The 114,652-nt window shown below is 39.5% G+C and carries 98 protein-coding genes, 3 tRNA genes and 1 pseudogene (1 of these 102 running past the window's edge); 59 read left to right on the top strand and 43 right to left on the bottom strand.

Annotated features, from left to right (window positions below):
- Positions 1-227: 227 nt before the first annotated feature.
- The 6 genes from AAG807_RS14620 to dusB all read left to right on the top strand — a co-directional run bounded on the left by AAG807_RS14620 (position 228) and on the right by dusB (position 7,149).
- Positions 228-1,979, top strand: coding sequence for a carboxypeptidase-like regulatory domain-containing protein (locus AAG807_RS14620; RefSeq protein WP_341905426.1), 1,752 nt, complete (start codon positions 228-230; stop codon positions 1,977-1,979).
- A gap of 70 nt (positions 1,980-2,049) precedes the next feature.
- Complete coding sequence (locus tag AAG807_RS14615; protein WP_341905423.1) at positions 2,050-2,907, top strand: DUF4846 domain-containing protein; 858 nt, start codon at positions 2,050-2,052, stop codon at positions 2,905-2,907.
- 118 nt (positions 2,908-3,025) lie between these two features.
- Positions 3,026-3,805: a type I methionyl aminopeptidase gene (gene map, locus AAG807_RS14610; protein WP_341905420.1), complete on the top strand. Its 780-nt coding sequence runs from the start codon at positions 3,026-3,028 to the stop codon at positions 3,803-3,805.
- A complete protein-coding gene (locus AAG807_RS14605; protein WP_341905417.1) occupies positions 3,802-4,392 on the top strand; it encodes a hypothetical protein in 591 nt (196 codons plus the stop codon). The genes map and AAG807_RS14605 overlap by 4 nt, the downstream gene beginning before the upstream one ends.
- A gap of 145 nt (positions 4,393-4,537) precedes the next feature.
- Positions 4,538-6,031: a hypothetical protein gene (locus AAG807_RS14600; protein ID WP_341905416.1), complete on the top strand. Its 1,494-nt coding sequence runs from the start codon at positions 4,538-4,540 to the stop codon at positions 6,029-6,031.
- Positions 6,032-6,147: 116 nt separating this feature from the next.
- Complete coding sequence (gene dusB / locus AAG807_RS14595; RefSeq protein WP_341905414.1) at positions 6,148-7,149, top strand: tRNA dihydrouridine synthase DusB; 1,002 nt, start codon at positions 6,148-6,150, stop codon at positions 7,147-7,149.
- 148 nt (positions 7,150-7,297) lie between these two features.
- Here the strand turns inward: dusB and AAG807_RS14590 are convergent, their stop codons facing one another.
- From AAG807_RS14590 to AAG807_RS14560, 7 genes are all read right to left on the bottom strand, one after another.
- A complete protein-coding gene (locus AAG807_RS14590; RefSeq protein WP_341905411.1) occupies positions 7,298-7,645 on the bottom strand; it encodes a hypothetical protein in 348 nt (115 codons plus the stop codon).
- A gap of 9 nt (positions 7,646-7,654) precedes the next feature.
- On the bottom strand, positions 7,655-9,754 hold the full coding sequence (recG, locus tag AAG807_RS14585; RefSeq protein ID WP_341905409.1) for an ATP-dependent DNA helicase RecG: 2,100 nt from the start codon (positions 9,752-9,754) through the stop codon (positions 7,655-7,657).
- A gap of 230 nt (positions 9,755-9,984) precedes the next feature.
- Entirely contained in the window at positions 9,985-12,048 is a 2,064-nt protein-coding gene (locus AAG807_RS14580) for a cytochrome c biogenesis protein CcdA (RefSeq protein WP_341905406.1), read from the bottom strand.
- Between the two features lie 15 nt (positions 12,049-12,063).
- A complete protein-coding gene (locus tag AAG807_RS14575; protein WP_341905402.1) occupies positions 12,064-12,498 on the bottom strand; it encodes a protein-disulfide reductase DsbD domain-containing protein in 435 nt (144 codons plus the stop codon).
- Between the two features lie 78 nt (positions 12,499-12,576).
- Positions 12,577-12,846, bottom strand: a complete 270-nt coding sequence (locus tag AAG807_RS14570; protein WP_341905400.1) for a hypothetical protein — start codon at positions 12,844-12,846, stop codon at positions 12,577-12,579.
- Positions 12,847-12,936: 90 nt separating this feature from the next.
- Positions 12,937-14,172 (bottom strand): tRNA lysidine(34) synthetase TilS, encoded by a 1,236-nt coding sequence (tilS, locus tag AAG807_RS14565; RefSeq protein WP_341905397.1) that lies wholly within the window; start codon positions 14,170-14,172, stop codon positions 12,937-12,939.
- The gene (locus tag AAG807_RS14560; RefSeq protein ID WP_341905394.1) at positions 14,160-15,344 is read right to left on the bottom strand and encodes a chorismate-binding protein; all 1,185 of its coding nucleotides are present in this window, start codon (positions 15,342-15,344) and stop codon (positions 14,160-14,162) included. Before AAG807_RS14560 ends, tilS begins: the two co-directional genes overlap by 13 nt.
- 571 nt (positions 15,345-15,915) lie before the next feature.
- Between AAG807_RS14560 and AAG807_RS14555 the strand changes: the two genes are divergently transcribed.
- The 13 genes from AAG807_RS14555 to AAG807_RS14495 all read left to right on the top strand — a co-directional run bounded on the left by AAG807_RS14555 (position 15,916) and on the right by AAG807_RS14495 (position 28,622).
- Entirely contained in the window at positions 15,916-17,232 is a 1,317-nt protein-coding gene (locus AAG807_RS14555; RefSeq protein ID WP_341905391.1) for a lysophospholipid acyltransferase family protein, read from the top strand.
- Positions 17,233-17,372: 140 nt separating this feature from the next.
- Positions 17,373-17,459: transfer RNA gene (locus AAG807_RS14550), tRNA-Ser, on the top strand.
- Positions 17,460-17,595: 136 nt separating this feature from the next.
- Positions 17,596-17,670: transfer RNA gene (locus tag AAG807_RS14545), tRNA-Pro, on the top strand.
- Between the two features lie 132 nt (positions 17,671-17,802).
- Positions 17,803-17,879: transfer RNA gene (locus AAG807_RS14540), tRNA-Arg, on the top strand.
- Positions 17,880-18,339: 460 nt separating this feature from the next.
- Positions 18,340-19,209, top strand: coding sequence for a nucleotide-binding protein (locus AAG807_RS14535; protein WP_341905389.1), 870 nt, complete (start codon positions 18,340-18,342; stop codon positions 19,207-19,209).
- A gap of 721 nt (positions 19,210-19,930) precedes the next feature.
- Positions 19,931-20,914, top strand: coding sequence for a hypothetical protein (locus AAG807_RS14530; RefSeq protein ID WP_341905386.1), 984 nt, complete (start codon positions 19,931-19,933; stop codon positions 20,912-20,914).
- Positions 20,915-21,366: 452 nt separating this feature from the next.
- Positions 21,367-21,867, top strand: coding sequence for a hypothetical protein (locus tag AAG807_RS14525; protein WP_341905383.1), 501 nt, complete (start codon positions 21,367-21,369; stop codon positions 21,865-21,867).
- A gap of 2 nt (positions 21,868-21,869) precedes the next feature.
- A complete protein-coding gene (locus tag AAG807_RS14520; protein WP_341905382.1) occupies positions 21,870-22,085 on the top strand; it encodes a helix-turn-helix transcriptional regulator in 216 nt (71 codons plus the stop codon).
- Positions 22,086-22,089: 4 nt separating this feature from the next.
- Positions 22,090-23,682: a DNA mismatch repair protein MutS gene (locus AAG807_RS14515; protein WP_341905380.1), complete on the top strand. Its 1,593-nt coding sequence runs from the start codon at positions 22,090-22,092 to the stop codon at positions 23,680-23,682.
- A 326-nt stretch (positions 23,683-24,008) separates the two neighbouring features.
- Positions 24,009-24,515: a GNAT family N-acetyltransferase gene (locus tag AAG807_RS14510; protein ID WP_341905377.1), complete on the top strand. Its 507-nt coding sequence runs from the start codon at positions 24,009-24,011 to the stop codon at positions 24,513-24,515.
- 412 nt (positions 24,516-24,927) lie between these two features.
- Positions 24,928-26,679 carry an FAD-binding protein gene (locus AAG807_RS14505; protein WP_341905374.1) on the top strand — a complete coding sequence of 584 codons (1,752 nt, stop codon included), beginning with the start codon at positions 24,928-24,930 and terminating at the stop codon, positions 26,677-26,679.
- The gene (locus AAG807_RS14500) at positions 26,672-27,526 is read left to right on the top strand and encodes a methyltransferase domain-containing protein (protein WP_341905371.1); all 855 of its coding nucleotides are present in this window, start codon (positions 26,672-26,674) and stop codon (positions 27,524-27,526) included. The genes AAG807_RS14505 and AAG807_RS14500 overlap by 8 nt, the downstream gene beginning before the upstream one ends.
- Before the next feature lie 4 nt (positions 27,527-27,530).
- Positions 27,531-28,622, top strand: coding sequence for a hypothetical protein (locus tag AAG807_RS14495; protein WP_341905368.1), 1,092 nt, complete (start codon positions 27,531-27,533; stop codon positions 28,620-28,622).
- A 276-nt stretch (positions 28,623-28,898) separates the two neighbouring features.
- Here AAG807_RS14495 and AAG807_RS14490 read toward each other — a convergent pair whose 3' ends face one another.
- Complete coding sequence (locus tag AAG807_RS14490; protein WP_341905365.1) at positions 28,899-29,450, bottom strand: AidA/PixA family protein; 552 nt, start codon at positions 29,448-29,450, stop codon at positions 28,899-28,901.
- 317 nt (positions 29,451-29,767) lie between these two features.
- On the opposite strand from AAG807_RS14490, the gene AAG807_RS14485 reads away from it, so the two are divergent.
- The 4 genes from AAG807_RS14485 to AAG807_RS14470 are packed head-to-tail and all read left to right on the top strand — an operon-like array spanning position 29,768 to position 32,349.
- Entirely contained in the window at positions 29,768-30,262 is a 495-nt protein-coding gene (locus tag AAG807_RS14485; RefSeq protein ID WP_341905363.1) for a hypothetical protein, read from the top strand.
- 16 nt (positions 30,263-30,278) lie between these two features.
- Positions 30,279-30,923: a hypothetical protein gene (locus AAG807_RS14480; RefSeq protein WP_341905360.1), complete on the top strand. Its 645-nt coding sequence runs from the start codon at positions 30,279-30,281 to the stop codon at positions 30,921-30,923.
- 26 nt (positions 30,924-30,949) lie between these two features.
- Positions 30,950-31,699 (top strand): sensor histidine kinase, encoded by a 750-nt coding sequence (locus AAG807_RS14475; protein WP_341905357.1) that lies wholly within the window; start codon positions 30,950-30,952, stop codon positions 31,697-31,699.
- Positions 31,696-32,349 carry a response regulator transcription factor gene (locus tag AAG807_RS14470; protein ID WP_341905354.1) on the top strand — a complete coding sequence of 218 codons (654 nt, stop codon included), beginning with the start codon at positions 31,696-31,698 and terminating at the stop codon, positions 32,347-32,349. The genes AAG807_RS14475 and AAG807_RS14470 overlap by 4 nt, the downstream gene beginning before the upstream one ends.
- A gap of 60 nt (positions 32,350-32,409) precedes the next feature.
- Here the strand turns inward: AAG807_RS14470 and AAG807_RS14465 are convergent, their stop codons facing one another.
- Positions 32,410-34,830, bottom strand: coding sequence for a TonB-dependent receptor (locus tag AAG807_RS14465; protein WP_341905350.1), 2,421 nt, complete (start codon positions 34,828-34,830; stop codon positions 32,410-32,412).
- Between the two features lie 367 nt (positions 34,831-35,197).
- Here AAG807_RS14465 and AAG807_RS14460 point away from each other — a divergent pair, with 367 nt between their 5' ends.
- From AAG807_RS14460 to AAG807_RS14450, 3 genes are all read left to right on the top strand, one after another.
- Entirely contained in the window at positions 35,198-35,977 is a 780-nt protein-coding gene (locus AAG807_RS14460) for a sulfite exporter TauE/SafE family protein (protein WP_341905347.1), read from the top strand.
- 479 nt (positions 35,978-36,456) lie between these two features.
- The gene (locus AAG807_RS14455) at positions 36,457-36,981 is read left to right on the top strand and encodes a hypothetical protein (RefSeq protein WP_341905344.1); all 525 of its coding nucleotides are present in this window, start codon (positions 36,457-36,459) and stop codon (positions 36,979-36,981) included.
- Positions 36,982-36,987: 6 nt separating this feature from the next.
- Entirely contained in the window at positions 36,988-40,752 is a 3,765-nt protein-coding gene (locus AAG807_RS14450) for a PKD domain-containing protein (protein ID WP_341905341.1), read from the top strand.
- Positions 40,753-41,189: 437 nt separating this feature from the next.
- Here AAG807_RS14450 and AAG807_RS14445 read toward each other — a convergent pair whose 3' ends face one another.
- The 7 genes from AAG807_RS14445 to AAG807_RS14415 form a co-directional block, all read right to left on the bottom strand.
- Positions 41,190-43,607, bottom strand: coding sequence for a TonB-dependent receptor (locus tag AAG807_RS14445; RefSeq protein ID WP_341905338.1), 2,418 nt, complete (start codon positions 43,605-43,607; stop codon positions 41,190-41,192).
- A gap of 1 nt (position 43,608) precedes the next feature.
- Positions 43,609-44,052 carry a PepSY-like domain-containing protein gene (locus AAG807_RS14440; protein ID WP_341905335.1) on the bottom strand — a complete coding sequence of 148 codons (444 nt, stop codon included), beginning with the start codon at positions 44,050-44,052 and terminating at the stop codon, positions 43,609-43,611.
- 53 nt (positions 44,053-44,105) lie between these two features.
- The gene (locus tag AAG807_RS14435; protein WP_341905333.1) at positions 44,106-45,383 is read right to left on the bottom strand and encodes a HAMP domain-containing sensor histidine kinase; all 1,278 of its coding nucleotides are present in this window, start codon (positions 45,381-45,383) and stop codon (positions 44,106-44,108) included.
- Positions 45,380-46,054 carry a response regulator transcription factor gene (locus AAG807_RS14430; RefSeq protein ID WP_341905330.1) on the bottom strand — a complete coding sequence of 225 codons (675 nt, stop codon included), beginning with the start codon at positions 46,052-46,054 and terminating at the stop codon, positions 45,380-45,382. The genes AAG807_RS14435 and AAG807_RS14430 overlap by 4 nt, the downstream gene beginning before the upstream one ends.
- A gap of 321 nt (positions 46,055-46,375) precedes the next feature.
- Complete coding sequence (locus AAG807_RS14425) at positions 46,376-47,173, bottom strand: cation diffusion facilitator family transporter (RefSeq protein ID WP_013685245.1); 798 nt, start codon at positions 47,171-47,173, stop codon at positions 46,376-46,378.
- A gap of 2 nt (positions 47,174-47,175) precedes the next feature.
- On the bottom strand, positions 47,176-49,368 hold the full coding sequence (locus AAG807_RS14420) for a TonB-dependent receptor (protein WP_013685246.1): 2,193 nt from the start codon (positions 49,366-49,368) through the stop codon (positions 47,176-47,178).
- Between the two features lie 55 nt (positions 49,369-49,423).
- Positions 49,424-49,729: a hypothetical protein gene (locus tag AAG807_RS14415; protein ID WP_341905324.1), complete on the bottom strand. Its 306-nt coding sequence runs from the start codon at positions 49,727-49,729 to the stop codon at positions 49,424-49,426.
- Here AAG807_RS14415 and AAG807_RS14410 point away from each other — a divergent pair.
- The 4 genes and pseudogenes from AAG807_RS14410 to AAG807_RS14395 all read left to right on the top strand — a co-directional run.
- Positions 49,714-50,109 (top strand): annotated as a pseudogene (locus AAG807_RS14410) (MerC domain-containing protein); the annotation flags it as partial. The gene AAG807_RS14415 and the pseudogene AAG807_RS14410 overlap by 16 nt on opposite strands.
- A gap of 63 nt (positions 50,110-50,172) precedes the next feature.
- A complete protein-coding gene (locus tag AAG807_RS14405; RefSeq protein WP_043024033.1) occupies positions 50,173-50,367 on the top strand; it encodes a GDCCVxC domain-containing (seleno)protein in 195 nt (64 codons plus the stop codon).
- Between the two features lie 773 nt (positions 50,368-51,140).
- Complete coding sequence (locus tag AAG807_RS14400; RefSeq protein WP_341905322.1) at positions 51,141-51,596, top strand: hypothetical protein; 456 nt, start codon at positions 51,141-51,143, stop codon at positions 51,594-51,596.
- 326 nt (positions 51,597-51,922) lie between these two features.
- Complete coding sequence (locus AAG807_RS14395; RefSeq protein ID WP_341905319.1) at positions 51,923-53,842, top strand: histidine kinase; 1,920 nt, start codon at positions 51,923-51,925, stop codon at positions 53,840-53,842.
- Between the two features lie 141 nt (positions 53,843-53,983).
- Here the strand turns inward: AAG807_RS14395 and AAG807_RS14390 are convergent, their stop codons facing one another.
- The 10 genes from AAG807_RS14390 to AAG807_RS14345 form a co-directional block, all read right to left on the bottom strand.
- Positions 53,984-56,233: a terpene cyclase/mutase family protein gene (locus tag AAG807_RS14390; RefSeq protein ID WP_341905317.1), complete on the bottom strand. Its 2,250-nt coding sequence runs from the start codon at positions 56,231-56,233 to the stop codon at positions 53,984-53,986.
- 6 nt (positions 56,234-56,239) lie between these two features.
- Complete coding sequence (locus AAG807_RS14385) at positions 56,240-57,226, bottom strand: polyprenyl synthetase family protein (RefSeq protein WP_341905314.1); 987 nt, start codon at positions 57,224-57,226, stop codon at positions 56,240-56,242.
- A 3-nt stretch (positions 57,227-57,229) separates the two neighbouring features.
- Complete coding sequence (locus AAG807_RS14380; protein ID WP_341905311.1) at positions 57,230-58,171, bottom strand: hypothetical protein; 942 nt, start codon at positions 58,169-58,171, stop codon at positions 57,230-57,232.
- Positions 58,172-58,174: 3 nt separating this feature from the next.
- Positions 58,175-59,230 carry a diphosphomevalonate decarboxylase gene (gene mvaD / locus AAG807_RS14375; protein WP_341905310.1) on the bottom strand — a complete coding sequence of 352 codons (1,056 nt, stop codon included), beginning with the start codon at positions 59,228-59,230 and terminating at the stop codon, positions 58,175-58,177.
- The gene (locus AAG807_RS14370) at positions 59,231-60,112 is read right to left on the bottom strand and encodes a GYDIA family GHMP kinase (RefSeq protein ID WP_341905307.1); all 882 of its coding nucleotides are present in this window, start codon (positions 60,110-60,112) and stop codon (positions 59,231-59,233) included.
- Positions 60,113-60,130: 18 nt separating this feature from the next.
- Positions 60,131-61,444, bottom strand: a complete 1,314-nt coding sequence (locus AAG807_RS14365; RefSeq protein ID WP_341905304.1) for a hydroxymethylglutaryl-CoA reductase, degradative — start codon at positions 61,442-61,444, stop codon at positions 60,131-60,133.
- Positions 61,444-62,463, bottom strand: a complete 1,020-nt coding sequence (locus AAG807_RS14360) for an isopentenyl-diphosphate delta-isomerase (protein ID WP_341905300.1) — start codon at positions 62,461-62,463, stop codon at positions 61,444-61,446. Before AAG807_RS14360 ends, AAG807_RS14365 begins: the two co-directional genes overlap by 1 nt.
- Positions 62,464-63,780, bottom strand: a complete 1,317-nt coding sequence (locus AAG807_RS14355; RefSeq protein ID WP_341905297.1) for an FAD-dependent monooxygenase — start codon at positions 63,778-63,780, stop codon at positions 62,464-62,466.
- A complete protein-coding gene (locus AAG807_RS14350; RefSeq protein WP_341905294.1) occupies positions 63,777-64,823 on the bottom strand; it encodes a squalene synthase in 1,047 nt (348 codons plus the stop codon). Before AAG807_RS14350 ends, AAG807_RS14355 begins: the two co-directional genes overlap by 4 nt.
- A gap of 336 nt (positions 64,824-65,159) precedes the next feature.
- Positions 65,160-65,984, bottom strand: coding sequence for a universal stress protein (locus tag AAG807_RS14345; protein ID WP_341905291.1), 825 nt, complete (start codon positions 65,982-65,984; stop codon positions 65,160-65,162).
- Between the two features lie 298 nt (positions 65,985-66,282).
- On the opposite strand from AAG807_RS14345, the gene AAG807_RS14340 reads away from it, so the two are divergent.
- Positions 66,283-66,750 carry a hypothetical protein gene (locus AAG807_RS14340; protein ID WP_341905288.1) on the top strand — a complete coding sequence of 156 codons (468 nt, stop codon included), beginning with the start codon at positions 66,283-66,285 and terminating at the stop codon, positions 66,748-66,750.
- A gap of 145 nt (positions 66,751-66,895) precedes the next feature.
- On the opposite strand, the gene AAG807_RS14335 is transcribed toward AAG807_RS14340, so the two are convergent.
- Positions 66,896-67,315, bottom strand: a complete 420-nt coding sequence (locus AAG807_RS14335; protein ID WP_341905287.1) for a DUF3788 domain-containing protein — start codon at positions 67,313-67,315, stop codon at positions 66,896-66,898.
- A 374-nt stretch (positions 67,316-67,689) separates the two neighbouring features.
- Here AAG807_RS14335 and AAG807_RS14330 point away from each other — a divergent pair, with 374 nt between their 5' ends.
- Together AAG807_RS14330 and AAG807_RS14325 are read left to right on the top strand one after the other, a co-directional pair.
- Positions 67,690-67,839 (top strand): hypothetical protein, encoded by a 150-nt coding sequence (locus tag AAG807_RS14330; protein ID WP_294862311.1) that lies wholly within the window; start codon positions 67,690-67,692, stop codon positions 67,837-67,839.
- A 263-nt stretch (positions 67,840-68,102) separates the two neighbouring features.
- The gene (locus AAG807_RS14325; RefSeq protein ID WP_341905283.1) at positions 68,103-68,483 is read left to right on the top strand and encodes a VOC family protein; all 381 of its coding nucleotides are present in this window, start codon (positions 68,103-68,105) and stop codon (positions 68,481-68,483) included.
- A 418-nt stretch (positions 68,484-68,901) separates the two neighbouring features.
- Here the strand turns inward: AAG807_RS14325 and AAG807_RS14320 are convergent, their stop codons facing one another.
- The 5 genes from AAG807_RS14320 to AAG807_RS14300 form a co-directional block, all read right to left on the bottom strand.
- Positions 68,902-69,120: a hypothetical protein gene (locus tag AAG807_RS14320; protein ID WP_341905281.1), complete on the bottom strand. Its 219-nt coding sequence runs from the start codon at positions 69,118-69,120 to the stop codon at positions 68,902-68,904.
- A 16-nt stretch (positions 69,121-69,136) separates the two neighbouring features.
- The gene (locus tag AAG807_RS14315; protein ID WP_341905278.1) at positions 69,137-69,364 is read right to left on the bottom strand and encodes a DUF2383 domain-containing protein; all 228 of its coding nucleotides are present in this window, start codon (positions 69,362-69,364) and stop codon (positions 69,137-69,139) included.
- A 36-nt stretch (positions 69,365-69,400) separates the two neighbouring features.
- Positions 69,401-69,997: a DUF4142 domain-containing protein gene (locus AAG807_RS14310; protein WP_341905273.1), complete on the bottom strand. Its 597-nt coding sequence runs from the start codon at positions 69,995-69,997 to the stop codon at positions 69,401-69,403.
- 662 nt (positions 69,998-70,659) lie between these two features.
- On the bottom strand, positions 70,660-71,058 hold the full coding sequence (locus AAG807_RS14305; RefSeq protein WP_341905270.1) for a VOC family protein: 399 nt from the start codon (positions 71,056-71,058) through the stop codon (positions 70,660-70,662).
- A 33-nt stretch (positions 71,059-71,091) separates the two neighbouring features.
- Complete coding sequence (locus AAG807_RS14300) at positions 71,092-71,691, bottom strand: hypothetical protein (RefSeq protein WP_341905267.1); 600 nt, start codon at positions 71,689-71,691, stop codon at positions 71,092-71,094.
- A gap of 381 nt (positions 71,692-72,072) precedes the next feature.
- Between AAG807_RS14300 and AAG807_RS14295 the strand changes: the two genes are divergently transcribed.
- Positions 72,073-73,881, top strand: coding sequence for a YfiR/HmsC family protein (locus AAG807_RS14295; protein WP_341905265.1), 1,809 nt, complete (start codon positions 72,073-72,075; stop codon positions 73,879-73,881).
- A gap of 185 nt (positions 73,882-74,066) precedes the next feature.
- Positions 74,067-75,527, top strand: coding sequence for a T9SS type A sorting domain-containing protein (locus AAG807_RS14290; protein WP_341905263.1), 1,461 nt, complete (start codon positions 74,067-74,069; stop codon positions 75,525-75,527).
- A gap of 185 nt (positions 75,528-75,712) precedes the next feature.
- Here the strand turns inward: AAG807_RS14290 and AAG807_RS14285 are convergent, their stop codons facing one another.
- From AAG807_RS14285 to AAG807_RS14265, 5 genes are all read right to left on the bottom strand, one after another.
- Positions 75,713-77,953 carry a phospholipase D-like domain-containing protein gene (locus tag AAG807_RS14285; RefSeq protein WP_341905261.1) on the bottom strand — a complete coding sequence of 747 codons (2,241 nt, stop codon included), beginning with the start codon at positions 77,951-77,953 and terminating at the stop codon, positions 75,713-75,715.
- Between the two features lie 191 nt (positions 77,954-78,144).
- Positions 78,145-81,297: an efflux RND transporter permease subunit gene (locus tag AAG807_RS14280; RefSeq protein WP_341905259.1), complete on the bottom strand. Its 3,153-nt coding sequence runs from the start codon at positions 81,295-81,297 to the stop codon at positions 78,145-78,147.
- 67 nt (positions 81,298-81,364) lie between these two features.
- Positions 81,365-82,477 (bottom strand): efflux RND transporter periplasmic adaptor subunit, encoded by a 1,113-nt coding sequence (locus AAG807_RS14275; protein WP_341905256.1) that lies wholly within the window; start codon positions 82,475-82,477, stop codon positions 81,365-81,367.
- 8 nt (positions 82,478-82,485) lie between these two features.
- The gene (locus tag AAG807_RS14270; protein WP_341905254.1) at positions 82,486-83,835 is read right to left on the bottom strand and encodes a TolC family protein; all 1,350 of its coding nucleotides are present in this window, start codon (positions 83,833-83,835) and stop codon (positions 82,486-82,488) included.
- Position 83,836: 1 nt separating this feature from the next.
- The gene (locus tag AAG807_RS14265; protein ID WP_341905252.1) at positions 83,837-84,376 is read right to left on the bottom strand and encodes a MarR family transcriptional regulator; all 540 of its coding nucleotides are present in this window, start codon (positions 84,374-84,376) and stop codon (positions 83,837-83,839) included.
- Positions 84,377-84,665: 289 nt separating this feature from the next.
- Between AAG807_RS14265 and AAG807_RS14260 the strand changes: the two genes are divergently transcribed.
- The 14 genes from AAG807_RS14260 to AAG807_RS14195 all read left to right on the top strand — a co-directional run bounded on the left by AAG807_RS14260 (position 84,666) and on the right by AAG807_RS14195 (position 97,866).
- The gene (locus tag AAG807_RS14260; RefSeq protein WP_341905249.1) at positions 84,666-86,384 is read left to right on the top strand and encodes a DUF4331 domain-containing protein; all 1,719 of its coding nucleotides are present in this window, start codon (positions 84,666-84,668) and stop codon (positions 86,382-86,384) included.
- A 29-nt stretch (positions 86,385-86,413) separates the two neighbouring features.
- Entirely contained in the window at positions 86,414-88,468 is a 2,055-nt protein-coding gene (locus AAG807_RS14255; RefSeq protein ID WP_341905248.1) for a DUF4331 family protein, read from the top strand.
- Between the two features lie 200 nt (positions 88,469-88,668).
- Entirely contained in the window at positions 88,669-90,006 is a 1,338-nt protein-coding gene (locus AAG807_RS14250) for a hypothetical protein (protein WP_341905246.1), read from the top strand.
- A gap of 33 nt (positions 90,007-90,039) precedes the next feature.
- The gene (locus tag AAG807_RS14245; RefSeq protein WP_341905243.1) at positions 90,040-92,307 is read left to right on the top strand and encodes a TonB-dependent receptor plug domain-containing protein; all 2,268 of its coding nucleotides are present in this window, start codon (positions 90,040-90,042) and stop codon (positions 92,305-92,307) included.
- Between the two features lie 123 nt (positions 92,308-92,430).
- Positions 92,431-92,667: a hypothetical protein gene (locus tag AAG807_RS14240; protein ID WP_341905241.1), complete on the top strand. Its 237-nt coding sequence runs from the start codon at positions 92,431-92,433 to the stop codon at positions 92,665-92,667.
- A gap of 147 nt (positions 92,668-92,814) precedes the next feature.
- Positions 92,815-93,255, top strand: coding sequence for a peptidase M23 (locus tag AAG807_RS14235; protein WP_341905239.1), 441 nt, complete (start codon positions 92,815-92,817; stop codon positions 93,253-93,255).
- Positions 93,256-93,378: 123 nt separating this feature from the next.
- A complete protein-coding gene (locus AAG807_RS14230; protein ID WP_341905236.1) occupies positions 93,379-93,687 on the top strand; it encodes a hypothetical protein in 309 nt (102 codons plus the stop codon).
- Between the two features lie 133 nt (positions 93,688-93,820).
- On the top strand, positions 93,821-94,462 hold the full coding sequence (locus AAG807_RS14225) for a porin family protein (protein ID WP_341905234.1): 642 nt from the start codon (positions 93,821-93,823) through the stop codon (positions 94,460-94,462).
- A 16-nt stretch (positions 94,463-94,478) separates the two neighbouring features.
- A complete protein-coding gene (locus tag AAG807_RS14220) occupies positions 94,479-94,637 on the top strand; it encodes a lmo0937 family membrane protein (RefSeq protein WP_341905231.1) in 159 nt (52 codons plus the stop codon).
- Between the two features lie 74 nt (positions 94,638-94,711).
- Positions 94,712-94,987: a YtxH domain-containing protein gene (locus AAG807_RS14215; protein WP_341905228.1), complete on the top strand. Its 276-nt coding sequence runs from the start codon at positions 94,712-94,714 to the stop codon at positions 94,985-94,987.
- 305 nt (positions 94,988-95,292) lie between these two features.
- The gene (locus tag AAG807_RS14210; protein WP_341905225.1) at positions 95,293-95,760 is read left to right on the top strand and encodes an AraC family transcriptional regulator; all 468 of its coding nucleotides are present in this window, start codon (positions 95,293-95,295) and stop codon (positions 95,758-95,760) included.
- A gap of 48 nt (positions 95,761-95,808) precedes the next feature.
- Positions 95,809-96,162 (top strand): cupin domain-containing protein, encoded by a 354-nt coding sequence (locus tag AAG807_RS14205; protein WP_341905223.1) that lies wholly within the window; start codon positions 95,809-95,811, stop codon positions 96,160-96,162.
- 56 nt (positions 96,163-96,218) lie between these two features.
- Complete coding sequence (locus tag AAG807_RS14200) at positions 96,219-96,779, top strand: AraC family transcriptional regulator (protein ID WP_341905221.1); 561 nt, start codon at positions 96,219-96,221, stop codon at positions 96,777-96,779.
- Positions 96,780-97,014: 235 nt separating this feature from the next.
- Complete coding sequence (locus AAG807_RS14195; RefSeq protein WP_341905218.1) at positions 97,015-97,866, top strand: DUF2911 domain-containing protein; 852 nt, start codon at positions 97,015-97,017, stop codon at positions 97,864-97,866.
- Positions 97,867-97,991: 125 nt separating this feature from the next.
- Here AAG807_RS14195 and AAG807_RS14190 read toward each other — a convergent pair whose 3' ends face one another.
- The gene (locus AAG807_RS14190; RefSeq protein WP_341905214.1) at positions 97,992-99,725 is read right to left on the bottom strand and encodes a sodium:solute symporter; all 1,734 of its coding nucleotides are present in this window, start codon (positions 99,723-99,725) and stop codon (positions 97,992-97,994) included.
- A gap of 271 nt (positions 99,726-99,996) precedes the next feature.
- On the bottom strand, positions 99,997-102,486 hold the full coding sequence (locus tag AAG807_RS14185) for a PIG-L family deacetylase (RefSeq protein ID WP_341905211.1): 2,490 nt from the start codon (positions 102,484-102,486) through the stop codon (positions 99,997-99,999).
- A 172-nt stretch (positions 102,487-102,658) separates the two neighbouring features.
- Here AAG807_RS14185 and AAG807_RS14180 point away from each other — a divergent pair, with 172 nt between their 5' ends.
- Positions 102,659-103,117, top strand: coding sequence for a TspO/MBR family protein (locus tag AAG807_RS14180; protein ID WP_341905208.1), 459 nt, complete (start codon positions 102,659-102,661; stop codon positions 103,115-103,117).
- Positions 103,118-103,122: 5 nt separating this feature from the next.
- On the opposite strand, the gene AAG807_RS14175 is transcribed toward AAG807_RS14180, so the two are convergent.
- Complete coding sequence (locus AAG807_RS14175; RefSeq protein ID WP_341905205.1) at positions 103,123-104,469, bottom strand: MFS transporter; 1,347 nt, start codon at positions 104,467-104,469, stop codon at positions 103,123-103,125.
- An 86-nt stretch (positions 104,470-104,555) separates the two neighbouring features.
- Between AAG807_RS14175 and AAG807_RS14170 the strand changes: the two genes are divergently transcribed.
- From AAG807_RS14170 to AAG807_RS14160, 3 genes are all read left to right on the top strand, one after another.
- A complete protein-coding gene (locus tag AAG807_RS14170) occupies positions 104,556-105,722 on the top strand; it encodes a DUF4421 family protein (protein ID WP_341905202.1) in 1,167 nt (388 codons plus the stop codon).
- A gap of 93 nt (positions 105,723-105,815) precedes the next feature.
- Positions 105,816-106,877, top strand: coding sequence for an NAD(P)-dependent alcohol dehydrogenase (locus tag AAG807_RS14165; protein ID WP_341905199.1), 1,062 nt, complete (start codon positions 105,816-105,818; stop codon positions 106,875-106,877).
- Positions 106,878-107,070: 193 nt separating this feature from the next.
- Positions 107,071-108,417 (top strand): T9SS type A sorting domain-containing protein, encoded by a 1,347-nt coding sequence (locus tag AAG807_RS14160; RefSeq protein WP_341905197.1) that lies wholly within the window; start codon positions 107,071-107,073, stop codon positions 108,415-108,417.
- A gap of 459 nt (positions 108,418-108,876) precedes the next feature.
- On the opposite strand, the gene AAG807_RS14155 is transcribed toward AAG807_RS14160, so the two are convergent.
- Both AAG807_RS14155 and AAG807_RS14150 read right to left on the bottom strand, forming a co-directional pair.
- Entirely contained in the window at positions 108,877-109,326 is a 450-nt protein-coding gene (locus AAG807_RS14155; RefSeq protein ID WP_341905195.1) for a hypothetical protein, read from the bottom strand.
- A 55-nt stretch (positions 109,327-109,381) separates the two neighbouring features.
- Entirely contained in the window at positions 109,382-110,107 is a 726-nt protein-coding gene (locus AAG807_RS14150) for a hypothetical protein (RefSeq protein WP_341905190.1), read from the bottom strand.
- Between the two features lie 303 nt (positions 110,108-110,410).
- Between AAG807_RS14150 and AAG807_RS14145 the strand changes: the two genes are divergently transcribed.
- The 5 genes from AAG807_RS14145 (at position 110,411) to AAG807_RS14125 (ending at position 113,225) form a co-directional block, all read left to right on the top strand.
- A complete protein-coding gene (locus AAG807_RS14145; RefSeq protein ID WP_341905188.1) occupies positions 110,411-110,812 on the top strand; it encodes a DUF1398 family protein in 402 nt (133 codons plus the stop codon).
- A gap of 50 nt (positions 110,813-110,862) precedes the next feature.
- A complete protein-coding gene (locus tag AAG807_RS14140) occupies positions 110,863-111,387 on the top strand; it encodes a methylated-DNA--[protein]-cysteine S-methyltransferase (protein WP_341905186.1) in 525 nt (174 codons plus the stop codon).
- 217 nt (positions 111,388-111,604) lie between these two features.
- On the top strand, positions 111,605-112,009 hold the full coding sequence (locus AAG807_RS14135; protein WP_341905184.1) for a hypothetical protein: 405 nt from the start codon (positions 111,605-111,607) through the stop codon (positions 112,007-112,009).
- A gap of 98 nt (positions 112,010-112,107) precedes the next feature.
- Positions 112,108-112,692: a YceI family protein gene (locus AAG807_RS14130; protein WP_341905182.1), complete on the top strand. Its 585-nt coding sequence runs from the start codon at positions 112,108-112,110 to the stop codon at positions 112,690-112,692.
- A 2-nt stretch (positions 112,693-112,694) separates the two neighbouring features.
- Positions 112,695-113,225 (top strand): YceI family protein, encoded by a 531-nt coding sequence (locus AAG807_RS14125; protein WP_341905181.1) that lies wholly within the window; start codon positions 112,695-112,697, stop codon positions 113,223-113,225.
- Positions 113,226-113,321: 96 nt separating this feature from the next.
- On the opposite strand, the gene corA is transcribed toward AAG807_RS14125, so the two are convergent.
- On the bottom strand, positions 113,322-114,272 hold the full coding sequence (gene corA / locus AAG807_RS14120) for a magnesium/cobalt transporter CorA (protein WP_341905179.1): 951 nt from the start codon (positions 114,270-114,272) through the stop codon (positions 113,322-113,324).
- Positions 114,273-114,566: 294 nt separating this feature from the next.
- On the opposite strand from corA, the gene AAG807_RS14115 reads away from it, so the two are divergent.
- Positions 114,567-114,652: the 5' end (the start) of a hypothetical protein gene (locus tag AAG807_RS14115; protein WP_341905176.1), read on the top strand. The gene runs 685 nt beyond the window's last position; 86 of the gene's 771 nt are visible here — the first part of the coding sequence; it begins with the start codon at positions 114,567-114,569; the stop codon falls past the right edge of the window.

The raw sequence follows: 114,652 nt of genomic DNA, 5'->3' as shown, positions 1-114,652 counted from the left end.
GTTCCATTTTATATTAAGTTCATGAAAAAGATCATTGAAAGCAACTTAAATTGGTTTGTTCAAGAGGACAGGTCGACCGTTAGGCGACCTTAAAATTTGCGAATTTGCGGGAAAAGAACAAGAGACTGCCCTTTTTAGACAGCCTCTTTTGTTAACCCTGTTCAGTCAATAGTTTGGGCGTTTTCCAAAATAAATCAATAATTTAATCCGCAAAATTGACACTACAGATGAAATACTTGCTCTTCATACTGATTTTCATACTCTCCAATCGAGTAACTGGACAGCTAAGGGAAATCGAAGGGAAAATCATAGATGAATCAACCAATTCAGAAATCCCTTTTGCAAATATCCAGAATCGCTCATTAAGGAAAGGAACCATTAGCAATGCAGATGGATTCTTTAAGATTCCCTTTGAAAAATGGACAGATACCATCTGGATTCATAGTATCGGATTCAAATCTCAAAGACTGGTATTGGATGAAAAGACAGGGTTTTATGTGGTGAAAATGCAGGAAAGCATTACCGAATTGGGAGAAGTGATGGTAACACCTAAAGAAAATATTCAGTTGTTTCATCTTTTGGAAGCTTGCAGAACCAATCCAAACAAAATCAAACAGGAGGCAAAATCGTATTATGAACTGAAAACGGTTATCGATGACAAACAGGTGGAATTGGTAGAAGGCTTTTTCAATGTGGGACTTTCGGGATATGAACTTTCGGGTCAAGAGTTGAAAGCCGGAAGAATTGCCATGCAAACCTACGATGAGCAAATGCGCATGTTCGTTTCGGCGGAAAGTTCCAAAGCGATTTTATTGTCCAAAGTAATGAATGAAACAGATTACTTCCCATTGAGTCCGCTTTCGATGAACTTTAAAAAAATGCGACGTGGTTTTTACTTGAATCTGGATCGTAAATACCTGGATGATAATCAGGATTCGATTACGGTAATCAACTATTTGCCAAAAGTAAGATCAGGTAATTATTTTAAGGGAAAAATCTGGCTGAATACTACCCGAAACAGATTGGTGAAGCAAACAATGGATTGTGAGGATTGTAAGATCCATCCTTTTTTGCCACTTTTTGAATCCGATAGTATTTTAAAGGTCAATCTTCAAATTACAAAGACTTTTGGACCCAAAGATGGAAAGCAATTGTTTAATCATGTTGACTTTAACTATGAAATAGCCTATAAAAGCAGAGTTGGCAAAGCGGGAGAGAAAAATTACCGGATCAAAACAAATGCTCTGTTATATGCTTATGACTTTGACGAAGTTTTTTTCATCCCGAAGTTTGAGTTTGATAAAAAAGCATCTGATTACAGAAAGATTTTTTCCATACCGTCAACTGATTTCTTTTGGAAATACAACGATGAATACCGTTTGAATGATCATCAGAACAGCAACCTTGCTTTCTTTTCCGATCCTGCTTCGATGACCAATACGAACTATGCTAGCAAAACGGATTCTCCATTGAAGAAGGGGTTCTTCCAAGAACCTTATATTCGATGGTCGACCAACCGGATTATCTTTAAAGAAAGTATTCCTGATTCATTACTTGATCCGACCAAAGTTGGTCTTACGGATCGAAATTACAACCTATCCGTAAAGGTCTTTTTGGATATGAATTCCTATCAGGATTCAACCAATATATTGACGTGTACCATTTTTGATCCTTATGAAAGTTATTATTTACTTCCGATTGATACGGTAACTCATTGTTTCATAAATATCTACTTTGATTTGGTTGAAATAGAACGCAGAAAACTTGAACTGACTTTTAAAAATAAGGTTCTAACCAGGGAAGAGCTGAATGAAAGGTATGATGAATTCGTAAGAAGGTGTGATTTGATGAAAGAGAATTATTTTAAATCGGTAGATCACGGAAGAAATAAAACGCAACTGGTCAAATGGAATGCGTTGGTAAAATCTGAATTACACATTGATAATATGGAGATTTTCGGATTGTTTAAAGAAAAGTAATTCAGTTTTGGGAAAGTAGCTTACTTTTTAGAAGATTCCTTAAATTGCATCAAACTTCAAACCCAAACCGATGCGTATTCTTTTTAGTTCCGTTTTGTTCTTGTCTGCAATTGCATTTATTGCAGGCTGTGATCTCGATCCTTCAAAAACAATCAACGGGGTGTATTCCGTGAATCAGGTGATTGACACTTCAGGAGCAACCATTGCAACGCGATTCATACCACCTGACGGATATGAGCGAAAATCAGCGGATAGCAGCAGTTTCGGATTCTATTTGCGGAATCTTCCTCTTAAAAAGCACGGTTCTGCCGTTCATTTGTACAATGGAAGTCTGAAAGGAAATCAAAGTGCGCATGTGGCGGTGATCAACATGTCAGTCGGAAACAGGGATTTACAACAATGTGCGGATGCGGTGATGCGTTTGAGAGCGGAATATTTATTTCACAACAAGATGTATTCAGCGATTCATTTTCGGTTCGTGAGCGGATTCAATTGTGAGTATAGCAAATGGCGGGAAGGAAATCGTGTCGGGTTGAATGGAAACTCGGTTTTTTGGCAGAAGTCGGCTTCAGCGGATAAAAGTTACGCGTCTTTTCTAAAGTACATGGAAACCGTTTTCAACTATGCGAGTACCCTTTCGTTGGAAAAGGAATTGCGTCAGATTGAATTGAAGGATGTGGAAATCGGGGATGTATTGATTCGTGGCGGCTCACCCGGACATGCGGTAATTGTGGTTGATCTGGTTGAAAACACCGATGGAGAGAAACTGGTTTTATTGGCTCAAAGCTATATGCCGGCTCAGGAAATCCAGGTACTGATGAATCCGATGAACAGCAAAATTTCACCGTGGTATAATCTGGATGAACAACTGAAAATCTACACGGCGGAATATACTTTTGAGAAATTCCAGCTAAAGCGATTCAATTAGTGGCTTCGACTCCGCTGCTCCTATGCTGTAGCGTAATCGAAATGAAACTTTTGCATTTTGCATTTTCAATTTTGAATTTAAAGTATCTTTGCATTCAATGAGTTTCTTGAATAAGAGTATGATTAAATATAAGACAGCCGAAGAAATTGAAATTATGCGCCAAGCGGCCCTGGTAGTTAGTAGAACATTAGGAAAAGTGGCGGAAATGATTCAACCGGGAATTACCTTGCTTGAATTGGATAAAATGGCTGAGGCTTATATCCGTTCACAAGATGCGATTCCGGGATTTTTAGGATTATACGGTTGCCCGAGCACTTTGTTGATTTCAGTGAATGAGCAGGTTGTTCATGGTTTACCAACCGAACGTACGATTCAGGAAGGTGACATTGTTTCGGTTGATTGTGGAGCAATTTACAAAGGATATTACGGCGATCACGCCTATACATTTGCAATAGGAGAAGTTTCCGAAGCAAAGAAAAAATTATTGGAAGTTACCTTGGAATGTTTGCACTTGGGAATTGAACAGGCGCAAGTAGGAAATCGGATCGATGATATTGGTTGGGCAATTCAAACACATGCTGAAAAACATGGGTATGGAGTTGTTCGTGAATTGGTTGGTCATGGTTTGGGTAAAACCTTGCACGAAGATCCGCAAGTTCCGAATTATGGAAAAAGAGGGCGTGGAAAGAAAATCATGAATGGTTTGACGATTGCGATCGAACCTATGATCAATATGGGAACGGAAAAAGTGATCCAACTGGAAGATAACTGGACCATTGTAACTGCTGACGGTCAGCCAAGTGCTCATTTCGAACACGATATCGCAGTTGTAGACGGAAAACCGGTGATCCTTTCAACATTCGACTATATCGAAGAAGCGCTGGCTAAGAAAAAATGATCAGCGAACGAATCGTTTTATTAGCTGTGCTCACTGCAAGTATGTATGGATTATCCATGTATATGAGCGATGGCGCATTTATTTTTCCATTTGGCTTGTATAAGGTTGGGCTACTTTTGGTGGCAATTATTTTGCTGATTGCAAATAGAAAGAAGCCCCGTTTGATGGAAGTGACCTTGATCCTTTGGACTCTTTCTTTGGCCATCTCTTCCAAGTTCATTATGCAATTGCTTTTCACAGATAATGACTTTGAAACCCGAATGGATTCATTGATCACCTTTTCATCTTTATTTTTCCTGGCTTTTGTCTTATTCTTTTTTGCGTGGCAATTGCTGCTGGCTTTTCAGGATAAAACCATGTATCGATGGCTTCAAATCGCCAATGCAGTTGCAATGATGATCTGTTTGATGATGAATATGTTTGAATGGCTGATTGTTCCGACCTGGATGTGGGTAATGACCGTTTTTCTGAGCAGATCGGAAAATCCGATGCACAAATCAGTGGCAGGTCTGGTTGGATTCATTATCGTGAGCTCCTGGTGTTCTGCACTGTATTTCGGGAAAGAAGCGATTCTTGGAAACCTGTAACATTTCGGTTTTTACGGCATTATCTTGAAAGAATCGACTGATTATGCAACACCGTTTACTCCTAGTTTGTTTATTCCCTTTGTTTTTGTATTGCCAGACAATGCAGCAGCAAATTGATTTTGTTTTAAAGACAACTCCACGGAATATGGAAAAATATTCCAAGCCGGCCAAAAAGGATCTCATTTTTCTGGAAACAGCTTTCAATAATGCGATTTTTACGGATAAAGAGGCGTTGAATTCGGTGAAGGGCAAGGTCATTTTGAAAATAGAACTGGTTTATACCACTTATCGAAAATCGGAGACATTTGACCAGCACGGCTTGAGCAGGAAGCGCTTGGAGAATTTGTTCCTGGCAGCTCCGAATTGTTTGAATCAATCAGGGATCGAGTGGATTCTGGTGGCTCAGACAGGGTGCAAATCTGCAGAAGAAGGACCCGGTTTTTTTCATGGTTTTGCAATTACTTATCGCGACCTACCGGATGCGGTATCCACCAAGGTGGAATCCAATTTTCTTCGCGAAGTGGCAGCAGGAAAAATCAAATCGTATGCCTATGACACCTATCTGAAAAGAGAGACAGAGAAAATAGAACGGGATTCCTTAGAGGATGTGGAACCGGTGATTGTTCTTCCGAAATTTCCACATAGTGAACAGGCACGAATCAATTACTTTTCAAACTACCTGAATTTTCCACCCGAATCAACCGGACCCAAGAAAGTGGATGTTCAATTCATTATCAGCAAAGAAGGCAAGATCACCAAGATCATTTTCCCAAATTCAGCAGGTCCTTCGCCTTATAAAGATGAAATCAGTGAGTTTATTAAGAGCATGCCGGATTGGACACCCGGAACCCTGAATGGAAAGCCTACTGAATGCATGGTGCAGTTTTCGGTGGATTTTATGAGTCGTGGAAGTGTGGTTCCGTCTCCTTTGGAAGTCTTTGCAACAGAAGTTCCTCCAAAAATGAAGGCGAAGCTTCCGGCTTATGACTACAACGCAATCAAACCACAACCAACATCAAATCAGGTCAGTAAAGCCCTTATGAAGGTGGATTGGTCGAAAGCTACGTTGGTATGCGATGTGACCGGGAGTATGGCTCCTTACAATGCACAGGTCGTTGAATTTATTTCGACCCAATTAAAGAACAAGCTTCAGTCGCCCAAACAGTTTGTATTCTTCAATGATGGAGACAATCGAAAAGACAAGACGAAGAAGATCGGTCAGACAGGAGGCGTTTACAATTATACCTCTACGAACCTGGATTCCATTGCTGAGTTTATGATTGATGTCATGTCAAAAGGTTCCGGAGGGGATTTGGAAGAGAATAACGTGGAAGCGCTGATTCATGCCTTGAAAAGTTATCCGAGAACAGACAAATTGATCCTGATAGCAGATAACTTCGCTTCACCAAGAGATCGGTCATTAATTGGTAGTATCGGAATTCCGGTACATGTGCTGGTTTGCGGAGGTACTGTCCTGAACGAAGATTATTTGGATCTGGCCTATCAGACAAAGGGCTCCTTGTCTTTTAACGGGATTGATTATCTGGATTTCCACAAGTTCGAAGAAGGATCTACCATGCATATCGGAAAGACAACTTATATTCTCAAAAAAGGGCATTTCTCTCGAAAAAGGGAATAGTGAATTCGAAATGCAAAATGCAAAATGCAAAAATAAAGTCGACTCTGCTAGCGAACCTCATAAAGCTCTTTTGAATTTTGAATTCATCATTTTGAATTAAGCTGTATCTTTGCACCATGGTAAAAATTCGTGATATTGAATTGGGTGAGTTTCCGCTTCTTCTGGCTCCTATGGAAGATGTGAGCGATCCTCCTTTCAGAGCCTTGTGTAAGAAACACGGAGCTGATTTGATGTACACTGAATTTATTTCTTCGGAAGGACTGATCCGTGATGCGATCAAGAGTCGTCAGAAGCTGGATATTTTCGATTATGAAAAGCCCATCGGAATTCAGATTTTTGGAGGAGATGAGGATGCCATGGCCATGTCTGCTAAGATTGTAGATGCTACCAATCCGGATCTGTTGGACATCAATTTCGGTTGTCCTGTAAAGAAAGTGGTTTGTAAAGGTGCCGGGGCGGGTGTTTTGAAAGATGTAGACCTGATGGTTCGTCTGACCAAAGCATGTATCAATTCCACGAAGTTGCCTGTCACCGTTAAAACGCGTTTAGGTTGGGATGATTCGATGATCAATATCATGGAGGTTGCTGAAAGACTGCAAGATATTGGTGTAGAGGCTTTGTCTATTCATGGTCGCACGCGCGCACAGATGTATAAAGGCGAGGCAGACTGGAGTTATATCGCTGAAGTGAAGAACAATCCGCGGATCAAGATCCCGATTTTCGGGAATGGAGATATCGATACACCTGAAAAGGCAGTGGAATATAAAAATCGTTACGGAGTTGATGGAATTATGGTCGGTCGCGCAAGTATCGGTTATCCATGGATTTTCAATGAGATCAAGCATTTTATGGCAACAGGTGAGCATTTGGCTGCCCCAGGGATAAAAGATCGTGTAGATGCTGCCAGAGACCATTTGAATATGAGTGTTAAGTGGAAAGGTGAACGATTGGGAGTTGTTGAAATGAAACGCCATTACACGAATTATTTCAAGGGAATCGCACATTTCAAGGAATTCAGAACCAAATTGGTGACTTCTTTTGATTTGCAGGAGATCCTGGATATACTTTCCTACCTGGAAGAAAATTCAGAAGAGTTTGTGTTTTCGAATCCGGTTTGACATCCAAAAGGCTACCACTTTCTTTTGCACGCAGATTACGCGAATATCGCAGATTCTTTCATGAGTTAATCCAAATAGAGTTGAAATTAAGATCTGTGGAAATCTATATGATCTGCGTGAAAATAAGATTTGCTATGTATTCAGCGAGTTAGTTTGCTGCTTTCGAATAGGTGTATTTCACGCGCACATGCTCGAATGGTGCATAGCGTGTTCCTGCAGTAAAAGTTAATTTTTTAGCAGCGTTTTCGGCTTTCATGCGTGATGGGGTAGACTTAATCGTGGATTGCTCACCAATAATTTTGGTTCCCGTTACAATACCTTCTCGGTTTACAGCCAATTCAACAACTACAGTTCCCTCAATGGTATTTGAAAGGGTGAATTTATCCCCGGTAGTCAGTAATTTACGACCCGAGTCAACTAAAGTTCCTGTAAGTATTTGAGATTCAGCTTGATAATAGCTTAAAAACGCAATTGTAAGTAGCAATAATTTTTTCATTGTTCAAGTTTACGAAATTTCTGCCCAATTTGGTTTGTCCTGGAGTCTTTTTATTGCTTCCAAACGCAAGAAAATGTGTTCCTGTTTTTCCAATCTTGGGTCCTCTGTCAAAAGCTCTCTTGCTTTCTCACGTGCTAATGCAACAAGCGGACCATCTTTTGCCAAGTCGGCAATTTTCAAATCTAACTGACCACTTTGTTGGGTTCCCATGATATCTCCGGGACCTCTGAGTTCCAAATCGACTTCTGAAATTTCAAATCCGTCATTGGTTCGAACCATGGTGTGGATCCGTTTTTTTGTATCGGCTGATAATTTTTGACCTGTCATCAATAAACAATAGGATTGTTCGGCTCCACGACCTACACGTCCGCGCAACTGATGCAATTGGGATAATCCGAAGCGTTCCGAACTTTCAATCACCATCACGGAAGCATTCGGGACATTGACACCAACTTCGATCACCGTCGTAGCCACCATGATCTGGGTTTTTCCTTCTACAAACTGCTGCATTTCGTAATCTTTCACATCGGGCTTCATTTTTCCATGCACAATACTTACACGGTAATCAGGAAGCGGGAAAGAGCGACTAATTGCTTCAAATCCATCCATCAGGTTGTTGTAATCAAGCGTTTCGGATTCCTGGATCAAAGGGTAAACAATATAAATCTGTCTTCCCAATTCAATTTCCTTTCGGATAAACCCGAAAACAAGGGAACGGTCTTTTTCGAAATGGTGCTTTGTTGTAATCGGCTTTCGTCCGGGAGGAAGTTCGTCAATTACTGAAACATCGAGGTCTCCGTAATAGGTCATAGCGAGTGTACGCGGAATTGGGGTTGCAGTCATGACCAAAATATGCGGAGGCGAAGCATTCTTTTTCCACAGGCGCGAACGTTGTTCGACACCAAAACGGTGTTGTTCATCGATCACGACAATCCCCAGGTTCTTAAACCGGACGATTTCTTCCAGAAGTGCGTGAGTTCCGACCAAAATGTCGATTTCGCCGGATAACAACTGTTCATGAATGATCTTTCTGGCTGCTTTCTTTGTGGAGCCGGTCAGGATGGCAATCTTAACCGGAGTTCCTTCCAATAATTCGCTCAAGCCAACAAAATGCTGATTGGCTAAAATTTCCGTTGGAGCCATCAAGGCACCTTGCAAACCGGAACCAATTCCCATTAGAATCGTCAGTAATGCGACAACGGTTTTCCCACTTCCGACATCTCCCTGGAGCAGTCGGTTCATCTGGAATCCCGAACCAATATCCCGTCGGATCTCTTTCAGTACTTTCTTTTGTGCATTCGTTAGTGGAAACGGCAAGTTTTTTTCGTAGAAATCATGGAAGATCTGTCCTACTTCAGAAACTACCTGCCCGCTATTTTTCTGCATATTGATAGACTTTCTAAGCAATAACTCAATTTGCAGGTTCAGGAGTTCTTCGAATTTGAAACGCGTTCTGGCTTTTTGTGCTAAGCTTACATCAGCGGGCATGTGAATTGCCTTAATCGCCGCACCGAAAGGGGGAAGTTTCAGCTCCTGAATGAATTTCGGTGGAATGGTTTCTTCAAAATAAACTTTGGAAGCCAGTTCCAAAAGTCCTTCGACCAATTTTTGAATTCCTTTCGAATGCAAACCGGAAGCTGTCAGTTTTTCGGTAGAAGAATAGACGGGTTGCCACCCCATACTTGCTTCGTTTCCTGTTGCAACTGTTAATTCCGGATGAGAAATGTTCCAGGTATTTACATAAGGTTTTGCTTTACCGAAAACGATGTAAGTAGTATTCAACTTCAGGTTCGGCAGGATGTATTTGTATCCCTGAAACCAAAGCAGATCGATGATTCCGGTATTGTCTTGAAACTTGACAGTCAATCTTTTTTGTCTTCCCGTTCCTGTTTCGGAAACCGAGATGATCTGACCTTTCAATTGAACATATCCATCCATTTCAGGAATATCCTTAATCAGGTGAAATTTGGAACGGTCAATGTATCGAAAAGGGAAGTGATAGAGCAGGTCATGGTAAGTTGCGATACCCAATTCATCCCTCAGTAATTTGGCTCTTTGCGGACCAACTCCTTTCAGGAATTCGATGTGAGTTTGCAACCATTGATTCATGACGCGAATTTACGAAAATCCAAGAGTTGTGATTCTAGAAGGGGAAAGAGTTATTGGAATTGCTATAAAAGATAAATGGAGTTCAAACAGGCGTCTGAACTCCATTCCTAATCAACCTAACCTAACCACCTAAATCAGTACAAAGTTAAACGGATTTTGTGATTTGGTAAAACATTTTTAGTTAAAATTATCTTAATACAGGGTTTTTATAGATAAACGGTAAAACTGACTTATTTTTTGTAAGCTTTCAGCCCTTTTTCTAACCAGTTTTTAAATACTTCCGGCTCCCCATGATTTTGATAATCTGCTGATCCAACGGGAATATCTTTTCCTTCTGGTGTTTGAAGAATATAATAAGGCTGCGAAGAAGTTTTGTATTCTTCAATTTGTTTTGCGGTCCATTTGTTACCAATCGTTACAATTGAGAAATCACGTCCATTTACTTTTCTTGTGACCTGTTCTTTTTTAGGTAATTCCGTTCGCTCATCCACATACAAAGAAACGATTACTACATCATCTCTTAAATGCTCAATAATTCCGGGTTTACCCCAAACACTTTGTTCCATTCTACGACAATTAACGCAACCCCAGCCAGTGAAATCAACAAAAAGGGGTTTGTTCACTTTCTTGGCGTAAGCTAATGCCAAATCGTAATCTTTGAAAGCCATCAGACCTTTAGGACCTTTATGCATGCCTTCCACTACTTCTGCATCTGATGCGGATATAGTTGCACCGCCGCCACCTCCAACTCCCTCAGGAGATTCAGCATAGAAATCGGGAGGTAAGAATGCATTGACAAGTTTCAAAGGAGCTCCCCACAAACCAGGAATGAGATAAAAGGTAAATGCGATTGTCAGTGTTGCCATCATGGTTCTTCCAACAGATAATTTCTCAACCGGACTGTCATGCGGTAGACGTACTTTTCCAAGCATATACAGGGAAAGGGTTCCAAAGACGGCTATCCATATAGAAATGAATATTTCTCTTTCCAGTAAATGCCATTGCATCGTTGTATCTGCTGTAGATAAGAATTTGAATGCGAATGCGATTTCCAGGAAACCTAAAAACACTTTTACCACATTCAACCATCCCCCTGAATTCGGCATGGAGTTCAACAAGGATGGGAATAAGGCGAAGATCATGAATGGTAATGCCAAGGCTAATCCAAAGGCAAACATTCCGACCATCAATGCAGATCCACCTCCGTATGCTGAGAGTCCACCAAGTAATCCTCCTAAAATGGGACCTGTACAAGAGAAGGATGCCAATGATAAAACCAATGCCATGAAGAAGATTCCGACAATTCCACCTTTATCTGCTTTTGCATCTGCTGAATTCACCCATTTTGCAGGTAATTGAATTTCGAATGCTCCCAAAAAGGATAATCCGAACAGGAACAACATCAGGAAGAAGAAGATATTGAAATAGACATTGGTGGAAAGCTCATTCAGAATGTGTCCTGCTCCTGTAGCAACAACGATTGCTCCCAAAATAACGTGAATCAGGATGATGGAACCACCATAGATAAATGCATTGCGAATTCCCAGAGCTCTTGTTTTACTTCTTTTGGTAAAGAAACTCACTGTCATTGGGATCATTGGGAACACACACGGCATAATCAATGCGGCAAAACCACTGAAGAATGCCAGAAAAAAGACACCCCAAAGGGATTTTGATTCTTTCTTTTCAGGAGTTGAAACAGGCTTTTCTGCAACTTCTTTTGTAATCGTTTTCTCTTTTTTCGGAGTACTAATATTACTTACGGCGGAAGATGCAGTGTCTTCATTTGTCGGTTGACTTTCTACAACTGCACCGGCATTCGGATTCCCTTTTACATTGATTGTTCCGGATGATTGATATGGAGATAAACATTGTGCATTGATCTCACATGTCTGGAAATCATATTTAAAAGTAATCTTGAAGTCTTTTTTGCTTAAAACCTTGATTTTTTGTTTGAATATGGCCTTTCCGACATGGAATACCAAGGTCTCATCCAAAATCTTGTCATACTCGCTATGAGGCTTGGATTCGGTCATTTTTCCAACCAGCTCGAAATCTTTTGACTTAACAAGTTCTACAGTAGTTGGCCAATTCATGGAACCTTTGGGCAGAACCATCGGATTGATTTCCCAGTTTGGAACAATCGAAGCTTCTATTATTACAATTGAATAATCTTCCTTTTGTTCAATTCTACCACTCCATTTTACTTTATCCTCCGGATTATTTTGAGCATTGACAGTATTTAGAGCGGATAAACCAACAAGAAGGATTAAACTTTTAAATAAGGATTTCATAAAGTTTTTGGTATGTTATGGAATTGTTATGGAAAAATCGATATCGACAGGAGGCAAGCACATCACTTCATTACAAACCATGAATGTGACATACCCTTTGATTGTTTCTCCTGATTTGGCTTTGGCAACTTTGCGTGTGAAAGTGACTTCTGTCTTGAAGAAATCCAATGCAGCTTCAAAGTTTTCATCGTATTCGTGAATGGCCTTGGGTTCTATCATCTCGCCTTCAAATTTCACGTTCGGATTTTCCGTAAATGTAAAACTCGTTGGAACCGGTCCAATGGTATTGTTGATGTGCTGGCTATATAAGTGCCAGCCTTCCGAAATAACGGCTTTGAGTTGAATTTCTTTTGTACTCGTATTGTATGTGAAGTCCCATTTCACCCGATCCTGAGCAAACAATGAGGTTCCAATCAATAAAAAAGAGCATAAAAAAAGCAGTTTACGCATGGGCTTTAGTTTGTTAATACCAAAACTACGAAACGAAAACTGCTTGGCAATAGGAGTTTATATACTTTTCTTGAAAAGCTAAAACTTTAATTCTACAATATGATCGATCGGAATCCACATGCCTCCCTTCAGGCAAATGTATTTCTGACCGGTAGCCCAAATAGTGGTGTTGATTCTTTTCAGTCCTTCATCGTCATGAAAAATGATTCCGACTTTGTGATGGTATCCATTACCTAATCGAGTTGCTTCTTCTAATTTTAAACGGATATCTGATTGTTGCTCAAAGTCAACTGGATGTTTAAAAGACAAATCTTTTACAACCTCTTTTTCGACTGTAACTGGTTCCATTGTGCGGGTTTTTAAGAGTGTACAATCCGAAATTTAATAAAAAAATAATTTCGAAATAACATTTTGTGAAAAAAAATATTTTGATTCTTTTCAGACTTTGGAAAGTTTGATAATCAATGAAGTAGAAGAATCTGCAATATGCCTTTCTGAAACGGAAACCCCTGGAATCCAGATGATTTCATTCCCGCTTCTGAAAATAGGGTAGGAATTTCTCCATTGTTCCGGAATTCCGGAATCTTTTAATAATTTGAAAACAGGGGTTGAACCTTTTACACCAATCCGCCAAATCTCATCGGAGGGATTCGCAAAGTCCTGTAAGATCGGACCGTTACATTTAGTTGGGTCGAGATAAATTTCCCATTTATCAAAATTATCAGGTAAGAATTCAATTTCTTCAGTCTTGAATTCCCATTTCATAATTTCAGCAAAATTCGGATTCCAGGAAAAACCTTCTTTTGTCCTGAATATTGGACTTTTATCGATTTTGGAACTCAATTGAGCGTCTTTTAATTCTTGGATGCGATCAATGATCCAATAGGGCCATTGGAAGTAATTACAGCAGAGAATCCGTTGTTCGATTGTCAAATCCATCCATTCATCAAAAGAAATCTGAGCCTGTTTCTTCCAGATTTCCAATTTTGGATTCAGATCCTGCTGAATTTCCTGCCGGGTTGCGCGAAATGCCTCTTGAATGATTTGAACGGAATCCACCAAGGTCGGATTGGACTCCAGCATTTTCGGAATGAGGATGTTCCGGAATTGATTGCGTTTGTAATCATTTTCCCGGTTACTGGCATCTTCTCTCCAGGTTACCCCATGCTCCTTGGCAAATTGCTTCAAATCTGCTTTAGATAGTTCTAAGAACGGACGAATAATCCCGTTTCGTTCCGGATGCATTCCTCCCAATCCAACCATTCCTGCACCTCGAAGTAATTGCAGAAAGAAGGTTTCAACCTGGTCATCCCGGTGATGCGCCAATAAAACCCGATTAGCCGGAGATTTTTGAATGAAGGATTGGAACCATTCGTGGCGAAATTTCCTTGCAGCTTCCTGCAGGTTGATTCCTTTTCCTTTCGTCAGTTCTTTGGGGCAGCGAAGCACTTCGATTTCCAATTGGTGTTTGTTTGCCAAATCGCGTACAAAAGTCTCATCGTTTTCACTTTCAGATCCACGCAATTGATAGTTGATATGAAGAATGGTGGGCTTGTAACCCAGTTGAACCAGGATTTCTACCAAAACGGTTGAATCCAATCCGCCGGAACAGGCAACGAAGAGCTTAGACGATTGAAGGTCTAACCCGTCAATTGCTTTTTTTACCACTGACATGTGCCGAAAAGGGATAGGATTTTGTCCACTTTCACTTTGCATTCCTCGTATTCAGCTTCTGCGTCTGAAAGGATGGTGATTGCGCCCCCAACACCACAAGAGAGTTTTTGAGTGTCGGCATTATAAAAGAGCGTCCGAATCAGGACATTCAAATCGAAATCGCCGCCCGGATAAATGACTCCAAAAGAACCGGAATAGAATTCGCGTGGAAACCCTTCGTATTGTTCAGATAAAGTAACGGCAGCTTTCTTCGGAGCTCCTGTCATGGATCCCATTGGAAAGGTTGCTTTCAGGATTTGAGAAAATGACGTGTTTTCTTTCAATTCACAGGAGATGGTCGAAATCATCTGGTGGACAGTCGGGAAGGAATAAATTTCACACAATTCGTCCACATGCACGCTTCCTTTTGTTGCTACCTGTGATAAATCGTTTCGGACCAAATCCACAATCATCACATTTTCTGCCCGTTCTTTCGGACTAGTCTGCAAATTGTTGCGGTTTTCCAAGTCTTCGACATCTGTTTTGCCTCTCGGAGCTGTTCCTTTAATGGGTTGCGAAATGAGTTTTGATCCCTTTTTCTGAATGAATCGCTCGGGACTTGCCGAAGCGAGCATCCAGTTTTGGGTTTCTACCAAGCCGGCGAAAGGAGTGGGGTTATTTTCCCACATCCGTTCGAAAAAAGGTTGGATGCTTGATAATTCGATTGTTTGTGATTCGATACTTTGACAAAAATTCAATTCGTAGACATCTCCTTGTTGAATGTGGTCCTTGATCTTATTTACGCGCTCCAGGTAACTTGCCTTATCAATTTTGGCAGTCCATTGAATGGATGGAAGGGATCCTTCTGCCTCAAATAACTCTTCTGCTAATCTTTCATGGATCTCATTGTGCTCTCCTTCTAATAGATAGGCGGTGGTGCTTTCGTATAAATAGGTGCTTTTAGGAACCCAGATCCTAAGTAAGGGCAATTGGTTGGGAGTGTGTGGAATGGAAAGAATATCCAGTCCGAGTTGATAGTTGATCACCGTGAAGAGTGTTCTCCCTTCATTCGCACGGATAAACGCATCCAATGCATTCCAATCCGGATCGGCAGCTAACACAAACTCGGATTCACATCCGATCCCAACCAGGAAGGAGCTGTCCGAATGTCTGAAAAGTGCGCGTTCGATCATGGTGCAAAGGTAATTACGAATTCCGTCCCGATAACAATCGGGATACGAATTACGAATTGATTGATTGTTTTTGAGAGAATCAAAACACGCAATTTGGGGATTAAGGAAGGTCTTTTTTGACCGATTTCACATGGTTACACATGGTTACACTTTTGTGAATTATTGGGTTGATTATGGTTTGTAAGGTTCGGGGATTCGAATCCGTACAGCTCATTTAGTGACCTTATTTTTAATAATGGCGTTCGAAAAATCGGGTGAAATGGAGTGAAATAACCTGTTAAATCCTTAACCTTTTCATACTCTATCCATGCTTTATCTATGCTCTATCTATTCTCTATCCATACACTTTGTTTTTGTATAGCTATTCTAGGACGAGACAGTGTGGGAGAAAAGGGTTACATTTTTGTGAATGACGAGTCGCTGATTGATTGATTTCAGTTGAGAAAATCGCAATAGCCAAGTTGGCACAATAAGTGTTGAAGTACATGCAATATTGAAATTTGAATAATTCGTAATTCGGTCTGCCGCGGCAGATAATTAGGAATTATGTAAATTCGTTCAAAACCAAAACATGCTGTACCGTATCCTAAGAGCGATCATTTCATTCGGAATCCGACATTATTATCGGGAGATTAAAGTAGTCAATCAGCATTTGTTGGACAAGGAGACCGGACCTTTGATCATCATCGCCAATCACCCGAACACCCTGATGGATGCCTGGATGGTTGGATTTGCGAATAGAAGACGCGTCCATTTCATGGCAAAAGCGACTTTTTTCAATTCGCCTTTCAAACGAAAATTATTGGGGGCGCTAGGAATGATTCCCATTAACCGAAAATCGGATGGAGCTGTTTCCGGTGTAAACAACAAGGATTCTTTTGAGGCTTGTTATCAACTCTTGGAAAAGGGTGAAATCTTGGTGGTTTTTCCGGAGGGAACCAGTTTCCTGGAACGTAAACTGCGAGAGATCAAGACGGGAACTTCGCGGATAGCATTGGAAGTGGAACGGAGGAACCAAGGAAAGTTGGGACTGAAAGTTGTTCCAATCGGTTTGAATTATATTTCTGCGGATTCGTACCGGGGGAAAGTGCTGGTGCACGTCGGGAGAGCAATCGAACTGGATGATCTATGGAAAGAATACGAAGTGAACCAGGGAAACGCTGCTAAATTGCTTACGGAACGTTTCCGGGTAGAGCTGTCGCGTGTTTTTGTGAACATGGATGATTCGGCTCGTGAAGACCTGGTGGAGCAATTACGTACGTTGTTTGTAACGAAATACACGAATCGGGCGGATGTGGCAGGTGAAATGGATTTCATGAAATCTGTTCAGGCCAGATTGGAGCAATACAGTTTGACAACTCCCTGGAAGTTGGATGAAATTCAAACGGAAACAAGTAATGTCTTCGCATCGCTTCAGTTTTTGGGTATCAAACCTGATTTTCTGGACAGACCTTATCGACCGGTATTGTTTTTACGGCAATTCATTCAGAGCTGGTTGTTTGTAATTGTGACCGTTCCTGTTTTCCTGGTTGGTTTCATTCATCATGTACTTCCGTATTGGCTGATCGGATGGATCGTACCTAAAATGACGAAGGAGGTGGAATATCATGCACCTTTGTCTATTTTACTCGGATTACTACTTTATCCTCTGAATTATCTGGGATTTGGTTTGGCAGCACATTTTTGTTTTGACCTTTCCTGGTTGGAAACATTGATCTATCTGGTGGTTCTTCCATTGTTCGGGACTTTTGCTCATTTTTACATGCGCTACATGCATCATTTGAATTCCAAGCAGCGATTTGGTCGATTTGCGCGCAGAAGAAGTGCTATTCTTCAGAATTTGAGAGAACAGCGCGAACAGTTGAAAGACTTGATTTTTAGAGATTAAGCGGGTGTTAAGAGACGGTAAAGACAATCAAAATGTTTTTTTTTACTTTTTTTTAGGTAAAATCCTTTGATAGAACGATGCATTTATTAATTTTGCGCCTGTCTTAGAGATACCTGAGACATGTTCTTTGTTAGAATTTTGGAGGGATGGGTGAGTGGCTGAAACCACCAGTTTGCTAAACTGACGTACTGGTAACGGTACCGCGAGTTCGAATCTCGCTCTCTCCGCATAAAAGTAAGGTGAAAGCCTGAATTTTTCTCTATGGGGCTTGCGAAAGTGAAATAAATGACTATCTTTGCACCCTCAAAACAGAGATTAATTGCTTCAAGAACGATTGAAGCAAATTGAAATAAAAGCCTAGTTCGGGGCGTAGCGTAGTCCGGTCATCGCGCCTGGTTTGGGACCAGGAGGTCGCAGGTTCGAATCCTGCCGCCCCGACACATGAAAAGGGGATGAGCAATCATCCCCTTTTTTGTTTTAGAATTGTTTAGGTTGATACCATGGGCTTTGTAGCTCAGTCCCGAAGTAACTGCATCTTCTAAGCAGTATAAAAAAGAGAAAAGACATTTTGGCCCCGTAGCTCAGCTGGATAGAGCAACTGCCTTCTAAGCAGTAGGTCTTTGGTTCGAATCCAAACGGGGTCACCACAAAAAGAAAAGCCTTGACGATTTATCGTTGAGGCTTTCTTTTTGTACTTCATTTTCGTTCTGTTTCGCATTCTGCCTGGCTTTTCTTTTTGCAGAGAGAGAGAGAGAGGAGTGAGAATGAGGAAGGGAATCTGTGTTCGAAACTTTGACCTGATTTTCCTCTCTCAGGGGAAGGAAGCGAAACAAAATCTACTGAAAACCTTTGATTTTAGTGTGTTTTTCTGGCGAATTAAATTCGTTCGAATCCTATTGGGTTTCAGGCACAATTTCCGGAACTTTTAAACACCACGGTATTTTTCAGAATTATTGTGTAGTATTGGGATAATAACATAACTAAGACTATTCGCAAAAACATCTGAAATTCAGTATAAAATCCGATTTTAATTAATTGTAAATAGTTGGAGTTGCGTATATTAAGTAAGTTTTGTGTCATTTGAACAAAAACCGTGAAAGAATAAATATGGCAAAAAGTAATACAAGATATACCCCACCACCACCAACAGAACTTATTGTTTCCAGAGAGGACTTTATACAGAAACTTGAAGAAAGAATTCAGGAGGGAGAAAAAATTTTAAAATTTAATGTAAGCACACAATCTGATTTTGACAATAACAGAGATGCTTTTAATCGATGGAACGATTACAATTCTGAATACTTAAAACAGTCATTCAATAATGAATACAATGAGTATAAAAAGAGATATGACGATTGCACAATGCTCATTGGTTTTGGAAAAAATAGACAAGGTCCTCAAGGCAAACTATTAACTTTTAAAGAAAGCGTTGAAGCTAAACTCTCTAACCTCAAACAACTTCTCGGAAAAGCCGATTTATTAAAATCTTCAATGGAGAAATCAAATGCAAACGAAGTGAAGGAAACATCTACAAAGACCAATAAAATATTTATTGTTCACGGACATAATGACCATATAAAAATTGATGTAGCGAGAACTTTGGAGAAGCTTGGTTTACAACCTGTAATCCTGTCAGAACAACCAAATCAAGGACAAACAGTAATTGAAAAATTTGAACTTCATTCTGATGTTGGATTTGCTGTCGTTTTATTGACAGCTGACGATTTAGGTAGGGTTAAAACTTCTGACAAAGACAAATATAGAGCAAGACAAAATGTGATTATTGAAATGGGTTATTTCATTGGGAAATTAGGACGGAGTAACGTATTTCCTATGTATGAAGATGGTGTTGAATTGCCAAGCGACTTACACGGAATTTTATATAATTCTATTGATGAAGCGAAAACTTGGAAGTTCAAATTAGTTAAAGAGTTAACGGCAGCAGGATATCAGGTAGACGCTAATAAAATACTATAGTATGGGAATGAGAAATTACAAATTCGAAGATTTTGAGATTGGAAATAGTGTTTATCACAAATCAAACACAAAAATAAAAATGATTGTCGTAGGTAGAGAATCCGAGACTTTTGAAATTAAATGTAGATGGATTGATAAAGATGGAAACAGATTAGAAGATACATACTTGTTTGCTGAATTAATCAAGTCAGATGACTATGACTATGACCACCGACCAAGGATAACAGTAATATAAAAACGCCACACAACATCAGCTATACTATCACTTACTCTGATTAAGGGTGTTCGACTTTTGTGGTGAACCCGATAGTTATCGGGACTCGTTCTGTTTCTCATTCTGCATTGGCTTTTCTTTTTGCAGAGCGAGAGCGGAGAGTGAGAATGGGGAAGGGAATTTGTGTTCGAAGTTTCAATCAAGTTTTTTCAGATGATAAACTCAAATTTTTCGCAATCCCTTAATTTCATTGAGTTTCGTAAACATTTGAAGCAGTTCGAATCTAATTGGGTTTTTCAGAGTGAGAATTGAGAGTGGGATATGTGTTTTAAGTCGCGCTTTAGGAATAAAGAGGATCGAGTCAAATTTCCCACAACCATTAACGCTATCTTGTTTTCCAATAGACATAATTATCCAATTTAATTCAGTCAATTTCCTGAAAATACCGTATTTATACGGTTGATATCTACATTTTTAGTAATTAGTTTTGTATCACATATAAAAAATATGAGCGAAGAAAACCAAAATAAAAAGAGTAACATATTTGTTCGCATATTAACTGTTATTCTAGGGATATTAATAATATCATTAATTATTAGTCGATTTTTCTTTTTTGAACCCAAAGGAATTATTTCAAATGGTATAATTATTCTATTAGGATTATTAATGATTCTTTTTCTAAGTGAGATTTTTGATAGTTTTTCCCTTGGGCAATTTCTTTCCCTAAATAGAACGCTTAAAGAAAAGAAGGAGAAAATAGCGGATCTTAAAGAAAGCAATGACAGGTTGTTAAATCTAATAATTTCTAATAATAATTTATCCCAACATTCTTCAATGACTCATGTAACCGGTATCTCTCCTGAAGAGTTTGCTAAAACAATTATTTCTGTTATTAAAGCAGATAAGGAAACAGCTGACAAGGAAGAAACCAGAAAAGAAAAAATAGCAGAGATCATTATTGAGGAAGAGGAAGAGGAACAGGGAGGAAATAAAAAAGGTCATACCAGGGTTCCTAAAAGAAGAGTTAGTTTATCCAAGCTTAGGGAGATTTCGTTAGCCAAGTTTATTGATAATAAAGATCTTAAAAGATATAACTTCTTCGAAGATGCTCAAATATTATTAGCACAAAAAGATATTGATCCAATAAGCACTTTTAATCCAGTCTTTGATGGATATGTAGAATCGGAAAATTTCGAAATGTTTATAGAAATAAGACCGCGAAATGCACCATTGATAATTTTTAGGGAAAGGTTGTACGTGATGTTATCAAAATTATATTACTATCGTATTAATAAGAAGACAAACGTTTATTTAAATCTTATTCTCGTTGAATTACCTGAAGATAAATCTGAAGAAAACCAAGATCGAAAGAGAAGGTATTCAAATTATGAGACAAAATTGCTTCAAGAATTTGAACCTGCAATCAGAATGGGATTACTTAAAATTGAGTATTTGCAACTTTCGGAGAATGAAATTAGTGAATTATTATAGATATTAGATTTTGTAAATCTTCAATCAAATAGTTCGAAATATCTCTCATCAGGATCACAAAAGAAAAAGAGCATTTGACGCAAGTTGAATGCTTTTTTTTGTGGAGAAATCTCTCGCTCTGTTGCTCACTCTGAGCTCTTTTTCTTTCAGAGCTAGAATGAGAGCGGAGAGCGGGATCCGTGTTCGAAGCTGAGATTATGTTTCCTCCCTTATGCTTGCGCTAAAGCTTCAGCGTAGGTGCTAAGGAGGGTGGCGCAGCAAATCTCCCGCAAATCCTTGATTTTGTCCCGTTTTCCCAACACTTAATGCAGTTTGAATCCTGTTGTGTATTCATGCTTCAATTTCTTTGTAAGGATCCTTCAGCGATTCAAAAATAACGGACTAGAATATTAATAATTATCGTTTATCGTTAATTATATAATGTTTTTCATAATTTTGATCAAAAATCAAGTATGAACAAAGTCCCATTATTACTGAGCATCATTTGCTTCGTTATTTACCGTTTACTCTTATACTTCACCCATAATATCGGGCTCTCCTTATTAATCTTTCTGGTACCAATTGGATTGTTGGTTTTCAATTTGAGTGTTAGAAAACGCTTGTCCTATTCAAATTGGTTTCTCAGCTCCAGAAATTTCTTGCACGAAAGAAGAACCCATTCTTCCGAAAGTGAATTAGATACAGAATTGTTATATGCCAAACTCCTGGAGGTATTTGAAAACTTAGAATTCGACCTGTTGGATCACGATGAAAACAAATTGAAGATGTTATTGGGAACATCGACCAATTTCTTGACGTGGGGAGAAAACATCTATATCCAAATTGCTCCGTCCTCCAACGGCAGTATGATTGAATTTACCTCTGTTACACTTTTCGGAAACACTTCCTGGAAACGGAATGACAAAAACTTCGATTCGTTTATTGAATCATTTGAATCATCCTTAATCGTATAGTTATGCCCATATCAGTAAACTTGGATGTCATGTTGGCTAAACGGAAAATGCAATTGAAGGAATTATCCGAAATTGTGGGCGTTTCAGTTGTCAACCTTTCCATCCTAAAGCAGAGTAAAGTAAAAGCCATTCGATTTTCTACTTTGGAAGCCATTTGCGAAGCACTCGATTGTCAGCCGGGTGACCTATTGGAATTTATATCAGCAAAAGAAAATTAATCACATGTTCCTAAATCGTAAAAAACGGATTCTTAAAAATCTGGAGGCATCTTTTGGTGAAGAAAAAACCGAAGGATTCAACTTTGACCTGATTAAACGATATGACTTCAACTTGAAGCAGTCAAGCAACACGCAAATCCTATCGGAGCAAACGACTGATGATTTGGATTTTGACCTGTTTTTTCGTTTTGTAGATCGGACTACCTCCAAAGTTGGACAGCAATACCTGTATTCAAAAGCACGCACTGTTGATCATTATTCATCAGGGAAATTTGACCATCAGGAAAAGGTTATTCAGTATTTTACGAAGCATCCTGAAGACAGATTAAAAATTCAATACCAACTTCAAAAATTAAATAATCAGCAGGCTTATTATATTGTTGATCTTTTTCAAGAAGAATTGGATGAAAAACCTCGTTGGTATGCCCTCATTCCTATTCTTTCCCTGGGATCACTTTTCAGTCTCTTATTGTCTGCTGTAAACCCTGGATTCGTCTTTTTATTTCTAAGTTTTTTTGCGATAAATATCCTAATTCATTATGGACTGAAAAGGAAGACGAACATGTTTATCAATTCGATACCAGCGCTGCTTTCTTTGGGTTCAGTGGCAAAGAATATGTCCAAGTATGATTTTTTAAAAAGGAGCGAAGAAACTATCGATTTGTCACTAAGAGCCATTACAACTATCCGCAGAAAGATGTCCATGTTCAAGCTGGAACAAAAGGTAGACAGCGATATGGAAGCCGCATATTGGTATGTATTGGAATTAATAAAAATCACTTTTTTATTGGAACCATTGTTGCTTTTTAGTTCACTGGACAATTTGCGTTTTAAAGCGAAAGAAATAGAGCAGGTTTATCGTTTTGTTGGGGAGGTGGATTCAATCATTTCCGTTTCTTCGTTGAGATTTGGACTGGATGAATATTGTATCCCAACAATCTCTAATGAGTTCAGCAAAGTCCGATTCAAGGATATGAGACACCCGCTTATTCCAAACTGCGTTCCGAATAATGTAGACTTTGAAAAATCGGTTCTTCTGACTGGTTCTAACATGTCAGGTAAGACAACCTACATTCGGGCTATCGGATTGAATACTATTTCGGGTATGACACTCAATACATGCTTCGCTAAATCGGCAATTATTCCAGTTGCCAACTTGTTCTCAGTGATTCGAATTGAAGATGACTTGATGAACTCAAGCAGTTATTTCTTTAAGGAAGCGGATGAGATGAAAAATATTATTCAGCAGACGGGACAAACTACCTGCTCCATTGTTTTATTGGATGAATTGTTTAAAGGAACCAATACGATTGAACGCATTGCTGCGGCGAAGGCAATTCTTTCATTTCTTTCCAAAAGGAATTGTCATATTTTTGTTTCCACGCATGATATAGAGCTAACAGCACTTTTAAAAGATGAATATGAATTGGCTTATTTCTCCGAACAGGTGTCCGATGAAACGATTCATTTTGATTACAAATTAAAATTGGGAGTTCCCGAAAAAGGAAATGCCATTCGTATTTTAGAGATGAACGGTTATCCAAAGGAAATTACTCATGATGCGAATTCTTATTTAATAGAAATGGAACGAGGATAACAGCAAATATTTGTTGACGTATCTCGTCTGTTTCAATCCTTATAATTCTTATCCAAAGTGTTCGGCTTTTGTTGCGATAGGATCACAAAAATAAAAAGCATTTTACGCAAGTAAAATGCTTTTTATTTCAGTATAGAGCGTGAGTTTTGAGAGCGGAATTGGTGTTTGAAGACAGGATCAAACTCCATTATTTTAAATCCGAGTTCAGTACAAAACTTTCAAAACTCTTGTGAATATTGAATTTACAGCGTTTTTAGAGGTTGGAATCTAGTTATATTAGTCAACAAGTTATAGGCTATGTTGCGGACAACCTCAAACAGATATTTATGTATAGACAAATTGAAACAGAACGACTTTTAATAAGACCGATAAAAATTACTGACACGAGTTTTATCCTTGACTTGTTAAACTCAGATGGTTGGTTACAGTTTATAGGTGACAGAAAAGTTAAAACCATTGCAGACGCTGAAAAATATATCCAAAACATTCTCGACAACGAGAAATTCTATTACAGTGTTTTTGATCTTAAAGAAACCAAACAGACAGTTGGTATTATAACGTTTCTTTATCGAGACAACCAACAATTTCCAGACATTGGATTTGCAATGCTACCAGAATATGCCAAAAAAGGTTATGCACTTGAAGCAACTAAAAAATACCTGGAAGAAATTGCAAATGAGAAAAAAATCAATAAAATTATTGCCATAACTCTGCCAGACAATTCAAATTCAATAAGACTTATCGAGCGGCTTGGACTTAAATACGAAGGCAAATTTCAGGACAAATCAGAAATTTTAAATTTATATTCACTGACACTTATTAATAATGTGTAAAATGACGATAAACACAGCCTGTAACACAGATTTGGCGCAGGTGGGGTAATGTGCAAATCTAAAGCTTTGTGCTTCTATTCAAGCGTCTTGCTGGTTGACAGTTTTGTGCTCCGAAACCCGCCCGAAAGTAAAGCCCGAAAACGTTAAATCTTCAATTTTAGTCGAAGTTCACATTGATCAATCATTTCAAGTTGCAGAACCCGTTCCAGATCCTCCGCCAAATAGTTCGAAATATTCCAATGAGATGATTTATTTTTCTTAATACAAAACTAAGTAATGCAAATCAGCTAACACTGGTCTTTAGCATTGGTGTGCTGACTTATCACTTGGAGTTTTGTACTTCTATTAATATTCATAATAACCGAAGGTTTCAATACTGAAAAGCAAGAATTTCTTGTAAATTAGCGTCTGAATGGACTATCAGAAACAACTACCCATTTCTTACCTGCTCTTTACCAAAAGAGGAAGAATAAACCGACGTACCTATTGGCTGGTTTCTATTTTTATTTGGACGATTTTTTATGTTTTGTATAACGTTCTTGAGAAGGGCGTTTCTACTTCAGCTACTTGGGTTCTTTATCCGTTATTGTATTGGGCACTATTTTGTACTGCCAATAAGCGGTTGCATGATTCAGGAATGTCGGGGTATTGGCTTTGGTTGATTCTTATTCCGGTTTTTGGACCTCTTTTTCTGTTTATTGTTTTAGGTTTCAGAAGAGGAACAAGAAAAGAAAATAAATTTGGGTCGAGTCCGAATTTGGCTTCGGATTATTATAAAAATCCGGATGCGGAACTAATCAAACATTTAAAGACAGGTGAAAAAATCGTGAATGATGTTTCACGGCTAAATCCGGTTTTGGTTTCTAAGGTATTTGTTCCTGATTCAGCAGAAGAGGTGCAGAAAATAGTCAGAGAAACTGAATCACATATTTCCGTTGGGGGAGGTCGTTTCAGTATGGGAGGTCAAACTGCCAGCTCATATGGGATTCACATCGATATGCGGGCAATGAATCGGGTGATTACTTTTTCGCCGGAAGAGAAATTGATCAAAGTAGAGTCTGGAATACGTTGGTGCGACATTCAGAAATACATTGATTCACAAAACTTAAGCGTGAAAGTAATGCAATCTTATGCCAATTTCACGGTTGGTGGTTCAGTGAGTGTCAATTGTCACGGAAGGTATATCGGATACGGATCAGTTGTGATGTCGGTTCGTTCTATGGATATTGTAACTGCGGATGGTGAATTAAAAACTGTTTCCCGATTTGAACATCCAGAATTGTTCGAAGCTGTAGTTGGTTGTTATGGTGCTGTAGCAATTATTGTAGCTGTAGAACTTGAATTGGCAGAAAACGAGTTGTTGGAGCGCAAATGGAAACTCATGCGAAGAAATCAATACCTGGATTTTTTCCGAAAGGAAGTTCGTGAAAACAAACAAGTTGTCTTACATAATGGAGATCTGTATCCACCCGATTTTTCAAAGATTCTTGGTGTGTCTTGGGTAATCACAAAAAAGAAAGCTACTCAAAAAGCGCGTCTGATTACTCTTCGGGCTCAGTATCCCATAGAGCGTTTTTTCATCAGTTCGTTCAGTAAAAACAATTTTGCCAAGTGGCGACGACAGTTTATTGTTGATCCGATTTTATATAGCCGCAAAAAAGTTCATTGGAGAAATTACGAAGCAGGTTATGATGTTGCCGAACTGGAACCGGCTTCGCGCGAGTATAGCTCTTATCTTCTACAAGAATATTTCGTCCCGGTTGATCAATTTGAAGGCTTCTCTGCAAAAATGGCGGAGATCTTTCGTCGTTATAAGGTCAACGTAATCAATGTTTCGATTCGTCACGCTGTTCAGAATCGTGATTCATTACTAAGCTGGAGTGAAGAAGAAGTATTCGCTTTTGTGATCTGGTACAAGCAGAGCACAAATGAAAAAGCAAAGAATACAGTCGGAATCTGGACAAGAGAATTGACTGATGCAGCATTGGGTTGTGGAGGTACATATTACTTGCCTTATCAATTGCACGCAACACCAGAACAATTTCATAGAGCCTTTCCGCATGCAAAGAAGCTGTTCAGTTTAAAACAACAGATCGATCCGAATAATAAATTCAGGAATTCTCTCTGGGAAAAATACTATAATCCAAACGCCTATTATGAATAAACCGCAATCCGAATTCAAAACCGTTTTCAACAACACCGAATCGAGTGATCGGTTTTACAAGTTTCTGCAAGGGATTTTCCATTTGTATCCGGAAGATAAATTCCATCATCTGATAGCGGATAAGTCAAGTCAGCTGAGTACAGATCAGGCAATTTATGAAGCAGTTCAAAAGGAATTGAAAAGTATTACACCATTCCTTTCAGCACTTACTTATGCTTTACCTGCATTGAAAAAGCAGAAAAAGGAAATGTCGAATCAGGTGCTTCAAATTCTAAAAGGAAGAAATGAGGTTAAGGGATATCTGGAAATTGGTTCAACCGGAAGATATATCAGCGAATTAAAAAAACACATTCGAATCACAGGTCCTGTTTATTTGATGAACGACATTGCTCCGAATAACGGAATTGCGGATATCATGGAACGTGGTAAAATTGGTAAGATAGGAACCTTTTTTCATTTGGATTATCAACCGATTCCGCTGCAAATTGCGGACAATAGTTTGGATGTGGTAACTTGTCATATTGGTTTGCATCATTGTCCGGTAGAATTATTACCTGCTTTTGTGGAATCAATCAGACGAGTGCTCAAACCGGGAGGGTTGTTCATTATGCGTGATCACGACGTGAATTCAGAAGAAATGCGTGTTTTTGCATCATTGGTGCATACGGTTTTCAATCTTGGATTGCATGAAACATGGTCGAAAAATGAAGCAGAATACCGCTCTTTCCGTTCGGTGGAAGAGTGGGGGGGATTGCTGACTGAATCAGGATTTACTGATCTGAATTTCCGCATTTTGCAACTGAATGACCCTTCAATGAATACTTTGCTCGCATTTGCTAAAAATTGATGCTATGAGACGTCTGTTTTTGTTTACATTTATTTCTTCCTCGCTTGCCTTGCTGACTTTTTACATGCAAAAACCGAATACGTTTGTCAATGATGAAGGTGTTCTGATTCCTGAAGAATGGACAGCGAAAAATGAGCAACCGCAAACATCCTCCAAATACAGGCGAAGAGTCGACCAGGCTATGTTGAGCATTCCCGAATGGTATCTCGTTTTCAGTCCAAATGAACAAGCAGATTACTTTGAGCATACAACGGCAAGTTCTTTTCCGTATATGCGCCAAAACGCACAAATTTGGGACATTCACAAGATCGTGAAAACATATACGGATACAAATCTCACCAGATATAAATATAACGGGGAGTATCAGTTGATGATTTATGTGATCAATTCAAGCTGTTCGGCAGAATATGTAACGAAAGCATGGTATGAACGAGTTGTGGGAAGATTAACCGATACCAAAACAGTAGAAACAGATGAAGATCGTTTTACTGCCCGATATACTAAAGATTACGTAGCATTCATTAATGATAACTTTTGGTACGAATTTGATTTTAAAGATCGGTTGAAAAGATTGTGGACGGAAACTTCTTTTTTCGACAATCATTTTTTTCGTAAACTGGAGCGAAAGTATTTCCTCACCTCGGAACTAATGGTGAAATGGGGCTATGGTAAATTGATCAAAATGGGGGCAGAGACCATGCATGGTCCGGATGATACCTATACCATGGTTTTGGTAGATAAATTACCGAAAAAGTTGAAGAAGAACTATGATATAGTTGAAGACTATCCTGATAAAAGTGTGCTATTGCGTTTGAATCGTTATGCCCGATTTAATCCTGAGATTGTTCAATTGGCTGAAGATAAATTGACTTTTCGAGAAATATCCGGCAATAACGCAGCAATTTTCGTTTCCCTGAAAGTTCCCGCGAACAAATTCTTTTCGACTAGTTATACGGAGAACATTTTTTCACAACCGATTCCTTCTGAACCGAAGAAAAAACGAATTGTTCTTGCCGTTCTTGTCAAAGATTTAAATCGGATGCTTTTGAAAGTAAAAGAAGAGCATTACGATGTGGAACATGTTTTTGATTATTGAAATGAATCTGCTGCTTTTTGAAGCAAACTATCCATATCCTCTTACAAAATGGTTTGACATTTTCCGCTAGAGGTCATAAAAAGAAAAAAACATCGCGGAAGTAATGCTTTTTCTTTTACATCATTCTCTCCCGATAGCTTCCGGACGCTAACACTAAGTTTATGCTTCCTGTTGAATTGACTGAACAGGAACAAGTTCCTGTTTTTAAGTGGTTTTTGTTGTGAAACCGACCCTGACAAAAAGTAAGGGTCGGTTCTGCAATTTATTTCCGATCAATTAATTACTGACATTAATAAACGGATCCCAAACGTAATAGCCAATGACGCCTCCAGTTTGAGTGTCTAATACTGCAAAAGACATATTGTATTGTGTCGATCCTGCTGCATTTACCTGAAACAACCATTGTGCACAAATAAAAGTATTGGGGCTACCGGCATTTGGATATCCTTTCGGGATAGTATTGGCAAATTGCGGTTGACTTCCCGAACCTCCTGATTGAAGGCAGTAGTTTGTCCAATCTGCTGTATTCGGACCTAAACTTCTTACATTCGTATTGTTTAGTACCGAGTTATAAAGCACCGGATAATAATTTTGACCAGCACCAGGAGCTGAAATAGTAAAGACGATTTCATCCCCGACATTAGCAGAAACAGTTAATTCTGATTCTCCCTGATCGTTGACAACAGCACTGCCTTGTGCCATCATTTCCACATAAACATCTGAAGAGCTGTAGCTTCCTAAATTGATAGGAGAATTCCATGAACCTCCGGGTTTACTTGTTGCGAGTGTAATTGCATCGACTGTGATTGCGATAAAAATTTGTGCCATAATGGGTAGTTTAAATTTCCTTACTCTTAAGGCTTTTCGGGATTCGCCTCCTGTTAAATTGACTGAACAGGAACAGTCCGTTTTTTTGAGTGGGTGCAGCTCCACTGTTTTAAGGTTGCAACGCTTAGTGAACAAGACAAAGTAACGGTAAGGGGGAGGAAATTCTTCACACAGAAATGATGGTTTTTAAAACCAGATATTTTTATCTGTTTTTAGGTATTTTAAGTTCGGAGGTAGCATTATTTTGATAACTTAGTTGCACTGATAAATTCAGGACAGTATTTATATTTAAAGTCAAATACTAAAAAACACATTTTATGAACCCACTCCACGATTCTACTGAACATTTCTGTATAGCTATTCCTGTAGCCGATAATCGAATTTATCGCTGGCAAAATGACAATTATATCCTTGTTCCAAAAGCGTTTGATGGCTCGATTCCCCCCGGTTATAAGGCACTGGAGATTGATTCGTTCAGTCTTTCAGTAGAGGATCTGCTTCATTTAACACAACGGATAAAAACGTACAATCTCAATGAATCAGGAACAGATAACTATCCGATATCCGGATTTTCTTGTCGCTTGGGAATAAAGGACTATACCAATGAAAATGGAGAACAGGAACCACTACCTTGTTTATTGTTGGAACCACTTATTGGGTTTGAGCGGAATGATGATCCCAACGATCCAATAGCGACAAATTCCGGTGAGTTGCTAGATCGGATTCCTGACGATATAGATGGTAATCAAGTGGATTATTCTGCTATTTATGATTTCAGCTATCCTTGTCCTCCAACTTGTCCAAAGAGGTAATACGCTTTCCAATTAAATGGAGCTAAAAGCATTTTTATTTAATTATGGTCCCTGGATTATTATCGCTCCGTTTCTGCTGTCAGTTGTTCGTTACAATCGGTTAAGCAAGGCTCTGAAAATAATTACCTGGTATCTGATGCTTTCTGTGGTAACACAGGTGGTATCTTTATTCCTGTGGAAAAAAAGTATAAACAACTTGCCAGTGCTGCATGTATTTACAGTTCTTGAATTTTTGTTATTGTTTGCCTACTATTCTTTTCAAAGTAAACCGATTCTTACCCGGTTTTGGTTTTACGGGATACTGGCTTTATTTCTGTTATTTGCCCTTTTAGATGCATTTGTGCTGGAAAACCTGCATAGCTTTAATATTTACACGCGGTCGTTGGAAGCTTTTATTTTCATTGGCTATTCCGTTCATTGGTTTATCCGTTCACTTACCATTGAAAGCAAAGTTGTTTTTCGGGAGCAAAATGCTTTGAAATATATGAATGCGGGTTTCTTTATTTATTTCTCCGGTTCCCTTATTTTGTTCGCTTTCAGTAATTATATCAATCATTTGGGGCGCCCTTTGTTAATGAATATCTGGACGCTGCATACGCTTTTATTAATTGTACTTTACCTATTTATACTTACCGGATTTTGCAAAATCAACAGGAAATAGATTTTTATTATGGTATTATCATAACCATGGCTGCATTTTTTCTGATAGCCTGCGGAGCCATTCTATTTTTTATCCGTTATCAGAAAAATCTGTTGAAGAAACAGGAAGAGTTGTTTCGAATGGAAGCCGAACACCGGAAAGAATTGCTCAGCAGTAATATACAATCAGCTGAGGAGGAACGATTGCGTATTGCCCGGGATGTTCATGATGAACTAGGTGGAATTTTTTCGACGCTTTCTCTCTCCATTCAACAGTTAAATCCGGAAACTGAAAAAAATAAGGACACCCTGAAACAAAGTAAACAGCTCATTCAAACCGGAATAAATAGTGTACGTCGTATTTCACACGCCATTATCCCTTTTGAATTGGAGTTACTTGGTCTCAACCAAACCTTAACCAATTATACCGAATCCGTTTCAACCGCATCCGGAATAGACATTCATTTTGAATTTGGTAATGTACCGGAGGAAACGAACCCGATCGTATCGCTGGCTATCTATCGGATCATCCAGGAATTGCTGAACAATACTTTAAAGTACGCCAAGGCCAGCTCCATTGCAATTAGTTGCAACAGTTACGAAAGCCGCTTACATCTGGAGTATACCGACAATGGAGTTGGTGTAGATTTAACCGACAAAAAAATAAAAAGAGGCATTGGCATCAAGAACATTGAGAGTCGTGTTCTTGCTCTTGATGGAAATGTGCATTTCATTTCTTCCCCTGATCAGGGATTCAATTGTGTGTTAAGTTTCCCTTTCAATCAAACACCCGAATGATGATTAACATTGCTATAGCCGAAGATCAGGTGCTTTTCCGTAAAGGGATTATATCTCTGTTAAATGCCGTAACTGATTTAAGAGTTGTATTGGAATGCTCCAATGGAGAGGACTTACTTCAACAGCTGGGCACTTGCCAGGAAACCATTCATGTTGCCCTCATTGACATTAACATGCCTGTATTAAACGGATTGGAGACCATGAAGATCATGCGGGAAAAACACTCAGCCACCAGAAACATTATTTTGACCATACACGAAGAAGAAAAATACATTCAAGCCATGGTTGAAGCCGGAGCCAATGCTTATCTGGCCAAGAACGCTGATTTCGCTGAGGTAGAAAAAGCCATTCGGGCTGTTGTAGCAAACGATTACTATTTTAATGAGCAAACCATCAAAGCCATGCATCAGTTTATGAACGGAAAAAAACAAAAGGTTGTGCTTGGAGAAATGGACATTACCCGCCGGGAAAGAGAAGTGCTCGAACTCATTTGCCAGGAAAATACGAGTCTGGAAATCTCGCAAAAATTATTTATCAGCGAGAGCACCGTTAATGGTCACCGAAATAATTTATTGCTTAAAATTGGTTGTAAAAACACCGCAGGGCTAGTATTATTTGCTATTAGACATCATATTTATCGGCTCCAATGAATCCTAAGGAGAACAGATAACTGAAAGGGGGAGCTGTGTTCGAAGGTTGGATTAAGTTTCTTATTTAAAAGTGTTTAATCTTAGTGTAAGAATGAAATTCCTTCCCGGTGCACTAATATTTGATGCGAAGGTTCTGTAATTTTTGTCCAGTATATTTTCGCAAGCAACCTGAGCAGACAATTGAGGCGTAAATTGATACCCGATTCGTAAGTTGTAAGTAACCCAGGCAGGCATTCCATCTGCTGTTGCATAGGCCAGATTGTCTTCCCCGCTATCTGAATAATCCGCTAATTTTTTCCAACCGGAGTATTGACTGAAAAACTCAGCCTGGAGCTTTTTCCAGGTAAATTGAAGGGAAGTTTTACCGTATACCGGTGGAATATGGTCGAGTGGTTTTTCTTCACCTTCCACATAAATCCGACCGTGTGTATAGTTAATGGAAGAACCCAGAACCCAATGTTTCAGGAATTGAGCTTTAATACTTCCTTCAGCACCGGCAATAATCCCATAATTCGCATTTTGAGCCGAATAAACATCCACATAGTTAGTATTGTAAAAAGCAGTGTCAGCACCGTTCAAAGTAGATGGGAGAATAGCAATAACATGTTCTATTCTTGAATAATAGCCCAGAGCCGACACCTGAATATGATCCTTATACCGATAGCTTACACCTAATTCCCCGGAATATACCGTTTCAGGCTTTAAGGTTGTATTCGGAACCACCAATTTCCCTGAAGTATTGCTTGTTTCCACTACCGATTCAAATACTTTTGCCAAATCATCAATATTGGGAGCTCTGAATCCGGTTGATCCGTTCAATGAAATCCGGATACTCTTTACAGGTTGAACAATGATTCCGATAGTTCCGTTCAAAGCACTATTGTTTTGCTTCGTCTCGCTATATGGAAAGGGGTAAAATGTCCGATCGTTAAATGCCGCTTTAAGATTCACGTAATTGGCTCGGATTCCACCGCTTAAAATGAGCTTATCCGAAAGCTCAAATGCGTCTGTTAAGTAAATCGCGCCGGTCAACATGGAAGATCCTCCATCCGGATAACGGGTATCCAAAGAACCGGATGTATCCACTACTATATTTTGCTTATCGGCAGTCGATTGAATAGCATCATATTTAGCAAAGATCCCATATCTTATTTCGTGTTTTCCCAGTCTTTTCTCCAAATCAAACAGGAGCGTACTAACCCTCACTTTTTCAGTTCGATGATTTAAAAAATCTGATTTGTAGGCTCTGTCATGGCGACTTTCTTCAATCCATTGCTGTGAAACATTCAGGTTTACCTGGTCATAGATTTTACTTTTTTTGTTGATGGATAAAACATAACTGATTAACGATCTGAATTGAGGTCCGTAATACCATTCTGAAAAGCGGGGAAGCCCGTTTTTTGTTTGGGTAAGTCTGTCGTATCGATCGATATCAGAAGAATTTGAAAGCTGCATATTCAAGGTGTGGACTATGTGATCGTTTTGCTTAAATGCAATTTTCTGAATAATATCGTATTGTGAGTATGCCGATCCTATTTGCTTGTTTTTGTTTGAATTGGTCATCATAGAATCCACACCATTGATTCGCTCAACATAAAACGTTCTTTCGCCAAAATCCGGATACTTACTGTTTCTAACCTTTCCTTGAGTTAAGTCACCAAAATGGGAATACGTAAAACTGGTGAATGAAGACCAGCGTTTCCAGCCAAGGTTTAAAGACGCATGTCCGGAATAACCGTTTGCAGCTGAAAAGTATCGGCCGTATGAATTGGTTTTTACCAAAATGGAGTTTGTTTCTGAAAACTGTGGTTGAATGGTGTGAAAATGCATCACACCTCCAAGTGCATCAGATCCGTATACAACAGAACCGGGACCATAAACGATTTCGACACTTTCTAAAGATGCAGGATCGATTGTCAGGACATTCTGAAGGTGTCCGCCCCTGTAAATTGCATTGTTCAATGGAACACCATCCACTACGAGCAGAACTTTATTGGTTTCAAAACCTCTGATTACAGGTGAACCGCCTCCCAATTGTGATTTTTGAACGAAAACCGCGCCACTGGATGACAATACATCGGCGGTACTGCTTTGATTCATTCTCTGCAGCTCAGAACTTCTGATTGATTCGATTCGTTTCGGAACATCCGATTTTTTCTCTAAAAACCTGCTTGCTGAAACGGTAACTTCATCCAAATCGATACTTTTTTCAAGCAACGAAACAACAGTCAATTCCTGATTGGAGATTTGTATCGTCAGACTCACATAATTCGGATGCTCGAGTTTGATTTCAGCAGGAACGGTTATTCCGGTTAAATCCATTAACCCGATAGCATTTGAGGTGTAGGTTTTTTGGTTTTGAACAACAACAGCGTTGGCAATCGGTTGATTCGTATAATTATCTACAATTTGAAGTTTTTGTGAATGTGCTACCCAGGATAGGCAAGCTGCAATTACTAATAGTACAATGGTTTTGAGCATAATGATGAAGAGGAAATATGGATTTTAGTGTACTAATTAACAAATTGTGCGCTAAGTAATCTGTTTTTTCTTAGCGGTCAAACAAAATATCCATAAAATAGTGTCTTATTCTTGGATTTGAATCCAAAAAGAAATAAACGTTATTTGATCAGGCTGCGGAGACTTTTCACCCGTTTGTTTTTGATGTTTTCCACCATTTAATTGCGATTTAGCCGATCCAGGTATTAATGTGGCAGCATGTTTTTTATGGAATAAAAGTCTCAAGCGCATAAAAAAAAGGGTGATAGCATTGAACTTTAAACCTCATTTTAAGATACTTTTGAGATTGTTTCTGCAATTTTATCGGATGGCTCAGTAAGAGATAATTATGGTAGTTGAGTATATTACAATTTGCTTTTTTTCATTACTTGGTTCCGGACTAACGTTTTTTTCGGGCTTTGGTCTCGGAACTATTTTGGTTCCCATATTTGCTATTTTCTTCCCGTTGGAACTGGCTATTTCATTAACAGCCATTGTTCACTTTCTCAACAATGCATTTAAATTGGTTTTAGTGGGGAAAAATGCAAACCGGAACATTGTGTTCAAGTTTGGTATTCCGGCAATTGTATCTGCATTTATCGGTGCATTCATTTTGACACTCCTATCCGGTATGGAGCCACTACTGACGTATTCCATGTTCCATATTACCGGCAGTGTTACCATTACGAAACTCATCATTGGGGGATTGCTTTGCTTTTTTGCGCTTGTTGATATCATTCCAAGCTTATCGAAACTGGAGTTTAACAAGAATTACATTCCCCTGGGTGGATTTTTGAGCGGTTTTTTCGGTGGATTGTCGGGAAACCAAGGGGCGCTGAGAACGGCATTTTTGATACGTGCAGGTTTGTCAAAAGAGCAGTTTGTTGCAACCGGTGTCGTAATAGCTCTTTTAATTGATATTTCCCGATTAGGGATTTATTCATCGGATATTGTAAAACAGCACGATAAACTGGATTATTTACTATTGACGATGGCCGTTTTATCCGCGTTTTTAGGAGCTTATGTTGGAAACAAGCTGTTGAAGAAAGTCACTATCCGATTCCTTCAAAACTTTGTTGCAATCATGCTTTTATTGTTTTCTATCCTGTTAATGACCGGAATTTTGTAAGCGGATTTTCTGAAAGATCAAACAGCATGCTTGAATCGATTGGAAACTTTTTGAAGAGGGCTCATCTGAACAATTAAAGAGTTAATTTCTGCTTCATTATTTGAATCCTAGATCGATTTAGTGAAAAAGGGAATCGCTCTAATTTAGTCGAATACATCCGATTGCCATTGAAATGGAGCGTTTTTGGGAATCAATGGAAATGAAAGAAAACAGGCGGTTTTATTTTAATGATCAGTTGTATAGAGTGTTTTTTGTTTTTGGAAGATTATCCGATAGAAATAAATAATCAAAAATCAATGGGTTGGGATTTTGAACAAAATAAGGCGCTAAGTTGGAAATACAACATACATACTTTGGTTTAAAACCATTGTTGTTTTTTAATTAGAAGAAAAGAAGTTTATTAACTTTCAATCCTGAAAAATGTTGTTTTTTAGACAAATTGAAAAGCAACAGGAATAAACCAATAAAACACCATACTTATGAACGGCAAACGGCAATTTGGAATAATGCTCTTATTCCTGCTTTTTATGTGTATCAATTTCACCTGTCTTGGACAGAACGAAACAAAAACATATAATCCCAGAAAATTTAGAAAAGAACCGATTTGGATTGAAATGATGAATGATCCGAATGCGAACTACTTTCAAACCATTAAAGCCTTCCGGGAATATTGGAAAGACCGTGTGCTACCTGAAGAACCCTTTGAGAATCACGAGACAGATACATTCGAAAGAGAAGTGGGTTTGGAACAAGATGAAGAATCAAGGGAAGAACGTAAACGTGAGCATGATCGCAAAGAAAAAAAGAGAAAACGAAAAGGAAAACCTGACGAAACACTACTTTATGCTTCGCAAGTTCGTGCATTTAAAGGATGGATAAAAGCCGTTAAACCTTGGGTTCGTGAGGATGGTAGCATTGTTTCTCCCGAGGAACAGCAGAAAATAATTGATGCTCAATCCGAAGAGCGCAAGAAAACAGAAGAACTCAATTCTCCAAAAAAGTAATTTCCGATGAAAAATATACTACTTATCTGCGCAGTGCTGCTGAGTATCTGCTCTTATGCGCAATTAGCAAACTGGACACCGGTTCCTGGCGGAACGAATTTCCCGACGAACAATTCTGGACAAATACACGGTTTCTGTAGAATCAGTCAAATGAAGTTTCATGCTTCCGATACCAATAAATATTATGCAGTTACCGGTGAAGGCGGATTATTCTTCTCAAACGATCAGGGAGCGAACTGGACAGTGGCGCCCGGAACGGATGTACTAACAAATAACTGTGCTTCAATTTGTATTGATTATACTAATGATCAGCACTTGCTTTTGGGAACGGGTGATGCAAATTATTATTCCAATAGTTCTGCCGGATTAAGAAAATCTACCGATGGTGGAGCAACGTTTACTGCTACGAGCTTAACAAACTGTTTGGTAATTGAAATTATTCAAAATTCAACGAATTCTCTGGAATACATTGCTGCTACTAGTAAAGGGATCTATAAATCTACAGATGGTGGAAATAACTGGTCGGCTGTTACTGCTACCAACATTCCTTTTACTGACATGAAAGTGAATACAGCAACAAATTCTCAAATTGTTTATGCTTGTACGGAAGAAGATGTCCCTCGCTTTTACAGATCAACAAACTTTGGAACGAACTGGACACAAATAACCAGCGGAGTGATTGCTTCAACAGCAAACATCCAGTCGGGCTCACGTATTGGTGTAACTCCTGCCAATCCGAACATTGTCTATTTATCAGTTGTTGGTGGTGGTGGTATTATCCTGAAATCAATTGATGGTGGATTGAATTTTACCACCCAAAAAGCAGAAGGAAGTCCGTATATTACTTTTTACGATGATGATGTAACCGAAGGTGGTCAGGGAAATTACAACCACACCATTACGGTAGATCTTTTGGATCCGTCTAAATTATGGTTACAGGCACATTGTACCTGGTATTCAACCAATAGTGGCGTTACCTGGACATTGCTAACCCACTGGTGGGAAAAATGTCATACGGATATGCACCAGATTACACAAGCACCATTCAATCGAAACAAACTCTACAGCATGAACGATGGTGGGGTTTGGTTAAGTGTTGATGGTGGAAACGTTTGGACTCCAAAAAGTGATGGACTCTATGCCTATGAAATAGGTAACAAATGTGGAATTGGTAGTCAGGTCGACAAAAATTTCATCTCCATCGGAACGCAGGATAACGGACGAGTTATCGCGGATGCTACCGGCTGGTTTACAACGGGAGGTGGAGATGATTATGATAAGAGACAGTGTGACTATAATGGGAACATTTATTTTGATGGAACAGATCGGCAACTGAATCATACAGGTCCAACGGGAGGATACGGTCTTCCAACAACTAATTGGAATGCATTTGGATTTAACCGTACAAACGTCAATTTAGGATTTGTCGGGGTAACGAATGTTTATCGTACTACGGATCTAAGTGCCGGAACACCGACCTGGACTCAAATATCAACGTTCAATCAAACCATTGTTGATATTCATAGTAGTATCGCTGATCCAAACCGGTTGTATGTATTGGTTTCAAATGGAGATATCTATGTATCATCAAATGCCTTAGCTGCAAGTCCGACATTTGTCTTGCGCACTCCACCCGGATCAGCAACTTCACTTGGAAGTGTTGCTGCCATAGCCAATAATGCGGATATCGTTTATGTATCGGAGAATAATACTGTTTACAGATCTGCAGATGCCGGTGTAACCTGGACAAATGTAACTTACAACCTTCCGAATGTGAACCACAGACGAATTTTGGCAGAACAATTTGGCGGGACGGAAGAATTAGTGTTTATAGCAACAAACAATGCTGTTTATTACAAAAAAGCCGGTGCAGTTACTTGGACGAATTACAGTACAAACCTGCCTTCGCGAAGATCTCCGACAGAGTTCTCCATGTATGATGACGGAACCAATCAGGCGAGAATCCGATATGCTAGTTTTGGTCGTGCTATTTGGGAATCTCCATTTGATAATCTGAGACCTTTTGCGGCAAACATTGTTGTTGGAGATAGTGCGATTGATTGTGACAATTCTTCTGTTCTTTATACTCAGGCGTGTGTAGGGACCAATAATACACCCATTACTTATTCCTGGAGTTTCTCCGGAGGAACACCTGCAACTTCCACTGCGGCTAGTGTCAATGTCACTTACCCGTCAACAGGAACCTATAACGTAACATTAACGGCAACAGATGCTTTAAACAATACTTCATCAAAAACAATTGCTGTATTTGTTCAGGTGAATACGGAGCTTGCTTTACCGTTAACTGAAGGATTTGTTTCTGCGGCGTTTCCACCATTGGGTTGGAATCAGGTCAACGTAGCAAATGTATCGGAATTATGGGAACGTAATGCAGTTGTCGGATCCCAGGGTTCAACAGAAAGTATGCAGTACCGGAACTATGATCATTACAATGGGAATCACGATGAAATGAGAAGTAGTACTTACAATTTCACAGGAATATCAAGTGCTACCTTAACTTTTGATGTTGCATTCAGAAGGTATTCCGGTGCTAATTCAGATTCCCTGGCAGTACTGGTTTCAACAGATTGCGGAGCTTCGTTTACTACGGTTTACTATAAGGGAGGAAATAACTTATCGACAGTCCCGGGAGATTATACTCCGGATGGATTTGTACCAACACCTTCTCAATGGCGCACAGAAACGATAGATTTAAGTCCGTACATCGGGAACCAGAATGTGATGATCAGTTTCCAAAACAGAGGTCATTACGGGCAAAACATCTATGTAGATAACATTAATCTGACCGGTGTTATTGCAACTCCCGGACCTAATTTCGGTGCAGCGCCATCAGCAGTTTGTACGGGAGAAAATGTAACCGTAACGGATGCTTCTATCGGAGCTGTTACTTCTTGGGACTGGGATTTTGGACCAGGGGCTACACCAGCAACAGCAACAGGTATCGGTCCGCATACCGTTTCTTATTCTTCTGCAGGAACGAAAAGCATTACGCTAACTGTTAATGGTGGCGGAACTTCAACACATGATGTAACTGTGACCGGGACACCTTCGGTACCATCTATTACAGCAGGAGGACCAACCACATTCTGTTCGGGTAACAGCGTAACATTGACATCATCAGCTGCAACAGGAAATACCTGGTCGAATGGAGAAACGACGCCTTCAATCACCGTTTCGACTGCGGGAACCTATACGGTAACTGCATCAAATGGAAGTTGTACATCAGCTGCATCGACGGGAACAACAGTGGTTATTAACCCGAATCCCAATGTCACATTTGCAGCGATCGCAAATCTTTGTTTGGATGATGCCGCATTTGCCCTTACTCAGGGTGCTCCGTCAGGAGGAACTTATAGCGGAATCGGCGTTAGTGGCGGGCAATTCAATCCTGCTATTGCCGGAGCAGGTGTAGCGACACTTACTTATTTGGTTACAGATGGGAATGGTTGTTCAGGAACTGCTTCGATTGATGTACAAGTGGACGATTGCATGGGAATTAAGGAAAGCGAATTATCCTTTGTTTCAATTTATCCGAATCCATCCAACGGATTGTTTACGGTTGACGCAGGAAAGTTGACCATTGATCATGTTATTATTTACGATAGTAAAGGCAGGGTAGTGCGAGAAATGAAAGATTCCAAAAACACTACTTTGAAGATAAACATTTCAGACATGGCAAATGGAGCATATACGGTTAAAGTAATAGCTGCAGATGCGTGGCAGATTGTTCCGATTGTAGTGGAACGTTAACTAGAAATTAGATGAAGGAGCCCCGGTTTTGCGTATGCAGGATCGGGGTTTTGGTTTAATCAGATCAAAGACGGACCGACCGGGAATGAGAATCCAAAGCAGATACTTTTTTCCAGTTGTTTAAAACGGTTCGAATCCTTTTAGGTTCACGAATAATTAAAAGACAGATGCCCCACTATTGGTGGGGCATCTGTCTTTTAATTCCTTTTGGTCGGCTTAGCTGGATAATAATAAGTTACTTGCCCCACCAATAGCGGGGCAGTTATTGTTTTATTCAAATCCAAGTCCAGATTGGTTTATAGAAAGTTTTCAATTATTCAATTATTCAATTATTCAATTATTCAATTATTCAAAATGCTTTTAGCCACGAAAAAACTTATTTGCCCACCTGTAAGTGGGCAGTTAATTTTTAATTCAAAAGTCGTATTCATTTGATGCTAAAATTTATAACTATATCCAATTCTCACAACCTGCGTTTCGTAATAGTCGGTACTTACGTAACTAAACCCATCACCTTGAATCGTTTTTCTTACAACCATCGTATTCAATAGATCGGTAGCATTTAGAAACACTTCACCTTTTCCTTTCTGGATTTTCTTTTTTATCCCCAGATCCAATGAAAAACGTGAATCGATTTTTCCTTGTGGAATAATATCAGGCGCAAGATAAACTGCCACCAATTGAATATCTATATCTTTCTTGAAATGAAAGGTATTGTTCAACTTTGCATTTCCAGAATAGATGCTTTGTTGATCGGCAGAAAAAGTGTGTACAATCGGGTATTTGTTTTCGACACTAAAGGCATTGATCTGATTATAATAGACATTTCCATTGACGTTGAAGGAATACCATTTTGCAACATCCATTGAAAAGGTCATTTCAATACCTGCATTGTAGCTTTTTCCTGCATTCTGAAATACGGCATAGATCAAATTACTTCCCGCAATGGTGCTTGAAATACGGGTAATTGTTCCGCTTGCTTCTCTGCCGTATAAAGCGGTGTAGAAGTATCCTTTTTCCAAAGCTGATTTAAAGCCTAATTCTAATGAATTGGTGAATTGCGGTTTCAATGCAGGATTCCCGACTTTGATTATTTCGGCATCATCGTATTTAGGGAAGATGCGAATATCCACCTCATTCGGTCTGTCTACACGACGATTGTAAAATAAGGAGATTTTATTTTTGTCATTGAACTTATAAGCCAATCGCATGGTTGGAAAAGGCTGAATGTAGTTGTACCCATCACTTTTGTACGTGCTGTGATTTGGGTTCACCTGATAGTTTAACAAGACATATTCAACGCGCAAACCAATTTCGGCTTCTACTTTTTTACGATCCACGATATAGTTCCCGTAAATAGCGGGAATTACCTCGTTGTAATTTGCCCATCCACCTGCAGTCGTGTCTAAAGGTGAATTAATTCCAGGATAGAACTGCATGTCTGTCGGAATGGTTCGGTAACGGAATTTAGCTCCTGTTTCCAATCGACCGAACTTTAACGGTTTTACATAATCCAAATTGAAATCTGCTACCTGTTCGTCAGAAAGCAATTTGAATGCATCGTGTCCTGTGAAAGTGGGATAGATATTATCAAAGAAGTATTTCTCGTTTTCGCGGTGAAAGGTATAATTGAACACAGTATTTAAGACATGACCTGCTTGTTGAAATTTATGCTGATAGATGACTGTTCCCATTACGGTTGTCTTGAGTTCGTCTTCTAAAAATTTCCACAAACGAATGCGGTCGGAAGAATCCCTGTTGAAAAAGGGTTGGTCGCCATTGTCTATAATTTTTTCCATTCCATAAAGACCCGAAATAGTCAAGGTGTTCTTATCATTGAAAGAATAGTCAAAACCTAATTTGGCATTTGCGAAATGTGTATTTCTGTTTCGTTTGGTTTGTTGGTCGATAATGGTTCCGTCGTCATACGTTCGTGTAACGAATTCATTCTTGTTTAATGTCTGCGTATACAAGTAATCACCTTGAAAAAAGAAGTTCATTTTGTTTTTCCGATAACTCAAAGAAAGCGTTGGATTGATCTTTGGGGTGTATTGGTATTGCGGACGAATGGTAGGCAGGTTTTCTTTTTTGACCCACAAAGCACCTAAACCACCATTCATTCCAACTTTGCCTGAAAAACCTTCCTGTCTGTTCTTCTTCATTATAATGTTGATGATTCCTGCATTCCCGTTGGCATCGTATTTTGATGAAGGATTATTGATGATTTCAATGCGTTCAATAGCGGAAGCGGGAATATTATCTAACCCGTACTGATCTCCAAATCCTGTTAATGCCGTTTGTTTTCCATCAATCAGAATAGTTACTTTCTCGTTTCCGCGTAGTTGTACTTTACCATCCTGAACGGTAATGCCGGGGAGGTTCTGCATTGCCTGTAAAATCGATCCACCGCTTTGGCTCACGTTGTCTTCAACCGAAAAGACTTTCTTATCCAACTTGTCGCTTACTTCTTCGATTTGACCAGTAATTACAACTTCCTCTAAAGACTCAACCGATACTTCCAATGCAATAACCGACAAATCCAAAAAGTCGGAAAGTGAACCGACATAAACGGGTTTTCTCAATGGTTTATATCCAAAGGAAGTTACCACTAAAACATAGTTGCCAGTTTTAACGGGTGAAAGTGAAAAGAGACCTTCTTCATCTGTTATTGTTCCGATTACCAGAGTAGAATCGATTTCCGTTTTAAGAACAACCTGAACATAGGGTAAAGCAGTATTGTCTGACTTACCCTTAATTGTTCCGGAGATCGTTACATTTCCACTTTGAGCAAATGCCTGAGATGAAAGGATTAGCCCTATCAAGACAATCCAATTTCGGAAATGAATGATTTTCATATTATTCAGTGATCACTTTGATGAATGTACCAGTGTTGTCGAAAATGAGGTCTTTTTTATTGACTTCTGCCTCATAATTCACCGTTCCATTGCTCAGTACAATTTTAGCAGCTTCTTTTACTTTCTGTCCTTTGTAATTAGCATCGAGATAGTCTAAAATTGCTTTTGGAAGTGCGCTCGGTTCCATTTCTGTTTCGGTTTCCAAGATAACACCACTAGCATTGATTACTACAGAAGTTTCAACTTCACCATTTTCAAATTCAGCTTCATAATTCGGACCTTCTTGTTCCCAATCCACATCAGTAATCGTAGGAAATTGTTTTTTGAAGGCATCCTGAACTGTTACAGGAATTTTAGAATCTTTTCCTTCTTTCTCTGTTTTCTGAGCGGAGCTGCATCCAGCAAATGAAATAGCCACTACGCCTGTTAAAAATAATCGTTTCATGACGTTTGTTTTATAAGTTATGAGACAAACTTCAGAACAGATTCTGAAGACATTTAGAATTCGATACTGAAGGCGTGTAAATGATTGTCAAATAGATAGGAAAGCTTCCAATTGTAACGATCACAAATCTCTTTGGAAATCGCCAAACCTAATCCACTATTGGTTGTTTCAGAAGATGAAATCCCAAAACGAACAAACAAGTTTTCCTGATTCAATGAACCTGTTCCTGTATTTGAAAAAATCAGTTTATTACCTGTTAGGTTGATCCGTAAAACATCATTTTGAGTGCCGTGTCGAATTACGTTGGTGGTCAGATTATTGAATAATACTTCCAATAATGTCTGGTTGCATTTTACAGTATAGGAGGTAACATTTATTTGAATTTGAATTCCCTTGCTTTGAAAATAATCGTCCAACAATTCAATGTTCTCGGTTAGAATTTGCCGAATATTTACGGAGGTTTCTTCTGTAAACTGATGATTCTCTATTTTGGCTAGGAGCAACAAATTTTTATTGATCCGAGAGATTCGGGAAAGACTGGAATTAATGGTTTCAATAGTCGAAGCTTCTTGTTCCGATAAGGTGTTATTCTGCAACAAAACATCCATTTTTGTTTTTAAAACAGACAATGGAGTTTGCAATTCGTGAGAAGCGTTTTCGATGAAGCGTTTTTGCTGATTAAACGTTGAAGCGCTTTTTTCAATTAATATCGTCAGTTCTGTGTTCAACTCTTCAAATTCTTCAATATCGGATTGTTCAAAGTGAATGTGCTGATCTTTGCTTAGATCGAAGTTCTTGAGTTGATTGAGGGTCTTGTAAAACGGTTTCCAACTTTTTTTGGAGATTCGTTTATTTAGAAAGACAAAACCAAGGACTAAAAACAAGAAGAAAAACACCGTAACAAAGGCAATTGCAACCAAGGTTTCATCTGCTTCTTCCACATTGGTTGAGATTGTCAGTCGGTATGGCTTATTGTTGACCCAAATAGTAGTCGACAACACCCTGAAACGATCCATTTCATACTCGAAACGATTATAAGTGGTTGTCGTGTAAATGCGGTTTTTCGTTATCTCATTTTGATCAATGGCAACTAACTCAGTTCCCGGTTGAAGTTTATTCCATATTTTAAGCGTTTTGTTGAGTTCCTTTTCGTCAATTTTAGCCTTCTGGATTCCCTTTTCCATCCGTTTACGAATGATCCAGTTGTGTTCATCCAATTCTTCGAGCCAAATGGAATCCACAACGAAATAGTATACAGGAATACTACACACCAAAATAATCAGTGCATAAATGGAAAATGATTTGAAAGGTTTGTCCAGCAGTTTACTCATAGTTCCCATTTATAGCCTGTTCCGTAAATTGTTTTGAGGTAGTTTTCGCATCCTGCTTCGGTCAGTTTCTTTTTGAGGTTCTTTACGTGAGCGTAAACAAAATCATGATTATCGAACATATCTGCAATATCTCCCGAAAGATGTTCAGCCAGTGCATTTTTCGAAATGACCTTATTCTTATTTCCCAAAAAGAGCAATAACAAATCAAATTCTTTCTTAGTGAGTGAAACGATGTTTGAACCAACCGTAACCGTTTTGGAAAGCATATCAACCGTCAAATCATCGTGAGTAATCGTATTTGAATTATCGAATTGTTTTCTTCTAATAACCGAATAGATACGTGCGGATAGTTCGGACAAATGAAAGGGTTTTGCTAAATAATCATCCGCTCCTAATTGTAACCCCTTAATTTTATCATCAAGTGCACCCTTAGCAGAAATGATAATAACGCCATCCGAGCGTTTTTCAGTTTTCAGTTTTTCCAATACTTCCAAACCATCCCCGAAAGGAATCATTAAATCCAATAAAACACAATCGTAAGTGTACGCGGAAATTTTATCAATAGCTTGATTGTAATCCTCCGCATGTTCACACAGATAATCCTGACTGGTCAGATAACCAATAACATCTTGTGCAAGTTCGTGTTCGTCCTCAATGATTAAAATCTTCACCTACCAAAGATACAATTCCAATTCTGAAGAAATTCTGAATTGTTGATTAGAAGAATACTTGATTTTCATTTCAAAGTGTTGTTCTGTTTAACGTTTCTAGCTGTAATACCCGCTCCAAATCCTCCATCAAAAAGTTAGAAGTTTCCCCGCTTGAGGTCACGAACACAAAAAAAGACAGATGCCCCACCATTGGTGGGGCATCTGTCTTTTAATTAAAACCCAAGTATACATTGAATTATAGCGTGTTTTTTTGTAAAAAGAATTCGGTTAGTTACAAAAAAAGTTATTTGCCCACCCGTAAGTGGGGCAGTTAAGTTTTTTTTATCGAGCTAATTTCAATATACTAAACGCACCTCTTGCAACAAATAGAAAAACAATTCCTCCCACAATAAGGTCTGGCAATTTTGTGTTCGTAAAATAGACCAAAACACCTGCTATTATTACTCCAATATTCACAAGCACATCGTTATTCGTAAAGATGATACTTGCCTGCATGTGGGCTTCCTTGCTTTTCGATTTTTGTAACACATAAAGCGAAATGGCATTTCCAAGTAAGGCAATGGAAGAAATCACAATCATGGATTGAAATCCTGGCACTTCCTCAACATTTACAAATCTTCGGATGGTTTCTAAAATCCCGAATCCCGCCAAGAGCAATTGCAGATAACCACTAATCTTTGCAATTTGTTTTTTGGTAGAACTTAATCGCCCAACTGCATAGAGGCTCAAAGCGTAAACGAAGGCATCCGCGAGCATATCCAAACTATCCGCTATAAGACCCATGGAATTTGCAATAAACCCCATAATTATCTCTAAAACGAACATTGAAAAGTTCACGGCTAGAACAATCCACAATAGTTTCCGTTCTTTCCCGTGATCTTCAGATAGGTTTACCAATTCCTCAGAATCTTCGGTGCTTATTAGAGAAGCATTCAAGTTAAGTTCGTCTATAGCCTTATGAATCAAGGTGATTTCATCGGAATGAAAAACAATCAGTTTTCTTGCAGGCAAATCAAATTCAAGTTTGATGATGTTTTGAAAATCTCCCAACTTCATTTTTATCATTTGCTCCTCACTGGAGCAATCCATTTGAGTAATGGCGAATGTCGATTTTTTCATGCTCAAAGCTTTATTTTGATTCCTGCATTGATTACCCTTCCGTCAATCGGTGCATAAATTTCCTTAAACGATGGATTACTAATACTTCCGCTGTAAATACTTCCGAAACGGGTTTGGCGAACGTCTAAAAAGTTCTCGAAATTTACGTAAATCGAAAAGTGTTCCCATTTTTTTTCGGCCATCAAACCGCAAATCCAGTAATCACGACCAAAAGTACCATCCGAAAGCGGTTGAGGACTGAAATAATAACCTTCAAGCCCAATACGGAAGTTGTCTTCCTTCTCAATCATTAAAATGAGGTTCAATCTATGTTTTGCCGTCAAAGGCATTGCAGAGGATAAATTATTATACTGGCGTTTTGTGTCTGTGTAAGTGTAGCCGGCGAATAATTTTGCTATCCCGTAGCCAATCTTCATGTTTGTTTCAGTTCCTTTTGAATCAATGTGCCCATCTGCATTGCTGAACTCGTATAAATTATCTGCTCGAAGTGTCAAGATTAAAGGGCTTTCCAATCGGGTGTAATAAAACAATTGGTTAATGCTGAATGAAACCTTTTCTCCAATTCGGGTTCGGTAATTCACATCAAAATTCCCGCCATACGATTGTTCGGCTTTTGATTGTGAAATGTTTAGCGGAACAATATTTCGAAAGGTAATATTCTCTGCTTGCTCCGTAAACATGGTTGGAGTTTTGTAACCCAAACCGCCACCCAATCGAGAGGTTAAATGTCGATTGATTTTGAAAAGTAGTGATGCTTTAGGCAAAACGAACATTCCTTTCAATTTATCGTTTGTTGCAGGAGAAATATAATCTACTCGTAACCCCGTTTCAAGTGTGAACCACTCAACAGGTGTATAGGTGTTTTGGGCAAAAGCCCCAATGGTGGTGAGTTGATAAGCTCTGCTTCCAATGCTATCGGGCTTGGGTTCTTTAAAGTCATCCGTCCACAAATTCAACCCTGTTACCCAGTCTACTTTTTCTTTATTAGATGAATAGGTAAATTCACTAAACGATGAAACCTGTTTTCCCCCGAATTGATAAGATGGAATAGTGATTTTTCTATCAAAAAAACTAACACTGTTCTTAAAGACCAATTTGGATTGTTCATTTAATTTTCGTTCAAATTGCAATTGAGTCGCATAGCGTTGAGTTTCGTTTTTCTCAAAGTAAGTATGCAAAGAATCCTGTTCTCCCTTGATGTATTTCATATCACCACCAAGACGATTTTCAAATGAAGTGTTGAACCCAATATTGAGCGTTGTTTTTTCATTCAGATAGAAGAACAACCGAGGATTGAAGGTGTAACGCTGAAACTCTGGAATTGCTGAAAATCCATTTTTTGCAGGATCATAGGCTTGATTGGAATTTCGGGAAGCAAAAACAGTCAAACCAATCCGCTTGAATTTCTGACTGTAAAATCCGCTAACATCCAATCCAAGTGCAGACGTACCATTTACAAGAAAACTGATTTCTCTCTTTTCGGTTGGTGTTTTCGAAATGAAATTGATTAATCCAGCAATTGCACCACCTCCATAAAGGGTTGATGAACTCCCTTTGATTACCTCCACTTGCTTCAAATCCAAAGGTGGAATTTGCATAATTCCAAGACCTCCAGAAAATCCGGAATAAAGGGGGAAGCCATCTTTTAGCAATTGGGTATAACGTCCGTCCAAACCTTGTATTCGAATAGTCGCATTTGCGCTCGTTGCTGAGGTTTGTTGTGTTTGGATTCCCGTACTTTCACTCAATAGCATCCGAACATCCCCAGGCTTCATATTGTTTTTCTCGTCGAGTTCTTCTGCCGAGATCACTTCCAAACGAGTTGGTATGTCGTCAATGGTTCGGGAACTTCTTGTCGTCGAAATAACCACTTCGTCCAAATCTTCGGATTCCTCGGATTGTAGGAGAATTTCTACAGGTTGGTTTTCTTGAATCGGGAAATTGAACGTATCTGAACGCTCTTGATATTCTGTGAACCTGAATACTAAAATGTACGACCCATTCGGAATACCGTTTAATTCTATTCCGCCATTCTCGTCAGTACTTCCCGAAATATTGAGTTCCTTAATGAATACTACAACACTCGGAAGTGTTTCCTTCGATTCAGCATCTTTAATGATTGCTTTAAATGTGTTTTGCGCAAATAAGGGTGCGCACCCAATGACTGCAAATAGCAGTAAAATGATTACACGCATAATATGAGTAATTTGAATAATAAACTAGAGTAAACACTCTGTGAGTGTATATTTATTATCCAACCTTTGGCGGTTGCCAAATACCCAAACAAATTTGAGAATAAAAGGATAGAGAATAGTCGGGATAATTGGTTGTTGACACATCGTGTACAACAACATTTTCAATTGCAATCAATGAATGAGATTCAAGTGTTACAAATCCAGCACACGAAGAACAAACGAAAAATGGTGAACATGAACCTTCTTCATCGTTTGTAGAATTTTCCGATTGCGGTTCGTCCTTGCAATTATCAAATGCACAACAAGGAATTGCCGTTGAAAAAAGCGTAAAAAAAGCCAATAACAATGCTAAAGATTTCACTGAACAAATATAAACGCTTTAGTTGTAATTTTACAATAATGAATAATGGAGTTAAAAACATAAGTAAATGGGGAGTTATTGGGATGCTGTTAGTTGCAATCCTTTCACCCTGTTGTTTTCCAATCTTTGCACTCGCTGCTTCCGCACTTGGTTTGGGTAGTTTCGAGGTCTTTGGAGGTTGGACAATGTGGCTTTTTCAAATAATGGTTGTGGTTTCATTGGTGGGATTCTTTATCTCATACAGGAAACACAGGTGTATGTATCCATTGCTGATCGCTATGCCGAGTGCTCTTTTAATCTTTTACGGATACCATTTCAACGATAGTAAATATTGGGTTTATTTTCTCTATGCAGGAATGTTGGGACTTTTGATTGCTACTGTTGTAGATTATTACCGCCACAGATTACATGGTCGATGCTGTGAAACGGAAGAAGAAGTAGAATTGCATTCAACAATCACCTGTCCAAATTGCGGACACAAGAAAGATGAAATCATGCCAACCGATGCTTGTTCTTACTTCTATGAATGTGAAAATTGCAAAACTGTACTCAAACCATTAAAGGGTGATTGTTGTGTTTATTGTAGTTATGGAACAGTAAAGTGTCCACCAATTCAAAAGGGTGAAAGCTGTTGTTAAAGAATATTGTTTTCCAAAGTTTCCAGTTGCAATATACGCTCCAAATCTTCCATCAAAAAGTTAGAAGTTTCCCCGCTTGAGGTCACAAGGGAAGCGAAAGCTTCCCTTTTTCATTCCATAAAGATTTCAGATTAAACCCTTCCTACTTTTTGCCAAGGCAGAAAAAGTAGGCAAAACTGCCTTGGCCCAATTACGGTGTTCAGCTAATCTGCCCGTGCGGGCCTATTCACGGAAAGAAGGGATCAGGATCCCAAATGACAAGCACTTTCCGGAATTGGCAACCGCACCGGCAGATTATCGCTCCTTCGAATCGTTTGGAAGGACGGGTGACGACTTCGGGTACTCTTTGAGATTTTCGGGTCGTGTAATTGGGCTAGTGTCCGCTGGAGAAATTTGTTAGACAGGTATCGATTTTTGTTCCGAGGAGGAAATGGGGTGTTCGAAGTTTCAATTTGATTTTCCTCCCTCGAGGGAGGATTAAGGTCTGATGACTCTGACGAGTATCAGACTCCGTCAGAGAGGGTGGCGAAGTAAAACCTCCCGCAAACCATTGATTTTATTCAGTTTTCTAAATATTCGAAGCGGTTCGAATCCTATTGGATTTCAAGTTCAATTTCTTTCGGTAATTTTTCAATAGAGAGTTGATTTTCAGAATTATTGTGTAGTATTGGGCAATAACGTAACGAGAACTATTCGCAAAAACATTTGAAATTCAGTATGAAATCCAATTTTAATTGTTTGTAAGTAGTTGGATTTATGTATATAAGCGAGTTATGAGTAATAAATTTAAACCTGATAACTTAAGCAATAAACTAAGGGACTATTTCCCTTTTATTTTAGTTGCGTTGATACCTTTATGCATTATGTTTTACAACTTAATTTATAAAAACTATGTTTGTGAAACTTGTATATGTAGACCACTCAATAATGTAGTTTTCCCAAGTAAAGAGCTTGTAGTCAATGATACTATTTTCGATATTAAGAACAATGGGAAGGGTGTAATGTATCTGTTGTTTAAAGATTGTCGCGGTGGTTTTGTTTTTGGCGACTTACATTCTGATTCTGTTGATGATGAAGTTAGGGAACAAATAGTTTTAGGGGAAACAATTGTTATAAAACATAAAAACGATAAGCGCGTATTTTTCGTGAATAAAAACGACACCATAGTAGTTCAATTTACTAAAGAAAATAGCAGAGGAATTTATACAGATATAGTACGGGTTAAATAATGCTCATAACACCAAATAAACAGAAGTGCCAAAAAACTAATATTTGAAAAGGCGCCTTTGCCTATTTGGAAACCGTTAGAAATCGGTCACTTATATTAACTTCCTTAAATCCTCCACCAAATAGTTCGAAATATCTCTCATTACGTTTCTAAAACCACCATGAAAGTGTGAAAAGGTCTTCGGGTTGGTGATTGAACCATTTATAAATACAAGATTGAATTTAGATGCCACCTGGCACAAAACCCTTATTGTAAAAGGGTTTTATGCTTAATATTCTTAATTTTGTCCTGTTAATAATGCTTTCTCATTAATAAAATTGCCTTAAAATGAAAATCACCCAATTTATCGGAATCCTGTCTCTTTGTCTTTTATCTTTTACAGTAAAAGGTCATGAAATTGACGGTTTGCTTCAGAAAGTCGCGAAGGTTTCTGTTGAAAGGGAGAAAATAGAATTGTGGGAGAAAATAATTAACCTGAGTATTTGGCAGAAATCCGAGACGGAAACCAAAAACTACATTGACCGGCTTTATCGATACAGTAAACAGAAAAAGAACCAATACGGTATGGCCACCGCGGACCTCTTGTATGCAAAATATTATGAACGGCAGCAGGAAATGGATAAAGCTAAAAAGTATGCCGGTCTGGCATATGAGTATTTTAGTTTGAAAAACGATCGGCTTGGGATGTGTAAAACCCTGCGTCAGCAAGGATTTAACGCCTTTAAAACCAGTAATAATGAGCTAGCAACCAAACTGGCATACAAGGCTTTAAATATCAGTATTTTGATAAAAAACAAAACCCAGGAGGGTTTGTGTATGTCTCAGCTGGGAATGATCGTTTTCGGTACACAGCCAATGGAAGGTATCAAACTGCAAAAACAGGGATTTGAAATGCTTGTAAAAGCCGGTGCAAAAAGAGAAGCGTCTATGACGGCAATCACCCTTTCTACACTCTACTTGAACAGCAATGAAAACGTCATGTCACAAAAGTACATTGATACTTTTTTTGTGCTTCAGCAAGGATTAAACGACGCAGGACTACTCGCACAAGGAACCACAAACGCTGCTTTACTTGCCCAGGGGCTTGGAAAACTGGACCAGGCAGAGAAATTAATTGAAGAAAGCGGAAAGTATTTCTCCCAGATTAAAAGTGTTGCAGTTCAGGCACAGTTTTACCGGATAAAAAGTGTTTTTTACAGAGATAGCAATCGTTTTCCGGAAGCAATTGAAGCAGCAAAAAAAGGATTATCATTACTTGAAAATAAGCAAGGACTGGATTCTGAAAAAGGGATGTTGCAGTATACTCTTTTTATCGCTTATAAAGGATTGAAACAATACGAGCAGGCAATTGAGGCTTATGAACAGGCTGTAAACGCTGAATTTGTCGTTTATGATCAGCAAACACAGTATGGAATTGCCAACCTGAAGGAGAAATATGAAACAGACAAAAAAGAACAGGAAAACAAAGAGTTGAAACAAGTCAATGAGATCAATCAATTGAAGCTTTCTACCAATCGCTATTTCATTATTGGGATTGTGTTGTTATCACTTCTATTGGTTGTTGTATTTGTACTTGTGATTCGAAATAACCGGATCAAAGCCAGGGAAAAAAATATTCACCTGCAGCAAAAACTGCTGATCTCACAAATGAACCCACACTTCATTTTCAACTCACTGAATTCCATTCAGAACTTTATTTACAAGCAAGATCCGATGAAAGCTGCGACATATTTGAGCCGGTTTTCCGAGTTGATGCGCATGATACTGACATTTTCTCGCAAGGACCAGGTTACGCTGGCGGAAGAAAAGCACTTACTTGAACGCTACCTGGAAATCCAAAAACTGCGTTTTGGAGACAAATTGGAGTGGGAAATCAGCTCAAGTGATGATATTGATGATGAAAACGTGCTCATTCAGCCCATGTTGTCGCAGCCATTTATTGAAAATTCATTGGAACACGGATTGTTCAAAGATAACCAGGTAGGAAAGATCTCTATCCGGTTTGCAAAAGAAGCAGACTATTTACTGTTTGAGATCGAAGACAATGGAGTAGGGTTGAACAATTTATTGAAGAAGCACGAAGGCCATGAGTCTTTAGCAACAACCATCACCGAAGAACGCATTGCGGGAATTAGAACACTGGGAGGAACGAATACAACCTTTGAAGTGATTAATTTGAGTGATATCAACGAGGAACTGCAAGGCGTAAAAGTTCTTTTCAAGATTCCTTACCAGACCTTGTTGTAAGATTTCACTGGAAATTCTGTGGTCTTACACAACTTTCAAAAGATCAAATAAAGATCTCCTATTATGGTGTTCGACTTTCGTTGTGGTCGGTCACAAAAAAGCCATCCGTTAATTGACGAATGGCTTTCTGATTTCTATTTCTTATAAATACCGGTAATACCGCGCTACCGCCCATAAAGGGAAAATATTTCTATATGCAGTATAGGTTTCCATGCAGTTTCCGTTAAATACCCCGGAAATTCCTTCTTGAGGAAAATCACCGGTTGATTCCTGTCGGGAAAGAATAAACTCAATTCCCTTTTCAATGGCAGCTTTGTCGGGATGCTTTGCTTTCATCAGAGCAAGAAGCGCCCATGCCGTATTGATTATCTGCCCGTCTTCGTGTTCGATGTACTTGTGCTCTACACACGATTCAAAGGATTCTCCCCAGCTGCCATCCGGTCGCTGTTTACTCAACAAGAAGTCACATGCTTTTTGAATCTCAGGCGATGAGGTGTCATTTTTATGACCGGCAGCCAGTAAACCTTCAATACCAAACCAGGTTCCGTACGTGTAACATACTCCCCAACAGCCATACCAGGAGCCATCGGGATCTTGTTTCGATTGTAAAAATTTCCCTCCGCGCACAAGTGCCCTTTTGATATCTTCTCTGCGATAATCGTGATTTTCTGAAAATTCCTTTAATCCCTGCATGGTAGCAGAAGAACATTCCGTATAGGTCACTTCTGTCATGATATTCTCAAATAACATCGAAGGATTTAATATTTCAATCCATTTCGGAGCTCTTCGCTTTTCATAAGAAGCCCAGCCTCCGTCTTTATTTTGCATAAATAACAACCAATCAACAGCAGGCTTCAAGCGCTCCACATCCATCGGGTTTTGCTTGTTGATGTGTTCCTTGTTGTTATATAAAAGAGCGGTCTTCATTCCTTCCGACGTACAATCCGTCACTGCCCATGCGTGATCAATGGTTGAAAAAGGCCAGCATCCGAGTGTTACATCTCTCCAGTATTTGGTATATTCCTTCGGATTGCGGTCAATTTGTGTGATATCGATGAAGTGATAAATTTTCTCTGCCATTTCCGGAAAACTGGTTTCCATATCTGCTTCTATCAAAGCCTGACCGGCGAATGCGGTATCCCATAATTGAGAACCATTATAACCTCCCATCTTAGCACCGTCTTCGGCGATCCACAAATAATCTTTCCAGCGTTCAACGTGGTTTTTAAATTGTTCGGAATCTTTTCCGTGTTTATGCCACACACAAATGGAATTCATTGCCTGATTTACCGGACCGATATTGATATAACGCGTATGGATATCTTCATGGTCAATGTAATCTGCAACATATTTCAATGCACTTTTTCTGAACTTCCCGGAATGGATTTTTTCGTACCCGTTAATGATCTTACTTAAACGGGTATACCATTTGCTAACAGGATTGAAAATGTCTATTTCACATGCTTGTCGACGTGCTTTTTTCCAATTAATTGAATAATAGTCTGTTGTGTATAATTCGGTTCTTAATTCTTTGACCAATTGAGTTTCTTGTCCTTTTACTTTGTTTCCGAAGCAGTAGGACATTGGAAGGTAAAGCATTCGGTTGTGACACCAGTATTTTCCGGGGTGGAAAGGAAGCCATTTTGGTAACTTCCACAATTCAGGCAATAAAGAATCATTTCCTGCCCATTCATAGACATTTAGCACTGAAAGATAAAACTTACCCCACATGGGGATTTGTACTGCTCCACCATGGCTTAAAATCCAATCAAGCGCGCGTTTCATGTCGGGATTGGAAAGATCTTCACCCAAAATACGGAGAGTCACATATTGCATGACCGTTCCGAACATGGTTGAATGTCCTTCGATATGCAATCCCCAACCACCGTCTTCGTTTTGGTGATTCCATAAATTGCGCTTCATTAAAACCTGCATCGGTTTTTCAAAAGGTGTCTCTGTAATGTAGGATGCGATGACCAATCCGGGGATTAGAAACAGCGGACCACCGTAGTCACCCGCCCAATTTCCATCAGGTTCCTGTAGTGTTTCGTAAAACGAAAAGCCATTTAACAAGCTGATTCGGGCTCTGTCTTTGAGGGATAGAGCATCCGCTTCGGTGGATGATATAATCTTCGGCTCACCGACTTGTTTCTTGCGCAAATGACGAAATACCCGGTCACCGGAATTCGGATTGACTTTCTTGTCAAAGATAAATGCACGGTCAAAAGCCTCTAAAAAAGCTACTCCTTCAGGTTTTTCCCAATCGGATTCAGATTGAATGATCCCTTTTAAATCATCCGGAATTTCAAATTGCCAGGATTGTTGTCCGTTTTTTGAAGAAAACTTCCACGTTTCCCAAAAATAAGCGGGATCCTTTTGGTCGAAATTCATCGTGTATCAAGTTGTTCTGCGAAGCATGATCTCACCTAATTCGATCATTTTTCGTTTATCTTCTTCAGAAAGACCGGAGGACATCACAGCTTCTACAGATTTATCATGTAGTTCTTCCATTTTATCCAAAGCGATCTTAGCTACTCCGATTTCTTTAAAAATAGTCTGGAATCCACTGATTTTCGCTTCTTCATCTTTTTCCTCAAATAACTCCGCGATGCAGGCTTTTTGATCCGAATTTGCATGTTGCATTGCGTTGATCAATAGGAATGTCTTTTTATTCAGTAAGATATCTCCTCCGATTCGTTTTCCGAATGTATCATCGCCGAATGTATCCAGGTAGTCATCCATAATTTGGAATGCCAATCCGGAATAAAGTCCGAAATCGTATAGTTTTTTCTGATCTTCGACGGAGGCATTACCTAAAATAGCGCCTATCTCACAAGCACATCCGAACAGAACAGATGTTTTCAGGCGAATCATATTCATGTATTCTTCCACAGTCACTAGTTCCTGTGTTTCAAATTCCATATCGTATTGCTGTCCTTCCATCACTTCCTGAGCCATTTTCAGGAAACTTTTGATTAAAACTGCAGCCTTATCTTCATTTCCTTTGATCAGCAAACCGATAGAATGGGGTAGCATGGCATCTCCTGTTACAATGGCTTTATCCACCCCGTATTTTTCATGCACGGTGATTTTTCCTCTGCGCAACAAAGCCTTATCCATGATATCATCGTGTACCAGTGTGAAATTATGGAACACTTCAATTGAAATTGCTGCAGTCATAGCCGCTTCAGTAGTTACACCGAAGCCCTGAGCAGCCATTAACACCATGATAGGGCGCAAACGCTTTCCTTCAAGTGTCATAATATGATACGTGGAATCAGATAAGTTACTTGGGAAACCTTCCAATGCTTCCGTCTCCAAAAAATGAATAATCGCTTTTCTTTGGATTTCCAAATCCTCTTTTATTGTAGTTGCTGTCGTCATAATTTAAAATCTATAGAAAATTTCTAAATCTTCGCCTTTTAGTAATTGCTGTGTTTCTTCCCAGTTTTGGGTAAACCCGATCATGTATCCACCACCGCCGGATCCACAAATCTTCAAGTAATAATCTTTCGTCTCCAGCCCTTGCTGAACAATGCTTTGGTATTTTTTCGGGATCAGATAATCCATCTCGTCCAATTGAAATTTGACTAATTTCTCCAGGTTCAGATAAAAATTTTCAGTATCACCCTTCAGGAAATCAGTAATCCCTGCATTGGCATATTCAATCAACTTCGTTTGCAATTTTTGCTGAAAGTCTTCTTTTTCACACGCAGTATTGAATTGCTTAATCAGTTTTTCGGAATTTCGGGCCATCCCGGTATTCAATAAAAACAGTACGTTCTTTCCGTTTTCATCGTAAGCAGGAATATCCACTCTTACAATTTCCTTGTTGGCTTTTAATAATAAGGGTTCATTGATAATGATACTCAAGGGATCAATCCCCGAACTCTTTCCGTGAAAATGCCCTTCCAAAGAACCCAGAGTGCTTTTTAAACTTTGAACACGGTCCATTGTTAAGTGCTTCAATTCATCTTTGAAATCACCGGCTTTTTCCAAATAGCGTAGGAATATTGCGGCAACAAGCGCACCGGAACTTCCTAAACCAAAACCTTGTGGAATATCACTTCTAAAAAACAATCCTTTGTCCAATTCCTGTGATAGTTGATTCACATTCAATTTGAATGTATCGTCCGGGTGATTTTCTAAAATATGCTTGAAGAATTCTCTAATGCCTTTGTTGGATAATACCGCAATTGCACTTTCTTCTACGGTTTTAGGGTAACACAATTTCCCTGAAAATTTGCTGAATGGAATTGTCAGAGCCATACCGTTATGTAAAACGCTGTATTCTCCAAACACAAGAATTTTTGAATTAACTCTTTCCATCTATTAACTATTCAATTTTGTTGGACCAAAGCCTTCTTCATCGAAAATGACTTTTTTATATGTGTCGCGTAACCCGTTATTTATAAATTCTTCGACCTCTGCTTCATACGCTTTCGGATAAAGAACGTGAACATTCGGACCTGCATCCAATGTAAAACAAACAGGAACGTTACTCTCCTTGCGGAATTCCATCAATTTTTCAATGGCTGTAATTGTTCCCGGTTTCACCAATAGATAATAATCCATGGATGTCATCATCATCGCATGCAATGTCAATGCTTCTGATTCACACATTTGAATAAATGCTTCCATGTTTCCGGTCTTCAGAATCTCAACCAACTCAGCTGTGCGTTCATTTGCTTGCTTGAAACGGTTTTCTGCATACGGATGGTTATTCATTAAGGAGTGACCGACAGAACTGGATACCTTCTTGGGTTCATCTTCGATAATCAGAATGGCATCTTTCATGTTCTGAAACGTTGGATGTACATCCTTGATCGCTATTGCATGTTGATTCGAAGAGTTTTGGATTTGGTCATTTTCTCCCCATAAGGCAAATCCGGCGAACATACTGCGTGATGCACTTCCACTTCCTAATCGAGCTAAGTTACTAGCCTCCGTGTAAAAGGTTTCGTCTTTCTCTTTTCCTTGCAAGCTGTAGGCAATATCTAAAAGTGCCAGGGAAATTGCGCCGAATGCAGATGCAGAAGAGGCAATTCCTGCTGAATGAGGAAAACTATTAGAGGAATGTATCGTAATCGCTTTCTCCTCTATAAACGGGAAGAATTCACGATTATCGATCAAAAATTTCGCAACCCGCTGACCGAATTTTTCGTTGATCTCTCCTTCGAAATAGTAGGATAACTCAACCACTTCATCAGAAGTCTTTTCGGATAATTCGGCTTCGACTTTTGTAAATGAATTTGACAAAGTCAAACTTAACGAGGAATTACAAGGTATTTGATTTCCTTTTTTTCCCCAGTATTTAACAATAGCAATATTGGACGGGCAGCACCACGTTACTTTTACTTTGTTCATCAGTTCCTTATCTGTTTCCATTTATTTTATGAATTCTTGATAGGTAAATAATATGTCATATCCATTCTCTTCAAAATAGTTTTTTGCTGTTTTCAGGTCTCTGTAAGTTGCCATAAAAAAATCTCCACCCCAGGCACCCAGCGATTTGATACTATAGGGGTAATCGGCAAAGAAACGCTGTTTTAATTGAATAGTCCCTATAATTGATGAAATTAACTCTTCAGAAAGATTCAATTGTTGTTCAAACACCTCTATTTTATCTGTCTGTAATGCATTTGAGATCATTGCATTCATTGTTTCGATTTGGTGTTGAGCAACTTCTTTTTTCTTAAAACGCTTAATTTCTTCTCGTGAATTTTGCTTGTTCCCCAAATAAATAAACAGGAGTTTATCCGTTATTGACTCCGGGAGATGTACCTCCTTTTTAATTTTTCCATTAGCATATAGAATCGGAGCATTTGCTGTGGCACAAGCCACGTCGTAACCCGATCCGCCAAAAGATGCTTCAAGCAGTTTCCTGGTTTCTACACCCGACCATTGACCCAATAGGCTGATCAATGTAGAACTGGAACCAAGTCCCCAATTCAATTCGAAATTCGCTTCGATCTTGAATTTTTGATTGAAATCAAGATCGGGTTTTTCAGATCGAATGACGAGGAACAACTGCCGCAAAATTGCTGCAACTTCTTCGTTATTGGTATCCAGAATGGTGAAATCATCGCTCAAAGAAGCAGAAAACCAGATTCCATGTTTGGAATGGCTTTCCCAGATAATTTCGTCCGACTTTGTTACTGAAAGTGTTTGTCCGAATTTTAGGGGGAAAGCCAGACAGTCTGATCCATTCAGCACGAGGTATTCACCAAAAAGCATCAGTTTTCCTGATGCCTTATAGGTTCTTATCATATTTTCAGAAACTGCCAATCAGACTAATTGAAAAGATTCAACATAGGTACGAACTGCAGACACCGAGACATTTTTGTCTTTGAAGTAAGCCACTACTTTATCGCGGTCTTCTTTTTTGACTTCTAATTGATTCATGATATTGAACAAGTGCATTTTCATGTGTCCTTGTTGGATACCTGTCGTTGTCAATGATTTAACCGCTCCAAAATTGTTTGCCAATCCTGCTGCTGCTGCTATTCCCATCAATTCTCTTGCATTCGGGAAATCTAAAATTTCGTGTGACAGTTTCACCAACGGATGTAAGTTCGTCAATCCGCCAACAACCCCCATTGCAATGGGTAAAGTCAGCTCAAAACGGAAGATATCGTTAACGATCGTACAATTCGTCAAAGAAGAATAACTGCCATTCATACTTGCATAAGCATGACCGCAGGCTTCAACTGCTCTAAAATCATTTCCTGTTGCCAATACCACTGCATCAACACCATTGTAAATTCCTTTGTTGTGCGTCGTTGCACGGTAAGGATCTACTTGTGCAATTCTCACGGCTGTATGGAACTTTTTGGCAAACTCTTTCCCGGAAATACCCGGAACAATTCCATCCAGGTTCTTAACATCCGTTTCCACCCAACATTTGACCACGCAATTAGGCGTAAGGTTAGAGAGAATAGACATGATGATCTCCAATCCATCCTTTTTAAAGTCCGGTTGGGTTTGGTGCCAGTTTCTAAATAGTTCAGCGAATCGTTCCAAGCAGGAGTTCACGAAATTAGCCCCCATTGAATCGATTGTTTCAAAAGTGACGAATAACTGCATCAATCCTGGCTCCTTGTCTGAAAGATCTTTTAAGACAATATCCTTAATACCACCACCACGGTTACGCATGTTTACCGTAATATCTTCTGAACCTTTGAATAAAAGCTGTTTTAATTCATCAAAACGATTGATCAGTTTTTCAATATCATCGTGCCATAAGAAATGAACTTGTCCTACTTTTTCCGTATCAACGATCTCTGTATGGAATCCTCCTAAGGCATACCAGAACTTCGCGCTTTTTGAAGCAGCAGCTACAACAGAGCTTTCTTCAATGACCATTGGAACGGCAAAGGTCTTTCCATTGATCAAAAAGTTTGGAGCAATGCTATAAGGTAAGTGGAAATTCGAGATAGTGTTTTCACTAAACTCGTCAATCACTTCTTGAACAGAAGCATCCGGGTGATCAAAACTTTTAAATGTTTCTATCGTTTTATTTGGTGATTTACAAAACTTTGCAATCGCCTCCAACTTCTCCTGTTTGTTCTTTTTTGAGAACCCTTCTATTAATATTTCCATTATCTTATTTTTAGAAATTTTTGAGCCATTAATAATCCTTTAATTTGTATTTCAGCAAATGTATCCAGGGCTTCCTGAGATTCATTTGCATGTTTTAAGAATGGCGCCGCCTGACCGTAAATCGCGGGGATGTTTGCTTTAGAGGTTAAGTAATAACCATCTAAAAAGTTTTTTATTCCACCACTTATAATCACATTATTACACTTACGTTCAGATCCTAGTTCTTGGATTGATTTATTTAAAAAATCGACCATTTCGGTAGCAGAATGCCCCAAAGCGATCACATCTTCATAATGAGCTTTCAATGGTTCGTTACGCAATAACTCCAATTTTGAAAAGTTTGTTCCGCCATTTGCAGCAAAGTCGATTGCCAAAATCGGCAGTTTTAGTAATTCCCTCATACTTTCAGGACCAAATCCTTGACCCACTTCCTTGACAATGATGTTTGTGTCAATCTCGTTCAACAACTGTTTAATTGTGACAAGCGGGGAGCGTTGAATCAAATCACCTTCTGGCTGCAACCATTCCTGCAAAGGATTAACATGGACAATCAAACCATCCGCATCCAATTTATCTACCAGTGCTTTTAGCTTGGATGCCTGACCTTTATCTATTAATCGCTCAATTTGAGCAATTCCTACATTGGCAAACAGGGGAGAAGCATCACCCAGTATCGGACGCAGGTTAAAATCATCGAAATAGGTATTGTCTTCCAAAATGATCCGACAAGACCCAAGACCCATTCCAAAACCGTATTTATTAGCCGTTTTTGCCAACATCTTATTGATTGGACCTGCAGTGGAAGTACCTCCCGTCATACTGGAAATCCAAATAGGATAACGCATTGTTTTCGCTCCTAGTTGAATAGATATGTCTGATTGTTCAGGGTGCCCCTCTAACATCGGTTCGTAATAAAAACGACCATCTGATAAGGCGCTTTGTGAAGCAAAGGCCAAATCCAAATGATTCTGTTTCCTTAAGTCTGCCGCTTCAAGCGATTCGTGTTCAATTTTCTCCATTTAGATCATTGCCGGAACTTCCTCGTCCTTTAATATGGGAAGAAGAATTCTTTTTGCATTTTTGTATAAGCGTATTTGTTTCGCCGGTTTAGTAATAAAATGTATCGGGTGCTGCATCGCCACTTTAAAAAAGTGTTTCAACAGAAATTGTTTGTTTTTGTTTATTCCCGAAAGAATGGAAAGCGGACCTGTAGCTTGCTCTCCTCCCTTCTGCAAATATTCAAAGCATGCTTCTTTTAATTCATCGTTGGTGAAGACTCCATACAAAGCGTTTGCCAAAATATTGATTGTTTCAACATTTTCCCCTCTGTTCTTATAATAATCATTGATGGCGTATTCCAGTTTTTTTTCATCCTGAAAATCCATTCCCGCCAATTCACCATTCAGACAAAGGATATCTGAAAAAGTTGCTGTCATTCCTCCACCTGTCAAAGGATGTCTCATGTTTAATGAATCACCTAAAAGTGCAGCACCTTTCATACGAAATGCCTGGCCTTTCATGGAGTGATTCGGCATGACCTTGAAGGGTTCTTCGTCCATTGCCTTTAAAAATGATTGAATCATTTCTTCAGGTAATATTTTCACTACACTTTCCTTCAAGCGCTCCATTGACTCTTTCCCCATTTTGGGAGCTTTTCCACCGGGATAATCAATTAGGATCCGATATGCATTTGTATGGATCGGGTAAACCAAGACTGGAAACTCACCTGTAACGATCATGTGACCATAAGAAGGGAATTCCAATTCTAAATCTTTCAGAACCAAGCCCATGAAATAGGAAGTTACCTTCTTGTTCACTTTACTCAATTTATCACGCAGTACGGACATTGGTCCATCACAGACGATTGTCAATTTTGCATGTTGGGAAACAGTTGTTCCGTCTTCCTGTGTGTAGCTTACACCGATAATGGTGTTGTTGTTCTCCAGGATTTGGGTAACATTTCCCTGAACCACGGTGATGTTCTCCCTTTGTTCAAGCTCCTTTCGGATATTTGTCAGGAACTTTCCGTTTCTCAAACCAATTCCCTTGATTCCTTTTTGGACTTCATCGTACTTGATGGTGAAGCGTTCGTTCCCTTTAATCAGATTGTAGCCATTGACTTCCTGTGCATCAATACCTTCCAGTAAATGACCAAGTCCCAGTTTCGTTAAAGCCTGAATTCCTCCGGGCTGCATTAATTCACCGATAATTCTATCCGGCTCTGTAAGGTCACGTTCCACAACAAGGATACGTGTGCTAGCGGGTTGGGAAGCAGCAAAGACACCTCCGGCAACTCCGGCACCTATAACTATGATATCAAATTCACCTGTGCTCATCTTTGAATTTTGGCTAATATCGATTTAATTTTACCTGTATGATCTTCTTTCTCTAAACTGTTAAGAATAGAGATGAATTCTTTTTTTGTACTGTTAAAATCCTGAATTGCTATAAAATATTTAGCAGTTTTTCCTTTTCTGATTTTAACGTTTTTGTGCAAGACCTGTGGATTATTGTAAAGCTCTTTCAATGTTGCAATAGCCATCAATTGAGGGATGGCGCAAAAACGAAAAATTTTCTGGTCGCTTAGGCATTCTAAAAATTCAAGACAGGCAGGAACATGTTCAAGTGCATTGAGTACCACTTCATTTAATGCTGAAAGCCCACTTTTTTCATCCGCTTGCAATTCGTGTAACGTATTTGCTTTGTTTTTCCAGGATTCCTCCGGCCAGAAAATACGTCCTTGTTCCAAATCTTCTGCAAAATCACGGATGATATTTGTTTTTTGAAGGAACAATCCCATTTCATTACTGAGGCTTTTATCAGATAGCTTAACACTTGTCTCTAATTTTGAGGCAAGAAACAATCTACTCAAACCAATTCCGACCAATCCGGCAACGTAATAGCAGTAATCGTCCCAGTCTTCATAACTTTCAACGGTTTTATGCGCATACTTGTTCATCCCGATCGCCATTTCATTAGTTATGTCACTAATAACGGCTTTGTATTCCGGTCCAAGCTTTTGGTATTCACGAATAACCTTGTCAAAATGAAGCATTAAATCCCGATAGTCTTGGGTATCTCCCACATTTTCAAGAATAAATTCTTCTTTGTTTATACGGTCAGCAAAGGTAAGGAGCATGTCTTTCTTGACAGCATTGTCGATGTTCATATCATCTTCAATGGTATCGAGACCTCTTAAAACGAGGTAAAACAAGCAAACAGGATTTTTAAGATCGTCCGGCAATTGCTGAATCACGACAGCAAAAGAACGCGAAACCTTTTTAAGCGCTTCATAGCAATAACTTAAATCATCTGTGGATTGAGATAAATCTTTTAAGCGGTACTCCGAAGGTTTGAATTGTTTGAATTCTTTCTTCATCTGTAAAAGATACACCAACTCAGATACATGAAAGGAATAATATGCGGCCCTTCTAATCATTATTTTTTCTTCAATTTGTAGGGCACAAAAATACGTACATTTTAGAGATTGGGCCTAATTTTTAACGTTTAAAAACTAACTTTCCAATCCCTATGCATACACATTAATTTTTTAAAACAATTTACCACACATAATATTGATTAAACTTTCAATCAAAAAGGTCGAAAATGCTCTTTCTTAAACTCAGACTGTCATGGTTCATCCCTTCGACTTTTCCACACGTTACGGCAGATTCCCTTTTCAGGGTGAGGAGGTAGAATCATAGCGACTGGTAATTTATTCGTGAAGTGTCAATAAAGGCACCTTGCTATGAAAAGCCATTGCCTTTGTATGTGATTCATGAAATAAACGGCTGATTATCGAATGATTGCGTGTGATCATTACAACCAGGTCGATGTCATGTTTTTCCACAAAATCATTGATCCCTGAGACAACATCTGTGTTTTCCCGGTAAAAAAAACTGTGATGGATAAACTTCAGGGAATGGATCAGTCTGAAGCTTTCAGCAATTTCACCTAGTGTAGGAATAGCCTCCGACTCAGGAAACACATTCAATACATGTACATGGGATTTGAATAATGCTGCAAGTTGTTTCAAAGGTTTCAATACCGTTTTGTTATCCGTTTCCTTAAAATCAACTGCCAAAACGATATTTTTAAGTTCTTTAAATTGGACTTCCTTATCAATAACAAGCACCGGTGTCTTTGATTTTCGAATAAGCTGTGATGCGGTGCTTCCGATAACTTTTTCTTTCAGGTAACCGGCTCCCTGGGCACCTACGACAATCAGATCTGCATTTTCTTTTTGGGCACATTCCATGATTTCATCATCGGGTATTCCGGGTGAAGCGCCATAACTGACTTTTAAATCAGGATCCGTTGACTTAATCCATTGCTGTAGTTTTTCCAAAGACGACATTGCTTCTTTTTGAAGTGCGTCTTCAGTTGGCACGATGATCAAAGGATCATACATGGGAGAAGGTATCAGGTAGCCATGAAAGAGAAAAAGTTCAGCTTCAGTCTTTTTTGCCAGTTGCACGGCATAGTTCAAAGCGTTATCGGATAGAATTGAAAAATCTGTTGGGACAAGTATTTTTTTCATAATAATAGGGTTAAAAAATTGCACATGACAAGTTGAAATTTTAGTGGGACGATCGCTTTAGTATATACCAATCCCGGAAATCGGAATTAAGATGTGTACGAATAAACGCATGATTCATTTGCTGAAACGATGTGCCTCTAAAACAAATTTACTTCGGAAACAAACCGATTGAAATGAGCTGGGTCATTCTTCCTGATGAAGAATATCAGTGAGTAATGTCATCCATGAAAGTAAGTCTAATCATAGGGTTGAGACTAATTGATTTACAACTTTACAGCATAAACTTTAAACAAATCACGTGAAAAATAAAACGGTATTAGCTTTAGCTATCACAACATTGATGTTCAGTTGCAATCAACCTTCAACTAAAGAAGCAGAGGATGCAAATCAAAAATTGGAAACGGCAAAAAAAGCACAGGATGAAGCCTACAAAGAAAAAATAACGGCTGACTGGAATGGCTTCAAAAAGGAATCCGATAGCCTGATCGCAGGCATGGAAAGCGATTTGAAAAAAATGGAAGTCACTCTTGCAAAGGAAAACAAGAAAAACACCCAAAAACTGAAGGCAGAATATCTTAAAACTAAAAATGAGTTGGCATCATTGAAAGACAAACTTCATCAAAGGAATGAAGCGTTTAAAAAGGATTTGAAAAAGATTGATCACTTGGTGGAAGAAAAAAACGAATCGTTTAAGCGTGAATTTAAACACGACACGGATGAATTGATGAAATCGTTGGAAGACTTATTTAAGGATAATGTGAAATAATCACCTCTTGGAAACATTGATTTATAAAAAAGATTGCGGTAAAGCACTTATTGTATCCGGTAAAAAGGACCAATAAGTGCTGCCGGAATTCCTGTCGTGGTTGCTTAATCTTTACAAAGAGTGATTGACTTAAAAGGGATATTACTTAGTTCTTCAACTTAACCTCAATCAACTGCTTTACATCATCTACCAAGGATGAGTCCAGTATATCAATCCTGATCCCACGTCCTTCTGCATAGACTTTGGCAGATTTTAAGAGCTCCTTGATGCTTGGTGCTATTGTACTTTCCATGACAACATCCGTTGCTTTTTGTCCGAAAACGAAAGCGGTCTTGAAGAATCCTTCCCTTGGAAGTAAATAGACGATCACTCGTTTTTTGTCTTTTATTCTAAAACTCCATCCATATTTGACCCCGGAATAATGCCATTCATCCATTGCGTCAGGATACAAACCGTGAACATGATTCCGGATCGCATGCCATAAAACAGAGGTGTCGTTCAATTCTCTACTTAGATCCTGGTCTTCCGGAACAATAGTCTTATTGGTAAATACACTCGTATCCATCAATCTAAATTAATCAAAAAGCCGGAAGTCCTTCTTGTCTGAATAGTACACCGGATAGGCGATTCATAACTAACAAAATACAGGTGTAAAAGTTTGAAATATAACAAATCCAATAACTATGTAAAAAGCACAAATGATTTGACAAAACATTTCGTATTTGCTCAACTACTTTAGATATACAAATTTTGGAACGCAACTTTTGTGAAGTGGGTAAATCGTGTGGGGTTAAGATGGGGTGAAAACCCCGCTTGACCATTTTTTTACAGATGAACGAATCAGTCAACATCCCCTCTTTTTCCCTTAAAAGCGACTTTACTTTTTAATTGTAGCTAATTGGATTTTAAGAATAAGTTTCATCATTAATAAAAAGGGTTATGAGGGTAATTATTAGTACGTTGTCCCTTCTTGTAGGGATGGGTTGGTCAATAGCTTATTTTAGATTTGATATGGGAGGTGTTTATCATCTGACCATCATTCTTGCAGTAGCAGGACTTGTGACTCAGTGGCTTCCGGGGAAATCTTGAAAAGCTTCGTTTCAGGAGTAATTATTAGATTTTTTAAGCGTAGGTGTTTCATCTCAAAAATCTAATAATTATGTAACTATTTTAGAAATCAGTGTAAACTTTTTGTTTCACATAGCTCTAACTTAGATACCTGGTTAATCATGTAAGGACCAAGTTAGGTGATGTTAAGTTTTTAGATTTAAGGGAGCGAAGGCTCCCTTTTTTGTCCAATGATTGTTTTACATTTAAGACATTAATGAGAAGTTCAGATAAAAAATAGAACGATGATACAAAGAGAGAAAATATTTAGCGGTTTTTCAGCATATGACACGGATGAAGCCTACTTTTTTTACAAGAACGTACTGGGCTTGGATGTGGAGAAAGGTGATATGTCAGTTCTGACAATAAAAGTGAATGATGGGATGAAATTCATTATCTATCCGAAGGAAAACCATGTTCCGGCAACTTATACTGTCTTGAACATTCCTGTTACGGATATTGATGATGCGGTGCATGAACTAGCTAAAAAAGGAGTTTCCTTTCTTCAGTACGATATGCCATATATCAAAACGGATTCAAAAGGAATTACACGTAATAACGATGGTTCTGCATTGGCTTGGTTCACGGATCCGTCGGAGAATATCATAGCTTTGATACAGGAATAAGGTGTTTTTACAAGTTCATTCAAATAAAAACGGGAATCGATCCACAATGGATGATTCCCGTTTTTTATGGAGTATTACTTTCGTTACAAACCAAATGCAACACCAACCTTCACCCCGAAATTCGAGTTGTACTGGTTACCGTGGATTGCCGTTAAACCGGTGTAATAGTTAAAATCAGTATTTAGCCAGATATTTCTCATTAGTTTCAGATTGAATCCGATAGAGGCATTCAACCCGATATCAAAACATTTTTTCCAACTTTAGGTTTTGAATTGGGAATCTGATCAACTTCTTTACTCCGGTTAGCCCGGAAGCTATCCAAAAATTTAGCTAGGAAGGTACTAAAAAAGCAAGGGTTGTCTTTTTGAGACAACCCTTAATGAATCGTGTTTAAGAACAGATTAATTTCCTGTCTTAATTATGCTTTGGCAGCGGCATCGCGTAATTGCTTGATTTTGTCATGCCCGGCTTTGATCTTTGAATGTTGCTCTTTTACAAGAGGTAAGAGTTCTACTCCGCTAAGAACATCGCTGTCAATTTCTCCTTCGTATGTTTTTAGTGCAGCGTCTTCACCGAATTCACAAGAATTTAAAATTGCTTTTCGGTCTTTACTCGTTAAAGCTGCTTTCACATCCATCCAAACGCGGAAAATTTTACCTGAAACAGTTGTTCCTTCTATCGGAGTCCCCCCCCAATTTGCTTATTTCCTGCACCAGTTCACGGCGACATTCCTGACTTGATGTCATCATTTCCGAGAAAACACTTTTCAGGTCGTCCTGATCTGTTTCCTGTGCTGCCGTTAAATACCCCTGAATGCGATCATTATTGATTTGGACCAGGTTATTTAAGCTAGCTACTATTTTTTCATTAGTTGTTCCCATGATTGTTTGTTTTTATGATTACCTATTCTTCAAATTCTACTTTGCGGCTTTAGATTTCTCTTTGCAAGCCTCAGCATGATCCAAATGCGTGCGTAATGCAGGAAGCATGGATGAAGCCCAGTTGCGGATATCTCCGTCTTCTGCATTGGAAGAAGCGTTTTCGAACTCGCGGATCGCATCTTTATGACCTTTAACCATCATACTAGAATACTCTTTGTCGAAATCCATACCCAGATCTTCTTCATTCAGATCATCGTAGGCATCTTTTCCGTTTTCCGTCAAAACAACAGGAATGGTAATGGATTTGCTTGCAGCCAATTTTTCCAGATCATTTTGAGCAGCTGTATGTGTATCAACCATCATCTTTCCAAGTGCTTTCACATCGGCTGTTGACCCTTTTTGTTGAGCTAATTCACCCAATTTGATTTCTTCGAGATTAATCTCAGCTGCTGTTACCAGGAAGTCTGCATCTTTTTCTGATTTCCGATCATCGAATTTTTCTTCATTCTGATCTTCTGCAATTTCCTTTGCATCCTCCGGATTACTATTGCTACACGAATGGATAATAAATAGACTCATGCTTAAGAATCCTAAATAAAGGAAGCTTCTTTTTGCTGTTCTTACATTTTTCATGACTGTTATTTTTTCGGTTATTGAAACTGTTTTAATTCATGAACAACATCCTATATGTGTTGTTCAGCGTGAAGTAAAAATGCGCACCTTCGAAAGAAAAGGTGTTACACTTTATTTTTGAAAATTTGCACTAATCCCACTTTTAGGAGTTGTAAATGCGGACTAATCACTTGCGGATATGCAGTGTTTACGGGAGAGTTGAGATAATCCGGAAAGAGGTTTGAAAAAGGGCTGGAATGAGTGGTTTTAGCTTTTTTTATAAAAAAATGGAGCCGGATTGATAGGGCGAATCGGGAAATTTGAAAACAAAAAACTCATCCGCCGGTTGATGGATGAGCTGGGGATGTGTTATTCACCCCAAACTACTTTTTGAAGTACATTTCTTTTTTAGTTTACCACAAATGCCAAATAAAATGGCTGCCTACCGGTCAGCGTTGGCGCATTTCACAGACTCCGACAAGGTAGGAGCGCAGATTGTAACCTATCTATATCTGCGAAAATCCACTAAATCCGCGTGCTTTATAAAAATATTAGTGCTCTTTTAAAAACTGTTAATTGTTTAGAAAGAGAAGCAAGTCTGTTTTAAATACATTATTCCTACTGGTAAGCGCCTCCCAAAATTGGTATTTGTTGGAAAACTCTTGAGTGGTTATCAATTGTGGTTAGCTAGGTTCCCACAATTCAATCTTGTTGCCTTCATCATCCATGATATGAATGAATTTTCCAAAGTCATAAGTAACCAGTTCGTCCAATATGGTCACTCCATTCTCTTTGAGTTTGTTGATCATGCCTTCAATATTCTGAACACGGTAATTGATCATGAATTCCTTTTGGGAAGGAGCGAAGTATTCACTTCCTTTTTTAAATGGTGTCCATTGAAGGGAATTGACTTTATCCGGATTGTTCAAATCTCTCGACTCAAAACTGGATGAGCCCCAATCATTGATCTCAAGACCTAAATTCTTGGCATACCATTCCTTTGTTTCCGGCAGGTTCTCTGAGAAAAAGAAAATCCCTCCGATTCCGGTTACTTTTGGTGTATCATTTTTTTGCTCTTCCATGTTTTAGTGTATTTATTCTATTATTGGTTCTTTTCACCAAAGATGTTTGTTTTCGATGATATAATTATAAGGATTTTCAGAATCCATTTTTCCGTTGTGATAAATTAAAAACTCAGCTTGATTTTTATTGAATTGGATGGTTTCTATTTTTTTAATTCCAATTAAACACTGATTACTATCATAGATCAATTCCCTTTCAAATATTCCAAACTCCGATTTAGTCAGTCTGATAATTTCCCCGCAAGCTAAAAATCCCTCCCTGCTAATTAATAGATTCAAATCTTTATTGATCTTATATCTGTAAACTGGTTGACTTAACATCACGGATCCAATAGTTAATAACATTAAAGGGATTATTAGTACTGCGGATATTAGTTTTCTCCTTGTATTCTTAACCCTTGTAAAGTATACTACACTTGTTAAAATAAAAATCAGTTTGACAATCAAACTTGAATAAAGACCTTTGAGCCAATAACCATTAAAGAACAATATCATCAGAGCTAAAAAAAAGAACGTAGCTAGAATCATTAGTTTAATGATGTTTTTTTCATTTTTAGGAAGTTCTTTATTTGTCAACTGTGGAATTAAGTTGAGTCCAAGTCCAATTACTATGAATATTAGAATCGCTATCATTTTTCAAATTCGTGTAAACTTTTCAAACGAAGTTAAACTAAAAGATAAAACAAATGACCGGATCCAAACCGTGAAATTCACTATTGAAAATTTCATTTTTCATGCTTATTTTAATTAAACTGTGAATTTTAACAAGCAACCACTCAGTGATTCCCGCTAAAGACTCATTCGAATTAGTTTCGATATCAGAGTTAATAGAGCGCAGGTGCCCATAGACTGGTTTTTATTCTCCCTAATGGGATTCCAATCGGTAGGAATTTCCTTTCAAGACCGCATTCTTTTTATTATTCAGTTAATAGTAAAACCTTGTGTTTTTCATACCTTTGCGCCAATTAAACGCTAAAACGAAACCGTTTCGAACAAATTAATTTGATTGGGAACATGAACAATATAGCCTTAACAGGATTATTCGCAAACCGATTGAAGGGAATTTATGCGCTTTTATTAGCATGTTTTGCCCTGACATTCAATACTTCCGCACAGTTTTCTCGATCTGATGAATCCATTGCGACTAGTATGTACATCATCATGTTGAATACGACTTGGGAGAATCAAGCTTCATTTCAGACATTCCAGATCGGGGTTCTCGATAGCGACACTTCTTTTTACAGCGTCATCCGAAAAAAATACGAAGGGATTTCTCTCAAAGGGAAAAAGGTAAGTGTGGTACATTTTAAAAACCTGGAAGCGATCAATCCCACTCAGATCTTATGTGTCGATAAGAAATTCAATAAGAAGAGTGAAAAGATAGCAAAAGCCATTTCCGGAAATCATACCTTGTTAATCACCAATTCAATGAAGGATGATGAGTGCGAGATGGTCAACTTTAACGGACGCCTGAAGAAAGACGATTTCACGGTCAATCAGGAGAACATGGAAAAGGCCGGGTTGAAGCTCACCAACCAATTTGAAAACTACATGGAAGGGACGGTTCAGTGGGAACAATTGCTCACCGAATCGATGGAAAAATTGGATAAGGAGCGCGAAAAGCTGGACAAAGAGCGTGAAAAAGTAGCGGCTAAGGATCAAACAATCCAGGGACAGAAGGCGAAGATCAATTACCAGCAAATGACCTTGAAGGAAAAGGTCAAGATGCTCGACGAGCAAAGTAGTATTTTGGAAGAGCAGAATCAAAAACTCGAAAGTCAGACGCGAGCCATTTCCGATCAGGAAGATATCCTGTTCAATCAGAAACGAAGTATTGAAGAGCAAAAAGGAAAAATTAACGAACAACTTCAGAAATTGGGAATGCAACGGGTTATCCTGATCATGGGATTTGTCGTTCTATTACTTATTCTGGGGACGGTCTATGTTTTATACCGCAGTTCCGTCCATCGCAAGAAATCCATGGTTCAGCTTTCGGAACAACACGCGATTGTTAGCGGTCAGAAAGACCAGATTGAGAAGATCCTGTTTGAATTGACCGATAGTATCCGTTATGCCTTGCGCATTCAGAACGCTGTTTTACCAAATGAACAAACCATTAAAGGAACTATCCCGGGCGAGTTTTTCGTGATGTTCAAACCAAAAGACATCGTCAGTGGAGATTTCTTCTTTGTAGATCGTCGGGGTGATTGGACTTTGGTGGCAGTTGCCGATTGTACGGGGCATGGTGTACCTGGCGCATTTGTCAGCATGTTGTGTATCAGTCTTCTGAATGAAATTGTGAAACAGCAGGAAATTACGCGTGCGGACATCATTCTGAATGAACTTCGTGACAAGGTGATTGATTCCCTGCAACAAAAAGGGATACAAGGTGAACAGATGGATGGAATGGATATTTCCTTGCTCCTGATCAACAATAAAACACTTAAATGCCATTGGTCGGGTGCGAATAACCCGCTCTATATCGTTTCTTCGAAGAGCAACAAGTTGGAAGAATTGAAGCCGGATAAGCGTCCGATCGCAATCTATCCGGACATGAAGGAATTCACCAATCATGAGATCACTGCAAAACGCGGAGACATCTTCTATTTGTTCACGGATGGTTATTCCGATCAGTTCGGTGGAGAAAGAGGGAAGAAATTCATGAGCCGGAATTTCAAAAACTTGCTTGCAGAGAATTCCCACAAACCAATGATTGAGCAAGGTCAGATCCTGGATTCAACCATGGAGAATTGGAAATACGCAAACGGTTCGGATTTCGAACAGATTGACGATATTACGGTTTTGGGAATCCGCATCGGGTAATCCGGAGGCTTTGCACAGGAATATTGATTAAGGTTGATTTTCACCTGCGAGTTTGGCTGTTTATTGCCATTCAAACCAAATCCAAACTTTTCTCGTTAACAGTTATAATCATCGCAATTTCTTATGTTTGAATGTGAGACCTGAGAAAATCGCCTGATTTTTAATCATTATTCAAATTATACATTATGAAGAAATTAGTACTTGGAATCGTCTCAATCTTTAGTTTCACCACTTATTCATCTGCTCAAAGCGTAAATTGGAACGCTCCGATCTCTGTGGCGTTGGGATCTACTTACAGTAATATATATCCACGAATTGCATTGACATCCGGAGATAATCCGCAAGTGATTTGGGAGAATGGTGGAACCGATAAAATCTATACTGCCCGTTGGAATGGAGCTGGCTTCACGAGCCCAATAACTCTCAATCCAGCTGGTGTGTTCCCGTATATTGCAACCTGGACAGGGGCTGAAATTGCGGCATCCGGAGACACTGTTTTTGTGGTTTTCAGTACAGAACCATCTGCAACAACCGCTCAGGTCTATACTATCCGATCACTGGATGGTGGAGTTACATTTCAGGATACAGTCCGGGTAGATCAGATTGGAACGGATATTCCGCGTTTTCCATCCATTGCAGTTGGATTGAATGGAAATCCGGTGGTCAACTTTATGCGTTTTAACTCGGCTTTTGAAGATCCGGAATATTCCATCTCGCGTTCTACAACAGGTGGAGCAACTTATCTGGCTCCGATAAACCCTACAGCATCAGCCCCTGGATTTGTCTGTGATTGTTGTCCGGCAACGGTTGTTACTTCCGGGAACCAACACGTATTACTTTTCCGCAATGATGACAATAATATCCGTGAAATGTGGGGATGTTATTCTACCGATGGAAGTGCAAGTTTCACGTCTTTTGCAGAAGTTGATCAAACCAATTGGTCTATAGCTTCTTGTCCTTCGAGTGGACCATCCGGTGTGATATCGGGAGACTCTCTTGTTTCGACCTGGATGAGTAATGGAGATGTATATATTAGTTCAGCAAACCTGAATAACCAACAGATCGGTACTCATCGAAAAATTTTCCCCACAGGCCTGGGAGTTCAAAATTATCCGATCATAGCTGGAAAAGGAGATACACTTGCAGTCGTTTGGCAAAATACAAATGGCGGTTCCAACGATATTTTCTTCACTTATTCCGTGACAGGAACCGCTGGTCTGGGAGTGAATATAGATACCTTGACACAAGGTGCTACAGGATCACAAACCCGACCGGATATTCAGTTTTCAAACGGAAAATTTCACGTTGTATACAGTGATAATGTGGGGAGTAATGTGAGATACCTGCAAGGAACGATTGATCCGAATTCTTTGGGGTTAAGTGAATCTGAAACCGATACTGAAATTGAACTATTCACTGTCCAAACAGATGGAAAAACTACCCTTCAGGTGAAATCCGGGTTAAGCACCGAAGCGACTATTCAATTGATCAATTCAGCTGGTCAGCAGGTTTCAGTGAGTAACCAACAAATCAGCGAAGGAATTTTTACGATCTCTATTCCTGATAATCTCCGGAAAGGAATTTATTACGTGGTGCTGGAAACGAAATCCGGGAAGGTTTATAAGGAGAAGGTTGTTTTAGAATGATTATTTCTGATTTACATAAGGGATTGATTACCAAAAGTACACAGCTGGTTTGGGGGCAACTGCGACAAATTGCAGATGATATAAAAGTATGCTTAGAATTCATTCGCTAAACTAAAAAAGGCACCCAATATAGGTGCCTTTCCTGTAGTTATTTAAGACTAGTCGAACTAATCAAATAAAGAAAATTAGTCAACTGCAACCCGTGTTGTGGAAGTCTGTCCGTTAATAGTGTAATTCAAAACATAAAGACCTTGCTTAAGAGCTGGTATTGCTAAATCAACAATAGTATTTCCGTTTTCTGTTTTGATTTGGGTAGTATAAATCTTTTTGCCAGTGATATCGGTCACTTTGATTTCAGCCAAACTGCCATCACCGGGAACCTGAACAGAGAATATTCCTTTATTCGGGTTCGGATAAACTGAAATCGCTTGTTCGGTAATTAATTCGTCCAAACCTAAGGAACAATTCATCCCATTGCGCTCACACCATCTTCCCATAAATTCTTGGTAGTATTGGTTCGTGATGGAAGCATCGTGAACGATTACCGTGTTTTCGTCATTTTTTTGGTCGGCACCGTTACTCCAGTTGTGTGAACCTGTCAATGTTATTGGATCGGAGGTTGTATTCGACGCATCAACGATGATGTACTTGTGGTGGAAGATCCAATTATGTCCGTTGACAGCCAGATTCGCGCCCATATCCGGAGAAAGGATTCCATAAGGTGTTGCGGATGTCGAAGCATCATCAATGATTCCTTTTGCAGCCAATGCTTGTTGCTGAATCCGGTCGCGAATTGCATAAGCAAGATCTGAACGGGTAATGACCATCACACCGAAATACAAGTCATCATCAGCAGTAGCAATGGTATTCAAGATTTGAGTATTTACCTGATCCGACGGGCTGAAATAGGATTCGACACGTTTCCCGCCAATAACATATTCATGAGGAGTATTGTCGGTTTTAAACTGTCCGAATTTTGACAATGTCATGTTGGGTTGTGAAACCTGGCTGCTGTCTCCCCACATTTCATCAAATTCTAGTTTATAACCACGAGCCAAACTTTGGTCCTGGAAAATGATCACATTGTTTGCATCGGTTGTCAACTGATTGTCTGTGAAATTTGTAGATCCGGTCCAAACAACCGGAAGATTCGGGTTACTCACATTCGCATCCATAATCACGAACTTATTATGCATGATCGTATAATCACTTCCCTGTGGAGAAGTCAATATAGGAATAGAAGCATTGATACTGGTGATTGCTGAATTTTGGGAGCTTCCATCATTGATAATCCGGATCTTTACGCCACGAGTATAAGCATTGTTAACGGCCGTGATAATTTTCGTTGCATCAAACGAATGATCCCAATTGTAAATGCAAATATCAAGTGAATAGTCCGTTCTGTCAATATAAGCCGCCAAGGTATCAGCTACCAAATGATTCAAATAAGCTGCATTGGTTCCTGTAGAATAACTGATATCTGTTTTGCGATTAAAATATGCTTTGATCTGTCCGGAAGAAAGTGACTGTGTTGCAAAGGTGCGTTCCAGTGTTACCGCACTATCGGCTCCGTTATAAGAATAAGCACGCACATAATAGATAGTTGCAGGCGTCAGACCTGTTATCGTAGCAACATGATTGAGAGTGTTTCCGGAAGGAATCGTCCCAAGCTCCAAAGCGGGTGTCAATCCGTATTTGATGTACGAATTCGTTCCTGCAATGTTGGTTGACCAGTCGATATCAAATCCGGTGGTTGTAATTGCAGAAGTGCTGATTGATTGGGTGAGGTAAATGGATGAGGTACTTTGAATATCACTGATTGTTCTTAAAAGCAATTGGTAACCTGAAGTACAACCGGTAGTAGGAGTAAAGCAGTATTGCGATAGGATTCCAGTCAGATTAACGGTCCCGCTCGGAATGATTTCTCCAACCAAAGGGCTTCCATTGGTTATCCGTACCTGCATTGTTTGCCCGCCCATCGTTATGTTGTAATTGCTGTTTCCGGCAAAGGTTGCTCCACCGTTAGCAAATGTACACCCATCAAAATGAAGCAATTCGCTTTCATGCAATTCACTGATTGTTGAAATATCGGTGATTAACTGTGCAGCTGGAAGTGCCACATTCGAGAGTACACTCATTGAAGTAACAGGAGTCACTTCCGAAAGATTATTATAGTTGGTCATTGTTCCCGTAATCAATACCGAATCACCTTGCTGGATAGAGGTAACGTTTGTACCATAAATTGCGATTCCACCTGTAGCATCCTGAATGTAACGGATGTTGGGTAATTCAGAACCATTTAGAGCAACTCCTCTAAAAGTGACCGTACTTCCAACAGAAGCATTACGAGCTGTTGCGATATCTTGTGCTTTAACGGAAATAACGGCTAAAAAACAACCGATAACGAATAGGAAATGTTTTGTCATGAATTTTATCTTAATAATCAATGGCAAAATTCGGGAACAGTTGTTATGCAATTATTACCGAAGAATGGTGTTTGTGGTCACTAAAAGGGTTTACTAGAACTATTCTTAAAGAAAGACAATGCTAGCCAAAATTCTATATAACAAAAAAATGCCTTCGTCATTGACGAAGGCATTCCTCTTGGTTATTGGTGTTAATTATGATCGTACTCGTGCCCTAGTGCGACCACATCAACTTCTTTGAGCAATGCTCGTGCTTTTTTATTGGAAATTTCTCTTTTGAAGATATCGAAGATCAGGTAAACACATGGAACGATAATTAGCGTCAGCAACATCGAACTGGTCAAACCACCAATCAATACCCAAGCTAATCCGGCTTTCCATTCAGCTCCTGCTCCGTGAGCAAATGCAATTGGCATCATACCGAAAACCATAGCAAGTGTCGTCATCAGGATCGGACGTAAACGTGCCTGACCTGCAATGATCAATGCTTCAACGGTATTGTGTCCGTCGGCCTTCTTCTGGTTTGTAAAGTCGACAATCAGGATTGCGTTCTTCGCTACCAATCCGATGAGCATGATCATACCCAACATGGAGAAGATACTGATTGGTTCCGATGCCAACGCAAGCGCAAGCAAGGCTCCGATGATCGCCAATGGAATGGAGAACAAGACAACGAAAGGATATACATAGGAATCATACAATGCCACCATGATGAGGTAAACGAATAGGATGGAAGCAAGGATCGCTAACATTAAGTTTGCGAATGCTTCAGCCATGTTTTTCGCATCACCTTCAAAACTGTAAACCGTATTGCTTGGAAGCGGATCTTTTTCAATGATTTTTGCAAATTCATCCGTTACCTGCTGACTGGAAGTCCCTAATACCTGGGAAGTAACAGTAATCGAAGGAATACGGTTCATGCGTTCCAATTTCGAAGGACCACTTGCTTTACCGATCTTTGCAAACTGGCTCAATTTGATTTCTTCTCCTTTGTCGTTAATGAAGTAAACCTCTTTTACATCTTCTGTGTTTTTCCGATCGAAATCATCGTATTTTACCAAAATGTCGTAGTCTTTTCCATTTTCCGAATACTTGGAATTATCATCTCCGTTGAATGACATTTGAAGCGTGGAACCAACCGTGTTCATGTTCAGTCCCAGTTCAGCCATCTTATCGCGGTCAATGTTTACTGTAATCTCCGGGTTCCCTGTTTCAACGGATACCTTTACTTCGGCAGTTCCTTTGATAGACTTCAATGTTTCGACCACTTTGGCCGCCGCTACATAGTTCGAGTCCATATCGTTTCCGCTTACTGCGATCTGGATCGGAGCATCATCGGCTCCACCCATGATACCAACAGTTGCCGAGTTCACTTTGACATCAGGGAGCATATTCTCCAGATCCTGCTTCATTAACTGGGCAATAATTGCTGCAGATTGGTCGCGCTCCTCTTTAGGGATTATTTTCACTGTCAACTGTGCTTTGTTATTGGCATTACTTGAAGACCCCATGTTTCCGCTGGCAGTTCCCACACTGGTAAAGACGTTGATTACCTCCGGTTTATTGAATAAGTAATCTTCTACCCGTTGAACTGTTGCATTCGTTTGCTGGATCGTGGCATCCTGAGGCAATTCCAAAGAAATCACGAATTCTCCGCGGTCACCCTGGCTGACGAACTCACCACCGATGTACGGTGAGAGTAACATGGGAATAATAATAATCCCAAGTGCAGCAGCAGGAATGATGTATCGTTTTCTGCGCAAAGCAACCGTCAGCATGCGACCATAAGAGGTGGTAATGTTTTTCAGGATACGCTCAAAAGTCATGACGATTCGTCCGCCTAACGTTTTGTTGGTTAACACCGTTTCCTTCGCGAAGCGGGAAGCCAAAAGCGGCGTTAGGGTAAAGGATACGAACAGCGACATCAAGGTCGAGATAACAATTACCAGGGAGAATTGAGAAAGTAGGTTGGAGATCAAACCACCGACCATGGTCAACGGAAGGAATACAACCACATCGACCAGGGTAATCCCCATTGCCGTGAATCCAATTTCATTACGTCCTTCCAATGCTGCTTTTTTGCGCTCTTTCCCCATTTCAAGGTGACGGTAGATATTCTCCAATACAACAATCGAGTCATCTACCAGGATCCCAACCACGAGTGAAATTGCGAGCATGGTCATCAAGTTCATGGTGAAACCAAGCAAATACATGGCAATGAAAACAGAAATCAATGATGCCGGAATGGAAATCATGATAATGACAGCATTTCGTATACTGTGAAGGAACAATAACATCACCAATGCTACAATAAAGATTGCCAGACCAAGGTCGGTAACAACTGCATCTGCAGCAGCAAGCGTAAAGTCGGAAGAATCGGAAGAAATATCGAATTTCAATCCTTGTTTCGCATATTGTTTTTCCAGTTTCTTGAATTCTTCTTTTACGTTCTTACTGATTTCTACCCCGTTGGCATCAGTTTGTTTCATAATCTGAAGACCCAGAGAGTTCGTTCCGTTAATCCGGTTGAATGTTTTAATCTCTTTGGAGGCATCCGTAACACTTGCCAATTCATTCAATCTTATCGGTGAACCCGTTTTTGGATCGTTGAAGATCACCAAGTTGTTCAATTCATTCAGATCCTTGTACTTTCCTCTCAAACGGATCATTGCCTGGGAATTGTCGCCTTTTACTTTACCGGTTGGTAATTCCAGGTTTGAAGTGCGGATTGCATTCGTGATCTGGAGAATAGAAATTCCATAATTCTCACAAGCTTCCCGATCTACCTCTACTTTGATTTCGCGTTCCTCACCACCTACCATGCTGATTTGTGCCATTCCTTCCATTTTCGCTAGGGAAGGGGAGATATCATCCTTCACCATGGAATACAATTCTGTCGGAGGCATATTTGCAGTTATACCGACACTCATGATAGGTGCTTCATCGAAGGAGAATTTCCCCAAGGATGGCGAAAGTACTTCTTCCGGTAAAGTGGAGAGTATGGCATTGATTTTTCGCTGAGCTTCCTGCAGTGCTTTATCCGCATCGGCATCATTCTTCAGCATCAGTACAACGGTAGATACTCCCTCCAGCGATGTGGATTGTGTGTAGTCCAGGTTTTCTACGCCTGAAAGTGCATCTTCTACTTTTTTGGTTACCGAGGTCTCAACCTCAGAAGGAGATGCTCCCGGGTACTGTGTTGTTACAGTTACCACAGGAATAGAGAATTTCGGCATCAGCTCGTAATTCAATTTGGAATAGCTGAGAATTCCGAGGAAACCCAGAACCGAGAAGATCACAACGATCAACGAGGGTCTCTTTATGGCTAATTCTGTAATAGACATATTTCTTCAATATTATTTTTCGTTATCTGCGCTGCCGCTTGATTTTCATCAAAAGCTTTGCTTTTTCTTATTTGATGATCTTAACCTTGGACCCGTTGTCGATGTTCAACTGACCGGTTTTTACCACTTGCATTCCTTCTGTCAAACCGGATACGATTTCGATTTTATCATCGTCTATTGCACCGATTTCAATTTTCGTCAATTTCGCTTTACCACCCTGAATCACAAATACTTTTGGATCCTTGATACTTCCTGCCAGACATTTCAATGGAATTGTTAATGCTTCTTTCGTTCCGCCGAATGTGAATTTCACTTTTCCTGTCATTCCTGATTTTAAAGGAGTTTTGGAAGGATTTGTAAAACGGATTTCCGTGTCGAATTTCTTGGAACCATCCGCTTGTGGTGAAACGGAAGCTACTTTTCCTGGAATAGTGGAATTGGCATACAGATCCGGAACGATGTTAACAGATTGTCCTGTCTTTACCCGAATCACTTGCATATCCAATAATTTCACGCTCATCTTCAGTGATTTGATGTCAACGATATCAGCAATTGCAGTCCCGGGAGCCAGATAACTTCCTTTTTCAATAGCTACGTTTGAAACAACACCGGAGATGGGAGAAACGATGGTAGTCAGTTTCAAGCTGTGTTGCAAGGTTTTCACTTTTGCATCTGCCGTATTCACATTCATACGCATTTCTTCTACTTGTTGCTTGTTTACTGCTCCGCTGGCAACCATGCGCTCGTATTTTTCCAAATCCGATTTTGCTTTATCCAAAGTTGTTTTAGCCAGAGCAAGGTCAATACGGATTTGCTCGTTATCCAAAGTCGCAATCACTTTCCCTTCAGTTACATAATCACCGTTTTCGATATTCAATGTTCTTACCCGACCTGAAGCTTCAGAAACAAAGCTCAATTGATGGTCCGGAATGAAGTTTCCACTCAATTCGAAGTCCTGAGAAACAGTTTCCATTGTTGGTTGAGCTACTGTCACCGGGAAAACGGTCACTTTTTTTTCCGTAATAGATGCGTTGGCGTCCATTTTTTCCTTGTTGCTTCCCAGTTTGCCGATTATAACAGCGAGAACAAGGACTACGATCAGGATTGGTAAAATGATTCTTCTGAATACACCCTTCTTTTTGGTCTGCTGAGACCCTTTATTTTGTTCTTGATTTTCCATGTCTTGTATTAGTTTAATGTTCTGATATTTCCTGTTGATTTGATAAGGTCTAATTCACCTAATTTTACTTGTATCAATGCTTTTAGATAATTGGTCTGTGCATCGCGTAAGGATGTTTCTGCATTCACAATATCCGCCATAGTTGCAATTCCACCTACAAACTGGGCTTGTGTGATGGTATATACTTTCTGAGCAAGTTCAATATTTCGCTTTTGGCTTGCAAGAGCCGCTTGGTTTGATTTCAATGCATTACTTGCATTTGCCCGTTGCATTTTCAAGTTTTCAGTCAAATACTTTTCTTCGTATTCAGATTGTTCCATTTGGATTTTGGTCTGCTTTACCCGTGAGTTTTTGGCAAGTCCGTCAAAAATGGGGATATTCAGGTTCACGCCGACATAGGAATTCGGAAACCATTTAGCGTCTTTACTGAAGATGCGGAAGTCATTCTGCTGGTTTTGTGCGGAAGAGTGAAAACTCAATGAAAGTGAAGGCAAATAACCCGCTTTGATTTGTTGTAAAGTCACCGAATAAACCTCCCGTTGCGCCTGGATCAGTTCCAGGTCTGTATTGTTCAACGATTCCGTATTGATGAGTGTTGCCGTCTCTTCAGTCATGTCGATAGCAGGAACTTCGATTGCTTGGTCAAGCGGCATTCCCATATAATACTTTAGAAGCATCAATTGCTTTTCATAATTGGTTGTGCTTGTTGAAAGATCTGTTTGAAGATTCGTTTGGTTCACTGTCAGCTTGTCCAGATCCAACTGCTTTGCAGCATCGTTGTCAAACTGAATCTGAGTGATCTTAAGGAGGGAATCTACTTGAACCAAATTGGATTCGACCAGTTTCTTTTGTGTGAATGAAACCTGAGCTCCATAATAAGCACTGGCAATGTCATAGATCAATTGTTCCTCAGTCTTTTTGACATTGAGCTCCGAAACCTTGAAATTTTGTCTGGTCAATTTCATGGCGTAGATCAACGATTGGTCGTAAAGCACTTGCTTTGCATCGATTCCTGCGCTGGTGTTGAATTTGGTACCGAATTGAACCGGAACTTGTGTTCCCGGCTGTCCGATCAATTCTCCCGGAAGAATCGAAGTCTGTAACTTGAGGTTATCCTGTACGGATATTGATCCACTGACCTGTGGCAAATAATCAGCAAGTGTTTGAGCTCTTTTCTCGTTGCTGAGGTCAATATCCAGTTTGGATTTCAGAACTCCTGAGTTTTTTGTCAAACCATATTGCACACATTGCTGCAATGACATCTGACCGGATTGTGCCCTGACAAAGCTCATGCTTCCAGCCAAAAGAGCAAGGAGCATCAGTAAGCTCAGGCGATAATTTTGTGTTCTCTCCTTCATACTAATTGTTTTTATTATTGTTGGTTTTGCGATTGGACCAGTCCGAATAAAGTCTTGGAAATTCGATGCTTAGGTATTCTATGAATTCAATAAACTCGGCCATTTGTCCATTGAATTCAGGGGTGTTTGGAGTGCGTTGGTTCAGAGCTTCTTTCATGATTTTGATCACTCCGAAAAATTTCTGAAAGCTCTCGGTGAAACTTTCCTGCCATTCCACGATATTGCTGGTGAAATAACGCTTCCGGTCTCCGGGGCGTGTTTTGTAAATGACCCTTTGAGTAAGTAATAACATATTCAAAGCCGAACTAGTGGCACTTTTACTGATTACGAGTAATTCTCGAATTTGATCGAAAGTGAGTTCGGGTTCATCGCAAACAGTTAGTAAGGACATGATACGACCCTCCATTGGCGGAATGCCGTGGCGCTCATAAAAAACTCCCATTCTTTCGATGAGTTCCTTTTGCTTCTGAGTCAATTGAACGTTTGTCATACTTTTTTTCTTTTGTTCCTGATATTCATCGTCAGGATTTAGTTCCTGCAAAGTTACTCAGTTTTTTAAGTTCTGAAAATACAGAACCAAAAAAACCGAACTTTTAACATTTGTTTGCGGTTCAAAAGTAGTTTGGCAATTTCGGTCAGGAAATACAAAATCGGTGAGTGGTAGAGAGAAGTCGGTATGTGGACTGAAACCGAGTGTTTCCTCACTATTTTCAAGGTGAATAAAATTTAATTTCCTTTCAAAAATCTAAATTTCTATTTGATGCGTAAGTAGTTCGTCTCTAATTCCATTAATGAGATAGTTAACTATTTACTAATTAATTATGAAAAGGATGAAAAAAATCTTATTCTCGTTTATCTTAGCTGGAAGCATGGCTTCGCTAAGCTACGGTTCGAGTCACAGAGAAGCACCTTTGATTGCAAATGACCCATTGGCTGACAACACCGATGTGTATGCTTTCAAAAGCCCTGATGATCCGAATTCTATTACTATCATTGCCAATTACATTCCGACGGAATTTCGATATGGCGGACCGAACTACTACAGTTTCGGTGAGAACATTCGGTATGAAATCCATGTAGACAATGATGCTTCAACACCTGGAGACGATATTACGTATCGCTTTACATTCTCCAAAGTGAACCAGGATCCAACCACGTTTTTTGACATTCGTTTAGGTCAGGAGAATGCAAAAACCACTTACATGATTGAAAAAAGTACAGATGGAGGCGCAACCTTCACTACTTTCATGACTGGTTTAGCTGTTCCGCCGCCAAACATTGGTGACCGTTCGATCAGTGATCCAACGGTTGGATTAGGTGCAGCAAATTACGATGCGTTGATTGCCAGTTCAATCTACTCGACACCTGAAGGTGGACAAGTGTTCTGTGGTCCATCTGACGATCCATTCTTTGTGGATTTAGGAGGAATCTTCGATTTGGGAGATGCTCCACGTCAAAATAACGGAGGTGTCGTTCGCGATGGTTTAGCGAAATTCAACACGCATTCCATTGCAATTAAAATTCCAGTAACTGTTCTTCAAAAAGATGGTTTGGGAGTTTCTTCTGCAACAACCATTTTGGATCCGAATTTTGTAATCGGAGTATGGGCATCTGCAAGTCGTCAGACAACACGTACATTGACTGCAGGTTCTCAAGGTTACGCGGGAAGTTGGGTGCAAGTATCCCGTTTGGGAATGCCTTTGACAAATGAGGCAGTTATTCCGGTTGGTAAAAAGGATTTCTGGAATTCATTGACTCCTTACCAGGAATTGGCTGAAACAACTTTGGATGAGTATTTCTACAATCCTGAATTGGCTTTGTACATGGATGATTCCATTTTTGGTGGAGCAGTTCCTGCTTTTGCCGGATTACGTATCCAACGCAATTCACTTCAAGGATTCGATTTCGGAAACACGCAAGACGGTTTATGGCCTTTGAAAGGTTCGGCAGCAGTTGCAGGAACAGCATTGGATGATGCGGTTTTCGGAACATTGTTGTTACCGGCAGCAGGGAAACCTCGTTCTGTCGATTTATGGCCTATTTTCCACACAGGAGTTCCAAATATGGCTCCGTATCAATTGGCAACAGGGAAAAATGGAAACCCCTTAGCTGCAGGAAAACCGTTCATTAGCAATTTTCTTCCTAGTGGTGGAGATATGTTGCGTTTGAACATGGCTGTACCGGCAACACCTAGAAATAGTGCTTCATTCAGTTCATTGGGATTGGTTCAGGCTGCTGTTCTTGGATTAACGGATCCGACTTACAACACAACAACAACTATTCAATTCATTCCGAACATGGATGGATTCCCGAATGGTCGTCGTTTGGAAGATGATGTTACACGCATCGAATTACAAGCGGTTAGTGGAGTTGTTTTGGCAGCGATCGGTTTATGGTATGACGATTACAATGCATCATCTGCAGCACAGTCACCGGTTACTAATTTATTGGTGAATGTTTTGAACTATTCCACTGGAGTAGAACAAAATGATGTGGCATTTAAAACTTCATTCCCTTACGTTGCTTCGCCTTGGGCGGGTAAAGATTAAATCGGAGTTTCACATTAAAATTTTAAAAGATGAAAAATTTAATTAAATATTTATTTGTGGTGCTTCCGTTCGGAACGGTCTTCGCTTCCAGTCATAGAGAAGCTCCACTTATCGCAAATGATCCGCTAGCGGATAATACGGATCTATACGCTTTCAAAAGCCCGAATGATCCGAATTCGATCACCATTATTGCGAATTATGTTCCTTTGCAAGTACCGCACGGTGGACCGAATTACTACAGTTTCGGTGAAAATATCCGTTATGAGATCCACATTGAAAATGATGGAACAGCAGGTGATGATATCACTTACCGGTTCACATTCTCTCAAACAAATGAGGATCCGACAACTTTCTTTGATATCCGTTTAGGAGCTGAAAATCACAAAACAACGTATGTGATGGAACGCAGCATCAATGGAGGGGCATTCACTACCGTGATTACAGGAGGAACAGTGCCACCGCCAAATATCGGTCCGCGTTCAATTGACAATCCGGTTCTTGGAGTTGGCGATAGCTATTCTAACTTGATGACAGCGGCTATCGAAACTACAGGATCCAATGAAAAAGTATTCTGTGGTTCAACGGATGATCCGTTCTTCGTTGACTTGGGAGGTATTTTCGACTTGGGAGATGCTCCGCGTCAAAATGGGGGAACTCCTCAGGATGGACTTCAGTGTTTGAATGTAAGTACAATTGCTATTCAGGTTCCGATTTCTGTATTGCAGAAAAACGGTCAGCCGGTAAGTGCTGCAGCAAACATTTTGGACAGTGATTATGTGATCGGTGTTTGGGCTTCTGCAAGTCGCCAGGAAACACGCACATTGAACCCTGCAACAGGTGCATTCGGTGAATCAGGAAACTGGATCCAGGTATCCCGTTTGGGAATGCCTTTGACGAATGAGGCTGTTATTCCGGTAGGAAGCAAAGATGAGTGGAATTCAAGAACTCCATACAATGAAAATCCTGCAATGGAAGATTTCTTCTGTAACCCGGAATTGGGATTGTACATGGATGACGCATTGTTCGGAGGAGCAGTTCCTGCTTTTTCACCATTGAGAATCCAACACAACTCATTGCAATCATTTGATTTCGGAAACACACAAGATGGTTTATGGCCACTTCGTGCTACGAATGCTGGTGCAGGAACTGCGATTGACACCAATCTTTTTGGTAACTATTTGTTACGTCAAGGGAAACCGCGTTCAGTGGATTTATTGCCGATCTTCCATACGGGAGTTCCAAACCTAGCGCCATACCAATTGGCAACAGGTAAAAATGGAAACCCTCTGGCAGTTGGAAAACCATTCATTAACAACTTCTTGCCAACTTTTGGTGATATGTTGCGTTTGAATATGGCTGTTCCGGCTACTCCGCGTAACGATCCGAACTTTAATTCTTTGGGATTGGTTTATGCAGCTGTACTGGGATTGACTCAAGCTCCTTACAATACAACGGCCAACTTGGAATTCATTCCAAATATGGACGGATTCCCGAACGGTCGTCGTTTGGAGGATGATGTAACCCGCATTGAGCTGCAAGCAGTCGGTGGAGTAGTGTTAGCTGCTATCGGATTGTGGTATGACGATTATACTGCCGGTGGTCCGAATCCGGTAACACCTGATTTGTTAAGTGTGTTGGGTTATTCAACAGGTGTTGAGGCGAATGATGTTCCTTTTACAACAACATTCCCTTATGTAGCGGCTCCACATCGTGGAACGGACAATTGTTTGGGTAAACCATACACCTATACGCAACCGGCAATTCTTCCTCCGTCAACAACGGCTGGAATTGCAGAAAACAGCGTGAATGCAGATAAGTACGGGATCAAGGCATATCCGAATCCTTTCACAAGTTCGGTGAACTTTGAATACAGTTTGGATGCAGATTCTCAGGTTGAAATCTTATTGTATACCCTATCCGGTCAGTTGGTTGGAACCGTTTTACCGAATGTGAAACAAAGTTCCGGTAAACACATGCAGGAATTTGGAACTTCTCATCTGACAAATGGCATTTATTATGCGAGAGTCAATATCAAGAGTTCGAAAGGAAAAGCAACCAAATTGGTTAAGGTGGTGAAATCGTAAGATTAATTTGTTGAAAAACAGAAGGTAGGGGCGCAATGCATTGCGCCCCTACCTTTTTTTGTTGGTAACGGAAAAGGTGACTGAGCGTAGTCGAAGGCATCTTTTTAAAAATTTTCTGCTTTTCAAAAATCCACAATCTGATTTGTCACGTATCTGATTTAGTTCTTGCTAATGATTTTAAAATACCAAACACTACAGTTATGAAAAAAAATAGTTACTCTTTTTATGCACTTTCGATTGCAGCTTTATTGTTCACTTCATCATTGATTTCATCTTGTGATTCTTCTACGAAAGAAAAGGAAGAAGTGGTTGCTGTGAAACAGGGTTTCCAGATTCCACAATTGTTGGAACGTGAAAAAGATTTGTCCTATGATGAGTTTTTGAAGATCAAGGAAAAATTCAATAAGCTTTCTTTTGAAGCGGAGAATGAACAAACGAAGATCGAGAGTTTGATCAAGCTTTCGGAAATTTACATTTACGAGGCGCGTGTTACCGGTGAGCACCCGTATTATTACAATGCAGCCTTGCTTACCTTGAATGAAACATTGAAGGATACAACCAAAATGACTCAGGACCAACATTTCACATCCCTTTTCTACAAATCAACTGTTCAGTTATCTCAGCATAAATTCAATGATGCACTTGCTACTGGTAAAAAAGCGTTGGCACTGAACAATACAAATTCCGGGATTTACGGGGTTTTGGTTGATGCCAATGTGGAAATTGGAAATTACGATGAAGCGGTTAAGAATTGTGATAAGATGATTTCCATCCGACCTGATTTACGTTCATACAGCCGTATTTCATACTTACGTGAAATTTATGGAGATATGAAGGGAAGTATTAAATCCATGGAACAGGCAATTGAAGCGGGTGCTCCATATTCGGAGTATAAATGCTGGACAATCGTAACAATGGGTAAAATGTTGGAGAATCACAATCAGTTGGATTCTGCCAGAGCTTATTATGAGTTTTCAGCAAAAGAAAGAGCCAATTATCCATTCGGAATTGCAGGTATGGCGAGCATTGAAAGTAAACTGGGAAATTATGCAAAAGCGGATTCGTTGTATGCGGTCGCTCTGAATGCGGTTCCTGAGATCAGCTTCATCATGGACCAGGCTAAAATGTATCAAAGACAAGGGAAAAAAGCGGAAATGAAGCGATTAATTCCGAGAATCGAATCCATGTTCAAAGAAGACATCGAATCCGGACACAATGTGAATATGGAGTATGCATTCTTCCTGCTCGATTTCAAGAAAGATTACAAACGTGCGCTCGAATTAGGTTTGAAGGAATACAAATTGCGTCCGAATAATATTGATGTAAATCGCTTACTTGCTTTTGCTTACTACGCAAACGGAGATATGAAAAATGCTGCCGGACACGCTAAAACTGCAATGAAAACGAATAAACAGGATGGAGATCTGTATTGTATTTCAGGTCTGATAAACAACGATAAGAAACAGATCAAGAAATCGTTCGCGATTGATCCGTATCAGGACCATTTGTTTGTTGACCGTGCGAAGAAAATGATTTAATCGAATTTATTCTCATCTTTTAAACCTTACGCTATGCAAAATAATTACTTCTTTGCTTTAAACAGCAATCGATTTAGACTTCTGTTTATCATTCTTTTGTTTTCAAAATTAGGTTTCTCTCACGGGATTAACGGAATTGTTATTGACCAGCAATCCCAGGGAATCCCAAACGCAAAAGTCTCGTTGATCGGATCTGTTAAGTACAGCATGACAAATGGTCTTGGAGAGTTTGTATTAACCGATGTGCATTTGGGTGATTCGATCTCGATTGAAAGCCAGGGATATCAGAAACGCACGTTTTTGATCGATAATGAAAGTTATTTTGAGAAGAATGTCTTGTTCCAGTTGTTCGAAAATGCAACGGAACTGAGTGAGGTGAAGGTGACGGGGAATCGGACGACCTTGACACAAAGTGCCAATATCAATTTGACACTGCAACCGGTTCGTTCGGCACAGGAATTACTGACTTTGGTTCCGGGTATGTTTGTTGCGCAGCATGCCGGGGGCGGAAAAGCGGAGCAATTATTCCTGCGTGGATTTGATATCGATCATGGAACAGATGTGGCACTTTCCCTGGATGGAATGCCCGTGAACATGGTTTCACATGCACATGGACAAGGTTATGCGGATTTCCATTTTGTGATGCCGGAAGTGGTGGACAAGGTCAATTTTGAAAAAGGACCTTACGATGTCACGAAAGGGAATTTGGCAACTGCCGGATCAGTGGATTTTCAAACCAGAGAACAATTGACCAAGAGTTTTGTTTCGGGTGAATATGGCATGTTCCAACACAAAAAGATCACTGCGGGAATCAAGGTTTTGGAGAATCAAAAGAACAACGCGTATTTCGCGGCGGATTATCTCCAAACGGATAATTATTTTGAATCTCCTCAGGATTTCAAAAGGATCAATTTTTACGGAAAATACACGGGAATCATTTCTCCCAGCTTCAAGATCACTGTTTCGGCATCCACCTTCCAAAGTAGCTGGAATGCATCCGGTCAGATTCCTCAAAGAGCGGTTGAAAGTGGGATGATCTCCCGGTTCGGTGCGATTGATAATACTGAGGGAGGAAACACTTCCCGGACAAATATCCAATTGGGAGTTATTCAAAAAATCAATGCTTCTTCCTCCTTGAAAAGTGATTTCTTTTTTTCTGCCTATGATTTCTCACTCTTCTCCAATTTCACTTTTTTCCTCGAAGATTCAGTGAATGGAGATCAGATCCACCAATACGAGAACCGGAAGATTTATGGAGGTAAAACAGAATACAAGAAGACCATTTCCTTGAATGAAAACACGATCTTCAGTTTCACCGGAGGTGGTGGGTTTCGTTATGACGACATCAATAACATCGGATTGGCTCAAACAACCGGTCGCACGCAATTACGCAATCAAGTTCAACTAGGGAATATCAATGAAACCAATCTATTCGGATATGTTTCCGGTAAGTTGGAAATCAATCGCTTGGTGATCAGTGCTGCCATTCGCGCAGACAATGTGACATTCTATTACAACAATCTGAATGACAGTGTTTACCAACCCAAAAGCTTGTCACAAGCAGTGTTTTTACCCAAAGTTTCCCTGTTATACAATGCTACGGATCATGTGCAGTTGTACCTGAAATCAGGAATCGGATATCATTCCAATGATGCGCGCGTACTGCTTTCATCCGATAATTTGACTAAGAAAGCTTTGCCTTTGGCTCTTGGAACCGATTTGGGAGCGACCTGGAAATTGACAAAGAACCTGTTATTCAACGGTGCATTGTGGTATTTGCTTTCGGAGCAGGAATTCGTTTATGTCGGAGATGCAGGAGTGGTGGAACCAAGCGGTCGCTCCCAGCGTTTAGGATTTGATGCAGGTCTTACATTTCAGCCAACCAAATGGTTATTCCTGTATTCCAATTTGAATTATTCCCACGCGCGTTCAGTTGCTGAACCGAAAGGTGAAAACTTTATTCCGTTGGCTCCTGTCTTTACTTCAGATGGAAAAGTGCAATTGAACTTCAAAAAAGGAATTTTTACCACACTTTCTTATCGTTATATGGGAGACCGGGCAGCAAATGAAGATCGGAGCGTATTGGCAAAAGGTTATTTCGTGAATGACTTTACACTAGGATATCAGCGTAAATCGTTTGTAGTGACGGCGATCGTAAACAACGTATTCAATGTAAACTGGAATGAAACACAATTCCTGACCGAATCCCGGTTGAAGGATGAATCCCAATCAGTCAGCGAAATCCATTTTACTCCGGGAACCCCATTTTCATGTAGACTTCAGGTGAAATTTATGTTCTGATTTGACTTGCAAGAGGCTGTTTAAGTGAGATTTGTGTAACAATGTTTTTTTATTTTGTAAGGGTTCAGGATTGATTAAGAATCACCTTTGACACACAACAGTATTCATTTTAAAACCAATGTGATGTCAACAGAAGGAAAAAACACCCATTCTAACGCGGATAAAAAAACAGAATCATTTAAAATTTCAGGTGATTGGACAAAACAATCCGAACAGTTAAAGGATAAATTCAGTCAGTTAACGGATTCGGATTTGAAATTTGAACCGGGCAAGGAAAATGAATTGCTTCAACGGGTAGAAACAAGATTGAATAAAAAAAGAGAAGAGGTCATCAATATCATTAACAAATGTGAAGTTTGATCTTCCTTTTTAGAGTTAGTTCAAAAACAGGGTTCACTATAATCGACTAATAGTTCCTGTTTTCAGTTCTGCGTGAGGTGTCTGTCGGTCTATCGGACAGATGGGCACTTTTTTAGTCTAAATACCTCATCACAAAACATTGAATTCATGAGAAAAAAAAACCATTCCTTCCGGATGTTCCCCCTGTTGGTTATCCTTCTTGCATCTTGCACTTCAGCGAAATCAACAGATTTGGACAAAGCTGCCAAAGCTGTTGAAAATGCAAAAAAAGACCTGGATGAGGCAAACAGGCAATATGCCAAAGAGGTTGCAAGTTATCGGTCATCGGTAGAAACGGATCTGAGGGAGAATAAGTTGGAAATTGCACGGTTGAAATCTGTAAGGCTCGATGCAAAAGAAGAAGCTTTGGGTGATAGAAACGAAAAAATTGCGCTTATCCAGAGAACCAATGATGAATTGGACCTGCGTATGAGACAATACCGGGGAGACAATAAGGAAAACTGGAAAGAGTTCAAGCGCGAATACGCTAATGATTTGAACGAGGTCGATAAATCATTAAAAGATTTGGGAAAAGACCCTATGAAATAATAGAGATAAACAATTGGAAGGATGAATATTCTTTATTGCTGATACCAATAATAGAATGGTCATTCTGAGAATTGCTTAATAAAAGGGTGGTGTTAGAATCACCCTTTTTTATACAAGTTAAAAATGGAAAATCAAGCAGACAAGTCGTTATTGAAAAACGTTGGAATCTTCCCCCATCGCTCCAGAGGTGGAATGATAAGCGTTAGACGCAGAAATTATCGGATCCATCAACTGGAAACACAGAAAATCCTGAATCGGATTCTGGAAATTAAAAACAGGCATCCCGAACTTTCAAAATATTTGAATCGGATTCCGGAATTCCGTCCTAATAGAGAGGATTCGGAAATCAGGATGGCTGATTTAAGAAGGTATCACAACAATTTGTTGGAGCTCCTGGAGAAATATGAATTGGAATTGAAGAAGCAATTTTAGTTTATCTGAGTCTTCTGAAAATTGGTCAAATCAGTAATTGATGTAAGATTGAGGAATTACAATGTAATGCTTTTCGATCCAAATGAGACCACCTTTGCAGAGTGGAAATTCTTCCACGTTTTTAATACACAACATGAAAAAAATAGGTTTAATTCTATTTGTAATACTTGGAACTAGCATTACAGCAATGGCTCAGGAATCTGAAAAGTACGACCGTCGTGAGAAATTCACTTTCGGAGTTAAGATCGGGGCTAATTTATCGAATGTTTGGGATTCTGAAGGAGAGGATTTCGAAGCGGATGCCAAATTGGGATTTGCAGCTGGTGCTTTTGTCGGGATTCCGATTGGAAGGTTCCTGGGAATTCAGCCGGAAGTGATGTTCTCTCAAAAAGGGTTTCAATCTTCAGGAACTTTGCTTGGAACTTCTTATTCCAATAAGAAAACGACTAGCTGGATTGATGTTCCTGTACATCTTCAGATCAAACCACTTGCATTTCTAACGATTTTGGTCGGACCTCAGATCTCTTTTCGGGTAAGCGAACGGAATGAATATACCTTCGGGAACAATAGCTCCGCGCAGGAAGAAGAATTTGAAAATGACAATATTCGCAAGAACATGCTCGGAATCTCGACTGGTTTTGATATCAACATCTACCATGTAGTTATTTCAGGAAGAGCAAGCTGGGATCTTCAAAATAACAAGGGTGACGGGACATCGTCTACACCACGTTACAGAAATCAGTTCTTGCAATTGACAGTCGGGTTTAAGATTTAATCAAACCTTAGTAGAAATGATCATGAACAGCGTATTGACCAGTTTAGCAATCCTCGTTATTACGGGTTGGGCTATCGGATATTTCAGATATCATGAAGGTGGAGTTTTTCACTTGATACTGCTTGTCGGACTTGTTGCGATCATTAGACAGCTGATACCTGTCAGAAAACATTAAAACTAAGAGTTATGGATCCCGGTTTAAGGTTGGCAGGGCGCATTTTTAAGTTTATCATTAAAAAATCAATAAAAATGAAAACAGGAGAAGATAAAAATAAGAAATCCGGTAATGGATCAAAAATAGTAGGGGCTTTAGTTACAGGGGCGGCAGTTGGATTAGCAGCTGGAATTTTGTTGGCACCTGAAAAAGGAAAAAAGACCAGAGCTAAATTGATGGAAGATGCCAAAGATCTTGCAGATAAACTGAAGAAAAAAGCAGAGAATGGATTGGAAGATGTGAAAGACCATGCAGACAAGCTAAAGAAAAAAGCAGAAGCTGGAATCGATTCTGTAGCAAATAAAAAATAACCACCTTCATCACGGGTATATAAAAATAGATTAACGGGACAAAAGCCATTTGATATGCTCTTTATCAGATGGCTTTTGTTTAATTGAAAAAAAAATCCGGGATGAATAAATTCATTTAGTGCAAATCAGTTGAAAACAATTTGAAAACACAGTAAAACAGTGATAAATTATCGTACCTTCACCCGTATACAACAAAACCAATTTTGAAAATTTATATAAAGTATATGGTCAGCTTGCGCTGCAAGAAATTGGTTGGGACGGAGCTGAAAAAGTTGGGGGTGGTCATGCCTAAAATTAATCAGGGCATGGTTGAATTTCAAGAGGAATTATCTGCAGAACAAGAAGCCCAATTTCAGAAGCGTATTCTAAAATTAGGATTTGAAGTTTTGGACGAGACCAACAGTAAATTGCTGGATCGTATTTCAACTTCGATTACTGATCTGATCTATAAGCATCCGGAAATGTCACGACAAGAATATCCAAACTACCTGATTGATAAATTGGGATTTGATTATTCTGAGATCACACATTTGTTTTCCGAAGTGCACGGGATCAATTTACCCCAATACATTGTCATACAAGAGGTGGAACGCATCAAGGAAATGCTTCTGTATGAAGACCTGAAAGTAAAAGAGATCGCAGAGATCCTTCATTATAGAAATGGCGCGCAGTTGACGTATGTTTTTAAGAAAATTACAGGGTTGACTCCTTTTTATTATAAGAAACTAAAGGAAAAACGGTTAGAAGTTTTAAAAGAGAATAAACAAGAATGACAAATGTGCTGGTGTATTTTCATCAGTTACTTTAAAGATTAAATCACTATGAAAAACAGCACTGACGGCAGGGAATTAGAAAAAGCAAAATCTCACATTATTGTCGAAATCATTCACTATGTTCCAAATGCCGTTCTGAGTAAAACAATCATTAAAAAGACAACGGGGAATGTTACTGTTTCTTCATTTGATGCAGGAGAAGAGTTGGAAGAAAAGCATTCTCCTTTTGATACTTATGTGCAAATAATCGATGGTTCAGCTGAACTCATCATTGATAAGAAACTATTCACGATGAAATTGGGGGAGGGAATTATTATTCCGGCCCATTCCAGACATAAGTTCAATGCCAACGAACAATTTAAAATGCTTAGCACAACAATTAAAAGCGGTTACGAAGATTAAAATTTGAATTATTTCCAGATAATATGTTATTGAATCTTAATTAAGCCCTTCACAATTTGAAATTGTATATCAAATACATGGTAAGTCTGCGCTGCAAAATGGTCGTAAAAGACGAATTGGCTAAGCTGGGGCTGCATTTCGTTGTCGTTGATTTGGGATATGTTCAAATCACTGAAGATATTTCAGCTGAAGACATGGAAAAACTTCGTGTAAATTTATTGAAGTCCGGTCTGGAACTGATGGAAGACAAAAGAAGCATTTTGATCGAGCAAATCAAAGGCGTGATTATCGAAATGATCCATTATTCAGACGAAACACCCAAGGTCAATTATTCAGATTACATCAGTGAAAAACTGAACTACGATTACACCTACCTTTCCAATATCTTCTCAGAAGTGAAGGGAATTACCATTCAGCAATTCATCATCATCAATAAGATTGAACGGGTGAAGGAACTTCTGTTGTATGACGAGTTTAATCTTACAGAAATATCCTATAAACTCAACTACAGCAGCGTTGCCCATTTGTCCAATCAGTTCAAGAAGATCACAGGGCTTTCTCCCACTTTCTACAAACAGTTGAAACAGAAGAGAAACAGCAATCTGGAGAATTTCTGACTGATTTCCAAGACGAAGTACGTTTATGAAAAGTTAAAAACGGGAGGGAAATAGATTGAAAGTTCAAAAAGTTCAAATGCTCAGAAAATACTTCAGATAAATTTGAGACTGAATTGGTTTGAACCCTTTAAACTTTTGAATTCATTGAATCAATCTTTAATAAAACGTTAAATCTGATTTCACTAGATAAATAAGCCCTATTTTTAGACTACAAAATTTCAAAATTCACTTGAGTATGAAAATCAAAATTACAAACAAAGCAATCTTATTCCTTGCATTGGGAATGGCTTCTTTCGGGGCAACTGCTCAGAAGATCACTGTTCCTGCACCAAGTCCATTACAGACAGTTACACAAAAATTCGGTTTAGGGGAAGTAACAATCGAGTATTCCCGTCCGGCAGTTAAAGGCCGTAAAATTTTCGGAGATGTAGTTCCTTTTGGAAAAATCTGGAGAACAGGAGCAAATGCCACTACAAAAATCACATTCACAGATGAGGTGAAATTGGAAGGAAATACTGTAAAACCTGGAACTTATGGTTTATACACGATTCCAAACAAAGATAGCTGGGAAGTGATGTTGTACAAAGACCTTACTTTAAACGGGAACGTAGGAGATTACAAAACGGAGAATGAAGTATTGCGTTTCAAGGTGAGAGCGATCAGCTTCCCGATGAAAATGGAATCCTTGATGATCAATATCGCAGATATCACTGCTACGGAAGCTAAGTTGACTTTGCTTTGGGAGAACACTGTAATTGCAATCAAAATGAGTACGGATATCGATGCGCGTGTCATGCAAAGTATCGACGAATCCATGAAATCCGAGAAACCGGAATACTTCAGAGCTGCTACCTATTACTTCGATAACAACAAGGATTTGAAGCAAGCATTGACTTGGGCTACGAAAGCAACAGAAGAGAATCCAACAGCATTTTATATGTTTAACCTGAAAGCTCGTATCGAGTACAAATTGGGTGACAAAGCTGCAGGAAAAGCAAGCGCTGAGAAATCAATTGCTTTGGCAAAAGATGCTAAGAGCGATGATTATGTTGCTCTGGGAGAGAAATTATTATCCGATAATAAGTAATCTTTATCTAAAGATAAAAGGAGGTCCTTCTGCTTCGGCGGAAGGACTTTTTTGTTTTCGGCACTTTGGCTACGCTCAGTGACCTCAAGTTCAATATTGGAAACTATATCTAATTTTTGTTTGTACTAGTGAGTAAGGTCACTGAGCGTAGTCGAAGTGCCCTTCTTCACAAACAACTGAATAATCCCCGCGATGATCAATACCAGCAAACACCCGATCACATTCAGCCACAAGAATGAGATCACATCTGCAACATAGATACCGATCACCAGGAGTTCCGTGATAATCGCTCCCCAAAAGACAGCTTTTCCTCCGATTCGTTTCAGATAAAATGCTACCAGGAAGATTCCCAAAATGGTTCCATAGAATAAGGATCCCAGCACGTTTACGGCTTCAATCAAACTTCCCAATTTACTGGCAAACATCGCTGTTGCAATGGCAAAAAGTCCCCACCCGAATGTAAACCACCTGGATGCTTTGTAGTAATGGAGTTCGCTTTTGTCCTTCACCCACATGCGTTTGTACAGATCAATTACCGTGGTGGAAGCGAGTGAATTCAATGCAGCGGCAATACTTCCCCACGCAGCCAGAAAGATCATAGCGATCAATAAACCGATCAATCCTTTGGGAAGATTCTGAACTACAAAATAGAGGAAGATGTAATTCGTATCATTCGTGTCTGCCGTACTATCCGCTTTTTTCATCACAGCCAAAGCTTCTTCGCGGACAACTTTGGTCTGGGATTCGATTTGCAGCAAATCTGTTTGTAAAGTTTCAATTTTTGGAGCGTCTTTCGTATGCAATGCATCTGCCAACTTGGTTGTCTGCGTCTGTCGGATGGCATTCAGGGAATCATTCTTCAACTGAAGTGTCTTGAACTCCTCCCGGTATTCGGAAGTCATTACTTTATCCACCTCCTTCTGATTGAAAAAGATTGGGGATTGATAAAACATGTAGAATACGAAAACCAAACTTCCTACCAGTAGGATCAGGAATTGCATGGGTACTTTCACCAACCCGTTCATCAATAATCCGGTTCTGCTTTCCTTGGTGTTTTTTGCAGTCAGATAGCGACCTACCTGAGATTGGTCTGTTCCAAAATAGGATAGGGCAAGGAAAAATCCACCGATGATCCCGCTCCAGATGTTGTACTTGTCTTTCCACCATTCGGAATCCGTCACATCAATTTTGGTTTCAATCACATTCAGTTTTCCCATTTTACCTGCTACGTGCAAGGCATCTGTAAAACTGACATTTTTGGGAAGCATGTGGACGACCATGTATCCTGCCAGGAACATCCCGATAAATACGACAATCAATTGCTGCATCTGAGTGTAGGTTACAGCTTTCGTTCCACCGGTTACGGTGTAAATGATGAGGAATCCACCCATTACCAGGTTGGTGTAATAGATATTCCAGCCAAGTAGGGAAGCCAGGATGATGGAAGGGGCATAAATACTGATCCCGGTGGAAAGTGCGCGCTGAATCAGGAATAAGACAGAAGCCAGTGAACGCGTTTTTAGATCGAAACGTTGTTCCAGGTATTCGTATGCAGTAAATACTTTTAGCTTATGGTAGATCGGAATAAAAGTCACGCACAAAACAACCATCGCCAAAGGCAAACCGAAGTAATATTGCACAAAGCGCATTCCATCCGTGTAAGCCTGACCAGGAGCTGATAGAAAGGTAATCGCACTCGCCTGCGTTCCCATAATGGAAAGCAGAATCAGGATCCAACTCATCGAATTGCTGCTCTTGAAATAACCATCCAGGGTTTTTTCGCTCTTGCTCTTATACAAACCGTAACCAACCACAGCAAGTAGTGTGATTACAAGGACGATCCAATCAATTGCACTCATGAGAAATGTTGGGTAAAAAAGTAAAAGAAACCAATCAATGCGATCAATGCACCAATCACTCCGGCATACGCCCAATTCCAGTTTTTACGATTGTTTTCTTTCTCTTCGGTCATATCATTTATTTAAACCCTTTTTTATTCCCACAGACGAGCACGGATGAACACTGAAGTTTTTTATAATTGGATTAAAGGATAATTATTTCTTAAGTGTACTTCCGTGTACCTCCGTGGGAAATATATATACTCTAATTCTTCTTTCCTCTTCTCTGTATTTATTTGTTGGGAGGCAAACTCAACAAGTTCACAAACAAACGGTATGCTCCCGGAATTCCTGCCGGTAACTCCCGGAAAAAGACCAATCCGGTATAAACAAAGTTTCCTTTTCCATGTTTCGCAATGATCAAACTTCCTTTACTCGGTTTTTCATTCGGGTCCTGCATGGAAAAAACAGTTTCATAGTGTGAATCCATTTCGGTTGCAAAGTAAATCCCACGTTCCTGAACCCAACCTTCAAAATCTTTTTGGGTGATGACATTCGGTGTATTCAGGACAGGATGTTTCGGATCGGTGAATTCCACTTTTGCATTATCATCGGTTACACGATCTCTGGAAATTGTGAACGGAAAAGGTCCGATTTTCGTTTCCATCGGAGCAATGCGGTTATTGGTATTGTATTGCACGATCAGGTTTCCACCTTGATGCACATAAGCCATCAGTTTATCGTAGTAAATGGGCATGCGGTCATTGGTGTTGTAAGCACGTACTCCGGTCACAATGCTCGAATAAACGCTCAGATCCTCCTTTGCCAATAATTCGTCAGTCAATAAAGTCACATCGTAGCCAATTTGTGTCAGGCAGGCAACTACATTATCTCCTGCTCCCGGAATGTATGCGATCTTGTTTTTTGTTTTCTTCAGATCTAAAAACACGATTTTTGCTTCTGCATTACTCAAAATGAACTGGTAGGGAATGTGATCGTATTCGATGCGTGTGATGGATTTGGTATAGTCATTCCCGTCAATCGAAACAGATGCACGTAGGATTCCATCTTTTCCGGTTTTATCCGGAGTCAGGATCGCTTTCACAATTTGCTCGCTGCCTTTTTTCTCCAGGTTGATTTCCGGATTTTTAAGCTCGATCTTCCAGCCTGCAGGAACGTTTATTTTTACGGTTCCTTTCACATTCGGTTGATTGGCTTTCACGACAAATGAAACTTCTTTCGGCGCAATGGCATTGAAAACAAATACCTGATCTGAAATAGTGATGGTGGCAGGAGGTAGAATCTCGAATGGTCGGTAAACTTCACCTTTTACAGGATCTGTGGATTTAAAAACCAATCCGCGTTCCACATTGAAATCAATTCCATCGATGGACAAATGATAAACGACACTTTTCGCAGCATTATTTTCCGGCTTTCCGATCAATGCCTGATTTTTCACCGTATACATTCCGACTGTGTGCGGTTCAACCAACCAGTAAGGTGCAGAATAACCCGTTGTTTTCGGTAAAACTTCTTTTTGATCGATGGTTTCCAGTTTGTTCACGGTCAATGGAAGATTTGTGATCTTGTCGGTTTGACCGATAAAAGTCACGGATTTCAATTTCACATTCCCGGTATTGCGTGCAATGATTTGTGTTGAAATACTGATTTCATTTCCCGGAACTGCGCTATAGTCTGAAATAGTGGACTCCATCCACAATCCGGCACATTGGATGATCAAATCCTGGCAAGCAGCCAATTTGAGATTCTTCCAGTAACGAACGTTCGGATCTTTTTCATCGAGCTGCTGGAGTTTGGAATAGATCGTTTCCAATGCGGGTAAGGATAGTTCGGGATGCTGGGGATTGAATGTTGAAATACAGTTTGCAATCAAGCTTTCCAGGTCTGTTGTTACCGGAAGACGTTTCCAGGAAGCATTCACTCCTTCAAATAGGTCCTTTGAAGCAGCTTCGCCTTTCAGGAACTTGAAGTATTCAATAGTTTCTCCGCGTTGTTTTGCAGAACCGAATCCCTGGCTTTTGTGCATGGAACGGCTGTTTGCGGCAACTTCCCCGTAGTTCAGTCCTAACAAAGGATTGTAAGTTCCGGCGTCCAGTTTGATTTGGTCTTCGGAAGTGGTGTTGGTTCCTCCAAAATTGAAGGTATTCCAGAAAATGCGTTTGGCTTGCCAAACTTGTACTTCTTTTAGTTGTTCGGGAAATTTGGTTGGATCGGCTGCCAGATCAAATGCTTCCATCGCTAAAATGGCAGAGGCGGTGTGATGACCATGACCACCTTCTCCGGTTGTTGGGAAACGGCAGATAATCACATCCGGTTTGAATCGGCGAATCGCTAAAACCACATCCGCCAGGATGCTGTCTTTGTTCCAGATAGTGAAAGTTTCTTCCGGATTTTTCGAAAAGCCAAAGTCGTTTGCGCGGGTGAAAAATTGTTCTGCACCATCCGTTCTTCGGGCAGCCAATAATTCTTGTGTACGAATCAAGCCAAGAGCTTCCCCTTGTTCCTTCCCGATGAGGTTTTGTCCGCCATCACCGCGGGTAAGCGATAAATAGCCGGTGCGGAAGTTTTTCTCTTTTGCCAGATACCCCAGCAATCGCGTGTTTTCGTCATCCGGGTGGGCTGCAACGTACAGAACGGAGCCAACGGTGTTGAGTTTTTTGATTCCAAGCAGGATTTCTGCTGAATTGAGTTCCGGTGAGGTTTGAGCAAGAACAGTTTGTCCTAAAGTGAGTGTAAGAACGAGAATGAGTTGTTTAATCATAATGGAGTGTGTCTGTGTAATATCGTGCGCAATAATACAGGAAATCTGCCAGTGAGGGCTCAATTCAATGGGTCTTTAACAATTCTTTAAAGAAGTTTGAAGCCCGGAATCGCCCTTTTTCGTAACTTAAGCTCGCGCTTTTACAATTTCGTACGGGTGAAAACTGAGAGTTATGGTTTTAAGAACAATCCTTTTTTTAGTAATCAACTTTGCTGCTCTGGGAATTGGTGGGATTTTTACCGGAAAAGGCGTTCCTTCCGAATGGTATGCTTCACTAAGCAAAGCTCCATGGACTCCGCCAGGATGGGTTTTCGGTGCAGCTTGGACAACCATTATGATCTGTTTCGCGATTTATATGGCTTTCGCTTATGAAAAAGTGAAAAGCAAGAAAACACTGATTGCCTTATTCAGTATCCAATGGGTTCTGAACGTGCTTTGGAATCCGGTGTTCTTTTACTTACATCAGGTAGCTGTAGGATTGGTTGTCATTTGTTCATTAACGGTTCTGGTCGCAGTGTTCCTCTTCCGTTATTGGTCAGATTTAAAACTGAAATCGATTTTGATTCTCCCTTATCTCATTTGGCTACTCATCGCAACATCACTCAATTGGTATATTTTAGCGAATAACTGATCGGATCACTCCAAATCTGTCTTCGTTGGCTTCAGATCGTGATTGATCTGAGAAGTCTTTTTCGTGTCCTTCATAAATACATATACGAATAGAGATAATGCAATACATCCCGTAATGTACCAGTAGAAATAGGATTCGTGACCCGAATTTTTGAACCACAAGGCAATGTATTCCGCTGTTCCTCCGAAAATAGCAACTGTCAAGGCGTAGGGCAACCCGACTCCCAATGCGCGTACTTCCGCTGGAAACAATTCGGCTTTCACAATGGCGTTGATGCTGGTATATCCGCTGACAATAATCAAGCCCGCCATCAATAAGAAAAACGAAACCCAGACGGATTGCGTGTGACTGAGAGCTGTCAGTAGTGGAACAGTGAATAGCGTTCCCAGAACTCCAAAGCCGATTAGTAAGGGTTTTCTGCCGATTCTATCAGACAAAGCTCCGAAAAGTGGTTGTAAAATGACGAAAATCAATAAGCTGATGAATGAAAGCAGGGTGGAAAGGTCTTTGCTTAAACCAACGGTATTCACCAGGAATTTTTGCATGTAGTTGGTGTAGGTATAAAAAGCCAGGGTTCCACCAAGTGTTAAACCAACAACTGTCAGAATGGCTTTTGGATGTTGCAGCAAAGCTTTGATCGTTCCTTTTTTGTTGGATTTTTTCTCCTTTGCTCCAGCGCTGGAATCTTGGTGTAAGCGTTGTGCTTCAAAGGCTTCAGTTTCGTGCAGGTTCCGACGAAGATATAAGGCAATTAAAGCAAGAATAGCCCCAATGACAAACGGAATGCGCCATCCCCAACTGTGCAGTTGTTCTTCCGTTAAGATCAATTTTTGTAGAATGAGTTGAATTCCGAGAGCAATCAATTGCCCGCCGACCAAGGTTACATATTGAAAACTGGAATAGAATCCGCGTCGGTTTTCCGTTGCCATTTCACTTAAATAAGTTGCTGAAACACCATATTCACCGCCAACGCTGAGTCCTTGTAAAAGTCTTGCGATTAGGAGAATGATAGGAGCCAAAACACCGATTGTCGAATAGGAAGGAGTCAGGGCGATCAGTAAAGATCCAAATGACATGAGCAGAACGGAAAGTGTCATGGCCTGTTTCCTCCCAACTCTATCTGCAATTCCACCAAATAGCCAACCGCCAATTGGGCGCATTAAGAAACCGACAGCGAAAATTCCTGCAGTATTCAATAATTGGGCTGTAGCGTTCTGTTCAGGAAAAAATGCACCCGAAAAATAAAGAGAGAAAGCCGAATAGGCATACCAGTCGTACCATTCCACTAAGTTTCCGATCGATCCGCCAATAATGGCTTTGAGACGCTGCGCCGATATTTTCTCTTGTTTCATAAGGTGTAAAATTATTGTTTTTCAACTCACTCTTCACTGATTTTTTTTCGGTGATTCTTTCCCCAAAGGATCATTATCTTCTTCCAATGGAGCCAGCGATTTACAATAGGGAGACACGGAATAATTTACAACAACGGGACTGGAATCATAAACCGTTCGAATTACCAATTGGTTTGGGATTATTGCAAACAACTAACAAAAAAATAATAGTTCCTCACAATATCGTCTTTTATTATAAGTTAATAGGCATACCTTATAGCTCAGTCTTGAAACAGTTTCGATTTTATCTTAGTTTGATTTTTGTCCTTTTTATTTCAGGGTGGACGACTGCGCAACTAGACACAAGCTACGTAAAGATCTATCGGAATAATCTGGTTCCTCGGTTGATGACCAATTACAAAAATCAGGTTACCAGTTTTGTAACAAAGTCAGATACATCCTTCAGTGCAGATTACTTTTCAACGGGAGCACAAAACTTTATAGGGGCAGAGGTCAGCTATAAATGGGCGACTTTGGGTTATAGTTTCGGTTTTAACAGGGAAAACTCATCAGCCAATTTGGATTTTCGCTTTTCAACAGCGTATAAACCTTTCAGAGTTTCGGCAAATTTTACAAGTTTGAAGAATTTGAATTATTACCGTGTGAGTGGGATGGATTCGATTGATACCATATTTATTGCCCGTCAAAAAGGAATTTCTCTGCGAAATGTAGGATTGAAAGTAGATTATATCCTCAATAACAAAAAGTTCTATTATTCTCCTTCTGTTTCTCAGGTTGGGAGGCAGTTGAAGAGCCAAGGCTCTTTCATTATTTCTTCCGGAATTTCGTATCAAGACTTTGACTTACGCGGCTTATCAGATTCGGCAAGTTTCAATTTTCATCAGTTATACAATGCCGACCGTTTTAAGACGATTCGTGCAGATCTCGGAATGGGATACGCATACAATTGGGTTTTAGGTAAGAAAGTGGTGATTTATATTTCCGAAACCCCGAATATCGGTTTTCAGTCAATTAATTTTTCTGGTAATTCCGATCAGAACAGACATACAACTGTGAGCTTTACCAATTATGTTCGGGCGGGAGTTGTTTTTACCTGGAAGAATAAATTTCTTGGAGCTTATGCGTACAATTCCCTTACTGCAGGCAAATGGTCTGATTTTAATTACAATGATGTCTATACGAGTCTTCAGCTTCACTTTGGAATGGTATTGAATGCGCCAAAAATCGGTTTTAGAAAGAAAATGGTTGTTTGATTTTCGTAATTAATGTTTTCATTTTCGTTAGTTATTTACCCGTTCTTGAGTTAACTTTATGAACGAGGGTCACTATATAAAATCTCAGACAAAATGAACATAAAAAACACACAAGCTTTTGGAGCAGAATCACCTGTAGCACCATTAAAAGAATTAACCATTCAGCGAAGAGAAACAACAGCAACAGACGTAGAAATTGATATCCTCTTTTGTGGAGTTTGTCACTCGGATTTACATACGGTGCGCAACGATTGGGGAGGAACCAAGTATACAACCGTTCCAGGACATGAAATTGTAGGAAAAGTTATCAGTGTTGGTGAAAAAGTAAGCAAATTCAAAATTGGCGACTTGGTTGGAGTTGGTTGTATTGTGGATTCATGCAGGGAATGTGCCAGTTGCAAACAGGATTTGGAACAATATTGTATTCCGGGGTTTACGGGAACTTATAACGGTACAGATAAACATTTGGGAGGTCATACATTCGGAGGATATTCGGAACGTGTTGTGGTAGACGAACATTTTGTATTGAGTGTTCCCGAAAATTTGGATTTGGCGGCAGTAGCACCGATTTTGTGTGCTGGAGTCACTACTTGGTCTCCGTTGAAACACTGGAATGTAAAAGAAGGAAGTAAAGTTGCCGTTGTAGGATTAGGCGGTTTAGGGCACATGGCTATTAAATTAGCGAAAGCCTTGGGTGCACATGTGACTCTTTTTTCCAGAACTCCGGATAAGGAAAAAGATGCATTGGAATTAGGAGCAGACCAAGTCATTATTTCAACAGAGGATGCACAAATGGCAAAAGTGAAAGGAACGTTCGATTTAATCATAGACACGGTTCCATATGTTCACGATGTGAATCATTATATCCCAACGTTGACAATTAGTGGTACAATTGTTTTAGTAGGTTACTTAGGACCATTGGATCCGATGTTAAATACAGTTCCAATGATTCTTGGGAGAAAATCCGTTGCGGGTTCTGTAATTGGAGGAATTGCTGAAACACAAGAATTGCTTGATTTCTGTGGAAAGCATAGGATTACTTCAGAAATTGAATTGATTAAAATGCAAGACATTAATGAAGCATTCGAACGCATGCTCAAAAGTGACGTCAAATACCGATTTGTTATTGATATGGCTTCTTTGAAAAAAGGATAAGTCATTGTTGATCTTAAAATGAAAGCATTTCGCCTTTGGTGAGGTGCTTTTTTGGTTTTAATGATTTGTGTAAAATTCAATTATTCATTTTAACTGCTACATTCTCAATTTTTTAAAACTGATAATTATCAAAACCAACCATCCTTGAGCTTTCCTCGTTCAGGTTTATTGAAACCCAATAAAACGCGCTGCTATGACAAAGTACATCCTTATTCTTGCACTTTTTTTTGCATTGATTGGTAATTCGTCCGCTCAATGGACCACGGTTTGCGGAACAGGAAATGGATTCGTTGACAATTTTGAAGTCTTCAATAACGAATTGTACGCAACAGGTTTCTTTACCAGTTTATGTGGAACAACCAACAATCACATAGTGAAATGGGATGGAAGTGTCTGGCAACCGGTTGGAACCGGGAACCCGAATGCGGGACATCAATTGAAATACTTGGGCAATCACCTGTATTTTGTAGGATATGAGCCCACAGTAACTGATTCGAACTGGGTCTATCAGTATGGAGGAACCGACTTTTTTAAAAAAGGAGAAGGGGTTTATTTAACGAATGCCGTTTCGGGTGGATCTCAAACAGCCAACTTATACGCTCTGGAAGAATACAATGGCAATATCATTGCTTGTGGTGAGTTTAATCGTGTGGGAAACAAAGCAATTTCCGGAATCATGCAATGGAACGGATCCGTTTGGGATTCACTGGGAAGTGGATTGAGTGGAAATATTGCAGGAACAGCCCCGGTGATGTATCCGCATGACATGTGTCAATGGGGAACCGACCTGATCGTTGCCGGAAATTTCTTGAAAGCCGGTGGAATTACCGTAAACGGAATTGCACGCTGGGATGGAAATCAATGGCATAACCTGGGAGCAGGATTCAACGGAACAGTTTACGGAACTTGTGTTTTCAATGGTGAATTATACGCTGGTGGCGATTTCACAATGAGTGGAAGTACTCCCTTGAAATGCATTGCAAAATGGAATGGAAGTGCTTGGGTAGATCCGGGATTCAGAATGTATTATAACAATTCAGGGTATTATTCCTTTGTACATACATTGAAAGTATTCAATTCAAAATTGTACATCTCCGGTGGATTTGACCGCGTGATAGAAGGTTCCACGGTGCATTTGGGGCAGGGAATCTGTGCTTTCGACGGAACAACTATCGATACCTTGAGCGGAGGAACACTCAATCGGGAAATAGAAGGGATAGCACTTTACAATGGCGAGATCTATGCAGGTGGAGGAATCAATAATTCCAATAGTTACATCGCAAAATACACGAATACGGCATCCCTGGATGAATTGGAACAGCAGATCAATTGGACCATTCAGCCCAATCCGATCGAAACGAATTGTATTATTTCCGGAATCGAAAAAGAAACGCTTGTTTCGATCCTAAGTCTGGAAGGAAAAGTATGTAAAACTGTTCAGGCAAACGGTTCTGAAATATCCATCGATTTATCTTCCTTGGAAGCAGGGATTTACCTGGTGAAAATCGGGGGCAAACAGCGTCGATTAGTGAAGAAGTAATCGGGCGTCAAGACAAGCTGAAAGTCCCGTGAATAAAAGAAAAATGAAAAAATAATCAGAAAAATTTGAATGGGTTTATAGGACGTAAATCCCCTACGTTCTGCGACCGTATCTTTGACTTATAAATCAAACAAATGAGACAACTTAAAAAGAAACTCGATAAGAACTCCATTCGCTAATCAACCCAACCAAAATCACCAATCAACCAAACCACTTTAGATGAAGCCTAACCACTATTCATCTAGTTAATTTAACCTAACCATCCCTTGACAAATTGCAGTGAATTCAGTATTCTGATTCACTGCAATTTTATTTAAATCTGATTCCTTGGTCAAGGATTAAAAATGCAAAAGTCAACTAAGGGGAGTTGAAGTGGGAGTTATCCGTTTAAGTCAGGTAGCCAATCAAAAGACCTTTTACAAAAACAAAACGCTCTAGAATTTCCAGAGCGTTTTGTTTTTATAGGGTTTGGACAATTACAATCCTCTTTTTATCACCAACAATTGTCGTATGCATGGTTTTTTCGTTCAAAACATAGATCCATTGTCCTTTTATTGTTGAACCGTTCGCATTGATATCTGAATACCCAATTGTCTCTAACAAATTCTTTTGTTTTGCGCTGAGATAGTAAGTAACCGAAACAACGACAGTATCCTTAAATTCTACAGCCATCGAAAATCGATCATCTTTGTTAAATACATTTTCGAAGAAAACTACTCCAGTTGGGAATTCAGGTGGCAAACTTGTAGTACATTCTTGCCTAAACAAAACACGGCTGCCTATTTTCATCCAGTTAATGCTTTCAAGTTGCCATTTGGACACATATTGAATGCTTGGTCTAATTATATTGACCTGACTGTAAGAATAACAGCTAATGGATATAAGACATGTGATTAAAACTAATTTCATATAGACGTATTGAAGCTGGTGGCTTTGTATACAATAAGCGAATTCAATTAAACAATTACTGTTTAAATTGAGAAGCCTTTCTTACACATTTTTCTTCGTTTTGTTGGCATCTGGTGTAAACCGTGTAAACGCCTTCAGAAATCATAACGATACGTGTTTCGATAGAACGGCCACATACCCACTTTCCAGCATTGCAAGGTTTCATTTGCGCTGGATCTAAAGGTGTTGTAGTGGATGTCAAGTCGAGGATTTTGAAGTCATCACCTTTCCATTCGCTTTCTCCACAACCATCCGTACATAGTGAATTTTGTTTCAGATTCTTAGCAATAAAAATCTTACGAGGATTCGTGTTATCTACAGCAAATTGAGAAGTCGTTAAATCAATGCTTGAAGCTGATACAATTGCAGCTGTTCCTAATGTTGGTCTAGCTGAACTTAAATAAGTGATATCTGCACTCGATGGAGAGCTTAAAATCATCATTTCTTCTACAATGTAATTAGGAAATCTTGCTTCATCTATTAAAGTACGAAGTACCGTGCTACTCAACTTGCAATTGTCAAATAATACCTCCTCAACCTCTTCAATTTTCGTATAGCCAGGATTGATTCCTTTGATCATATCAATTAACTGTGCATCCGTGAAAAATCCTTTTTCAATGCTTAGAGGGACTTCTGTGCTAGAGGTCGTTTGATCGGGTTTTGCATTTTGCTTATTGCAAGCGACCAATACTGCACCACCCAAAAGGGCAAGAAATGCAGTACCATAGATTATTTTTTTCATGATATTGAATATTGATTGTTAAGTGACTCAAACCTAACAATCATAAACTACTCTATCAACCGTATTTACCACATATTTCAATGCGGTAAACCACAATAAGCTATAGTATCTTAAACGATTATCACTAAAAAACGACCCAAAAATAGTGGAGCGCTTCGTGTCTTTTCATTAGTCAAAATTTCTCCACCTGACTTAAGTGGATAATTCCCGGTCGAAGTCACCTAATTCGTAGTCATAGAAATCGGGAAGGCATTCGGAATTCGGAATTATTATAATATCTTCAACGGTAGAAAATACATGCAGATGTTTACAATCGATCAAATCAGGAATGCTCATTCAAAAGTGAAGTCAGGAGCGGATTTTCCGGGGTATATCCAGAAAATAAAAGCATTGGGTGTTTCATCTTATGAAACTTATGTGGAAGATGGGGATACCGATTATCACGGAGTAAACGGTTTTGCTATTTCATCCGGTTCAAAGTACGCTAAATTGAATATTTCAGATAAGAGCAATGCGGAGCAATTCAAACAGGATCTGAAAGCGCATCAACGGGGAGAAACCGATTATCCGACTTTCTGCAGTGATTGTGCTAAATCAGGAGTAGAGAAGTGGGTAGTGGAAATGGAAAGGATGACCTGCGCCTACTACGATAAAGAAGGAAAAGAACTCCTGGTAGAAAACATCCCGCAGTTGTTTGCATTTTGATCCCGATCCGCCGCGGCGCAAGGGATTGCATCATTAATTTTGAATGAAGTATGATTTACCTGCAATATGTTCACACTCCTTATGGAGAATTGGTTCTCGGAGATTTCTCCGGACAGTTGTGCCTGTGCGATTGGAAGTACCGTAAAATGCGCGACCAGGTTGATACCCGGATCAAAACAGGCTTACAGGCAGAATTTGAACTGCAGGAGACAGACCTGTTGAACGAAACGAAAATCCAGTTGGACGAATACTTTGCAAAGGAAAGAACCACCTTCGACCTTCCTTTGCTCTTTGTGGGAAGCGATTTCCAAAAAACCGTTTGGGAACAACTCCTGACGATTCCTTATGGAAAAACGACTAGTTATCTCGAACTGTCGCGTGCATTGGGAGATGAAAAAGCAATTCGTGCAGTAGCAACAGCCAATGGAGCTAACGCCATTTCCATCCTTGTTCCATGTCACCGGGTTATAGGAAGTGACGGAAGTTTAACCGGTTATGCCGGTGGATTAAATGCCAAACAAAAGTTGTTGCAGTTGGAAGGAATGAATTTCGGTGAGCAATTGGAGTTGTTTTAAAGATATGTTATCGTGAATAAACGACTAACTCCTGGAATCCTTCAAAATAGGGAGTTAAATAATCGAATAAATGTTAAATATTCATTAAATCAGACTCGTAGATTGCCATCAACCCCCCTAAAATCAATTGGTTTCCAAAAGTATACTAGTGTAAAAAGGAAATTAGTTTTGTTACACTAGAATTATTTACCTAGGTTTGTATTCTTAAAAATAAGATATGAATCTAAAGAAAGGAATCTTGCTGGGACTGACCAGCGGAATAGTAGCAGGAGGAGTAAGTATGTTGTACAACCAAGTTTACAGTACTGCTTTCTACATTGATTTCAATTCGGTATTGAATGCAACAGGAATGTTCATTTCTTGTATTATCGGATGCATTTTAATGGCATTGGGTTATGTAATCGCTGCCCGTTTGAAAAGACCGCTTTTGATTCCGATCCTAAATGTTTTATACTGCATCTTAAGTTTTGCAAGTATCATCGGAGTTCTTTCATTTAAACTTCCTTTAGATGTGGAATTTCCTGAAATGTTCCCTGGATTAGCAGTTCCAATGCATTTCTTTCCTGCTTTGAGCTTTTTAGCTCTTGTTCCATTCTTTTGGAAACACGAATCACGTAATTAGTAACAAACCATAGTAAGTACTTGCTTGCGAAAAAAGATATCCGCGTTAGCGGATAACGAGAATTTAATAATCAAATAAATAAAAACAAACAAACAAACATGAAACGTCCAGTAACAATTTTAGCAGCTGCTTTTGCAGGTTTAGCACTATCTTTCACGGTAGCAACATCATCAATTTGGTCATCAGACGCAGCTCATTCAAGACTTGGATTCTCCATTACTCACATGGGAATCTCTGATATGAACGGTAGCTTCAATACTTATGAAGTAAAAATGACTGCAACAAAAGAAGATTTTTCTGATGCAAAAGTTGAATTGACAGGTGATGTGAACAGCATCAATACAGCAAACGAAATGCGCGATGGTCACTTGAAAGGTGCAGATTTCTTCGACGCAGAGAAATTCCCGAAATTTACTTTCGTAAGCAAATCATTTACAAAAGTTGCAAAGTCTAAAAACGAATACAAAGTAGTTGGTGACTTGACATTGCACGGTGTAACGAAAGAAATCACCATGACTGCAGTTCACAACGGAACAATCACAAATCCAATGAACAAAAAAGAAGTAAGTGGTTTCAAAATGACTGGAACAATCAACAGAATTGATTTCGGTGTTGGAGCTGCAAACCCAGGTTTGAGTAATGATGTGAAAGTGACTGCTGACCTAGAGTTGGTTAAAGAATAATCATGAAAAAATCAATTTTTTTTATGGCGATACTCCTCCTGATTGGGGGAGTATTTGCATTCACACAAGTTAAAACATGGAAGATCGGGAAAGATTACAGCGTTGATTTCTCTGCAAAGGGAGTGAATGGAATCTTTAAAACACTTAGCGGAACCGTCAATTTTGACGAAGCAAAGTTATCCGAATCTAAATTTGTTTTCACCATTGATGTGAGTTCGATCAATACCGGAAATGGCTTGCAAAACAAACATGCATTGGGTGATGAGTGGTTCAATGCGGATAAATATCCGAACATCAAATTCACTTCCTCTTCTATCGAAAAGAAAGAAAGTGGTTATGCTGCAAAAGGAAAACTTACAGTGAAAGATGTAACTAAGGAAATCACGATTCCATTCACCTTTACGAAATCAGGGAGCAAAGGCAAAATCAGTGCCTCTTTCTCAATCGACCGTTCGACCTACAATGTAGGAAAAGCCGGTGGAGATGTAGGAAGTAGTATTAAGATCAACGCCGTCATTCCGGTAACGAAATAATTTTGAAAGTCTCACTCCGGTGAGACTTTTTTATGATATGAGTTTTTATTCGTAATTCGGCATTAGGATCCAGATAGCTATCGGGACGTAATTAATTCATAGCCACTTTTTCCGTTTAAAATAAAGCAGGGTCAGTACGGAAGAACTGATCATCAGTACTATAGCTATCGGATATCCGAAAGAAAAACTCAATTCCGGCATGACACGGAAATTCATACCATAAATACTGGCAATCAGGGTCGGAGGCATGAACACCACCGAAACGACCGTAAAGATTTTGATAATCTTGTTCTGCTCGATATTCACCAAACCCATCAAGGTGTCCTGAAGGTATTCCAGACGTTCGAAACTAAATTGGGTATGCTGCAACAGCGACATAACATCTTTCATGATTACGCGCAAACGGTTGCCGGTTTCAATATCAATGAAGGGAGAACGCAACAAGGCAGAAATCAGACGCTGTTTGTCGGTGATGCTTTCCCTGATCAGGATTGTATTCTCTTGTATTTCGGCAATCTTACGCAATGTCTTTTCTTCTGGATCAGATAAGCTTTGTACTTTCCTACTGATAACGTTGGTAATTCTTGTAAGACTTTCAATGTAATCCGCATCCAAATCAATGCGTGTTTCCAGAAGCAATACCCAAATCTGTGAACCGGAGCGGATAAAATCCTGTCTGGCAACGTTGATCTTTTTGACCACTTCCGCGAAAGATTGTAATTCTACATTGCGAACGGTAAACAGCGTGTTTCCCTTCAAGAGAAAGGATACCTGATGAATCTTTGGAGGATCCTCGTCCTTTAAAAAACCACTGTTTGCCTTGATGGATTCGCTGTCTTCAGAATACCGCGAACTGCTTTCAATTTCGACTGCTTCTTTGTATGTAGGTAGTTTTACATGAAAGAATTCACAGACTAGATCTTTCTCCTCTTGACTGGCGTGGATCAAATCGATCCATAAGTAATTTCGATTGGGATCAAGTACTGCTTTTTCAGGATATTTTTCCCAAACCAGCTCATTCTCGTGTGTATAAAAAACGCGAATCATAAGGACCAATTTTGAGTTAAAAACAAAGAGATGCAAAGATGCCTTTTTTTAGCTAGAACCGCATGATATAAAGCTGTTTTTTAATATCGCTTAACAAGCCCGGTGACTGAATGCTTGCTCTAACCTTGCTCTACCATAGCGGTTATACGAAGGTGAAGAGCTATAGCATAGGAGAAGGTACAGACATTCACCAACCAAATCGGTTTTCTTTAATCCGATCGATTTTTATTTGATGGGATTTAGTGATGAGTTTAATCATTAAAGTTATCTTCAATCACTTTTTAATTGGAACCAGTGAAAGGACAGATCTATCCGAAAAGGAATATCTACAATGATCAGAAACAAAAAGTAGGAGTGGAGAAGTACCCGATTGCAAGTGC

Source organism: Fluviicola taffensis DSM 16823, assembly GCF_943372375.1.
GTDB classification, from domain to species: domain Bacteria; phylum Bacteroidota; class Bacteroidia; order Flavobacteriales_D; family Crocinitomicaceae; genus Fluviicola; species Fluviicola taffensis_A.
The sequence above is the reverse complement of the archived record's forward strand: the minus strand, read 5'-3'. Positions and strand labels throughout refer to the sequence as shown.

Coding starts and splice junctions, on each gene's coding strand:
- AAG807_RS14370 (WP_341905307.1), bottom strand. CDS start 60,112: ATGATAAGAACCTATAAGGCATCAGGAAAACTGATGCTTTTTGGTGAA.
- AAG807_RS14225 (WP_341905234.1), top strand. CDS start 93,821: ATGAAAAAAATAGGTTTAATTCTATTTGTAATACTTGGAACTAGCATT.
- AAG807_RS14160 (WP_341905197.1), top strand. CDS start 107,071: ATGACAAAGTACATCCTTATTCTTGCACTTTTTTTTGCATTGATTGGT.
- AAG807_RS14380 (WP_341905311.1), bottom strand. CDS start 58,171: ATGGAAAGAGTTAATTCAAAAATTCTTGTGTTTGGAGAATACAGCGTT.
- AAG807_RS14485 (WP_341905363.1), top strand. CDS start 29,768: ATGAACCCACTCCACGATTCTACTGAACATTTCTGTATAGCTATTCCT.
- AAG807_RS14165 (WP_341905199.1), top strand. CDS start 105,816: ATGAACATAAAAAACACACAAGCTTTTGGAGCAGAATCACCTGTAGCA.
- map (WP_341905420.1), top strand. CDS start 3,026: ATGATTAAATATAAGACAGCCGAAGAAATTGAAATTATGCGCCAAGCG.
- AAG807_RS14150 (WP_341905190.1), bottom strand. CDS start 110,107: ATGAAAAAAATAATCTATGGTACTGCATTTCTTGCCCTTTTGGGTGGT.
- AAG807_RS14420 (WP_013685246.1), bottom strand. CDS start 49,368: ATGCGTGTAATCATTTTACTGCTATTTGCAGTCATTGGGTGCGCACCC.
- AAG807_RS14445 (WP_341905338.1), bottom strand. CDS start 43,607: ATGAAAATCATTCATTTCCGAAATTGGATTGTCTTGATAGGGCTAATC.
- AAG807_RS14580 (WP_341905406.1), bottom strand. CDS start 12,048: ATGAAATCCTTATTTAAAAGTTTAATCCTTCTTGTTGGTTTATCCGCT.
- AAG807_RS14290 (WP_341905263.1), top strand. CDS start 74,067: ATGAAGAAATTAGTACTTGGAATCGTCTCAATCTTTAGTTTCACCACT.
- AAG807_RS14255 (WP_341905248.1), top strand. CDS start 86,414: ATGAAAAATTTAATTAAATATTTATTTGTGGTGCTTCCGTTCGGAACG.
- AAG807_RS14305 (WP_341905270.1), bottom strand. CDS start 71,058: ATGGAAGAGCAAAAAAATGATACACCAAAAGTAACCGGAATCGGAGGG.
- AAG807_RS14190 (WP_341905214.1), bottom strand. CDS start 99,725: ATGAGTGCAATTGATTGGATCGTCCTTGTAATCACACTACTTGCTGTG.
- AAG807_RS14515 (WP_341905380.1), top strand. CDS start 22,090: ATGTTCCTAAATCGTAAAAAACGGATTCTTAAAAATCTGGAGGCATCT.
- mvaD (WP_341905310.1), bottom strand. CDS start 59,230: ATGGAAACAGATAAGGAACTGATGAACAAAGTAAAAGTAACGTGGTGC.
- AAG807_RS14230 (WP_341905236.1), top strand. CDS start 93,379: ATGGAAAATCAAGCAGACAAGTCGTTATTGAAAAACGTTGGAATCTTC.
- AAG807_RS14180 (WP_341905208.1), top strand. CDS start 102,659: ATGGTTTTAAGAACAATCCTTTTTTTAGTAATCAACTTTGCTGCTCTG.
- AAG807_RS14125 (WP_341905181.1), top strand. CDS start 112,695: ATGAAAAAATCAATTTTTTTTATGGCGATACTCCTCCTGATTGGGGGA.
- AAG807_RS14320 (WP_341905281.1), bottom strand. CDS start 69,120: ATGGATGTGAAAGCAGCTTTAACGAGTAAAGACCGAAAAGCAATTTTA.
- AAG807_RS14315 (WP_341905278.1), bottom strand. CDS start 69,364: ATGGGAACAACTAATGAAAAAATAGTAGCTAGCTTAAATAACCTGGTC.
- AAG807_RS14570 (WP_341905400.1), bottom strand. CDS start 12,846: ATGGAACCAGTTACAGTCGAAAAAGAGGTTGTAAAAGATTTGTCTTTT.
- AAG807_RS14270 (WP_341905254.1), bottom strand. CDS start 83,835: ATGAAGGAGAGAACACAAAATTATCGCCTGAGCTTACTGATGCTCCTT.
- AAG807_RS14450 (WP_341905341.1), top strand. CDS start 36,988: ATGAAAAATATACTACTTATCTGCGCAGTGCTGCTGAGTATCTGCTCT.
- AAG807_RS14465 (WP_341905350.1), bottom strand. CDS start 34,830: ATGCTCAAAACCATTGTACTATTAGTAATTGCAGCTTGCCTATCCTGG.
- AAG807_RS14400 (WP_341905322.1), top strand. CDS start 51,141: ATGAGTAATAAATTTAAACCTGATAACTTAAGCAATAAACTAAGGGAC.
- AAG807_RS14475 (WP_341905357.1), top strand. CDS start 30,950: ATGGCTGCATTTTTTCTGATAGCCTGCGGAGCCATTCTATTTTTTATC.
- AAG807_RS14145 (WP_341905188.1), top strand. CDS start 110,411: ATGTTTACAATCGATCAAATCAGGAATGCTCATTCAAAAGTGAAGTCA.
- AAG807_RS14425 (WP_013685245.1), bottom strand. CDS start 47,173: ATGAAAAAATCGACATTCGCCATTACTCAAATGGATTGCTCCAGTGAG.
- AAG807_RS14215 (WP_341905228.1), top strand. CDS start 94,712: ATGAAAACAGGAGAAGATAAAAATAAGAAATCCGGTAATGGATCAAAA.
- AAG807_RS14130 (WP_341905182.1), top strand. CDS start 112,108: ATGAAACGTCCAGTAACAATTTTAGCAGCTGCTTTTGCAGGTTTAGCA.
- AAG807_RS14500 (WP_341905371.1), top strand. CDS start 26,672: ATGAATAAACCGCAATCCGAATTCAAAACCGTTTTCAACAACACCGAA.
- AAG807_RS14175 (WP_341905205.1), bottom strand. CDS start 104,469: ATGAAACAAGAGAAAATATCGGCGCAGCGTCTCAAAGCCATTATTGGC.
- AAG807_RS14455 (WP_341905344.1), top strand. CDS start 36,457: ATGAACGGCAAACGGCAATTTGGAATAATGCTCTTATTCCTGCTTTTT.
- AAG807_RS14510 (WP_341905377.1), top strand. CDS start 24,009: ATGTATAGACAAATTGAAACAGAACGACTTTTAATAAGACCGATAAAA.
- AAG807_RS14140 (WP_341905186.1), top strand. CDS start 110,863: ATGATTTACCTGCAATATGTTCACACTCCTTATGGAGAATTGGTTCTC.
- AAG807_RS14470 (WP_341905354.1), top strand. CDS start 31,696: ATGATGATTAACATTGCTATAGCCGAAGATCAGGTGCTTTTCCGTAAA.
- AAG807_RS14260 (WP_341905249.1), top strand. CDS start 84,666: ATGAAAAAAATCTTATTCTCGTTTATCTTAGCTGGAAGCATGGCTTCG.
- AAG807_RS14330 (WP_294862311.1), top strand. CDS start 67,690: ATGAGGGTAATTATTAGTACGTTGTCCCTTCTTGTAGGGATGGGTTGG.
- AAG807_RS14590 (WP_341905411.1), bottom strand. CDS start 7,645: ATGAAAAAATTATTGCTACTTACAATTGCGTTTTTAAGCTATTATCAA.
- AAG807_RS14615 (WP_341905423.1), top strand. CDS start 2,050: ATGCGTATTCTTTTTAGTTCCGTTTTGTTCTTGTCTGCAATTGCATTT.
- AAG807_RS14155 (WP_341905195.1), bottom strand. CDS start 109,326: ATGAAATTAGTTTTAATCACATGTCTTATATCCATTAGCTGTTATTCT.
- AAG807_RS14355 (WP_341905297.1), bottom strand. CDS start 63,780: ATGAGCACAGGTGAATTTGATATCATAGTTATAGGTGCCGGAGTTGCC.
- AAG807_RS14440 (WP_341905335.1), bottom strand. CDS start 44,052: ATGAAACGATTATTTTTAACAGGCGTAGTGGCTATTTCATTTGCTGGA.
- AAG807_RS14520 (WP_341905382.1), top strand. CDS start 21,870: ATGCCCATATCAGTAAACTTGGATGTCATGTTGGCTAAACGGAAAATG.
- AAG807_RS14360 (WP_341905300.1), bottom strand. CDS start 62,463: ATGGAGAAAATTGAACACGAATCGCTTGAAGCGGCAGACTTAAGGAAA.
- AAG807_RS14135 (WP_341905184.1), top strand. CDS start 111,605: ATGAATCTAAAGAAAGGAATCTTGCTGGGACTGACCAGCGGAATAGTA.
- AAG807_RS14285 (WP_341905261.1), bottom strand. CDS start 77,953: ATGACAAAACATTTCCTATTCGTTATCGGTTGTTTTTTAGCCGTTATT.
- AAG807_RS14600 (WP_341905416.1), top strand. CDS start 4,538: ATGGAAAAATATTCCAAGCCGGCCAAAAAGGATCTCATTTTTCTGGAA.
- AAG807_RS14560 (WP_341905394.1), bottom strand. CDS start 15,344: ATGATCGAACGCGCACTTTTCAGACATTCGGACAGCTCCTTCCTGGTT.
- AAG807_RS14295 (WP_341905265.1), top strand. CDS start 72,073: ATGAACAATATAGCCTTAACAGGATTATTCGCAAACCGATTGAAGGGA.
- AAG807_RS14220 (WP_341905231.1), top strand. CDS start 94,479: ATGATCATGAACAGCGTATTGACCAGTTTAGCAATCCTCGTTATTACG.
- AAG807_RS14210 (WP_341905225.1), top strand. CDS start 95,293: ATGGTTGAATTTCAAGAGGAATTATCTGCAGAACAAGAAGCCCAATTT.
- AAG807_RS14480 (WP_341905360.1), top strand. CDS start 30,279: ATGGAGCTAAAAGCATTTTTATTTAATTATGGTCCCTGGATTATTATC.
- AAG807_RS14250 (WP_341905246.1), top strand. CDS start 88,669: ATGAAAAAAAATAGTTACTCTTTTTATGCACTTTCGATTGCAGCTTTA.
- AAG807_RS14345 (WP_341905291.1), bottom strand. CDS start 65,984: ATGAAAAAAATACTTGTCCCAACAGATTTTTCAATTCTATCCGATAAC.
- AAG807_RS14435 (WP_341905333.1), bottom strand. CDS start 45,383: ATGAGTAAACTGCTGGACAAACCTTTCAAATCATTTTCCATTTATGCA.
- AAG807_RS14460 (WP_341905347.1), top strand. CDS start 35,198: ATGGTAGTTGAGTATATTACAATTTGCTTTTTTTCATTACTTGGTTCC.
- AAG807_RS14555 (WP_341905391.1), top strand. CDS start 15,916: ATGCTGTACCGTATCCTAAGAGCGATCATTTCATTCGGAATCCGACAT.
- AAG807_RS14350 (WP_341905294.1), bottom strand. CDS start 64,823: ATGAAGAAAGAATTCAAACAATTCAAACCTTCGGAGTACCGCTTAAAA.
- AAG807_RS14490 (WP_341905365.1), bottom strand. CDS start 29,450: ATGGCACAAATTTTTATCGCAATCACAGTCGATGCAATTACACTCGCA.
- AAG807_RS14620 (WP_341905426.1), top strand. CDS start 228: ATGAAATACTTGCTCTTCATACTGATTTTCATACTCTCCAATCGAGTA.
- AAG807_RS14530 (WP_341905386.1), top strand. CDS start 19,931: ATGAGCGAAGAAAACCAAAATAAAAAGAGTAACATATTTGTTCGCATA.
- tilS (WP_341905397.1), bottom strand. CDS start 14,172: ATGTCAGTGGTAAAAAAAGCAATTGACGGGTTAGACCTTCAATCGTCT.
- AAG807_RS14385 (WP_341905314.1), bottom strand. CDS start 57,226: ATGACGACAGCAACTACAATAAAAGAGGATTTGGAAATCCAAAGAAAA.
- AAG807_RS14240 (WP_341905241.1), top strand. CDS start 92,431: ATGTCAACAGAAGGAAAAAACACCCATTCTAACGCGGATAAAAAAACA.
- AAG807_RS14300 (WP_341905267.1), bottom strand. CDS start 71,691: ATGATAGCGATTCTAATATTCATAGTAATTGGACTTGGACTCAACTTA.
- AAG807_RS14505 (WP_341905374.1), top strand. CDS start 24,928: ATGGACTATCAGAAACAACTACCCATTTCTTACCTGCTCTTTACCAAA.
- AAG807_RS14335 (WP_341905287.1), bottom strand. CDS start 67,315: ATGGATACGAGTGTATTTACCAATAAGACTATTGTTCCGGAAGACCAG.
- AAG807_RS14390 (WP_341905317.1), bottom strand. CDS start 56,233: ATGAATTTCGACCAAAAGGATCCCGCTTATTTTTGGGAAACGTGGAAG.
- AAG807_RS14535 (WP_341905389.1), top strand. CDS start 18,340: ATGGCAAAAAGTAATACAAGATATACCCCACCACCACCAACAGAACTT.
- AAG807_RS14395 (WP_341905319.1), top strand. CDS start 51,923: ATGAAAATCACCCAATTTATCGGAATCCTGTCTCTTTGTCTTTTATCT.
- corA (WP_341905179.1), bottom strand. CDS start 114,272: ATGATTCGCGTTTTTTATACACACGAGAATGAGCTGGTTTGGGAAAAA.
- AAG807_RS14280 (WP_341905259.1), bottom strand. CDS start 81,297: ATGTCTATTACAGAATTAGCCATAAAGAGACCCTCGTTGATCGTTGTG.
- AAG807_RS14365 (WP_341905304.1), bottom strand. CDS start 61,444: ATGGAAATATTAATAGAAGGGTTCTCAAAAAAGAACAAACAGGAGAAG.
- AAG807_RS14245 (WP_341905243.1), top strand. CDS start 90,040: ATGCAAAATAATTACTTCTTTGCTTTAAACAGCAATCGATTTAGACTT.
- dusB (WP_341905414.1), top strand. CDS start 6,148: ATGGTAAAAATTCGTGATATTGAATTGGGTGAGTTTCCGCTTCTTCTG.
- AAG807_RS14325 (WP_341905283.1), top strand. CDS start 68,103: ATGATACAAAGAGAGAAAATATTTAGCGGTTTTTCAGCATATGACACG.
- AAG807_RS14195 (WP_341905218.1), top strand. CDS start 97,015: ATGAAAATCAAAATTACAAACAAAGCAATCTTATTCCTTGCATTGGGA.
- AAG807_RS14605 (WP_341905417.1), top strand. CDS start 3,802: ATGATCAGCGAACGAATCGTTTTATTAGCTGTGCTCACTGCAAGTATG.
- AAG807_RS14235 (WP_341905239.1), top strand. CDS start 92,815: ATGAGAAAAAAAAACCATTCCTTCCGGATGTTCCCCCTGTTGGTTATC.
- AAG807_RS14310 (WP_341905273.1), bottom strand. CDS start 69,997: ATGAAAAATGTAAGAACAGCAAAAAGAAGCTTCCTTTATTTAGGATTC.
- AAG807_RS14525 (WP_341905383.1), top strand. CDS start 21,367: ATGAACAAAGTCCCATTATTACTGAGCATCATTTGCTTCGTTATTTAC.
- AAG807_RS14185 (WP_341905211.1), bottom strand. CDS start 102,486: ATGATTAAACAACTCATTCTCGTTCTTACACTCACTTTAGGACAAACT.
- AAG807_RS14205 (WP_341905223.1), top strand. CDS start 95,809: ATGAAAAACAGCACTGACGGCAGGGAATTAGAAAAAGCAAAATCTCAC.
- recG (WP_341905409.1), bottom strand. CDS start 9,754: ATGAATCAATGGTTGCAAACTCACATCGAATTCCTGAAAGGAGTTGGT.
- AAG807_RS14170 (WP_341905202.1), top strand. CDS start 104,556: ATGGAGCCAGCGATTTACAATAGGGAGACACGGAATAATTTACAACAA.
- AAG807_RS14575 (WP_341905402.1), bottom strand. CDS start 12,498: ATGCGTAAACTGCTTTTTTTATGCTCTTTTTTATTGATTGGAACCTCA.
- AAG807_RS14495 (WP_341905368.1), top strand. CDS start 27,531: ATGAGACGTCTGTTTTTGTTTACATTTATTTCTTCCTCGCTTGCCTTG.
- AAG807_RS14275 (WP_341905256.1), bottom strand. CDS start 82,477: ATGGAAAATCAAGAACAAAATAAAGGGTCTCAGCAGACCAAAAAGAAG.